We start from the raw sequence: 115,343 nt of genomic DNA on the forward strand, positions 1-115,343 counted from the left end.
TGGGGGCGTCTCCGGTTTTATAGGCGATGCCTTCCACTTTTCCGGCGATGTTCTCTTCGGTGAGGACGTCTTCGGGCGCTTCTACTACGCCATTCGGGGCATAGACTACTTCGTCGCCGGATTGATTGGTTTTGTCTGCTTTTTCGGATATTTCCGTTAAAAGAGCATTGTCGTTGTCGTAAACAATATCTGCTACGGCATTGGCGCTATCGCCGGGATTTATTCGTTCTAATTCTACACTCATAGTTTTATAATTTTATCATATACCCGATAGATAAAATTCTTCTTCCGAACAACAAAGGGACATACAATTATGTACATCCCTTCGGTATTATAAATAGAATAAGAAACAGTTTCTTAGTCGTTTAACAGACTTGCACTACCCATCAGGGCAGCTTCTTCGCCCAATGCGGTAATGACTACGCGCACCGGTGGATTCAACTCATTCAGGTCTTTTCTCAACAAACCGGTAAACAAATGTTCCGACAGCGCGATGTTACCACCCATTAAAATTGTATCGGCTTTCTGTTCTTTTGCCAGTGGAACCAAAAAATCGTGCAGACTTTCTCCGAATTCATCAAAGACCTGTTTTGCTTTTGCATCGGTACTGTTCACAACGCCGTCAACCAAGTCTTTCACTTCGTATATTTTTGTACCGGTCAGTTCTTCGTAACGTCTGATAAACCAGCTGGTAGAGATGTAATACTCAGCGGTTTCGCCCTTAAATGGCGCACACCACAGGTTGGCATCTTCCGATACGCCATCAAAGTAGTATGCCGAACCAAATCCGGTGCCCAAGGTGATACCAATTGCTCTTTTGCTGCCTTTACCGGCTCCGCCAAAGACTTCACCCAACAAAAAACATTCGGCATCGTTCTTGAAGCGAATATTCTCCGGTTTGAAATGGGTGCGACCGGCCAATTCCTGCCTGACGCTCATTTTGAAAAGAGACCTGAATTTTTCTTGTTCTTCTATCAAACAGATTCCGTTGGGATAGTCGAATGGGCCGGGCATAGCCAAACCTATTCCTTTTATCAACTCTGGGTCAATGCCTTTTTCTTCAGCAATTTGCACTATTTTTGCGATAGCTTCTGTCCAGGCGGACAAGATACTTTCGGCGCTTCCCAATGCGTCAACTTTTAAACGAAAATCACTATCCCTGACAATTTCGGCAGCTGTTAAATCTATTAAGGCTGTTGTAATGTGTCCTCCGCCTATATCGGCGCCAATTGCATATTTTTTCATGTTTTTTTATTGAGGTGAATTTAATAAGATTGTTTATTTAGCTTTTATTTAAAAACGTACCAAAAATAGTCATTTAACAGATACATTGCAGTATCATTCGACCAAAATTTCCCCGAGATAGGTAAATAAAAGTTAATTCTACTTTTTCACCCAGATTTTGGTGATTTCGCCAAATACCAGCTTGTGGTATGCTTTTGCATCTTTATACCCCGATTCTATAAAGTCTATGTATTCTTGTTTGTAAAAATCTTTGGGGCTAACAGTCGTTATTTCCATCAGTTTGCACTCAAGAATAAGGCGCGCTTCCTTGTAGGTTGTGTTGCCCGATGGGGTTAATACGTTGGTCAGGGTGGTTTCTTTCATTTTGTTGGTGCCTTTTCCTGTTTTTGAACCGAAAAACAACACCTGATCCTTATATTGGTCGTCGAAGTACGACATGGTGTAGGTTTCTTCCTTTTTCATCAACTCCAGCGTGTAGCGATTTGCGCGCAGGAAACACCAGGTTACGGGCTTCTCGAACAGCAGTCCCCAACCGCCGAAACTGGCCGTCATCGAATTATAAGTTAGCGTATCGCCGGCAGTAATCACCGTAAAATCCTGCCCTACAGTTTTGAACACATTGTCGGTCAAGGCCGTTGCATCAATTGCCTGGAATAACTCGTCGAAGGTTTTCGTCTTCACATCCACCGCTTCAAGCGTTGAGTCTGCCTGAGTGGCGTCTGCCGCTTCGGAATTTTCTTTTTTCGTTTCGGTGCAAGCAGCCATAAATGCCAGGCTCAATGCGAATAATAATACTTTTTTCATCCGTTATATTTTAGTTATTGAATAATTTTCTATGTTTTCTCAATAAAATTTCGTTCAGGATTCACGGCTACCAGTTTGAATAGCTTGTCGGAGGGGCGAATTTTATCTGTTTTTATTGAGAAGCGTTCGCCTTTTTGGGTTTCGTTCACCGGTTTGAGCTCAACGCGTATTTCGTCCACAATTTGGGTTATGGCGCCGGTTGTAGGGCCGGTAATCAGTATTTCGTCGCCTACTTTCAGCGATTGTGTTTCCACTAAAAACTCGGCTACACCCAAATTGGAGAAATATTTAATCCCTTTCCCGATATATACCTTGCGTTTGGTTGCTTCCGAACCATAATTCATCGACCACTCGCCCAGGCGTTGGCCTAAATAATAGCCGTCCCAAAATCCGCGGTTGAACACCATTTTAAGGCGTTCGTCCCAGCCTTTTACCTTTTCTTCGGAAAACGTTCCCTCGCAATAGGCTTTCACGGCTTCCTTGTAGCATTCGGTTACTGTTCGCACATATTCCGGCCCGCGGGCGCGTCCTTCTATTTTGAATACACGCACTCCGGCATCCATCATTTTGTTCATAAAGTGGATGGTTTTCAGGTCTTTGGGCGACATGATATACTCGTTGTCTATTTCGAGTTCTATTTCGCTGTCCTTATCTTTTACGGTGTATCCCCTGCGGCATATCTGGTTGCAGGCTCCCCTGTTGGCGGAAAGGTTTTTCTCGTGCAAGCTCAGATAGCATTTCCCCGACACAGCCATACACAAGGCGCCATGACTGAACATCTCGATGCGGATAAGTTCGCCGCCGGGGCCTTTGATTTGCTGAGCAATTATATCGTTATAGATGGCGGCCACCTGATTCAGATTCAATTCGCGCGCCAACACCACCACATCGGCAAACCGAGCGTAGAATTTAAGGGCTTCGGTATTGGTGATATTCAACTGGGTGGACAAATGTATCTCAACGCCAATGCTGCGGGCGTACATCATCACCGACACATCGGAGGCAATAATGGCCGATACTCCCGCTTCTTTTGCCTTGTCTATTATCTGCTTCATCAGCTCAATATCCTTATCGTAGATAATGGTATTGACTGTCAGATAGCTTTTTATATTATTCTCCCTGCATATTCCGGCAATATTCCGCATATCGGCGAAGGTAAAATTATTCGCCGATTTGGCACGCATATTCAAGCCTTCGATGCCAAAATAAACCGAGCCTGCCCCCGCCTGAATGGCCGCAGCAAGCGAATCATACGACCCAACAGGAGACATTATCTCAAATTCGGCAGTATTTCTCATTGTTTTTTGTATTTTCTCATAAATCGAATTAGCGCACATTAGATACTAACTGCTAAATTCTCCCCTGCAATTGTATAATAGGCATTTTGAAGCTGGTGCAGGTAGTTCAGTTTCTTTTCTTCAACACCATGCCGCGATTCGGTGGAGAAACTGGACAAGAACAGTTTGTAGTCTCCTTTTTCCTTTATGAGGATAAATTTTTCGTCGATGTAGAATTTGTCCACATCCTTCAACAAAACGGCTAGCGCTATGCAACTGATACTTCGTTTCACTTCAAAGTTACACCGGTTTAGAAGCAAATCGTCGCTAAGAGGAATTTCTTCTACTTCAAGGGCGTTTATGTCATTTATTTTCGCATTATTTGCATCAATGACCTCAATTTTGGTAACCCTGAATATTTTTCTGTCGGCTTTAGTTCGCAGGTAATTATTGATTCTTATACCTTCTATATTCATAACTACTAACTTTATGTATTTGAAATGCTAAATTACACAATATAAGGATAAAACCAAACAAAAAGAGATGGAGATTGCAGTTTCTCCATGTTAACCTCTCTTTTTGGGGCAACAAAAGCCAACTTTTCCGGCTGGCTTTCAAATCATTACCAAGTACACATGACGAGACTCGAACTCACACAGGCTATCGCCCACTACACCCTGAATGTAGCGTGTCTACCAATTCCACCACATGTGCATACTTTATTGGTGTGCAAATTTAATACTTTTTTCCGAAAACAGAACTGTATTAAAGCGTTTTTTTTGTAGAAAAATCAAAGGGAAGATTGAAAACGAGAAAATGAGATTTTGAATCTCGTTGTCAATATTAATATCAATATGACCGCAAAAAAATGACCGGAAGAAAAAATCCTCCGGTCATCGTTGTATAAAGGTTTATTCGTTATCACAGTTTCCTAGCGCCGTCCTTGATAACTACGTCATATACGAGAGGTTTGATTTTGAATTCCTTTTCGTATGCTTCGGTGGTTTTTTCGATGAAGTTGTCGTACAATTCATCTTTCACCAAGTTGATGGTACATCCGCCGAATCCTCCACCCATAACGCGCGAACCGGCAACGCCGTATTCTTTGGCTTTTTCGTTGAGGAAGTCGAGTTCGGGGCAACTAACTGTGTATTTCAGGCTCAGGCCGGTATGTGTTTCGTACATTTTGCGTCCTGCGGCTTCGTAATCGCCTTTTTTCAGGTATTCGCAAGTATCAAGCAACCGTTGGATTTCTTCGATAACAAACTCGGCGCGAATATAATCCACCGCGCTCACTTTGGCCGAAACTTCTTTCAGCATATCCAAGTTGGCATCGCGAAGCAATTTCACTTCGGGGCGCTTTTGAGCGATGGCTGCCACTACCCTTTCGCACGATTCGCGGCGTTCGTTGTATTCTCCGCCAAGCATGTGCGCCACGCAGGTGTTGATTAGCGCCAGCTTGTATCCTTTGGGATTGAATGGGAAATATTCGTATTCCAGCGAACGGCAATCAAGACGAATCAGCGAGCCTTCCTTGCCGAAGCATGAAGCAAACTGATCCATGATACCGCATTTCACACCCACATAGTTGTGTTCGGTTGACTGGCCGATAAGCGCCAGCTCGAAAAGGTCGAAACCTAAATTAAATGTATCGTTGAGAGCAAAGCCCACACAACTTTCGAGTGCAGCCGACGACGACATACCTGCTCCGAGCGGCACATCGCCCGAAATAATGATGTCGAATCCGGGTATTTTTGCGCCTCTTTTAGTCATTTCGCGAACCACGCCGAAGATGTACTGCGCCCAACGTTCGTTTGGTTTGTCGGCTTCCTCCAGTCCGAATTCGCTGTTGAGCGATACTTTTTCGGCATTTTCATCGGGTGCATAGCCCCGTACTTTGCTTGTGCCATTGGGTTTGATAACAGCATAGATAGCTTTATCAATTGCGCCGGGCAATACAAAACCGCCGTTGTAGTCGGTATGCTCCCCGATAAGGTTAATACGTCCGGGAGAGGTGTACACTACGCCTTCCGAGCCATAAAGTGATTTGAATTTTTCTTGAATTTTTGATGTATCCATTATTATTTTAATTTGAGTTTTAAATAATCAGCAAATCAGCAAACTCATATTCATTTGCTAATTTGCTGATTTACACATTTGCTGATTATTAATCTACCGGAATGTCTTTATTTACATTCTTACATCCAATCAGGGCGTAATACAGTAAGTAAGCAAGACCGGCGATGATTACGAAATAACTGATCCGGTAAGAAGTTATGTCGGCAATCCAGTTTTGCACCAAAGGCAAGATACCGCCGCCAACTACCATCATCATAAAGATACCCGATGCGGCTGCCGTATATTTACCCAAGCCTTCGACTGCGAGGTTGAAAATCCCCCCCCACATAATGGAAGTACAAAGTCCGCAAAGAACCAGCAACAAGGCGCTTATCGGCACTGTAACAGCATCAAAGCCCGAGCCTGTGAATACGGGCATCTTGGTTCCAATTTCATTAGGCAGGAAGATGGCAAGCAATACCAGCACAATACCCAACGAAGAAACGGCAGTAAGCTGCGTTTTACTCGACACTTTACCGCCGACAAGTCCGCCCAGGAACCGGCCAACGAGCATCAGCAACCAGTATGTTCCGGCCACAAAACCGCCAATGGAGGCAGCTTTTGCAGGGTCTAAGCCCGCGCCTTTGTCCGTAACGTCCGAAAGGAAGAAATTCAATGTGCCGGGGATGCCGATTTCGATGCCCACATAGATGAAGATACCCACAACACCCAATACAAGGTGGCGGAAACTCCACGGGCTGTGGTCAAATTTTGTAGATGCAGTAGCTGTTGCTTGCGGTTCGGTAATCGGAATAAACGAAAGAATGACGAATGCAGCAGCAAAAACCACCATAGCTATGTACAGCACAGGATTAACATCGGTAATGGCCGTATCTTTGGTAATTTCGCCAATCAATGCACCTACAAACATAGGTGTAAGCGTTGCCGAAAGTGAGTTGAATGAACCACCGATTTGCAATAGCTGGTTGCCTTTGTTTCCGCCGCCACCCAGCAAATTCAGCATCGGGTTTACAACCGTGTTCAACATACAAACCGAGAAACCGGCAACAAATGCACCGAACAAATAAACGAAGAAATTTGCCGGCAAGCTGAACAATTCGGCGCCAACGCCCACTACGCCCGACAAGTATTGGATAAATACACCCAAAAGGCCAACTGCAATAGCTACAAGCGCGGTTTTTTTGTAACCGATTTTTGTCAGCAATTTACCTGCGGGAATACCCATAAACAGGTAGGCGAGGAAATTCATCATATTCCCCATCATTCCCAGGAAGTTTGAGCCTTCCAATGCCGGTTGGTTTTTCCAGATAACGCCAATAGGCGCTGCAAGGTTGGTTACGAAAGAAATCATGGCAAACAGGAAAATCATAGTTACTATCGCTACTATGTTGCCATTTTGTTTTTGATTTGTCATAAAATTTTGTTTTTAGTTAGATTGTAATTAGTTATTATTTAGTGTAAAATTTATAGCTGGTTTTGCTTTCAAATTTCTCCGAAGGTTTCAGTATCACGGTCGGATATTCGGGTTTGTTTATGCTGTCGGGATAGTGTTGTGTTTCAAAACAAACCGCGCTCCGTTCGGGGTAGCGTTGCCCGTTTTTGGCCACAAAGTTTCCGGTCATCCAGTTTCCGGTGTACATTTGCACACCCGGCTCGGTGGTGTATGTTTCCATAACGATGCCCGTTTTGGGCGAATAACATACCACAGCCAAATCGCCTGCCTTTTTGTTCAATATATAGGTATGGTCGTAGCCTTTTCCGAAAATAAGCTGTTCAAACGGTTCGTTGATACGCGCCCCGATTGCGGTTTCGTCCGAAAAATCCATGGGAGTTCCGGCCAGCTTTGCGGGTTTTCCGTAAGGTATAGCCGTATCATCGGTCGGAAGGTATTCGTCCGAATAAATTTTCACCAGATGGTCGCCAATGTAAGGGTCTCCGGCGCCCGACAAATTGAAATAGGAGTGATTGGTGAGATTGATGATGGTGGTTTTGTCCGTGGTAGCTTCGTAGGCTATCTCCAGGGCGTTGTCATCCGTCAGTTTGTAAGTTATCTTTACGCTCAGGTTTCCGGGGAAGCCTTCTTCGCCGTCTTTGGAGAAGTAAGTGAGTTCGAGCGTTTGCCCGTCTGTTTGTTTGGCATCCCACACCACTGCGTTAAAACCTTTAAGTCCGCCATGAAGATTATTCGGGCCATTATTTACAGCAAGGCTGTATTCTTTTCCTTCCAGCGTAAACTTGCCTTTGGCAATCCGGTTGCCAGTTCTGCCGCAAACAGCGCCAAAGTAAGGTTCTTCTGATTTCAGGTATTCGGCAATGGAATCGTGTCCCAAGACTACGTCCACCCAATTGCCTTTTTTATCGGCTGCCAGCAACGAAACTATTTTGGCTCCATAGTTTGTTACCGTAATTTCGGCGCCCGATTTATTCGTTAAAACAAAAAGCTGAACTTGTTTTCCGTCCACCTTGGCATCAAACTCGCCGGGATTCAATCCAGACTTTGTTTTTACTGGTTTATCAAAACTCATAATGGTATATATTTTAAAGTTAATTCTACTCTATCTGGATTTGGACGTAAAAATAACACCAACTTTGTTATTCTTCCCCATAATAAGATGTGTTCTAAAACATACAATAAGACAGAAGCTATTGCAGGTAAAAAAACGTACCAAAGTTAGTGTTTTTAATTGATATTTATTCCTCTTTTATATGTCAAAAAACAAGAATTTTGTCTCAAAAGAAGAAGAATTTTGCCGAAAAAGCCCGAATAGCGTAAAAAGTTAGCCGGAAAAAGAAGAAAAACCCCGAAGAAAAATGAATTTCTTCGGGGTTTAGTTGTGTGTTTTTTGTCTTTTATTGTTATTGCCAACTTTTTGGCAGATACACATTAATATATATAAGACAAGTTATCGAACTGTTTTACGCTTCTGCTTTCGGCAAAACCGAAACAAACGATCTGTCGTTTCTTTTGCGGCGGAAAGCAACTGTGCCATCAATAAGGGCATACAAGGTATGATCTTTACCAATACCCACATTTTCGCCCGGATGATGAGTTGTACCTCTTTGGCGAATGATGATATTTCCTGCTTTCACAATTTCGCCACCGAAAACTTTAACACCTAATCTTTTACTTTCTGATTCGCGGCCGTTCTTTGAACTACCGACTCCTTTTTTATGTGCCATTTTCTTTTAACTTTTTAAGGGGGGGTTAAGCAATAATGTCTTTTACTGTTACTTCGGTGAAGTGTTGGCGATGTCCGTTTAATTTACGGTGTCCTTTTCTTCTTTTCTTGTGGAAAACCAGCACTTTGTCGCCTTTTACAAGGGAGCCTACTTCAACAACTACTTTTGCGCCCTCAATAACAGGGGAGCCAATGGTAACAGTACCATTATTGTCTATTAATAAAACTTTTTCAAACTCGGCAGTTGTGCCTTGTTCTGCATCAATTTTGTGGACGAACAATTTCTGATCTTTTTCTACTTTAAATTGTTGTCCCTGAATGTCAACGATAGCGTACATATATATAATGTATTTGCTTGTTACGTGCCTGAGGCGAATCTTCAACCGAGATTTCTTGTCTGCCTATTAGCAATCGGGACACAAAAGTAGTTGTTTTCTTCAAAAAAACAAATTCTATTTTCTAATTTACATGCCAAACTCGTTCTAAATTATGTTAAAGTTTTTTAAGCGCTTGGGGTATCCCCATGGCAAACGCATGAAAAATTTTACCGCTTATGCCTTTCGGTAAAGTTGCTGATATGAGCAGGAGATTTCTCGCTACGCTCGAAATGACCGTCTCTTTTTGGGGAGAGGGGATGAGGAAGCGGCGGCTTCGCCGCCGCTTCCTCATCCCTTAAACCACCAACAGGCAAGTCATTCCGACCAAAGGGAGGAATCTCATCCGTAATAGTAGTTCTAATTTTTTTCATGCGGTTGCCCTGGGGTATCCTTTGAGTTTTCAGTTTTTAGTCGAATATTTCGTAAATCATTTTCTGTATGTGAAAATAAAGGCTTACCTTTGCGTGCTTTTATTTTGCACATAAATACAAAATACAAACATGAAAATTGCAATTGTAGGGACAGGCTATGTAGGGCTGGTTACCGGAACATGTTTTTCGGAAATGGGGACAGATGTTTTCTGTATTGACATAGACGAAAAAAAGATTAGTGATTTAAAGAACGGAATTATTCCGATTTATGAGCCCGGATTGGAAGATATGGTTACCCGAAACCACCGTGCCGGACGTTTACAGTTCTCTACCGACCTGAAAAATGTATTGAATGAGGTGGACGTTGTTTTTAATGCAGTGGGAACTCCTCCCGACGAAGATGGAAGCGCCGATTTGAAATATGTATTGGATGTTGCGCGCACTGTCGGACAAAATTTAACAAAATACATTTTAGTAGTAACCAAAAGTACGGTTCCAGTAGGAACTGCCCGGCTGGTGAAGAAAACCATCAAAGACGAACTCGATAAACGCGGGCTTTCGGACTTGGAATTTGATGTGGCCTCGAATCCCGAATTTTTGAAAGAAGGGACTGCTCTGGACGATTTCATGCATCCCGACAGGGTTGTTGTGGGATTGGATGCAGGCGCCGACAAGGCAAAAGAACTGATGGAAAGGCTGTATAAACCATTCATACTGAACAACTACCGCATGATATACACCGATATTCCATCGGCGGAAATGATTAAATATGCAGCAAATGCCATGCTGGCGACACGCATTAGCTTTATGAACGATATAGCCAACCTGTGCGAGCTTGTTGGGGCGGATGTGAACAAAGTACGCGCCGGAATAGGTTCCGATGTGAGAATAGGCTCAAAATTTTTATACCCCGGTTGCGGATATGGCGGAAGCTGTTTTCCAAAAGACGTAAAGGCGCTCATCAATACGGCCAAGAAGTACGGCTACGAGATGAAAGTGCTTCAAGCAGTGGAAGATGTGAATGAAAAACAAAAGAGTATTTTGCACGAAAAACTGCTGAAATATTTTGATGGAAACCTGAAAGGAAAAACAATTGCTTTGTGGGGGCTGGCTTTCAAACCCAAAACCGATGACATGCGCGAAGCGCCTTCTATTACGCTGGTAGAAAGTTTGTTGAAAGACGGAGTAAGCATCCGCGCATACGACCCGGTTGCAATGGAAGAAGCAAAACGCCGATTGGGAGACAGAATCAGCTATGCTAGAGACATATACGATTCGGTTTTAGATGCCGATGCCATCGTACTGGTTACTGAATGGAATGAATTTCGCCTTCCTTCGTGGTCGGTGATAAAGAAAGTTGTAAAAAATCCCGTTATTTTCGACGGGCGTAACGTTTATAATAAAGAAGATATAACGGATGCAGGATTCCAGTATTATAGCATTGGAAATGCATCGCAAAAAAACTAAATTAAGTGAGATTGTATATGAAAAATATTTTAGTGGCTCTATTTTTCTTTTCAACCGTTTTTGGCGGGGGTATTCTTTATGCTCAAAGCACAATGACTGATGATCAGATTGTTGAATTTATCGCAGACCAAAATAAAAAGAATATATCTCAACAAGACATCGCAACGGCCTTGCTGAAACAAGGCATAACCCCTGCGCGTCTTCAGCAGATACAAGAAAAATACGGGCAAACTCAAGAAAAAACCAAACAAACAACACCTGTAACCGGAGTTATACGAGAAAATCCGATTGAAGAGGGCGTTTCGGACAAGGAATTTAATGACGTGAAAGATGAAGTTGCGGGTGCGAGTATCTTTGGCCGAAATATTTTTAATAACCCAAAACTAACTTTTTCCCCCGATGTAAACTCCCCTACTCCGGTGAACTACATGTTGGGAACAGGCGATGAAGTCATCATCGAAATTTGGGGCGCTTCGCAAATGACAATCAGGGAAACAATTTCTCCCGAAGGTAATATAAACATCGACGCTATCGGCCCTGTCTATTTGAATGGAATGACTGTTGAAGAAGCCAACAAGTATCTTCGAGACAGGTTTAGCAATGTGTTTGCAGGCGTAGGAGACGGTAGTTCCCAAATAAAATTGACGCTCGGACGGATACGCACCATTCAGGTGAGCGTTATGGGCGAAGTATCTGTACCCGGCAATTATGCCGTTTCGTCCCTATCTACTGTACTGCATGCCCTTTATCGATCGGGAGGAGTGAACGACATCGGTTCTCTTCGTTCGATAAAAATCTATCGGAGCGGGAAATTGTTGAAAGATTTGGACATATACCAGTATATTCTGAACGGAAATGTGGAAGACGATGTCCGCCTGAATGACAAAGACGTCATCATTGTTTCGCCGTACAATTGTTTGGTTGAGATTACGGGCAAAGTAAAACGCCCGATGAAGTACGAAATGAGAACGGACGAAACAGTCCTCGACCTGATTAATTATGCCGGTGGCTTTGTGGGTGATGCCTATAAAGACAATGTGCGCCTTACACGATTGAGCGGCAACCAGAAAAAGATATACACGCTCAATCAAGAGAACTTTAGCTCGTTCGACATAGCCGATGGAGACTTGCTGGTGGTCAGTCCCGGGTTAGACTTGTTCGAGAACCGGGTAGAAATAAAAGGCGCTGTTTTCAGAGGAGGCTTTTATGAAATTGGAGCCGATGTGAAAACCGTGAAGGATTTGATAGAAAAATCCGGAGGACTGCGTGGCGATGCTTTTCTGAACAGAGGTGTTATTATAAGGGAAAAAGATGATTTGACAAGCGAAACAGTCGCCGTTGATGTAAGGAAGCTATTGAGTGGCGAAATACCGGATATTCCACTACGGAAAAACGATACGTTCTACATTCCTTCGATGACGGATATAACAGAAGATAAGATATTTACCATTTATGGCGAAATACCCCGGCCAGGGTCTTACGCCTATGCCGATAATACAACATTGGAGGATTTGATTATTCAGGCAGGAGGATTATTGGAGTCGGCCTCCATGGTTAAAGTGGATATTGCCCGCCGGGTTTCCGACCCGCGTAGTCTGAGTGATGACCGGGTATTGTCGGAAACATATACGTTTGGTTTAAAAGATGGATTAGTAGTTGATGGAACCTCCGGCTTTGCCTTGGAACCCTACGATCATATTTACGTGCGGAGAAGCCCCAATTACCATACCCAACAGAATATTGTGTTGCAGGGAGAAGTTACTTTCCCCGGAACGTATGCCTTAAACAAAAAAACAGAGCGGATTTCGGATGTAATAAAAAGAGCCGGATCCCTGACAACCGATGCCTATTCCAAGGGAGCAAGACTTGTCAGAAAACGCACCGAAGAGGAATTGTTCAAGTCGCAAACAGCATTGAAAATGTCGATGCAAGGAAGCTTGAAAGATTCAATATCGGTTAAAACGCTGAATTTGGATGAGTTTTATGATGTGGGCATCGAATTGGATAAGGCCTTGTCGAATCCGAATTCCGATTATGACCTGGTTTTGCGCGAAGGAGACCGGATAATTATACCCGAATACGAAAGCACGGTTAAGATAAATGGCGCGGTAATGCATCCCAATACGGTATTGTTTCAGAATAAGAAGAAAGTTTCTTATTATATCAATCAAGCCGGTGGCTATGCGGATAATGCCAAAAAGAATAAGATGTATGTAATTTACACGAACGGAACGGTTACCAAGGCTAAAGGGGGAGATAAAAATGTTATTCAACCAGGTTGTGAAATAGTAGTCCCATCAAAAGAGGTCGGGAAAAAGACAAGCATGGCCGAGATTGTAACTGTTGGTTCTACCGTTGTAACATCTGTTGCAAGTGTAATGACAATGTTAATTTATTTAATGACAAGATAAATATGGCTGATACCGGAGAAAAAAAAGAAACAGAAATAGATATTATTGAGTTAGTTAATAAACTATGGAAAAAACGACTATTTATACTCGTTACTTCGGGTGTGGGTTTTGTTATAGGTATTGTTGTAGCTTTCAGCATTCCGAAAGAATACAAGACTGAAGTTGTGCTGGTATCCGAACCTAAGGGAAAAGTTGGAGGAAACATTGGGGTCTTAGCATCAATGACCGGCATGAACATTGGGAACTCGAATTCTTCGGAGGCGATTGCTCCCGAATTTTTCCCCAATATATTATCATCTACACCTTTTATTGTTGGTTTATTTGATGTTCGCGTGGTCGATAGAGAAAATCAGATTGATACCACGTTGTATGCTTATATCGAAACACGGCAAAAATCGGCTTGGTGGAATTATATCATGGGATTGCCATTTATGCTTTTTGCATCGGAAGAGGAGTCTTCATCACCGGCTGCCGGCGAAGGTCAACCATCCGGGCCAATCAGTTTATCGGCAACAGAATCGGCTATTCTACAAGCAATCAAAGGGCGTTTGAACGTAACCGTGGATAAAAAAACAGATATTATAACCTTGACGTCAACGATGCAAAGTCCCGAAATATCGGCGTATATTGCCGATACGGTTATATCCTATCTGCAGTCGTATGTAATAAATTACAGGACAGAAAAAGCCCGCAAGGATTTGATTTTCGCCGAAAATTTATTTAGCGAAAGCAAAGCCGAATACGATAAAGCGCAGCAAGCGTATGCATCGTATCTGGATGCAAACATGAATATAACATCCGCCCGTTATAAAACTACTCAAGACCGGTTGCGGGAAGAACTCTCGCTGGCATATAGCATTTACAGCCAGACGGCGCAGCAATTGCAGATGGCAAGAATCAAAGTTCAGGATCAAACGCCTGTGTATTCGGTTATTCAGCCGGCAGTGAAACCGCTGCTTGCCGATAGCCCCAAGAAGAAGATAATAATCATAGGCTTTGCCTTTGTATTTGCGGTTTTTGCAAGTGGATGGATACTGGTAAAAGATTTTTTGGCGGATATAAAAAATAGTCTGAAACAATAAAGTAGAGATATGAAAGGCATTGTATTGGCTGGCGGTTCGGGTACACGTTTATATCCGATAACAAAAGGGGTTAGTAAACAGTTGTTGCCTGTTTACGATAAACCGATGATTTATTACCCCATTTCGGTGTTAATGTTGGCCGGAATAAGGGAAATCCTTATAATTTCGACACCGAACGACCTTCCGGGATTCAAGCGCTTGCTTGGCGATGGCAGCGATTACGGCGTAAAATTTGAGTATGCCGAACAACCCTCGCCCGATGGCCTGGCGCAAGCGTTTATCATTGGCGACAAATTTGTAGGAAACGACTCGGTATGCTTGGTGCTGGGCGACAATATATTCCACGGGCATGGCCTCACCGAAATGTTGAAGAATGCCGTCGAAACAGTAGAACAACAGCAAAAAGCAACCGTATTCGGCTATTGGGTGAGCGACCCCGAACGCTATGGCGTAGCAGAATTCGATGGCGATGGAAATGTGTTGAGCATAGAAGAAAAGCCTGCCGAACCGAAATCGAATTATGCCGTTGTAGGATTGTATTTTTATCCGAACAAGGTAGTTGATGTGGCCAAAAACATAAAACCTTCGCCCCGTGGCGAACTGGAAATCACGACTGTAAATCAGGAGTTTTTGAAAGAAAAAGAACTGAAAGTACAGTTATTGGGACGTGGTTTTGCGTGGCTGGATACAGGTACGCACGATTCGTTGAGCGAAGCCAGTATTTTTGTCGAAGTACTTGAAAAACGGCAAGGGCTTAAAATTGCCTGCTTGGAAGGTATTGCGTTCCGTCAGGGATGGATTACGCCCGAAAAAATGGAAGAGTTGGCCAAGCCCATGCTCAAAAACCAATATGGACAATATTTATTGAAAGTAGTAAAAGAACATAAGAGAAGATGAATTTCATTCAAACCGACATAGCAGGTGTTTATATCATAGAACCCAAAATATTTACGGACGACCGCGGTTATTTTTTTGAATCGTTTTCGCAGAAAATATTTGAAGAAAACGTATGCAAAACTCAGTTTGTGCAGGATAACGAATCCAAATCGAGCTATGGTGTTCTTCGCGGATTGCATTTCCAAAAACCACCCTACGCTCAGTCGAAGCTGGTGCGCGTAGTAAAAGGCAAGGTGCTGGATGTGGCCGTGGACATCAGAAAAGGCTCGCCTACTTTTGGAAAGCATGTAGCTGTGGAACTGACGGAAGATAATAAACGGCAATTCTTTGTTCCAAGAGGCTTCGCTCATGGATTTGCCGTATTGAGCGAGACCGTAATTTTTCAGTATAAATGCGATAATTACTATGCACCTCAGCACGAAGGAGCGTTGGCCTGGGATGACCCCGATTTGGGAATTGACTGGAAAGTAGAACCCGGCAAGGTGTTGCTGTCCGAAAAAGACAGACAGCATAATCGCCTGAAGGATGCCGGATACCTTTTTGATTTTAACGAAAATCTCTATTGACTATGAATATATTAGTAACCGGAGCTAATGGGCAATTAGGCAACGAAATACGTGTGTTGGCAGCGGAATACAACGGAAATAATTACTTCTTTACCGATGTTGCCGAGTTAGACATTACCGATCTGAATGCCGTCCGTTCGTTTGCATCCGGGAATCGTATCGACACCATTATCAACTGTGCGGCATATACCAATGTGGATAAGGCCGAAGACGATGAAAAGACCGCCGATTTAATCAACAACAAGGCAGTAGAAAATCTGGCTGTTGTTTGCAAAGAATCAGGCGCCATACTTATCCATGTTTCAACGGATTACGTTTTTCAGGGGAATAAGAATCTGCCCTACACCGAAGATGAGCCAACAAACCCGCTGGGTGTTTACGGAAAAACCAAACTGGCCGGCGAACAGTCGATTCAGCAAGTAGGATGCCGGTATATCATTCTGCGTACAGCCTGGCTCTACTCCGAATACGGGAACAATTTTGTGAAAACAATGCTCCGGTTGACAGCCGAAAAAGAGAGCCTGAAAGTGGTTTTCGACCAAGTAGGAACACCGACTTACGCCGCCGATCTGGCAGCCGTTATTTTCCACATAATCAACCGTTCACCCGATAAAAAGCGCGAAGGCATATATCATTTCAGCAACGAGGGGGTTTGCTCGTGGTTCGACTTCAGCAAAGAGATAGCTGCTTTGGCCGGTAATGTGTGCGATGTGCAACCTTGCCATTCGGACGAATTTCCGAGTAAAGTAAAACGTCCGGCATTTTCGGTTTTGGATAAAACAAAACTAAAGAACGATTTCGATTATGTTGTTCCTTACTGGAAAGATTCGTTGAAAAAATGTATAACAAAATTACAAACCAAATAATAAGCAAATGGAATTCAAACGTAATATTCTGATTACGGGTGGAGCCGGATTTATAGGCTCTCACGTTGTTCGATTGTTTGTGAACAAGTATCCCGAATACCGCATCGTAAATCTGGATAAGTTGACTTACGCAGGCAATCTCGCCAATTTGAAAGATATAGAAGACAAGCCGAATTATTTGTTTGTAAAAGCCGATATTTGCGACTTTGACCGTATATTGAACATCTATACAGAATACGCTATCGACAGCGTTATTCATCTGGCTGCCGAAAGCCATGTTGACCGTAGCATCAAAGACCCTTTTACTTTTGCACAAACCAACGTGATGGGTACGCTCTCGCTTCTGCAAGCGGCAAAGGAAGTATGGAAAGCCCCCTACTCTACCAATCGGTTCTACCACATTTCGACCGATGAAGTGTATGGAACGCTGACTTTTGATGGCACATTTTTCACGGAAGACACCAAGTATGACCCACACAGCCCCTATTCGGCAAGCAAAGCCGGTAGCGACCACTTTGTGAGGGCGTTTGGCGATACTTACGGACTGCCGATTGTAGTTACCAATTGCAGCAACAACTACGGGCCGTATCAGTTCCCCGAAAAGTTAATACCCTTGTTTATAAACAATATCCGCCACAATAAACCGTTACCTGTATATGGCAAAGGCGAAAATGTGCGCGACTGGCTGTATGTGGTTGACCATGCACGCGCCATTGATTTGATTTTTCATAAAGGCAAAAATGCCGATACATATAACATTGGCGGATTCAACGAATGGACGAATATCGACCTGATAAAAGTAATTATAAAAACCGTTGACCGTTTGCTTGGCCGCCCCGAAGGAACATCGGAAGCGCTGATTACTTATGTAACCGACCGTGCAGGCCATGATTTGCGTTATGCCATCGACTCCAACAAACTGAAAAACGAACTGGGCTGGGAACCCTCCCTCCAGTTTGAAGAAGGAATAGAAAAAACCGTTAAGTGGTATCTTGACAATCAGGCATGGATGGACAATGTTACCTCCGGCGATTATCAGGAGTATTATAAGAAGATGTATAAAAATAGATGACATACAAATGAGTAGAAAAGAAGAACTAAAGAGCCAAATACTCGAATTGACCAAAGAATATTACAATGAAGTTCACGGACAAACCAAAGAATTTGTTCCCGAAAAAACTTTAGTGAATTACGGAGGACGTTTTTTTGATGAAAAGGAATTAGTAAACTTGGTTGATTCGTCTTTAGATTTTTGGTTAACAGCTGGCCCTTGGGCTACTAAATTTGAAAAGACCTTGTCCAACTGGCTAGGTATAAAGTATTGTTCGTTGACAAACTCAGGTTCTTCGGCAAACCTATTGGCTTTTATGTCTCTAACCTCTCCCCTGTTGGGCGACCGGAAAATAAGGAAAGGGGACGAGGTTATTACTGTTGCCTGTGGCTTTCCCACCACCGTAACACCCATCATACAATTTGGCGCTGTTCCGGTTTTTGTTGATGTGGCAATCCCCGAATATAACATTGATGTTACTCAGCTGGAGGCGGCATTGTCGCCCAAAACAAAAGCCGTGATGATTGCCCACTCATTGGGAAACCCCTTCAATCTGGAAGCGGTGAAAAATTTCTGCGACAAACACCAGCTGTGGCTTGTTGAAGATAACTGCGATGCACTGGGCTCGGAATATACCATCAACGGCGAAACAAAGAAAACAGGAACCATTGGCCATATAGGAACCAGCAGCTTTTATCCGCCTCATCACATGACAATGGGAGAAGGTGGAGCCGTATATACAAACGACCCGCTACTGCATAAAATAGTCAATTCGTTTCGGGATTGGGGACGCGATTGCTGGTGCGTTGGCGGTATAGACAACACATGCAACCACCGGTTTAGCAAGCAGTTTGGCGAACTTCCGCTGGGATACGACCACAAATATGTTTATTCGCATTTCGGCTACAATCTGAAAGTAACGGATATGCAAGCCGCCATTGGTTGTGCACAGCTCGAAAAGCTGGACGGCATTATAGAAGCGCGGAAGCAGAACTTCAATACCTTAGTCAAAGGACTGGAAGGAACCGAAGGACTGATTTTGCCCGTAGCTCAGAAAAATTCAAATCCAAGCTGGTTTGGTTTTCTGATTTCGGTAAAAGAAGATGCCGGATTCACCCGTAATGACCTGTCCGAATACCTCGAAAGCAAAAAAATACAAACAAGAAACCTGTTTGCCGGAAACCTGCTCAAGCACCCGGCCTTTGACGAAATGCGCGCATCGGGAGAAGGTTACCGTGTAGTTGGAGAACTCAAAGGAACGGATTTTGTGTTGAACAATACTTTTTGGGTAGGCGTTTATCCGGGAATGAAACCGGAAATGCTTCAATACATGATAGATTCGATTAAAACATTTGTTACCGAACACAAAAAATAAGCCGTATGAAAGCTGTTATTCTTGCCGGAGGTTTTGGTACTCGCCTGAGCGAAGCCACAAACTTAATTCCCAAACCTATGGTTGAAATAGGTGGAAAACCCATATTATGGCATATAATGAAAATATATAGCCATTATGGAATTGACGAATTTATTGTTTGTTGCGGCTATAAGCAATATGTAATTAAAGAATATTTTGCGAACTATTTCAGGCATAATTGCGATATGACAGTTGATTTGGCCGACAACAGTATCCAGATTCATGATAATAAATCGGAACGCTGGAAAGTAACAATGGTTGATACCGGCCTGAATACCATGACCGGAGGACGCATAAAACGCATACAGAAGTATGTGGGAAACGAACGCTTCCTGCTGACTTATGGCGATGGCGTTGCCGATTTGAATATAGCGGACACCATTAAGGCGCATGAAGAATCGGGTAGCATTGTGTCGTTAACGGCCTTTAAGCCTACCGGAAAATTCGGCGCTTTGGAAATTGATTTGGAAACATTGCGCGTAAAGTCCTTTTTGGAGAAACCCGATGGCGACCGCAACTGGATAAATGCCGGTTATTTTGTGTGTGAACCTCAAGTGTTTGATTACCTGGAAAATGATGATAGCGTAATTTTTGAACGCAAGCCATTAGAGACCATCTCCAGAGAGGGAAAAATGCACGCCTTTCTGCACAGGGGGTTTTGGAAGCCAATGGATACTTTGCGGGATAATTCGGAATTGAATGAAATGTGGGATAATGGAAATGCTCCGTGGAAAGTGTGGGAATAAATAAGATGGTTGATATATTTAACAATTTTTATAAAGGGAAAAAGGTTCTTGTAACCGGACATACCGGATTCAAAGGCTCCTGGCTTTCGATTTGGTTACACGAATTGGGCGCTGAGGTGATTGGCGTATCGCTGGACCCTTTCAGCGAGCGGGATAATTATGTACTTTCGGATTTGAAAGCTAAAATAACCGACCTTCGGGGCGATATTCGCGATAAGAAACTGATGGCGACCATTTTTCAGCAATACCAGCCGGATATTGTTTTCCATTTGGCCGCGCAACCCCTGGTCAGACTAAGCTACGCCATTCCCACGGACACCTACGAAACAAATGTGATGGGAAGCATCCACGTTATGGAAGCTATCCGCCAGACAGATAGCGTTAAAGTAGGCGTGATGATAACTACCGACAAATGCTACGACAACAAGGAGCAAATATGGGGCTATCGCGAAAACGAACCCATGGGCGGCTACGACCCTTATTCGTCAAGTAAAGGTGCGGCAGAAATAGCCATTGCATCGTGGAGACGCTCGTTCTTCAACCCCGATGAGTACGAAAAACACGGCAAATCAATAGCCAGCGTTCGGGCCGGGAATGTTATAGGCGGAGGCGACTGGTCGCTCGACCGCATCATCCCCGATTGCGTCAGAGCATTGGAAAGCGGAAAAGCGATAGACATTCGCAGTCCGAAAGCCATAAGGCCCTGGCAGCATGTGTTGGAACCTCTGAGCGGATACATGCTTTTGGCCATGAAAATGTGGCACGAGCCAACCGGCTATTGCGAAGGCTGGAACTTTGGCCCCCGCACCGAATCCATCGCCACCGTATGGGACATTGCCGAAAAAGTAGTGGAAAATTACGGCGAAGGAAAACTGAACGACCTCTCCGACCCCAATGCATTGCACGAAGCCAAATTGCTGATGCTGGACATATCGAAAGCCAAATATAAATTGGGCTGGGAACCGCGTATGAACATTAATCAAACCGTGGCGTTGACAATAGACTGGTATAAGAGGTATAGAGACGATGATGTTTATAACTTGTGTGTGGAACAGATAAGGAGGTATGTAAGATGAAAAAAAAGGCAGTTATTACCGGAGCAACAGGCTATATTGGATCAAACCTGTTAAAATATTTATTAGCAGCGGAATGGGATTTGTATATTATCTCTCAACCGGAGTTTGGCTATGATAATATCGAAGATATTAAAGATCGGATAACGGTTATAGAATATGATAATAATATCAATACCCTCATATCCTTTTTTAAAGAAACTAATCCTGATGTTGTTTTTCATTTGGCAGCGGCAGTAATAACAAACTATCGTCCCGAGCAAGTAAAAACACTGATTAACAGTAATGTACAATTTGGCGCTGAAATATTGGAAGCGATGAAAAGTTCTTCTACACGCCTCTTTGTAGGGACAGGCTCGGTGTGGCAGAATTACAATTCCGATACATACAACCCTGTCGATTTGTACGCTGCAACTAAAGAAGCTTTTGAGAAAATATTACAATATTATACGGATGCGTATCGGTTTAGAGCTATAACATTGAGATTATTTGATATTTACGGAGAAAATGATAAGCGTCCCAAACTTTTGAATATTCTAAAGGAAAAAAGTATTGATGGAACATCATTGGATGTTTCTCCCGGAGAACAATATTTGGATATGGTACATATATCGGATGTTTGTTCGGCATATCTTAAGGCTTATGAATTACTCTTGGAAGATACAGGTATCCAAAACGAAATTTATGGAGTTTTTACCGGCGAACGTGTTCGATTGAAGGATATGATTAAACAATTTGAAAAAATTCTGGGAAAAAGTGTTCATGTGAATTTAGGAGGTAAGGCTTATAAGGATAGAGAAGTGATGAATCCCACAACTGTACATAAAAAATTGCCAAATTGGGAGGCTACCGTTTCGCTGGAAGAAGGGTTAAAACGATTTGTAAATAAATAGATTATGAGTATAATAGAAAAAATAGAAATAATAGATCGCTCATACATCAATGATGATAGAGGTTGGTTTCTTAAAACCTTAACAGGAAAAGAAAATAATCTTCCTTCATTTACAGGTGAGATATATCTAACCTCTGCAAAAGAGGGGTATAGTAAAGGAAATCATTACCATAAAGTAGCTACTGAATGGTTTACACTTATATCAGAAAAAGCTACGTTGACTCTAATTGATATTCAAACAGGAGAGGCGCTCATACTCGAATTAGATTCTTCGACCCCTCAAACTATTGTTGTACCGCCTTATGTTGCTCATTCCTTTAAGAATAATTTTTCTCAAGATTTTGTATTACTGGCCTATGCCAATTTACATTATAACCCTAATGACACAATCAAATTCGATGTGGTATAATTTTACCGATTTTTATGGATAAAAAGGTAGTTAGTTTTTGTATTCCCTCGTTTAATAGAGGTGAGCGTATTTATAAATTGGTAACCAATATTCTAAAATATAATGGTAGCGATATTGATGTTGTTGTGTTGGATAACTGCTCCGAAGATAATACGATTACTTTATTAAATGAAATTACTGATGATAGATTTAGATTAATTCAAAATCAGCACAATGTTGGAGGCATAATAAATATCCTAAAAGCATTGGCTTCAGGTAATAGTGAATATTCCTTTTTATGCTTAGATAAAGATTTTGTCGATTCGGTGATTCTGTATTCATCGACAAATAAAGTTTATGGTGATTTTGAATCTTTTCATTTTAAAGAAGAAAAAACGAGATATATTTGTAACGAGTATCCTCTCGGATTTCCTGAATCAATATCTTTGGACTTTCATTCGCCGTATGGATGTTCAAAAGGTTCTGCCGATCAGTATCTATTAGATTTTCACCGCATTTACGGATTAAAAACTATTGTATTCCGACATTCATCCATGTACGGCACAAACCAGCATGCAACGTATGATCAAGGGTGGATTGGCTGGTTTTGTCAGAAAGCTTTAGAAATAAAAAATGCAAAGTTGAAAGAACCGTTTACAATCTCGGGAACAGGAAAACAAGTTCGGGATGTACTACATGGAGAGGATGTTACCAGTCTGTATTTTAAGGCAAAAGATATAGACAAGGTACATGGACAAGTATTTAATATTGGTGGAGGTATAGAAAATAGCCTGTCATTGTTAGAGTTATTTTCGATGTTAGAAAATAGTCTTGGCATCAAAATGCAATACACGCAAATACCGTGGAGAGAAAGTGATCAAAAAGTTTTTGTTGCAGATATTAAAAAAGCCCGGGAAATGTTAGACTGGACACCTGCCATATCTAAAGAAAACGGGATTGAAAAGATGCTGACCTGGTTGCAAAAATAGGATGATAGGCATAGTTAAAAATATACTGGAGAAACTGGCTGTTGACAGAGCCATTGCATATTCATCTATGGCTAGAATTATTCAGGCCGGAGGAGGTGTTCTCACTATATTTATTATTGCCGCCTTTTTAACTTCTGATGAACAAGGATATTACTATACATTTGGTAGTATATTAGCTATCCAAATATTTTTTGAACTTGGCTTAGGGGGTATTATAACACAATACGTTGCACATGAGGCAGCCCAATTAACGTTGCATGAAAATAATTTTGAAGGTCCCGATAAATATAAATCGCGCTTATCATCGCTATTGCATCTTTTTGCAAAATGGTATATTATTATCAGTATATTATTTCTTTGTACATTAATTGTTGCAGGCTTTCTATTTTTCTCAAATTTTGGCAATACGGATTCTGTTACGTGGAAAATTCCTTGGATTATTTTATGCTTTTCATCAGCATTTAATCTGTTTATAAGTCCGTTAGTTGCTTTTGTAGAAGGATTTGGTAAAGTAAAAGACATTGCATTTTTGAGGTTAATAACACAAGTAAGCTCCATTTTGTTGGTTTGGATTGTGCTATTGTCGGGAGGCAAACTTTATGCGTCTGCTTTTGCCGCTTCCATAGGATTTGTCATATCTTTCATATTTTTATGGAAGAAGCGTTTTTTTATCATTTTCCTCAATTTGTGGAAACATGAAGTTTCGGAGAAAATTAATTACAGAACGGAAGTTTTTCCCTATCAATGGCGAATTGCATTAAGTTGGTTAAGTGGTTATTTCATTTTTCAACTTTTTAATCCTGTTCTATTTGCTTATTCGGGAGCAAAAGTTGCAGGGCAAATGGGGATGACTTTAGCCGCCTTAAATGGAATATTATCATTAGCCCTAAGTTGGACATCTACTAAAATCCCGCTTTGGTCTTCATATATATCTCGAAAAGAGTATAATAATCTTGATGTGTCCTTTAGGCAAACAGTAAAATCGTCCACAATTGTTTCTACAGGTTGTAGTGTTCTGTTTATAGTTTTTCTTATAGGATTATCGCAAGTCTATCCTCCGTTATGCGACAGATTTCTTCCGGTTCTACTATCGGGACTTCTTGCTTTGACCATTATTATTAATAACATTGTGAATGCATGGGCAACCTATTTGCGTTGCCACAAAAAAGAACCGTTTTTAATACAGGCCGTAATTATTGGATTATCAAGTGGGCTGTCAACTTTTTTATTCGGCAAATTTATTGGGGTTGATGGTGTTGTTCTTGGATATACCGGTATTGTTGTTTTTATCAGTTTGCCCCTTAGTTATTACATTTTCACAACAAAAAAGAAAGAATTTCATGGAAAATAATTTTTTATTATCACTTTGTATTCCAACTTATAACAGAGGAAGAATCCTTGATTTGTCTTTAAGTAAGATAAAAGAGCAACTAAACACAGTTTCTGAACCCATAGAACTGATTGTTTCGGATAATTGCTCTCCGGACGATACACAAGCAATTGTCAAAAAATATATAGATCAAGGCTTAGCCATCAGATATATAAGAAACTCCGTTAATTTGGGTATGGACGGAAATTTTGTACAATGCTTTCGTGAAGCCAAGGGAAAATATGTTTGGCTTTTGGGCGATGATGATATTCTATTTGATAATTCATTGTCTTTAATTATTGACATTTTGAAAGAAGATACTTATGGGTTGCTGCATTTACAAATAGGTTCCCCGAAGAAAGAATTATTTTCGATTGAGACTGATTCTCAGAAATTCTTCTCTGAGGTAAGTTTTTGGATTACCTTTATCAGTTCAAATATTGTTAATACTAAATATGTTCCTCAAATTGATTTTAATAAATATCTTGGAACATATTTTACTCTTGTCCCTCTTTATATGACTGCTGCTTTGTCGGAAAATAAGAATGTTATGATGCATCAAGGAGTCTTTGAAGTAGGACTGGATTCCCAAAGCAATGGTGGTTATAATTACTTTGAAGTATTTGTAACAAATTACCTCAATATTTGGCATGAGTTTGTGGATAAAGGACTGCTAACCGAAAACTCTTATAGAAAAGAGAAACACAGTCTTTATAAGAATTTTGTAATCGGTTATATCTTTAGGCTCCTAATAAAAAAAGACATCGGAAATTTTAAAACAAACGGCGCTTGGAAAATATTATTTTCAACATACGGTTTATATCCTTATTTTTACGGGGGTATTTTTATTTTTTGCTTGAAAGTCTTTATTAAGAAGATTGTGAAGTGAAGAAAATTGTTGGCATATTTTTATTCTTTTGTGTGTTTATTGTTTTTTTGAATTGAATAAAATATTAAACATCAAAGAACTGATAAAAAATAGATTCAAGAAAAACGACCTGTAAAACCAGATAAATTATGCTATTAAAAAAAATATTACATAAAATCATTCATTTTGCAGTTTTACTAATAAGCCGTATTGGATTTGTCTTATTCCCGTATTCGTTTGCGAAACGAATAAAGTCATTCAAAAACCGGATATATACCTGCTGGATTACTCCAAATTTCTTGAAATTCGGAAAAAATTCCATATTACATTGTCCGATTGTTTTGCTTGGTTGTAAATATATATCAATAGGCAAGAATGTTGGTATTGGGGCACGCGCAATTATCACGGCATGGGATGAATTTGAAGAAGATAAATTCTCCCCTCAAATTACGATAGGCAATAATGTAAATATTGGTGAAGATTGCCACATTACAGCGATAAACAAAATCGAAATTGGGGATAATGTATTGATGGGCAAAAAAGTAACAATTACCGATAACGCTCACGGAAAAACCGAATACGCGTTGTTATCTATTCCACCCCAAAAGCGACCTTTGTATTCAAAAGGCCCGGTGGTGATTGAAGATGGCGTGTGGATTGGAGACAAGGCAACCATACTGGCAGGCGTGCATATTGGTAAAAATACTATTATAGGGTCTAATGCCGTAGTAACAAGGGATATTCCGGCAAACTGTGTTGCAGGAGGAATACCGGCTAGAGTAATAAAAGAAATAAGAGAAATATGAAAAACTTTTGTGCTAAAAATTTATTACAATAAATTTAGCAGAAGTTATCAATGATTGCCAATATTATAGCATTGATGAATGTTTGGAATTAAGAAAACAAAGCGCTACCTTTGTGCAAATTGAACAGGTCATGAGCAATTTGCAAAACTACATCGGAAGGAATCTGGAGCTAGCTATTTATAAGTACCTGGCTGTTTTTCCGGCGGTATTAATCTTAGGGCCGCGTCAATGCGGAAAATCAACCCTTGTAAAAATACTGGCTCGGGAAAAGGACAATATTCTGTATCTCGACCTGCAAAACCGGTCGGATTTGAACAAATTGACAGAACCTTCTCTCTTTTTCAAATCAAACAAAGATGCAGTTATCTGCTTGGACGAAATACAGTTAGTCCCACAGTTGTTTTCTGTTCTCCGCAGCGAAATAGACAGCGACCGCCGTGCAAGTCGGTTTATCCTGCTTGGTTCAGCCTCACAAGAATTAATACAAGAAACTTCGGAAAGTTTAGCCGGACGTATAGGTATTTTGGAGTTAACGCCATTCCTGATAAGTGAATTAGCTGGAACTTCCGGGTTTTCGCTGGAAAAATACTGGAATCGCGGCGCTTTTCCCGACAGTTTTTTGGCGATAAACGATGAGGCAAGTTGTATATGGCGCGAAAATTTTATAAAAACATACGTCCAGCGCGATTTACCCCAGTTGGGAATCCAGATTCCGGCATTGCAGATGCAGCGTTTTATGACGCTTTGCGCCCATTTTTCGGGACAAATATTGAATACGTCCAAAATAGGTGATGCATTGGGAGTTTCCCATACTACGGTCAGGCGCTATATTGATTTGCTGGAGCAGACTTTTTTGGCAAGAACGCTTCTTCCATACGAAACAAATATGAAGAAACGTATGGTAAAGTCGCCAAAATTTTATATACGCGATACAGGTATCCTGCATCAATTGCTTCAAATTAAAGATTATAACAGTCTGCTGGGCAATCCGGTCTTGGGAGCTTCGTGGGAAGGATTGGTCATTGAGAATATTTGCTCTGCGCTGCCTGATGCACGGTTTTCGTTTTATCGCAGCGCCACAGGCGACGAAATTGATCTGATTATCCGGCAAAACAGTAAAACCATAGCGGTAGAATGTAAGGCTTCCGTTGCACCGCAGCTGGCAAAAGGATTTTGGAACGCGATTGAAATTGTCAAGCCGCAAAAATCATTTGTGGTATCCCCTGTCGCGGGAAACTATCCTGTTAAGGAAAATGTCTTTGTTTGTGGCTTGAATGAAGCTGTCGGGTTGATTGAAAACGAATTAAACTCAATCTCATAGAAACTGTGTTGTGGGAGGAATACCGGCTAAAATTATAAAAGAAATAAATTCGTAATTATGGAGCATAAAAATAAAGTTAGAGCTATAGCTTTTTATTTGCCACAATTTTATCCTACCAAGGAAAATGACGAATGGTGGGGAAAAGGGTTTACCGAATGGACAAATGTTGGTAAGGCAAAACCTTTATTTAAGGGACATTATCAACCTAAAGTCCCTGCTGATTTAGGCTATTATGATCTTCGCGTGGCTGAAACAAGGGAAGAGCAGGCTAAAATGGCTCGAGAAGCCGGTATTGAAGGCTTTTGCTATTGGCACTATTGGTTTGCGGGACGGCGCTTGTTGGATCAAGTATTCAATGCCGTTCTTGAATCGGGGAAACCTGATTATCCTTTTTGTTTATGCTGGGCAAATCATTCATGGTATGCAAAAACATGGAGAACCGATATAAAAGATAAATTGCTAATAGAACAGACATATCCGGGAGAACAGGATTACATTGACCATTTTAATGCTGTATTGCCTGCATTTCTTGATAAAAGATACATAAAAGTTGGAAACAAGCCTATTTTTGGATTATATGCGGCATCGGATGTTCCTGATATAGGCCAATTTATAAATCTATGGAACAAATTAGCGCAAGAAAATGGTTTTGATGGAATATATTTTATTTCGTTTACGTATGATCCATATAGTGCAAAAAATCTGGTATCCACAGGTATTAATAATGTTGTTATTGATTATATAAAAGAGACGTTTAAAGGCAGAAGTTTTTTGAAAAAACTAAATCAAAAAATATTGACCATATTCGGGTATCCATATCTCCTCAGCTATGATGAATATACAAATACTCTCTTAAAAAAACATGATTCTTTTAAGGAATATATACCCTGCGTACTCCCAAATTTCGATCATTCTCCGAGAAGCGGATCACTCGGAATAGTATTAACAAATACTACACCCGAAAAATGGAAATATTTGCTGGAGAAAGTGCTCGAACCGAATCGAGGAAAGAATGGCGAGGAAAATATTCTATTTATAAAAGCATGGAACGAATGGGCTGAAGGTAATTATTTGGAACCTGATTTGAAGTTTGGGAAGAAATACCTTGAAGTTTTAAAACATATACTTAGCTGAATTTGTTGATATGTATAAACCATTAATTTCTATTATAACAGTTACCTACAACGCTGCTACGGTGCTGGAAGAAACGCTGTTGTCTGTCATAAAGCAAACATACAACAATATCGAGTACATTGTTATCGACGGCGGTAGCACAGACGGCACGGTGGACATCATAAAAAAATATGCCGATAAAATATCGTATTGGGTAAGTGAACCCGACAAAGGTATTTATGATGCCATGAATAAGGGGATTGACAGAGCTTCGGGCGACTGGATTAATTTTATGAATGCGGGAGATTCTTTTACCACCAACGATGTGCTAGAAAAAGTGTTCGAGAATAATAATTACCCTGATATTGACGTCGTATATGGAGATTCGGTTCAAATAGATGAGATTGGTAACAGAGTAACGGTTAATGCAGGCACGGATAGTAAACTATTGAGAAAATACCCCACATACAGGCATGGGGCGTCGTTTGTCAGAGCAAGCTTACACAAGGAGGTAAAGTTTGACCTGTCTCTTAGCAATAAATTGCATTATGCGTTGGACTACAATTGCATATATCAACTGTTTAAGATGGGGAAGACGTTCAAGAAAGTGGATGTTAACGTTTTGGTTTATGCCATAGAAGGAGCATCGAATCACCCACTCAAAAGTATTTGGTATATCTTTCTCATCACCCGAAAAGAACAAAATGCAGTGAAAGGAATTATCTTTCTTTTGCTAAAATTATTACTCTCGATTCTGCGAAATAATTGTGTTTTCAAATATATATACAATTTCTTCTCCTATTATTTTTGCAACCATGTAATTGCAAATACCCCAATTTGGTGGATACGAAAAGTTTATTACAAACTGTTGGGCATTAAAATTGGCAGGGGTTCCATAATGAATATGTCCCAAAGCTTTTTCTGCATCCACAAGCTTTCCATAGGGGAGAATACCCACATCAACCGGCGATGTTTTTTTGATGCACGAGCGGGAATTCAGATTGGGAATAATGTTTCCATCTCTCACCAAGTTACCTTAATGACGGGTGGACACGATGTCCAGTCTAAAAGTTTTGTTGGAGATTTTCGCCCGATTATTATTAACGATTTTGTGTGGATAGGCGTTAACGCCACCATACTGAGGGGTGTAACCATAGGCAAAGGAGCAGTTGTTGCGGCAGGCGCTGTAGTTACAAAGGATGTTGAACCATATACGGTAGTGGGCGGTGTTCCTGCAAAAGTTATAGGGAAAAGGCCTCATGATTTAGATTATAAATGTGAGTGGACACTTCCTTTTGTGTGATTTGATTACAATGACTGAAATAAGATATATTTGTTTGGAAGAATAGAATGAACGAACCATTATTTAGCTATTTATACTCGGTACCATACATTTGTTTGTATGTGTATTTCTTCGCATTAATGTTTCTCGAATTTCGACTTATCAATAAGAATAAAGATATTGCCATTGTAAGGTATCTTTGCATTTCTGTTTTCTTATTTTTCTTCGGATTAAGGGGTTTTATAAATACAGATTGGATTAATTATTACCCATTTTTTGATCGATTGCCTACAATTTGGGGAGGAGGCGATATGGCCTCCACATTTGATACTGAGATAAATGGACTAGGGACTATGGAACCCGGATTTAAGTTATATTCAATCATCATAAAATCCATTTTCCCCAATTATTATTGCTGGCAATTTATTTCCTCTCTTATAGATGTTTTTTTCTTGGATTATTTTTTCAGAAAATATTCCAAATATTATGCATTGAGCTTTATCCTGTTTTATATATTTGGAGGATTACTGATAGAGATAAATCTGATGCGCAATATAAAATCTATAGTTTTGTTCATGTATTCTATCAAGTATGTTGAAAACAGGAGTATGGGCAAATATATGCTGATTAATTTTATCGGGACGTTTATCCATTTTACTTCTATATTATACTTGCCATTGTATTTTGTTCTAAATAAAAAGATTTCTAATAAAGTAATTTGGGTAGTTTTTATTATTGGGAATTTATTGTATCTTTCTCAAGCAAAATTTATGACTCCTGCCCTGCTTCTTTTCACTAATTTATTAGGCGGGCGTGCCGGCTTCCTCACCGAGATATATTTAGAAAGTGGATTATCAACTTCTTATGGCGTTACTATTGGGTATATCGAACGGACGGCATCTTTTATATTATTCTTCTTATTCAGGAAGCAGATACTTAAGAATTTTGATAAAGCTAACGTTTTCTTTAATGTGTACTTTATCTATACTATTTGTTTTTTATACTTCTCCGAATTTACAATTTTGGTAGAACGGGTTCCGTTTTTATTTATTTTTGTCTATTGGATACTCTATCCTGCATTTTTCTACTGCCTCAAGACAATTAGATATAAGTTCTTATTCGTATCTGCTTTATTTTTGTATGGCTGTATTAAATTGTTGATGGGGAGTTCCGATATTACATCTAAATACCATAATATTTTATTTGGAATTGAATCTTATGAGGAAAAAGCGGCAATATTGAAAGATACACTCAAAAGGGTTCTTGAAAAAGATTAAGTTTTGGCGCTTACTTAGAAGCTATTTTAAACTATTTTTCTTGTAATATCCGTTTTTTTGAGTTCCTTTATACTATTGAATAATTTATTATCACTCTATGAAAGTAATTTTTGATCATCAAATCTTCTCCTATCAGAAATATGGAGGCGCCTCCAAATATTTTTGCGAATTGTTGGCCAACATGCCCAGAGAAGTATGGGACACAACCACCTTGCTTTCTAATAATGAATATGTAAAACAGCTTGAATTATTTAAAGTCAATCATTTCTTTCCCAATAAATGGTTTAGAGGCCAGGGGTATATAATGAATATTTTGAATAAGCCCTATTCCACTTATCGGCTGTTGAAAAAAGATTATGATGTTTTTCATCAAACCCATTTCGAAACATATTGTTTGAAGGCAATAGGCAATAAACCAATGGTAATGACTTTCCACGATATGAACTTTTCTACCTACTTCAGAAATGATGCTATGGTTGCAATTCAAAAAAAGTCAATAAAACGGGCAGATAAAATTATTGCGATAAGCGAAAACACAAAAAAAGATTTAGTAGAAATGTGGAATATCGACCCTGATAAAATTAGTGTTATTTATCATGGGATAGACAAACGGGAATATGAAAATCTGCCATTGGGAAGAATTGTTGACAAGCCGTATATTTTGAATGTCGGGATGCGTCCCGAATATAAAAATTTCAAGCGACTTGTGCAGAGTTTTAGTTTGCTCAACAAATCTTATCCCGATTTGATGTTGATATGCACAAGTTTACCATTTTCGGTGGAAGAATTAGGACTGTTCAGAGAATATAATATTTCAAATAATGTACGCCACTTTTCGGCGACAGAAACACAATTAGGTCAATTATACCGAGATGCGGAAATATTTGTTTTCCCTTCTGTTTACGAAGGTTTCGGAATGCCTCTATTGGAAGCGATGGTAAATAGTTGCCCTGTGGTTTTATCTAGTGCCAGCTGTTTTCCTGAGATTGCGGGGGAAGCAGGTCGCTATTTTAATCCTTACGACGTAGAGGATATGTATATTGCCATGAAAACCGTATTGGAAAGTACCGGATTAAGAGCTGAATTGGTGAAAAAAGGCTTGGAGAGAGTAAACCTGTTCTCGTGGGAAAAAACAGCAGAGCAACATTTGGAAGTGTATAATTCGTTAATATAGTATTATGGTTTCGGTTTGCATGGCTACCTATAATGGCACAAAATATATAAAAGAACAAGTTGAAAGTATATTATGTCAATTATCCGATGATGATGAATTAATTATTTCGGATGATGCTTCTACGGATAATACTATTGCAATTTTAAGCGAATTAAAAGATTCAAGAATAAAGATTTACAATTTTCAAAGAAATAAAAAAGGACTATCCAATCACATTTTAACAACTTCCAATTTCGAGAATGCATTAAAACAAGCGAAAGGTGAATTTATTTTTTTGTCGGATCAGGATGATATTTGGGACGCAAACAAGCTGAAAATATTTTTAGAAAATTTTGAAGGCAATGATTTGGTAGTCTCCGATTGCTGTTATATTATTGATGATGAAATTAGGCATAATACAAGTTTTTGTAACGGAAAATCCCCGAAACGCAATTGCCTTATAACCCGCCCCAGTTATCATGGTTGTTGTATTGCTTTCAGAAAAAGTTTGTTAAATATTGCATTCCCATTTCCCCCAAAACTGCCATTACACGATGCTTGGTTGGGGATGCTAGCCGAAAATGTGGGAAAAGTGAAGTTTGTTGATGAAAAACTAACCTATTATAGAATACATAATAGCAATGTATCTGTTGGTAAAAAGAATTCATATAGCTATATGGTGTATTACAGATTGTATATATACGTGCATCTTTTGTTTCGTCTTTTTACCAAGGGGCTATGTTTTGTAAAAAATAATCGCATATAATATGAATTTCTCAGTTCTTCTATCAATATATTGCAAAGAAAATCCATTGTTTTTACAAAAAGCGCTGGATAGTGTCTTTAATCAAACCGTTCCTCCGGCGGAGGTTGTTTTGGTAAAGGATGGGCCTTTAACGCCCGACTTGGACCGGATAATAGATGCTTACCAAAAGAATTATCCGATATTAAAAGTTATTTCTCTACCTCTAAATAAAGGGCTTGGCAATGCCCTGAATGAAGGGATAAAGCATTGTTCGTATGAGTGGATTGCTCGTATGGATACCGATGATATTTGTTACCCATACCGGTTTGAAAAGCAATTGGATATTATCAGGAATCAGCCAGATATTTCTTTTATTAGCTCCGGTATTGCCGAATTTATTGATACGCCCGACAATATTCGCTCTTATAGAAATCTACCCGAGAAACACAATGAGATTTATTTGTACGCGAAAAAGAGATGTCCTGTAAATCATCCGGCAACAATGTACAGAAAACAGGCCGTTATTGATGCCGGTGGATATAAGGAATTTCCGGAAGATTATCATCTTTGGATTAGAGCTTTGATGAAAGGCTACAAATTTTATAATATACAGGAACCTCTACTTTACTTCAGAACGAATTTGGATACAATTAAACGCAGGGGAGGTTGGAAGTATGGCATAATAGAACTAAGACATCAGTACGATTTTTATAAAATCGGTTTTTTAACCTTTCCCCAGTTTGTATATAATTGTGCTGTTCGTTTTGTTGTTAGGTTGATACCTCCGGTATTGAGGCAACGCGTGTACAATAAGTTATTGGGAACTAGGATTTTACCCCCCCCGCATAAACATCTTTTAATAAATAATTACATAAATAAACCTCCTTCTTCCCCTTGAAGGGCAGAAAGAGATGCATGGTTTGACGCCCACCACCAGTGGACGTTAGACCATTGCTTTTTAGTTCTATACATACAGAAGGAGAACTTGTTCCCTGTGGCAATTTTTCGTCGCACCTTAATAAAACGCCAAGAGTTTTTATTTTAAAATAAATCAAATGCAAAACATAAATTTTTCAGCGCTTGCAACAGTTTATCATAAAGATAATCCTCAGTTTTTAAAAGAGGCATTGGATAGCATCGTGAATCAAACTCGTATCCCTTCCGAAATTGTAATAGTCGCTGATGGACCTTTAAATATGGACTTGGATAAAATTTTGAATGAATTTAAGTCGAATTATTTTTATATTACAAAACTTATCTATTTACCTAGAAATATAGGAACCGGAAAAGCTATCAATGAAGGGCTTAAGCAATGTTCTTATGATTTAGTGGCAAAAATAGACAGTGATGATATAAGTTTCCCAACGCGATTTGAAAAGCAATTGGATGTCTATGAAAAAAATCCTGAATTAGCATTCGTAAGTGCATCAATATGTGAATTTAAAAATAATGATATACATAATATCTCATCATATCGAGTTTTACCGGAAAAACATGGCGCCATTATCAAATATGCAAAGAGGAGATGTCCAATGAATCAACCTGCTGCAATGTATCGAAAATCAGCTATATTTGATTGTGGCGGCTACAATAATTTTACCTTCGGAGAAGATTATGATTTATGGGTTAGAGCCATAATGAAAGGCTATAAATTTTACAATATACAAGAACCACTGTTGTATTTCAGAACAAATGAAGATTCTATAAAGAAAAGAGGTGGATTTTGGTATTTAAAAATAGACATGGCACATCATTATGATTTTTATAAAATGGGTTTTTTAACCTTTCCCCAGTTTGTATATAATTGCGCTATTCGTTTTGTTGTTAGGTTGATACCAATAAAATTAAGGCAAATGGTATATTCCAAACTTTTGAGAAAGAAAAATTCTTTTATCAATTACTGAGGGATACAATTCATTTAATCTATCGTTAGAGTTGTTTGCTCTATGCGTTTTTTTTGATTCAAAAAGTTGCAACATATTGCTATTTTATATACCTTTGCTGTATGATAAGAGAGAGAATAATAACAACGTATAAGAATTACTTTTTAGAATTTATATCGGCTCTTGATGAAGATGTATCACTGAAAATATTTTATACGCTTGATATACTTAAAACACAGGATAGAATTTCTAAAAAGTTTGTTAAGTATATACGTGATAATGTGTATGAGTTGCGTACTGAATACGAAGGCAATATATACCGCATTTTTTTCTGTTTCGACAAAGGGAATGTCGTAATATTGTTTAACGGGTTTCAAAAGAAAACGCAGAAAACACCGGAAAAAGAAATCAACAGAGCGATACAATTAAAAAATGAATATTATGCAAACAAACGATAACTCAAGCTTACTGACAAGCGTAGATGACATAATGGATGCGAAGTTCGGCAAAGTCGGAACACCCGAACGCGAAGCTTTCCGCCGCGAAGCATACGCCTATTGCATGGGACAGATAATACACGATGCCCGAAAAAACGAGAAAATAACCCAACAGGAACTCGCCGCCCGCATCGGATCCGAAAAATCCTATATCTCCAAAATCGAAAACGGACTTATAGAACCAAGTGTAGGTACATTCTACCGCATAATAGACGCCCTGGGATTGAGAGTTGAAATAGTAAAACCGATTTATTAAAGGGATTGGATTAATTCTCAACCCTCAACCCTCAATTCAACCCCATGTCCACCTATCACGAAATACTGTATAAATACTGGGGGTACTCCTCTTTTCGTCCCTTGCAGGAGGATATTATCCGCTCTGTGGCTGCGGGGAAGGATACGCTTGGACTGATGCCGACCGGTGGCGGCAAGTCGCTCACTTTTCAGGCGCCGACAATGGCCATGGAGGGCTTGTGCCTGGTGGTAACACCGCTAATCGCCCTGATGAAAGACCAGGTGGATAACCTGAAGCAGCGGGGAATTAAAGCCTTGGCTGTTTACACGGGCATGACCTATCAGGAAATCCTCGTTACCCTCGAAAATGCCGTGCTGGGCGATTATAAATTTCTGTATGTCTCGCCCGAAAGGCTTGCTTCGGAGCTGTTTCTGAAGAAGTTGAAGGACATGAATATCTGTCTGCTGGTGGTGGACGAGGCGCATTGCATATCGCAGTGGGGATACGATTTCCGCCCTTCGTATCTGAATATTGTCAACATTCGCGAATACCTGCCCAAAACGCCTGTTCTGGCGCTAACCGCTACGGCTACCCCGGGTGTGGTGGACGATATACAAAACAACCTGGGCTTCGGCGAAAAGAACGTTTTCAGAAAGAGTTACAAGCGCGATAACCTGGCTTACTCGGTGTATGAAACCGAAAACAAGATGGGTTCGCTAATTAGGATTCTCAATAAAATAGCCGGATGCACGATTGTGTATGTAAGAAGCCGGCAAAAAACGAAAGAAATAGCCGAAGAGCTGGTGAATTGTGGCTTTTCGGCCGATTACTACCACGCAGGACTAAGAAACGAAGAAAAAACCCGAAAGCAAAACGCCTGGAAAAACAACGAACGCCGCATCATTGTCTCCACCAATGCCTTTGGAATGGGAATCGACAAGCCCGACGTGCGTTTAGTGATACACACCGACTTACCCAATTCGATAGAAGAATATTTTCAGGAAGCCGGCAGGGGTGGACGGGATGAGAAAAAGTCGTATGCGGTCATACTTTATACCAAAAACGACAAAACCGTCCTGAAAAAGCGGATTTCGGACGGATTTCCCGAAAGGACATTCGTGGTGCATGTGTATGAGGCGCTGGCGTATTTTTTGCAGGTGGCCGAGGGTTTCGGCACAAACAAGGTCTATGATTTCAACCTCTACCAGTTTTGTTCGACTTACAAACTACCAATAAATCAGACACATAATGCCCTCAAAATTCTCGACATGGCCGGTTATATCGAATACACCGACGAAGAAGAGAACCGTTCGAGACTGATTTTCCGCGTTTACCGGGATGAATTATACCACTACGATTTGGGAAAGGAGTACGACCAAGTAATCAACATTATTTTGAGGTTATACCCGGGTATTTTTACCGATTACATAAACATCGACGAAACAGCCATTGCCACCCGCCTGAACAGGACGCGAAACGATGTTTACGAAATGTTGAAAGTATTGACAAAACAAAACATTATAGATTATATTCCACACAAAAAAACGCCGCTGATTGTCTATACACAACCCCGTCAGGATGCGCGCTACGTGCGTATTCCCAAAAATGTGTACGAAGAGCGCAAAGACCGCTTCAAAGACCGGATTGAGGCAATGGCCAATTATGCAGAACGGAAGGACGTATGTCGCAGCCGCATGTTGCTGGCTTATTTCGGAGAAACGGATTCCAAAGATTGCGGCCAGTGCGATGTGTGTCTGTCGAAAAGCAAAAGGAGACTCTCATCCGCCAATTTTGACATGATTTTTGAGGAAGTAAAAAATATCCTCAACAAGCAAACACTTACTATTGAGGCTTTAACAGAGCAGTTACCAGCCTTTCCCGCCGAAGACATTATAGAGGTCATCCGCTTCCAAATCGACCGGGGAGTTATTGTGCTGGATATTGGGAAGTTGAGGCTGGGATGAAATATCCGAACCACAAGAAGAACGCAAATTACGCAGATTACGCGAATTCGCGCAACTAATTTTATAAATTGACTGATTTTAAACAATATATAAATTGCGAAAATCTGCGTAATTTGCGTTCATACATTTCGTGTCCTCTAATCAATATAAACAACAAAACCCGCTTATTCAGCAGGTTTTCTTTTAAAGTACGCACGACGAGACTCGAACTCACACATCCTTACGGAAACTACCCCCTCAAAGTAGCGTGTCTACCAATTCCACCACGTGCGCATATACTAAATTCAGAAAAAAAATGTGGCCTCTGCCACATCAGAGCGAAAGACGGGACTCGAACCCGCGACCCCGACCTTGGCAAGGTCGTGCTCTACCAACTGAGCTACTTTCGCAATATGTATCGTCTCCGCAATAACCGCATTTCCTTGCCAAGGCCGGAGCCTCTATCTTTGGGGGCAAGGTCGTGCTCTACCAACTGAGCTACTTTCGCAATATGTATCTTCTCCGCAATAACCGCATTTCCTTGCCTAGGCCGGAGCCTCTATCTTTGGGGGCAAGGTCGTGCTCTACCAACTGAGCTACTTTCGCAATATGTATCTTCTCCGCAATAACCGCATTTCCTTGCCAAGGCCGGAGCCTCTATCTTTGGGGGCAAGGTCGTGCTCTACCAACTGAGCTACTTTCGCAATATGTATCTTCTCCGCAATAACTGCATTTCCTTGCCAAGGCCGGAGCCTCTATCTTTTGGGGCAAGGTCGTGCTCTACCAACTGAGCTACTTTCGCAATATGTATCTTCTCCGCAATAACCGCATTTCCTTGCCTAGGCCGGAGCCTCTATCTTTGGGGGCAAGGTCGTACTCTACCAACTGAGCTACTTTCGCAATATGTATCGTCCTTCGCGATATTTCGGATGCAAAGATATAGCCATTTTTTATTTTATCAAAATAATATGCAAAGAAAAACGCATAAAAAAAGTCCGATAGGTGTGCAGAGCTATGCAGGCGTGTTCGTCGTCGGCACAGACTGGGGGAGAATCCATGCTAGCCTCAATAATGTAGTTTTTAGAACCTGGATAGAATTGCAGATATATAAATGATGTAATGAGGTTTCTTGTGTTGCTATTTATTTGCTACTGAGGTTGTTTTTTGAAAATGAATTAGGTTGGAATGAGGTTTTCTATTTTTATGATTATCCATCAGCCCTTTGACGCACTTGTCATCCTACAGTGTATGTTGCATTTGCTTTTTTAATTTGCTAATTATCAAATTTACTCAGGGCAAACCATGAAAAATTTTACGCCTTACACCTTTCGGTAAAGTTGCTGATATGAGCAGGAGATTCCTCCCTTTGGTCGGAATGACTGTCTCCTTTTTGGGAGAGAGGATGAGGAAGTGGCGGCTTCGCCGCCACTTCCTCATCCCTTAAACCCCTAACAGGCGAGTCATTCCGACCAAAGGGAGGAATCTCATTCGTAACAGTAGTACTAAAAATTTTCATGCGTTTGCCCTGCTAATTTACTAATTTGCTAATTTGCTAATTAATATTTTTACTAACTTTGCCAGCCTTAATTTTAATGTAATTAGTAAATTATGAAAGCATTTGTATTTCCCGGTCAGGGAGCTCAGTTTGTTGGTATGGGGAACGACCTCTACAACACCTCTTCTGTTGCAAAAGAACTGTTTGAAAAAGCAAACGAAATCCTTGGTTTCCGTATCACCGATTTGATGTTTGCCGGCACAGATGAAGACCTTCGTCAAACCAAAGTAACACAACCTGCTATATTTCTACATTCGGTGATTCTGGCAAAAACCTTAGGGGCTGATTTTAAACCCGATATGGTTGCAGGCCATTCGCTTGGAGAGTTTTCGGCGCTTGTTTCCTCCAATGCGCTTTCGTTCGAGGACGGATTGAAGCTTGTTTACAAACGGGCGTTGGCCATGCAAAAAGCCTGCGAATTGAACCCTTCGACAATGGCGGCTGTATTGGGCCTGCCGGACGAAAAAGTGGAAGAAATCTGCGCTTCGATTACCGGCGAAGTGGTGGTGCCGGCCAATTATAACTGCCCCGGGCAGATTGTCATTTCCGGTTCAAATGCCGGTATAGATGCGGCTTGCGAGTTGATGAAAAATGCGGGCGCAAAACGTGCCCTGAAGTTAAGCGTAGGCGGCGCTTTCCACTCGCCCTTGATGGAACCGGCGAAAGCTGAATTGGAAAAGGCCATCAACGAAACGCAATTCTCAGCGCCTGTTTGCCCTGTATATCAAAATGTTTCGACAGTTGCCGAAATCAATCCGGCAACAATTAAGACCAACCTGATAGCACAACTGACCGCCCCCGTAAAATGGACGCAATCGGTTGAACATATAATAGCCGACGGAGCAACCGAATTTGTCGAACTCGGACCCGGCGCTGTTCTTCAGGGATTGATTAAAAAGATTAACAAAGAAGCCGTTACAAGCGGAAAGCAATAAGCTTTTGGTAGGGATAAAATCCGAACACAGAAGGAACGCTAATTACGCCGATTACACAAATTCACGCAAATAAATCACTTCTAATTTTATAATTAGCTGATTTTAAACCATATATAAATTGCGATAATTTGCGTAATCTGCGTAATTTGCGTTCCTGTGTTTCGTGTCCCCTGTGATGAATAGTTGTCATCCTCTAATCTTTAAAGAAAAGCCTTTACTCTTGCATACAGATTTTTGTTTTTCAGGGGATTGAAAAAATGATTTTCATTATCTTTGCAGCATAAATTTTTATGATAAATATCTAAAATACAGGATATTAAAAGAATGAATGATATAAACAAACCTGTTAAATACACTAACGCACCGATTGCAAATAGACGCAAGCGGGAATGTTGTTAATCTGTAAAACAAAGATCTATCAATCTGTAAAACAAAATGTTGTCAATTTGTAAAATTAGTTATACCTTTGCGATGTCAAAGTATAAAATAAAATAGCAACAAACTGTAAAATAGAACAGCAATAAAATGTAAAATGAAATACACTAGTAGATTGACAGATAGTGAATTATCAAGCAAATTAGAATCTTCTGGCGCTATTCTAATTCGCGGAGCAAAAGCGTGTGGAAAAACCGAGTCCGCAAAGCAGTTTGCTAAAAGCATTGTGCGGGTGGATACAGATGAAAATGTTGCGGATATAATGACCACCAATCCCAAACGATTACTGATGGGTAATACGCCTCTTTTGCTTGATGAATGGCAGGTACAACCCAAACTTTGGAATTTGGTACGACACGAAGTTGATGAGCGTGCCCTTTCGGCTCAATTTATTCTTACAGGTTCTGCCAATCCCGAAGAAACTACCAAAATGCACTCCGGTGCAGGACGATTTACAACGCTTGATATGCGAACGATGTCGTGGCAAGAATTGGGATTTTCTTCCGGCAAAATCAGCATGAATGACTTGTTTCAAGAACGAAAAATTGACATATACGACGAGCCAACGCCGTTAGAAATGATTATCGAAAAAATAGTTATCGGTGGTTTCCCGACTACGCTGCATAAATCCGTTTCGCAGGCAATGAATATCAACTCAGGTTATATCGACTTGCTTGCAGAAGTTGATATGAGCCGAGTTTCCAATATCAAACGCGACCCGATAAAAGTCCGAAATCTCCTGCGTTCCATAGCCCGAAATACGGCTACACTTGCCGATGCTGCTACTTTTGCCACCGACATTCACGAAAAAGAAAACGGTGATATTTCCAGACCCACAATCTACGACTATCTCGACTGTTTGAAACGCCTGATGATTATTGAGGAACAACCTGCGTGGGCGCCTCATTTGCGTTCGGCTGCCATATTGCGTAAATCGCCGAAAATTCATTTTACCGATGTCAGTCTGTCGGTTGCGGCTATTGGCGCTAATGAAAAATCCCTGTTGAACGATTTGAAGTTTTCCGGTTTTTTGTTTGAGTCGTTAGTAACGCACGATTTGAGAGTTTATGCCCAAGCAAACGATGCCAAAGTGTTTCATTACCGCGATTCAACTAATTTGGAAGTAGATGCTATCGTTCAAAAACGCAATGGCGATTGGATGGCTTTTGAGATAAAACTCGGTACAGGACAAATTGATGAAGCAGCCAAAAATATGCTTCATTTGAACTCAATTATTGATGCTACAAAAACCAATCCACCGAAATCGCTTAACGTAATTACCGGTACGGGAATAAGTTACACTCGAAAAGATGGAGTCAATGTGATTTCGCTCGCCTCGTTGGGAGCGTGATTAGTGATTTATAAAATCTGCGCAGAATCCATTAAATCAGCGTTATCAGCATGCAAAAAAAAAATAATCCCCCAATGAAACCCCCAATCGTCCCATATCTCGCCCTCGCGCAGTAAAAATTTCGGCAAGCGAACAACGATTAAAAAATTGCGTATCTTTGCAGCATGAAAATTGCAGCTTTAGTTTCGGGCGGAGTCGATAGTTCGGTGGTTGTTCATCAACTGAAAGAACAGGGTTACGACCCAACTATTTTTTACATACGCATTGGAATGGAGGACAAGGATGGCTACATTGACTGCCCTTCGGAGGAAGATATTGAAATAACGACCTACATCGCAAAAAAATACGGTTGCAAGTTTGAAATCGTATCGCTTCACGAAGAATACTGGGAAAATGTGGTCAGTTACACCATCGACGCGGTTAAACGTGGTCTGACCCCCAATCCTGATATGATGTGCAATAAATTGATCAAGTTCGGCTGCTTTGAACAAAAATGGGGACAGGAATTTGACAAAATAGCCACCGGCCATTACGCCACCACCACCGAAATCAACGGGTTGACCTGGTTGTCTACAGCCAAAGATCAGGTAAAAGACCAAACCTACTTCCTCGGGCAAATAAATTACATGCAGGTAGCCAAACTGATGTTCCCCATCGGACACCTGCTGAAAAGCGAAGTCCGGGCAATTGCCGCACAGCAAGGATTGCCATCGGCGCAACGCAAAGACAGTCAGGGAATTTGCTTCTTGGGAAAAATCAATTACAACGATTTTATCAAGCGCTATTTGGGCGAAAAAAGCGGTAAAATTGTGGAACTGGAAACCGGCAAAATAATCGGAACGCACAACGGATACTGGTTCCATACCATCGGGCAGCGCAAAGGCTTGGGATTGAGCGGAGGCCCCTGGTTCGTCATAAAAAAGGACATTAACCAAAACATAGTCTATGTATCCAACGGCTACGATACCGAAAATCAATACGGAAAAATAATCGATCTGGCCGGATTTTCGTTTATCACCCAAGATATTCGGGGCGAGTTTGAAGAGCTCAGGGACGTTACATTTAAAGTGAGGCATACACCCGAATTTACCCCCGGAAAAGTAGAGAAAATAGGCGACATGTTCCGCATCCATTCCCAAGAAAAAATACAAGGCATTGCCGCCGGACAATTTGGCGTTATATACGATGCCAACTCCCAACTTTGCCTGGGGAGCGGGATGATTGTTAATGGGTGATTTCGACAATTAGACGAATTGCACCTGACCCAGATTTTTCGCAAAATCGTGAATAGAATGATCAATTTTTTCTATGGTCTGTTTGCTGGGATTTCGTTTACCTGTAATATAATGGCTCAACTGACCTTGATTAATACCTGTCAGGCGAGACAGACCCGCCAATGAAAAATAAGCAGTATAGAATTGAAGAAATGAGGCTGTATCATATTGAAATTCAAACTCTGCTTCAACAAATTGCTTTTCTTCTTCCCAATGTAACGCTTTCATTTCAAGATACGATTCCTTAAAATCTTCAATTGCTTCCTGCACCGTATTCCCGTCCCCGATAATTCCATAATTCAACGTATTATCGTTTAAATCTACATAAACGCCATACGTTCCGTCCTTACCACGTTCGATAAATGCTTTTACTTTATTCATAATTATCCTCTTTTCTATCTTGAATTAAAGTTTAACCCCTGATGTTTTACTAATACTCTTTAGTGTTCCATTTTTTACTTCCTCGCTTGGATGATAACTCAGCTCAAATGTTAAACCTGTTATCGGGCTATACCAAATCGGATGTCGTTTTCCATTTCTATAAAGGCTACACCCCATAGCCTTTAGCTTTCGTTCCACTTCCGAGTATTTCATTCTACCTATGTTCGTTCGGGTATTAGATTACAAAGATAATGATATTAAAATTAATATCATGTTTTTAGGCATTATTTTTCAATCAATACTCATTTATCAACAAAATCTATCAAACCATAATAATTATCTATTTGATTTATTTAACAGAAGAGTTTATCTTTGCTTCAACAACAAAGTTAAACCCTAAAAAATAAATTATTATGTCAGTATTAGTAGGAAAAAAAGCGCCTGTGTTTAAAACAAATGCCGTTATAAACGGAAATGAAATTGTAGAAAACTTTTCATTGGATCAGTATGTAGGTAAAAAATATGTCGTATTCTTCTTTTATCCGGCTGATTTTACATTCGTTTGTCCAACCGAACTCCTTGCTTTTCAGGAAAAAATCGCGGAATTTGAATCGCGCAATGTAGCAGTTGTCGGGGCCTCAACCGATTCGGCATTTTCGCACTGGAAATGGCTGCAAACAGAACAAAACGAAGGGGGCATCAAAGGCGTAAGATATCCCATTGTTTCGGATCAAACGCTGACAATCTCCAACAATTACGATGTTTTAGCCGGTAGCCTCGACTATACCGACCAGGGCGACGAAGTTTTTGTAGGAGCTCCCCAAGCATACAGAGGCTTGTTCCTGATAGACAAAGCAGGTGTAGTCCGCTACCAGGTGGTGAACGATATGCCACTCGGCAGAAGCGTTGAAGAAACTATCCGCATGATTGATGCGCTGCAATTCACCGAAGAATATGGCGAAGTATGCCCCGCCAACTGGAAAAAAGGCAAAAAAGGATTGAAAGCCACTCAGGAAGGAATCTCGGCGTACTTATCGGAGCAACACTGATTTGCTAATTAATGAATAAACGCAAAAGGGAGGCTCTTAATATTTGAGCCTCTGCTTTTTTCAAGTTGCCAAAATAGCGTCTTGAAAAGCCCTCTCTTCTAAACACAAAGACCTGCTGAACATTGGTAATTTTATTAGAGGCTTTTATTTGGCAAGTGATTAAAATTTAGTAGATTTGTGGCATAATAAACCAATTAAAACAGAAAGTATGAATAGTAATATGGTAACAGCCCGCATAGACGTATCGAAGCCCGAAGGACGTAAAATAGTCCGAGAGCTTGAAGCAAAAAAAAGCGTAGAACTGGATTATCCTATGCCCGAAGGCATATCGGGGAAAACATACACCCACGAGGAGGTATGGGGAGAGATGTTAGATGAATTGAGCGAATACTACGGCTGTGATATGCGTAAATTAGTTGTTCTATGATCTACAAAATACAGTACTCTGAAGAATCTCGTATTGATATAAAAGAATTGGGTTATGTTATTCGAGAAAAATATAATGCGCCAATTACTGCTGCAAAATATATTATTGGCATAATTCACGAAATAAAACAACTCACAACTAACCCCGAAATATACGCCATACAAACCCGACAATCGTTAAAACAATACGGCCACAACGTCCGCCGGTTAAACTACAAGAAAATGGCCATTATCTACACCGTTCACGGCACAACGGTTTACATACACCGCATTGTTCCGGCAAATACTATTTCGGGACTTTCGCTGTAATAGTTTGACAAACCATTTATATATCGGGGAAGCTGTAATTTATTACGGCTTCCTTATTTTTATCTAAATTCGTGTCCCGATTTCGTCCCGCCCATATTAATCAAAAAAAGCACACAACCAATTTATAATTAATTAGTTATATGCTTTCTTGTCGGGGTAGCGGGATTCGAACCCACGACCCCCTGCTCCCAAAGCAGGTGCGCTAACCGGACTGCGCTACACCCCGTTTTCCGTAAATGCGAGTGCAAAGATATAAAAAAATTGAAGAATGAAGAATGATGAACAAAAAAAATCCCCTTTTATGTAAAATAATCGCGAGATTTTCGCGATTGACTGTCAACTCAACCAATAAATTCAATACTTTTGTACAAAAATCGGAAAAATAAAAGACAAAAAATATTATGTATAGAAATTATACTTGTGGAGAATTGACCTTGACCAATGTTGGTAAAGAAGTAAGCTTGGCCGGATGGGTGCAGAAATCGCGTAAACTTGGCGGTGGAATAACTTTTGTTGATTTGCGCGACCGCTATGGTATTACGCAACTGGCTTTTAATAAAAATACGAACGCCGAAATATACGAAGAGGGGAATAAACTGGGACGCGAATGGGTGGTGCAGGTAACCGGCTTGGTGCAGGAACGGTCGAGCAAAAACCCCAATATTCCGACTGGCGATATAGAAATCGTTGTTTCGGAAATCCTTGTCCTCAATTCGTCCGAGACCCCTCCTTTCACCATTGAGAATGAAACGGACGGCGGTGAAGACATCCGAATGAAATACCGCTATCTTGATTTGAGGCGTACACCGGTGCGCGCGAATCTCGAATTACGCCACAAAATAGCCTTTGAAACGCGCCGCTACCTCGATAACCTGAAGTTCATGGAGGTAGAAACCCCTGTGCTGATAGGTTCTACACCCGAAGGAGCCCGCGACTTTATCGTGCCTTCGCGAATGAATCCCGGACAATTTTATGCTTTGCCGCAATCGCCGCAGTTGTTCAAGCAATTGTTGATGGTTTCGGGCTTCGACCGGTATTTTCAGATTGTGAAGTGCTTCAGAGACGAGGATTTACGCGCCGACCGCCAGCCCGAGTTTACACAGATAGACTGCGAAATGTCGTTTGTGGAGCAGGAAGATGTATTGCAAACATTTGAGGGACTGGCCAAAAACCTGTTTAAGACAGTAAAAGGTATCGACATCCCCGATTTTCCGCGAATGACCTACGCCGATGCCATGCGCTATTATGGTTCGGACAAACCGGACACGCGTTTTGAAATGAAATTCTCGGAAATTAAAGACCTGACAACCGACTGCAATTTTGCCGTATTCGATAGCGTTGAATATGTGGGCGCCATCTGCGCAAAAGGCTGTGCCGGATATACCCGCAAGCAACTGGACGAACTGACCGATTTTGTGAAACGTCCGCAGATAGGAGCGAAAGGCCTTATCTATATGAGATGCGAACAGGACGGAAGCTATAAATCGTCTGTCGATAAATTCTATAATCAGGAATATTTGTCGAAGTGGGCCGAACGATGTGGCGCCGAAGCAGGCGATTTACTCCTTGTTATATGTGGTGAAACAGAAAAAGCCCAAAAACAACTCTGCGAACTTCGCCTCGAAATGGGAGAACGCCTGGGACTGAAAGACAAAAACGTATTCAGCTGTTTGTGGGTGATTGATTTCCCCTTGTTGGAGAAAGACGAAGAACTGGGACGGTATTTTGCCAAACACCATCCGTTCACCAGCCCGAACGCCGACGATATTCAGCTGCTGGAATCCGATCCGGGAGCCGTTCGCGCCAGCGCCTACGATATGGTTATCAACGGTGTGGAAGTAGGCGGCGGATCGGTGCGCATACACAACAGCGATTTGCAGCAAAAAATGTTCGGCATACTGGGCTTTACCGAAGAGAAAGCGCAAGCCCAATTCGGCTTTTTGATGAATGCCTTTAAGTATGGCGCACCGCCTCATGCCGGTCTGGCTTTTGGTCTCGACCGCCTGGTGTCGTTGTTTGCCGGATTGGATTCGATACGCGACTGCATTGCGTTCCCCAAAAACACATCGGGAAGAGATGTAATGATAGATGCCCCATCGGAAATAGATCAGGAGCAACTGGACGAACTTCGCCTGAGCGTAAATTCAGAATCTATTTAACAGATTCTTACCGGAATAACCCAAAAATAGAACTACGAAAGAGGCTGTCTCATAAGTCTCTTCTCTGAATTTGTCATTGCGGGTCGGAGCCTGCAATGACAGACTTATGACACAGCCCCTTCGCGTGTAAAAAAGTTTGCTGATCCCCCATAAACAGCCTTAAACGTGTAAAGGATGCAAGATTATGAGACGGGGAGTATAAAAAGTGTTAATTGCTAAAATATTCTTATCACATAATGCGTCTTATTATATGTGTACTTAGTATATTTGCAACCTCAATTTAATAAGTACACTTATTATAAATAGTAATTGATGACAGATACAGTAGATAACAGTCTTTTTTGCCGGACAGATGACGATATAGGTTGCTTAATTTGGCAACTGACAAAGATTTGGCAACGCGGAAAACACCGGAATATGGGTGAATTTGGCATCACCGGCTCGCAAATGGAAGTTCTGGGCGCTATAAAAAAATTACAGGACGAAGTTGAGATTACCCAGATAATTTTGTCGCAGGAAACAAACATCGACCCAATGACCGTATCGACCATCCTGAAAAATTTGCAGAAAAAAGGACTGATCACCCGAAAAGAAAGCAAGGTGGATACCCGGGCAAGAATTGTAGAACTTACCGACATGGGAAATGTGTTGATATGCAAGGCGTTTTTAAAGTTTCAGAAAATGCAGGAAGCGCTTTTCAAGCGTATTGATAAAGACGTACTAAGAGATCAGTTAAAGTTATTATTATCAGAATTAAATAAATTAGAAATTCAATAAATAGTTAAAGGTATGAGATTTAAAAGATTAAGTTTAGGAGTATTATCTCTATTTTTAGTTTCTTGTGGCGGTGGTTTTAGCCTGCAGGAAGAAGCGCCGAAAGAATATGCGACAATAGCCGTTGCGAAGCAAAGCGCCGAACTGCAGTCGGTATATCCGGTAACGATAAAAGGGCAGGAAGACATTGACATAAAACCGCGCGTAGATGGTTTTATCGAAGAAATTTATATAGATGAAGGTTCGGTGGTGAAAAAGGGACAAGCCTTGTTTAAAATAAATTCGCCCCAATCGGTACAAGCATACAATACGGCTGTGGCAGCAGTAAATAGCGCCGAAGCACAAGTGAATACGGCAAAACTGAACGTGGACAGGCTCCGCCCCTTAGCCGAAAAAGGCATCATAAGCAATGTGCAGCTGGAAACCACCCTGAATGCTTACGAAACAGCCAAAGCCGGATTAGCTCAGGCCAAAGCCGTGCAAACAAATGCTCAATCGGTATTGGGCTGGACAACCGTAACGAGCCCCGTGAATGGCGTGGCCGGTTCTATTCCTTTCCGTCAGGGAAGTTTGGTCAACAACTCGAATGTATTGACAACAATAGCCAACACAAGCAATGTATATGCCTACTTTTCGCTGAACGAAAAAGAATTGCTGGAATTGTTGAACACACTGGAAGGCCGTACTCAGGCCGAAAAAATCAAAACTCTGCCGGCTGTTACCCTCACGCTTGCCGATGGCTCGGTTTATGCCGAACCGGGCAAAATTGAAACAATCTCGGGCTCGGTAAACGTAACAACAGGCGCTGCCACATTCAGGGCATCATTCCCCAATGCTCAAGGAATTTTGAGGAGTGGAACAAGCGGTAAACTCTCCATACCCAAAGTATTGAACGATGTATTTGTGATACCACAGAAAGCAGCCTTCTCTCAGCAGAATAAAGTGTTGGTATATAAGGTACAAGCCGACTCTGTTGTACAAAAAGTTATTGACGTATTACCAAGCCCTGACGGACAAAGCTATGCCGTTACAAGTGGTCTGAGCGTGGGCGATGTAATTATAGCCGACGGCGTTGCCACTTTGAGTGATGGTAAAAAAATAAAACTAAACTAATCGCTTACTGATTAGAAAACCTATAAAAGAGAAATTACAATGTTAAAGACATTTATAGAAAGACCTGTATTATCCACCGTAATCTCAATTATTATTGTGGTGCTGGGAATCATTGGCTTGGCAACATTGCCGGTTGAACAATATCCCGATATTGCGCCTCCTACGGTGCAGGTGCAGGCAAATTATCCGGGCGCGAATGCGGATGTGGTAATGAACAGTGTGGTTATTCCACTCGAAGAGCAGATAAATGGTGTGGAAGGGATGACTTACATGACCTCGTCAGCCGGCAATGGTATGGCGCAACTGAGGGTTTTCTTCCGTCAAGGTGTGAATCCTGATATTGCCGCCGTTAACGTGCAGAATCTGGTTGCCCGTGCAACACCCTTGTTACCTCAGGAAGTAACCCGCGTGGGGGTAACGGTGCAGAAACAGCAAAACAGTACATTGCTTGGTTTAACCTTAGTTACCAACAACCCCGATTACGATGGTCAGTTTTTGCAGAACTGGGCGAATATCAACCTTTTGCCGCAGATAAAGCGTGTTTATGGCGTGGGTAGCGCCAGTGTTTTTGGAGCAAGGGACTATTCGATGCGTATTTGGTTGAATCCGGTAGCCATGGCTTCGTACAAAATGTCGGAGCAAGAAGTAGTCGCCGCGTTGCAAGATCAAAATATTGAAGCAGCCCCCGGCGAAGTAGGGCAAAACAGCAATCAATCTTTTCAGTATGTACTGAAATTCACCGGAAAGTTGAAATCGGTTGAAGAGTTTGAGGATATTATTATCCGCTCGCAAAACGGTCAGCTACTACGTGTAAAGGATGTGGCGCGAGTTGAATTAGGCTCGTTAACCTACATCGTTAGTTCTCAAACCAACAAGAAAGATGCGGTATTTATTCAAATCGCCCAGACAGCAGGTTCCAATGCTCAAGAGGTGATTAATAACGTAAAAGAAGTAATTAATGATGCAAATTTCCCTCCGGGAGTTGAAGTAACCTACATGATGGACTCCAGCGAGTTCCTCGACGAATCTATCTCCAAGGTAATTCATACCCTGTTCGAGGCATTTATTCTGGTGTTCTTCGTAGTATTTATTTTCCTTCAGGACTTCCGTTCGACCTTGATACCGGCCATTGCCGTGCCGGTGGCCATTATCGGTACGTTCTTCTTCCTGCAAGTATTCGGATTCTCGATAAACCTGTTGACATTGTTTGCGCTGGTGTTGGCTATCGGTATTGTGGTGGATGACGCCATAGTCGTAGTGGAGGCCGTCCATGCTCAATTGGAGGCCGGCGAAAAAGATGCGAAAACAGCAACCATAAAGGCGATGACAGAAATTGCTCCGGCCATCGTATCCATTACCCTGGTTATGGCGGCGGTGTTTATCCCCGTCAGCTTTATCGGTGGAACATCCGGTGTATTCTTCAAGCAGTTCGGTTTAACATTGGCTATTGCCATCCTCATATCAGCCGTAAATGCCTTGACCTTGAGCCCTGCACTTTGCGCCCTGTTTCTGAAAGCGCAGCACAAAGACGGTAACGAAAAGCATAAAGGTCTGCTGCAAAGTTTTTATTACAACTTCAACCGGTTTTTTAATGCCAGCACATCGAAATACAAATCAAGCCTTCACTTTTTAGGCAAACGCGGACACCGCTGGATTACGGTAGCTATCATCATTGTTTCTACCGTTATTTTGGCCGGATTAATGAAAGTGCTTCCTACCGGTTTGGTGCCCAACGAAGATAGTGGTGGTGTATTGGCCTTCGTAACCTTGCCTCCGGGTTCGTCGCTCGAACGCTCGGATACAATAGTGAAACAAATAGTGGATATTGCCAGCTCCATCGATGGTGTACAGGCTGTAACCAATATTACCGGTGTTAACTTTATGGCAGGGCTTGGCAGTTCCTACGGTACAGCCATCATCAAGATGAAACCATGGGGCGAACGCAAGCTATCGACTGCCGATGTATCCGCCATACTGAAAGATACAACGAGCCATATAACCAATGCCAGCTTCTTCTTTGTAGCCACCCCTACCCTGCAAGGTTTTGGATTGGGCGCGGGCGTCGAAATGCAGTTGCAGGACAGGCATGGCGGCGACATTAACCACTTCTACAACATTAGCCAAAATTTGATTGCCAAATTGCAGCAAAGCGAGAAAGTGATGATGGTTATGAGTAACTTTAATCCCAACTTCCCGCAAAAGGAACTGGTAGCCGATATTCCCAAAATAAAAGCGGCCGGTTTAACTCTCACTTCGGTGATGAATACCTTGCAGGTATATATTGGTAGCTCGTATGTTTCCACCGTCAATTTATACGGAAAACAGTTCCGCGTGATGGTGCAGGCCGATGCGCAATACCGCAGCAAACTGAAAGACCTGAACGGAATTACTGTTCGAACAGGTAGTGGAGAAATGGCGCCTATCACCGAATTTATATCCATAAACGATGTAAGCGCACCACAAACGCTGAACCGCTTCAATATGTTCCAATCCATAGACGTAACCATTATTCCGAATATACCAAAAGGATACGGTTCGGGAGATATTATCCAGTTGATGGAAGAGTTATCGAAAGATAAAACAATTCTTCCCGACGGCTACAGCTACGAGTACGGTGGTATGACACGCGAAGAAGCCGACAGCGGCAGCAAAACCATTCTGATATTCGGTATATGCCTTATATTCGTTTACTTGTTGCTCTGCGCCTTGTACGAAAGCTACATCCTGCCATTGGCCGTAATATTCTCATTGCCTATCGGCTTGGCCGGTGTATTCGTATTCCTGATGGCATTCGGACTATCGTATGGTATTGTAAACAACATATATGTGCAGATTTCCATGATTATGTTGATAGGCTTGCTAGCCAAGAACGCCATTCTTATTGTGGAGTATGCCGTGCAACGCCGCCAGCAGGGAATGAGTATTATTGAAGCCGCCATAAATGGCGCCGTAGCCCGTTTGCGCCCTATCCTGATGACCTCCTTTGCATTCATCTTCGGGTTGTTGCCTTTGGCTATGGCTTCGGGAGCAGGCGCTATCGGTAACAAATCCATCGGTATCAGCGCTATCGGAGGGATGCTTTTTGGTACATTGATAGGCGTATTGGTTATCCCATCGCTCTATATCATCTTCCAAAGCATTCAGGATAAGTTTAGCAAGTCAGGATTTATAAATTCAAACGATGAGGTTATCTCCGGGAAACATTAACTAGTTAATAAAAGAATGATGAATACAAAATATTATAAAGGAATAGTCCTGTTGGGGGTGATAACCTCCATGGGGCTCTCGTCCTGCCAGCTTACAAATAAGTACAAAGCGCCCGAAATAGATTCGGAAAAGCTTTACAGGGATTATGCGAATACCAGCGATACAACCACCATCGCCAATATTCCCTGGAAAGAATACTTCAAAGACCCTGCTCTTCAAACATTGATAGATGATGCCCTGGCCAACAACTACGATATGCGCGTGGTGGCCGAGCGCATCAAACAAGCCGAGGCTGCTTTGGGTATGGCGCGCGCCGCTTATTTCCCCAATATAGCCATTGCCGGACAGGTGAATCAGACACGGACAAGCGTCAACAGGACTACCGGCGAAAAAGACATACTGGGCCCTCATACCGAGCAATATACCCTGGGTATTGCTGCCAGTTGGGAGTTGGATGTGTGGGGCAAGCTGAACCGCCAGCAACGTGCCCGGTATGCCGATATGCTGAACAGTTATGCCGGACAGAACCTCGTCCGCACCTCCCTGATTTCAAATATAGCGATTTCGTATTATTCGTTACTGGCGCTCGACGAACAGTTGCGCATATCAAAAGAAAGCATTGCATTGATGCAGGAAAGCGTTTCGACAATGGAAGCCTTGATGAATGCCGGTTTGCAAAACGGAGCCGCCGTAGAACAGATAAAAGCTTCGTTGTATCAGGTACAGGCAAACCTTCCCGATTTGGAAAGCAATATCAGCAAGCTTGAGAATACGATTTGCCTGCTGACGGGGAAAGCTCCGGGCTATGTTCAACGAACTAACTTAAATGAACAAAGCGTTCCCAGCGAACTGGCTGCGGGTGTTCCGTACCAGATGTTGGCAAAACGTCCCGATGTAAAGCAAGCAGAACTGTCGTTCCGTTCGGCTTTTGAAATGACCAATGCTGCGCAAGCAAGTTTCTACCCTTCCATATCCTTGAGTTCGGGTACACTGGGTTTTACGAATATGAATACCTTAAGCGGTTTCTTTAAGCCGGAACATATTTTTGCCAATATTGTAGCAGGTTTTACCCAACCTCTTTTTGCGCGGAAACAGCTGCTCACCCAGTATAAAGTGGCAAAAGCCGAACAACAAGCTACATTGCTCACATTCGAGAAAACCGTTCTGGCAGCAGGAAAAGAAGTGTCGGATATTCTGTTCACATTCCAATCTTCGCTGAAGAAAAATGAGATAAGAACCAAGCAAGTAGAATCGCTGAACAAAGCAGTATCCTTTACCCAGGAATTGCTGAAAGCAGGCGAGGCCAATTACCTCGAAGTAATCACCTCGGAACAAAACCTGCTTCAGGCGCAACTTAGCCAGGTGAGCGATAAACTGCAACAACTGCAAGCCACATCCGACCTTTACAGGGCGCTGGGTGGCGGTGCAGAATAATATTTTAACGGTAATATATTGTAGGGGCGAACCGATGTGTTCGCCCTTGCTCTTTTAAACAACTCGTAGGGGAGGTAAACCATAAGTGTTCGAAACCTCGTCCGAACGGGAGCGACCGGAAGTATATTAGCGCAAGACTTCCCAAGTTTTGAAAACTTGGGAAGTCTGATCCTACGTTCAACAAAGAGCAGGATTTTTTTGTAATCCTGCTCTTTTTGTGTATTTCCTGCGATTATTTTCTTACAACAAATCGTTCGGTATAGGTGTTGTCGGCTGTTTTTACGCTTAGGATATAAACACCGCTGGCAATGCCGGAGAGGTCTATCTCGCCTTGGTCTTTTTGCGAAATGATTTCCTGACCGTTTATTGAGAATATGCGTATGCTTTCTATCTTTTCGGGGGTTTCAACAATGATGTTGTCGCTTGCCGGATTGGGATAGAGCGTCAGTTTGCCCGATGCGGAAACGGTTTTGTGTAAACCCGTCTGGTTGTCGCTTTTCACTATTTTGAAGGCATCGAAAAGTGTCGGCGTGCCTTCGTTGTCCACCGTGTAGGTGGAAACGGTGATGGCGTCGGTCGAAACTTTTATGCTGCTGAAAGTGGGTTCGCTCGTTTGTCCGAATTTGTTGAACAGGGAGAAGAAGTTGCTTACGCCGTGTTTGTCGAAAGCGGCATTCATCTGTTCTTCCGAGCGTGGATAGTATTTCTTTTGTCCGGCTGAGTTATTGAGGAAATACAGCGCTCCTTCGGATACGTCGAACGTTCCACCGTTTTTGCCGGTTACGCTTTCGCTTGGGGCGCAATTAACGGTGCCATCAGCATAGGTAGGTGTTACTGTTTGCTGGTCGGATACGGCATTGGGCAAGTGTGTGTAACGGATTCCTTCTGCTGTGTTATCTACGTTTATTACGCCGATGACTTCGTAGATATGGTCGTGTGCCTGTATGGCAAAGTCTGCTCCAATTTCCTGCAATACAGGTGCGATTCTTTCGCGCACAAAACGTCCATCCCCGTCGTCCTGGTGCGATGAGCTGCCGGTGAACATACTTTTGTGAAATGCCACAATTTTCCATTTTACATCGGTGTGAGCGGCTGCCTGCGCCCTAAGCCATTCGGCAATACCATTGATATAGGTCTCGTTATCATCGCCGGCAACATAAGGCAGGGGAATGTTCTCGAAGTTGATGACCATAAAGAGGGCATCGCCATAGACGAAAGAGTAAACCGTGCCGTTCATATTGGTTTTGGCTGCGCCGGTGCGCGTGGTGTTGTACAGTGTATCGGTGTTGAAATGGTGAAACCAGTTGTGTGTCGGGCTGATGTCGTGGTTGCCCTGCACGGGTACGATGGGCAGTTGCAACCAGGAGGATTGCATTTTTTCAAACCATTGTTCCCATTCCCATTCCGCGCTGCCGCTGTATCCGTAGTCTTCGTAGCCGGGTATGTGGTAGGTTTCCACGAAGTCGCCGGTGCAGAGGAGGAATTTGGCATTGGGCAAAAGGCTGTGAGCTGCTTCAACGGTTTTTTTGGATACGTCAAACATTTCGTCGGTGTTTGCCTGCGTGTCGGTGATGTAGATAAATTCAAAGTCATCTTTGTTTGCCTTGGCTGTGGTGAATGTGCCGGTTTGGCTCCATGCACCGTTTACTCCGCCCACACGGTAGGAATACGTGGTGTTGGCTTGCAAACCGCTAATCACTGCCTTGTTACTGATGTAACTTCTCGTTACGCCCTTTGCAAAACCGCTGGAATTGGCTATTCCGGTGTTGTTGTTGCTGTTGGCGATATAAACCAAATCGTTCACCACAACCGGTGTGGCGTTGATTTCTCTTGCTCCGCTGAAATCGCTTGTGTTGCCGGCTTTCAGTTGCAATTTCGTACCGGTTACGCCTGCGTTGGTAAACCATGATGCGCCGAATTGCGAAGTAGGGTCGCCGTTGACGGTTACGTTTACATTGTAAGGATAATCCTTAGAGACCAATACGGAATTGTCGGGATTGCCGGCTTGTACCGTACGCTGATACAAAGTCCACGACGGAACGGTGTAATCGGCTTCTGTCTGCGCATTCACATTTAAACTTGCGATTAATAGCACACTTGCAAAAATAGTAATTTTCTTCATCTTTTTATTAATTAAATTAACGTTACAAAGGTAGGCGCGGCATGTAACGAATGCGTGAAAGAAAAGAAACGAAACTATGAAGATATCATAACGGAAAGGTTATGTTCAAAAAGATACAACACAAAAATCCAGATTCATTGGGAGGCTGTCTCTATTATTTTGAAGTGATAGTAAACACAAAATCGGGCTGAACGAGGTAGTGAATATCAAAAGCCGAGTTGTTATCCGTCAGTTTTTCGATAGCCGAAAACATCCCTTGACTTTCCGGTTTAAATGGCAGGACATATAATTCCTTCAACAAGTCGATTCCGGGCAATCTCAAGGCTTTATATAAGGTTTCCTTTGCCGACCAGTGCAACAATAAGTGTATTAATTCGTTCCCGGGGTCAATGTATTCATCCGGCGATATAAAACGGTGGCGGATTCGTTTAACCTTCCCGGTTATATATTGTATGTCAATTCCCAGGTATTGCTTTTTGTTCAACACAACCGCCACATAGCCCCGCGTATGCGATATGGATATATTCACGCTTTCGTCTTCCACGTATGGACTGCCCGATGGCCGGTATAATATTTTATCCTCCTTTCCGGTCAATTGTTTGAACAACACCCTCACTGCCAAGCGTTCTATCATCCGGGGTTCCGACTTCATCCGCAGAATGTCATCGAGTAAAGACTGATCATCAAGCAGCGAAAGCAGTTGTTCCTTCGTTTCATCAATTTTCCAAATTGCCCAAAGCGTATCGTCTGTTTGTCCTTTTCTGAAAATCATGTTGTGTATTTTTGATAGAGCGTTATGCCATATAAAATTCATCCGTGTCCCAATTGGCCGGATTGTTTACAATGTATTCCAATATGGGTTGATACGATTTATCATTTCGGATGATGTGTTCATAATAGTTGCGTTGCCAAAGTTTTTTATTAAATGGCGGCCAATCCAATGTTTTCACACCGCGAATATATTCGTTGGTGGACATGGTTTTAAACCATTGAATAACCCTGTGTAGGGGCGAACCTACGTGTTCGCCCAAAATAGGTTCATTATGGCATCTATCTTCATTTTGGCAAACGTGTGCATTATTAGGGCAGACACGTAGGTCTGCCCCTACATCATCACCACCCGTATTCACGATAATGACATGAAAATGATTCGGCATAACAACATACTCACTTAATTCAATATCGGGGAATTTATTCGATAATTCCAAACACCATTTTTCAACCATTTTCCCCGCATCATTCAACACCATTTCACCATCCTCAATTTTCCCAAAACGGCATACCCTGTCCTGACAACATATCGTAACAAAATACAATCCTTCTTGCGAATAATCGTAATCTTTCAGGCGGATGCTGCGACGATGGTGAATAGATGGATTAAACTTATCCATATTTGTGTATCGTAGGGGCGCACCTGTGTGTGCGCCCTGTATAATTTATATAATTTGGAACATTGGGGTATTGGGCAGACACGTAGGTCTGCCCCTACTGCCCCGATTTCCTTGTGCATTATTGGGCGAACACGTAGGTTCGCCCCTACTGCCCCGATTTCCTTGTGCATTATTGGGCGAACACGTAGGTTCGCCCCTACTGCCCCGATTTCCTTGTGCATTATTGGGCGAACACGTAGGTTCGCCCCTACTGCCCCGATTTCCTTGTGCATTATTGGGCGAACACGTAGGTTCGCCCCTACTGTCCCGATTTCCGTCCGTGCAATTTATAAAATTTGTTCCTGTCGAATTTTTCGTAACGGGGGGTGGTGGGTTTGTAGGTTTCGTCGTCCCAGAGGGGGCTGGTGAGCATGAGGTCGGCGCTGTATCGGTTGCAGGCGATGGGCACATTATGCACGCGGCATTGACGCAGCAACATCATAATGTCGGCTTCGTGGGGCTGTGCATTCAGGTCGTCGATGAGGAAGATGGCCAAATCTACTTCGTGCCTTACCACCATGGCGGCAATTTCGGCATCGCCTCCCAAGGGGCCGGAGTTCATCCGGGTGATTTCGGCATCTACTCCTTTTTCTTCAAAGGCCTCTTTTACGAGTTGACCGGTTGTACCGGTACATACCAAGTGGTGCTTGGCCAGAAAATCGGCGTTGAAATAGCACCATTCTACCATATCGGCTTTGCGATTATCGTGTGCAACCAGTGCAATTGTCAGTTTTTTGTTCATTGTTTTTTTTATTTAATTGATTAATTTATTTCCTGAACGGAGGTTTAACTACCTCAGCCTCTATATTCTTTTCCCTTATTTTGATGTATATTTTCGTTCCTAAAGCGGCATATCCGGGCTTTACATAGCCCAGCCCTATGCCAATTTTGCGTGTGGGAGATATGGCGCCTGAGCTTACAATGCCTATGCTCTCGCCCCTTTCGTTCACAATTTCGTATCCGTGGCGGGGGATGCCTCTTTCCTGCAGCTCGAAGCCGCAGAGTTTGCGTGTCAGTCCGGCTGCCTTTTGTTTTTCGAGTACCTCGCGTCCGATAAAATTATTGCCGTCGGTGAATTTGGTGATCCAGCCCAATCCTGCTTCAAGCGGACTTGTGGTATCGTCCAAATCGTTTCCGTAGAGGCTGAAACCCATTTCGAGGCGCAGGGTATCGCGGGCGCCCAATCCAATGGGTTTTATGCCAAATTCCTCACCGGCTTTCATTATCTCGTCCCAGAGATGGAGACCAGCCTCGTTGTAAAAATACAATTCAAATCCGCCGGCGCCGGTATAGCCCGTATTGGCAATGATAACATTTTCGGTATCGGCCATGTAGCCTGTCGTGAACTTATAATAAGGAATAGTGGACAAGTCGATTTTTGTCAGCTTCTGCAAAGTAGCCAAGGCCTTCGGGCCTTGTATGGCCAGCTGAGCGATGTTATCCGAAGCATTCTCCAATTCCACCCTGAGCTTGTTTTGGCTTACCAGCCAATCCCAGTCTTTCTGCATGTTGGAGGCATTAACAACCAGCATGTATTTGTCGTGCTCGTAGCGGTAAACGATGAGGTCGTCGATAATTCCGCCTTCTTCGTTCACAAAACAAGAATACTGCGCCTGTCCGATTTCGACGGCTGACACATCGTTGCTTGTAACTTTTTGAAGGAAATAGGAGGCGTGCTCCCCTTTTACCCATATTTCGCCCATGTGCGAAACATCGAAAACACCCACAGCATGGCATACGGTAAGGTGTTCGTCCAGTATGCCCGAATATTCGATGGGCATGTTGTATCCTGCAAACTCGTGCATTTTAGCGCCAAGTGCAATGTGTATGTCGGTGAACGGCGTCTTTTTCATCTCGGATTATTGCTAACAAGTTCCACTATTTTTACGATTACTTTTACTGCTTTTTCCATCGACTGCACCGGAATAAATTCGTACCGTCCATGAAAGTTGATTCCTCCCGCAAAAATATTGGGGCAAGGCAAGCCTTTGAACGAGAGTTGCGCCCCGTCCGTACCGCCCCTGATGGGTTTTACGGTGGGAGTAACGCCCACTTCCTCCATGGCTTTATAGGCATAGTCGATGATGTGCATCAGAGGCGCTACTTTTTCCCGCATATTGTAATACTGGTCTTTCAGTTCCAAGCTGGCGCTGTTGGGGTACAATTTGTTGATAAACTCAACGGCATCAATCATCTGCTGCTTTTTCTTTTCAAACAAGGCTTTGTCGTGATCGCGGATGATGAACGATATGCTTGCCGCGTCCACACTTCCCGACAGACCAATCAGGTGCGTAAAACCTTCGTAGCCTTCGGTGTATTCGGGACGTTCGTTTTCGGGCAGCAAGGAGATGAGTTTGTTGGCTACCAAAAGGGCATTCACCATTTTGTTTTTGGCCGTTCCGGGATGAACGTTTCGTCCCTGTATCAACACTTTTGCCATCGCCGCATTAAAGTTCTCGAATTCGAGTTCGCCCACTTCGCCGCCATCCATGGTGTAAGCCCATTCGGCGCCGAATTTTTCGACATCGAAATGCTGCGCCCCCTCCCCTATTTCTTCGTCGGGAGTAAAGGCGATGCGTATTTTCCCGTGCTTTATTTCGGGATGCTCTTTTAAATAGTGTATAGCAGTCAGTATTTCGGCGATGCCTGCTTTGTCGTCGGCGCCCAGCAAAGTAGTTCCATCGGTTACGATAATATCTTCACCCTTGTGCGCCAGCAGTTCGGGGAAATCCTCCGGCGACAACAGGATGTTTTGTTCCTTGTTCAGCACAATCGTATTGCCGGCGTAATTGGCTACAATACGCGGATTTACGTTCTTGCCCGTCATATCGGGACTGGTATCGAGGTGGGCAATGAAGCCGATTACGGGGATTTTTTCGGAAGTGTTTGCCGGAAGCGTTGCCATCAGATAGCCCTTCTCGTCGAGCGAAATATCTTCCAGGCCTAGCTCTTTCAGTTCCTTTTCCAGTTCTTGGGCCAAGATTAGTTGCGTGGGAGTACTGGGTGTTAATCCCGTCTCAGGATTCGATTCGGTATCGAATTTCACATATTTGAGAAATCTATCCTTTACATTCATCATTTTTCTATTTTCCAAAAATTCTTTTAGTTGAAACAACTTTCGATAATTAATTGTTTTTTATCACTTTACATTTCTAACAGATTAACGACAAACAAAGATAACAAAATGTAGCGGAATTATTTTTCATTTTTCATTTTTCGTTCTTCATTTTTTTATATCTTTGCGCCCGGGTAAGTCCTATACGGCCAGCTCCTGACAAATCCCCCAGGGTTTGATCGCAGCAAGGGTAGTTGGTTGTAGCGGCGCGATATAGATCGCTTACCCACCCGCCTCTTTAGCTCAGCTGGCCAGAGCACGTGATTTGTAATCTCGGGGTCGTTGGTTCGAATCCGACAAGAGGCTCAGGAAAAGTGTTCGGAAGGACGCTTTTTTTTGTTTTCCGAACGCGAAAATTTTTGAACGCGGATTACGCGGATTACGCAAATTTTCGCAACTATTTATATAGTGTTTAAATCGGTCAATTTATCGCTGGCGCAGACTTGCAGCCTGTGTCCAACAGCAAAATGGCCGTCCATTTGTTGGCACAAGGGGCTGTCTCAAAAGTCTTTTTCTGAGGTTGTCATTGCAGGCTCCGACCCGCAATCTCCTGACATTCAGCTGATGTTTGTTAGGAGATTCCGTGTCAGGCACGGGATGACAGACTTATGAAACAGCCTCAGCTACGGACGAGATTCCTCCCTTTGGTCGGAATGACTCGCCTGTTAGTGGTTTAAGGGATGAGGAAGCGGCGGCGAAGCCGCCGCTTCCTCATCCCCTCTCCCAAAAAGGAGACCGTCATTCCGACCAAAGGGAGGAATCTCCTGCTCATATCAGCAACTTTACCGAAAGGAATAAGCCGTAAAATTTTTCATGCGTTTTTGCCCTACAAAAATAACACAACATTATGAAATCAGCCGAAAAACACTTACTTTTACTCCATTATTTGCTGGTTTTACCCGCTTGCGGACACAAAATGACAGGAAAAACAATTTATTTTCATTTTGATGCTTTATAACATCTAAATGACATGATATATTTCGGTTTGTTTTCGCTATTTTTAACACGTGTTTTCACAACCTACAAAAAACAAGCGTATATGAGCTATTTAAAATTCGATATGAGCCGGATGGTTAACCTCGAGTATTCTCTGACACGGGAAATATTGAGGACGAACAGGCGCGGGGCATACCACTGTACCACCCTGGTGGAATGCAATACCCGCAAACAGCACGGATTGCTGGTAATGCCCGTTCCAAGCCTGGATGACTTTAACCACGTGATTCTTTCTTCTTTCGACGAAACGATTATTCAACACGGAGCAGAGTTTAACCTTGGCCTCCACAAATACGACTGCGACAACTACAGTCCGATGGGGCACAAGTACATTCGCGAGTTCGATTGCGAATCTATTCCGCGAACGACCTACCGAATCGGGGGCGTTATCCTGTCCAAAGAAAAAATGTTCTCGCTCGAGGACAACAACATCCTGATACGCTATACCCTGCTCGATGCCCATTCGCCAACAACCTTGCGATTCAAGCCCTTTCTCGCGTTCCGTTCCATCAACAGCCTGACAACCGAAAACCCGAAGGCAAACAAAGCATTCATGGAAGTAACAAACGGCATAAGCACCCGCATGTACGAAGAGTACCCCGAAGTATTTATGCAGTTCAGCAAAAAAGTGAAATTTGTTTTCGACCCGGTTTGGTACAAAGGCATCGAATACAAGCACGATATGGAAGACGGTTTTCCGTACAAGGAAGATTTGTATGTGCCCGGTTATTTTGAGCTGCCCATTAAAAAAGGCGAAACCATTGTATTTTCGGCAGGCGACAAGAAAAGCATCCCCTCTAAATTAATCAACGCTTTTGAGGAGGGAATAAATATACGGACTCCCCGCTCGTCGTTCTACAATTGCATGAAAAACTCGGCTCACCAGTTCTATTATCGCCCGAAGTACAATGAGTTGTACCTGCTCGAAGGCTACCCCTGGTTTGGCGTTGACGCCCGGTCTCAATTCGTCTCCTTGCCCGGCCTGACGCTACACATTGGCAAGGACGAAGCATTTGAAGAAATAATGGACACGGCCATACCAACCCTCAAAAAACTGATGAACGGAGAACCCATTACCGGCCCAATCAAAAACACGGATGCGCCCGATGTGCTTCTGTGGGTGGTTTGGTCGCTGGGGAAATTCGCCCATAAATACAGGGAACACTGTTACAAAAAATACGGCTCGCTGATTTCGGAGATAGTCAATCACATTCTTAAAGGCAAGCATACCGAACTGCACTTTACCGAATCGGGATTGCTTTACACCAACGGCAGGGAAAAACCGGCCTCGTGGATGAACGGAAAAGCTATGGGAACGCCCATTGTTCCCCGAACCGGATTTATTGTGGAAATAAACGCCCTGTGGTACAATGCCCTGATGCTGAATTTGGACATTGCCAAAGCACAGAATGACAGCAAAGCCGAAAAAACACTTACTGCCATCGCCGAAAAGCTGAAAGTTTCGTTCAACGATACCTTTGTAAACGGATATGGCTACCTGTTTGACTATGTGGACGGCAATTACCTCAACTGGAGCGTTCGTCCCAATATGATTATAGCCCTTTCGATGGATTATTCGCCCCTGGACAAAAGCGCCAGCAAATCCATCCTCGATATTGCCACAAAAGAACTGTTGACCCCCAAAGGATTGAGAACGCTCAGCCCGAAAAGCGAGGGTTACAGCCCCTATTATCAGGGCTCGCAATACGAAAAAGACTATGCCTCGTTTAATGGAACGGCCTACCCCTGGTTACTGGGGCCTTACGCCGATTCCTATTTAAAAGTATTCCAGCGGAGCGGCATCTTTTTCATCGACAAAATTGTGGGCGACCTGGAAGAAGAAATGGCAAACAACTGCATAGGTTCGCTCTCCCAATTACACGATGGCAATCCACCTTATACGGGGCATAGCGCTATCTCTTACGCCATAAATGTGGCCGGTACGCTTACGGTACTCAACACCGTACAGAAATTCGATAACGACTTTAAAGATATACAGATATGAAAGCGCTAATGTTTGGGTGGGAGTTTCCTCCACATATTCTCGGCGGCTTGGGAACGGCAAGCTACGGACTGACACGGGGAATGGCGCAGCAGCCGGATATGGAGATTACCTTTGTTATTCCGAAGCCCTGGGGAGATGAAGACCAAAGTTTTCTGAAGATAATTGGCGCATGCAATACGCCAATCGTGTGGCGCGATGTGAAATGGGACTATGTGAAGTCCAAGCTCTCGCAATACATGGATACGCAAACCTATTTCGACCTGAGAAACCGGATTTATGCCGATTTCAGGTACATGAATACCAACGACTTGGGATGCTTGGAGTTTTCGGGACGATACCCCGATAATTTGATTGAAGAAATAAACAACTATTCCATTGTGGCCGGTGTTATTGCTCGCACAGTAAATTACGACATCATCCATTCGCACGACTGGCTGACCTATCCGGCGGGTATTCATGCAAAGAACATTTCGGGGAAACCGCTTGTACTCCACGTACATGCAACCGATTTCGACCGTAGCCGGGGGAATGTAAATCCCCAAGTGTATGGCATCGAAAAAAACGGAATGGATTATGCCGACCACATCATCTGCGTGAGCAACCTCACCCGGAAAACAGTTATCGAAAAATACAATCAGGATCCGCGCAAAGTATCGACCGTACACAATGCGGTTGAACCCCTGGGCGCCGAAATAGAAGCCATCAATCCGAAAAAGCAGAAAGACAAAATCGTTACATTTCTGGGGCGCATCACCATGCAAAAAGGCCCCGAATACTTTGTGGAAGCGGCTACCCGCGTGTTGCAAAAAACACGGGACGTACGTTTTGTGATGGCCGGCAGCGGCGATATGATGGAGAAAATGATTTACCTGGCTGCCAAACGCGGTATATCGGACAGGTTTCATTTCACGGGCTTCCTGAAAGGGAAACAGGTGTACGAAATGCTTAAACGGAGCGATGTGTATGTAATGCCCTCCGTTTCCGAGCCTTTCGGTATTTCGCCCCTGGAAGCCATGCAGTGCAGCATCCCCACCATCATATCCAAGCAGTCGGGATGTGCCGAGATACTGGATAAAGCCATCAAGATTGATTATTGGGACATTGAAGGCATGGCCGACGCCATCTATTCTATTTGCCAATATCCGGCAATGGCCGAGTTTCTTCAGGTAGAAGGAAAAAAGGAAGTGGATGAAATAAAATGGGAGTACGCCGGACAGAAAGTTCGCGATATATATGACCGATTAACTAAATAATAACAGCCCCCACCCCCCGAGGGGGGATTTAAGCCTCCCCCACGGAGAGGTTGGAGGGGCTAAAACAACAACAGATATGAAAACAATTTGTCTCTATTTTCAGATACACCAACCGTTCAGGTTGAAGCAATACCGTTTTTTCAATATCGGGGGCGATCATTATTATTATGATGATTTTGCCAACGAAAATATTATACAGCGAATAGCCGAAATGTCCTATATACCGGCCAATAAACTTATGCTGGATATGATAAAGGAAAATCCGGGACGATTTAAAGTTACCTTCTCTATTTCGGGGCTGGCGCTGGAGCAACTGGTTATTTATGCGCCCGAGGTGATTGATGGACTTAAAGAGCTGGCAAAAACGGGCTGCGTGGAATTTCTGGCCGAAACATACGCCTATTCCCTCGTTTCGCTCATCGACCCGATAGGCTTTAAGAATCAGGTAATCACCCATTCCGACCGGATTGAAGAATTGTTTGAAGTGAGGCCTAAAGTGTTGCGCAACACCGAATTTATTTTCTCCGATGATATTGCGCTCGAAGTGTATAACATGGGCTACAAAGCCATGATTATGGAAGGAGCAAAACGCACGCTCGGTTGGAAAAGCCCCAATTACATCTACCAATCAACTGTGCAGCCAAAGCTAAAAATATTGCTTCGGAATGCCAAGTTCAGCAACGATGTAGCCAACCGCTTCTCGGATTATGCCTGGAACGAATACCCCCTGACAGCCGAAAAATACATTAGCTGGATAGCCTCCACGCCCGAAGAGGAACAGATTATCAACTTGTTTATGAATTACGAAACGCTGGGCAGCTCCCACAGCAAAGGGACGGGTATTTTCGACTTCATGAGGGCATTACCCAAATATGCCGCCAGTAAAAATATCAGTTTCTCAACGCCTTCCGAGGTGCTGAAAACATTGAAACCCATCGACTTCCATTCATCTATCTATCCCATATCCTGGGCGGGCGAAGAAAAAGACTTGTCGTCGTGGTTGGGGAACACCTTGCAGCAGGAAGCATTCAAAAACCTGTACGAAATAAAAGACCGTGTTCGCCTGAGCGAAATACGCCGGATGAAGCAGGACTGGCTGTATTTGCAGGCATGTGATCACTTCTATTATATGAGTACAAAAAGCAGTCTGCCCTTCAGCCCCTACTCCTCGCCATACGATGCATTCAGCAACTATATGAACATCCTCAGCGACTTCAAAGAACGGGTAAACTCCGAATTCCCAAGCAGCATCGAGAACGAAGAATTAAACTCATTATTGGAAACCATCCACAACCAGTCGGACGAAATAGAAAGTCTGGAACATAAATTGGAGGAGTTGAAGAAGAAGAAACATTGAGGGGAGATTAACTGATTATGAAGTGAAGTTCGTCATTATTTTCGTTTTTCGATTAATATTATTAACTTCGCTTTTGATTAAAAAGCTCAGTTATGGCAACAAAATTAGATAAGCAAACGAGCGACAAAGTGAGTTTCATTACTTATATCATACCCGAATTTGCCAGCTCATACAAAATGAATATTCAGGACGCCTATTTCTATTTGAAAAAATACGGCGGATTGGAGTATTTGTATAAGCATTGGTGGGCTTTGCATACCGATAATCCGTTTTGGGCTGTGCGCGACATGTACGAAATTTGCCACAAAAATGGAGGTTCGCTATGAAAGTTTATCACGGCAGTTATACGAAAATAAATAAAATCGACCTCGAAAAATGCGAAATAGGCAAAGACTTCGGGCGAGGTTTTTATGTAACAAAATTCAGGAAACAAGCCGATATTTGGGCAAAAAGAAAAGGGCAAAGCCATAAAAACGATGGATTTGTAACCGAATTCGATTTTAACGAGAATGGGTTTACCTATTTTCATTTCAAGGTTTTAAGATTTAGCGAGTATAATGGGGAATGGCTTGACTTTGTGGCAATGAATAGAAATCCTCGTGCAGCACAACCTACCCACGATTACGACATTGTAGAAGGTCCGGTTGCCGACGATAAAATTTCGACCGAAATAAACAATTATCTTGCAGGAAGAATCACGCGGGATAAATTTCTGGAGATGCTTATACACGGTGAAATATCGCATCAAATTTGTTTTTGTACGGGACGCTCACTTCAGATGCTTGATTATGTTGATAATCGACAAACGGATATAAATTTCGCTATTGAAAATATCGGCGAGGCGCTCGTAGAACAATTAATGCTTAACTTGCAAATAGACGAAACAAAAGCTGCCGACATCTTCTATTCCTCGGCAACATTCGGACAACTTGCCAATCCCGATACTGAATTCTACAAAAAAAACTGGCAAGAGATTTTTAAGATGTTAAAAACCGAACTAAATCTTTCGTAAGTTCTCCGGGACGACACTTATTTTCACGACTTTTGCCTGCATTACTAACTAATGCGAATTAAGGGTAAATAAAACATTGATAATCAGCTTGTCCGTAGTTAAAGTCAAATGACTTTAACTACGGACAATCGTACGAGATGTGAATATTGCGTACCTGACGGCACGCTGTTACAGTTTCTACCAACATCGAATCCCCAAAGGGATTTAGCGGCGTTCGGGGGGACGGTTGTGTTATGTCTTTTCTATTGATATGCAAGTCCTGACGGACTAGTCTTGTGGTGTGAACCCCCGCTAATGCAGATACTACGAAAAACAGGAATGAATTGCATACAAAGGAATAATTTTAATGACATCATAAGATGAAAAATTTTCGAGTGATGAACGTATGGCATAAACCGGTTTCTTTTCGGCAATAAACAGATGTAAACTCTGCATACTTCCTTTAGCTCCTGCCTTTATTTCGACAGGGATAATATTACCACCCTGTTGAATAACATAATCTACTTCAGCATTGCTATTCAAGGCTTCCCGTTGCCAAAAATAGAGTGATTGTGGTGTGTGGCAGTCGCCGGCTTTCAATAGTTCCAGGCCTGCATACAATTCTGCAATACTTCCTTTGTTGACAAGGCTAAGGTCATCATTCAACAGAATATCGGCCAGATGTAGTCCTTGCACTCTTTGGTAAATACCGGTATCCAGCAACAACATTTTCTGCTTTTTCGGATTTATCTGAGCGCCCAAAGGTATTCCGTTAGCCGAAGTATGTGTTACAGGTATTACCAATCCGGCCATCTGCAACAAGGCCAGACTTTCTTTCAGTTGTCGGTGTTGGTATTCTTGCCCAATTTTTGAGTAGGTGAACCTTCCTCCCATTTGCTGTACAACAGATTCAAAGACTGTCGCTATACGCAATTCAGGAACTTTCAATTTATACTTTGAGAAATCGGCTTTTAATGAAACAATAAGGTCATCCAGTACATATTGACATTCTCTAATATCGTTGCCGTTTACAAAGGCCGAAACAACACCGGGCATACCTCCAATGATTAAGAACTTTCTCAAAAGCTCCTTTGCCTTGTTGTGAATAGGTTCTAACAGGGGTTTTTCGGGCGAAGCGTTGACTATTTCCGTCAACATGCGATTTTCTCCACACGCCATTAAAAATTCGGGAAAAGAGAATGGATATACAAACAACGACCGTATGCGACCTACACCAAATGAGGGCAAGGATTCGAGGGCAAACTCTAATAATGATCCGGCAGCGACAAGGTGTAAATCAGGATAATCTTCATAGAAAAAGCGCAGGGAAGATATTGCGGGATGACAACTTTGTATTTCATCAAAAAACAACAAGGTTCTGCCCGGAATAACGGGAACATCATACAAGATAGACAGTTTTTCACATATTATCTGAGGCGACAAATCAGCAGCAAAAATAGGATATACATTTTTGTGTTTCTCAAAATTGATTTCAAGAAAATAGTCAAACTGTTCGGCTAATTTGCGTACCGATGAAGATTTTCCTACTTGGCGGGCGCCCCTCAGCAGGAGTGGTTTTCGGTTTTCTTGCTCACTCCATGCCAGTAAAACATCATCTATTGAGCGTTTTAAATATCTAATTGTCATAAATCAAAGGCTAAAATATAGCATTTTTGTCATAAATCAAAGGCAAAGATATGGTATTTTTGTCATAAATCAAAGCCAAAGATGTAGTATTTTTCATAATGATAACTCAGATTCTCTCTCTCATCTCCTCCCCATCTAACATCTCTAAACATTGTTTCAATATCTTTATACAACTTATATGCAGGCGCTTGAAAGAATAGTCTTAAATTTGTTCGTTTTAAAAATCAGCGCAATGAATAAATGGCTATTGTTGATAGCGATATGTACCGGGTGTTTTGCTAATCTGTCGGCTCAAACCTACCAAGAGCTAGTAAGGCGTTCGGTTGAATATTTGGAGATGAAGGAGTATGCCGCCGCCGAACAAACGCTGAAAACTGCCCTGAAAAACGAACCGGCCAACCCCGGTAATTACATGCTGATGTTTCATCTGGGAACAATTCAGCAGGAAATGAATAATTATGACGAGGCGCTGACCTCGTATTCCGTGGCTTTGATTAAATACCCCGATAGTCCGCTGATTTTGAGCAGCCGGGCGGCTTTGTTTTGCGACATGGATAGCCTCGACAGCGCATTGATTGATTACAACACTATTTTACGCTTGGATAGCAACCGCATCGAAGCGCTTTACAGGCGCGCCTTGATTCAGCTGAACAAGAAAGATTATCAGTCGGCCAAAACCGATTTCGACCGGATAATAAAAATTGACCCGAACAACCTGTCGGCGCAAATGGGTTGTGCCCTGCTAATGAAACGGCAGGGAGAATGGGAAAAGGCGGAGGATTTATACAGCTCGCTTCTATACAAAAACAGGGACAATCCCGAGCTATACCTCAACCGCTCGGAATGCTACCTTGAGTTGAACAAACTGGCCCGGGCGCAGGAAGACATCAACAAAGCCTCGGCATTGGGCAACAACGATCCGCTGCTGTATGTGTTGAGGGGGCAATTGAGGATCAGGCAATACGACAAATTGACGGCAAAGGCCGATTTTGCGAAAGCCAAAGAGCTTGGATTCAGCGAAAAAGTGATAGACGAGCTATTGCTGCAATGCAAGTAGAACACGACACTATATTTAATTTTTAAAATAAAACACTTGAAACACATGAAAAACGTATTAAAAAACCTCTTAGCCTCCGGCATTGCCTTATTAGCGTGCCAGGGCGCTATGTCTCAATCCATTGATTTGCAATGGGTAGGAGACGCTCCCAAAACGCCTGTTGGCGTAAGTTGGGGCTTACCTTTCGAAAAAGGCAAAATAAAAAAAGGCCAGCAATTTGTTTTAACCGGCAGCAACAACCAAGAAATTCCCCTGCAATCGTGGCTCATGGCATCACACGCCGACGGCTCGGCAAAATGGATCGGATTTTCGGCTGCTGTAACTCCCGAACAGGCTTCAGGCCTTAAAGTGGTGGCCGTAAAAACGGCGAATCCCACTCAGGGCATTGTAGCTGAAGAACGAAGCGGTGAAATTGTTATTAATAATGGCATCGGCGAATTTGTTTTCAGCAAAACCGGGGCAAACCTCATTAAATCAATTAAATCGGGAAACACAACGGTGGCCGGAAACGGACAGCTGACCTGCATCCTCGAAAACCGGACGAATGAAAAGAACAACGTCATCCAATACGACAACTTTGTAGGAAACATCGAAAAAGTAACGCTCGAACAAAGTGGCCCGGTGCGTGCAGTCGTAAAGGTTGAGGGGAAGCACAAAGCCCTTAAGGGCAGTCGCGAATGGCTGCCGTTTGTTGTGCGGTTTTATGTCTATAACAATGTAGAGGCCGTAAAAATGGTGCATACCATCATCTTCGACGGCGAGCAAACTACCGACTTCATCAAGGGGCTGGGCGTTGTGTTCGATTTGCCTTTGCGCGAGGAAATGTACAACCGTCATGTCCGCTTTTCGGGCGAGGGGGACGGACTTTGGAGCGAACCCATCCAGCCGCTTTCCGGCAGACAACGCATTCAAAATCCCGAAGGATATACCGGACAGATTTACAACGATCAGGTGGCCGGCAAACGAATTCCCAATAAAGATAAATTCAACAAGCAAGGCCAATTCCTCATTGATAATTGGGCGATATGGAACGATTTCAGGCTGACACAACTTTCGCCCGATGGTTTCACCGTACGCAAACGCACCAACGACCAAAGCACATGGATAGGCACGGCGGGCGACAACCGTGCATCGGGCCTGATTTTGGCCGGCGATGCATCGGGTGGATTGGCGGTATCGCTCAAAAACTTCTGGCAATCCTACCCTGTGGAACTGGAAGCAACCAACATGCGAAACGACAAAGCACAATTGAAGGTGTGGTTGTGGAGCCCTCAAGGCGATGCCATGGATTTGCGGCATTACGACATTATCGGCCACGACCTTATTGCGGCTTATGAAGACTATCAGGAGGGATTATCGACCCCTTACGGCGTAGGGCGAACCAGCGAACTGACACTTTACCCTTTCGGCACGCTCCCCACAAAAGAACAAACCACCGAGATGGCCCAACTAGCTCAACAAAATGTGCAATTGATGGCTACTCCGCAATATTTGCACGATGCAAAAGCATTCGGCGTATGGTCGCTGCCCGATACCTCAACCGACTCGAAGCAATGGATTGAAAAGCAAATTGACGGCTACATTGACTTCTACAAACAAGCCATCGAAGACCACCGCTGGTACGGCTTCTGGAATTTTGGAGATGTCATGCACTCATACAACGCCGGTCGCCATACATGGAACTACGACATTGGCGGAAATGCCTGGGACAACACCGAATTATCGCCCGGCATCTGGTTGTGGCTGGCTTTTGCCCGCACCGGAAGAGCCGACATATTTACGCTGGCACAAAACCTGACGCGCCATACAAGCGAGGTGGATATGTATCACATCGGCGATTTGGCCGGATTGGGTACCCGCCACAATGTATCGCACTGGGGTTGCGGCTCGAAGGAAGCGCGCATCGGACAGGCTTGGTGGAAACGCTATTCGTATTACCTCACCACAGACGAACGAATGGGCGACCTGATGCACGATGTAATTGACGCCGACTACAAAATGTTGAAATACGACCCGCTCCGAATCGCACAACCTCGCTCCGAATTTCCGACTAATCAGCCGACCCGTTTACGCTGGGGACCCGATTGGATTGCATTCGTGGGCAACTGGTTTGCCGAATGGGAACGCACCGGCGATAAAAAATACCTGGACAAAATTAAAGCGGGTATGTCGTCTCTGGCAGCCATGCCAAACGGATTGTTTACCGGCAAAGGCCCTTTGGGATACGACCCCGAAACCGGCAAACTCACCTACGAGGGCGAGCCGGGTTGGATTGACAACAGAAACCACCTGGCCAACCTGATGGGCGGATTTGAAGTGATGATGGAGGTGTATGACGCCATCGGCCACAAAGACTTCAACAACACCTTCCTGATGTATGCAAAATACTACGGATTGCCGGTAAACGACCCCATAAGGGATTTGCCCGAAAACAAAAAATACAAAGACTGGTGGGGACATTGGAGCACGCCACGCCTCGGCGCATTTGCCGCGCAGCGACTAAACGACCCACACCTGGCAGAAGTAGCCTGGGCCGATTTCTTTAGCTCTTCGGTTGGCTTCGACGGGAAATTGCAGAATGTGGGCAACGGTGTGGAAATAGAAACGCCCGATGTGCTTTATCCGGTAAACGAAAATACCTCGGTTAGCACAAACAGCACGGCCCAATGGAATATCAACGCCATTATTATGCTCGAACTTATCGGCGATAAAATCCCCTCGCTGGACAAAGCAGTTAAAGATGCCGCCGAAAAAAGAGCCGCAACAATGCGCGAACAGGGACAAAGGCAAAGACGTTGATAATTTTGATGTGCTAATGTGATGATGTGCTAATTAAAAAAATAAACGCGAAGAAGCGAAGAAAAAATAAATCTTCGCTTCTAGTTTTTTATTTGCTAATTTGCTAATCATCACATTAGCATATCATCTCATCAGCACATTAGCACATCATCACATTAGCACATTAGCACATCAACTCATTTCCCCCGTCTAATCCTGAACCTTATCCCTAAATCAATACTAATCAGGTGTTCGTACTTGAATGTTTGGTTATCGGCATTATCGAAGCGGTAGAACGAGGGGCGATAAAATACGCCAAATTTGAGGCTTTTATAGTTGTAATAGGCATTGAAAAGTAAACCCAATGCAGTACTTACATTTTTCATATCCAGCCATCCCAGCGTATTTTGATTCTTATTCCGATCTTTATCTTCATCATCTTCGTTGCCGTAATGATAAAAATGACCTTCCCACCAATACGACCAACGATTTTGGCTGACAGACAAGCCATAGCCCAACGAAAAATCCTTGATATGATGACCGTGTACTACTGCCGCCTGAAGCGATGTTATTGACTCCCAGTCTTCAAAACCACATACACCAACAGGTGCAGGTACGAGATAGTTCATAATTCCACTTACCGAAAGATTTAAAAACCTGTTTTGTTGGTAGAAATAATCAACGCCGCCCGATATGCCTAAAAATCCAACTTTACTGCCAGCATATTCAAGCTTAGGCGATATATTAAAGAAGTTTACGAACGGGGACGAAAAATTGAGGTAAGCATCTCCTTTGTTATAAGTATATTTTTTAGTAACTCTATCACTACCGGCAAATTCGTTCTTTTCCAAATTCTTGTCTATTAGCAGGTTTTTTCCGTAGCTATATCGTTGAGGCGCCTTGTAATCAACCAAAAATCCTACAATGCCGTAGCCTGAAAAAGCATTCATATAGAACCATTTACTGTTTCTGGGTTTAACTACAACATCTTTCTGCAAGCTATCGTTATAAACGGTCAATGTCAAGGGCTTTTTACTTCGCTCTACCGCCAGCAAAGCACGATTGAGGTTTTTGTAGCCGGAGGTTCTTATCGTATCCTGCCTGTTTTGGATAATGGCGACAGGTTCTTCGCTATAAACAGTTAAAACAGTATGCCTGCTATTCACTATGGTTGCGCAGGAGGTCATCAGCATACATGCAATGAAAAGCAATAGATGTTGTTTCATCAGATATTAGTTACGTGTTTAAGAGGCTGTCTCAAAAGACTTCTTCTGAGTTTGTCATTGGCTCAGGCCGATTTAGCTAAGGCTGATTTCCGCCGTTGGCTACAATTCCGCTCCGCTCCAATTGCGGGCTCCGACCCGCAATCTTCTGTGCATGGAACAAAACTCCCGTTTTTTGCTCGTTTCGACGGTTCGTGTGTGAAGACGTGGCACGCCACGTCTCTACTTGGGGGTTCTCGCGCTTGGGGGATTGCGGGTCAAGCCCGCAATGACAGTCTATTTCCTTTTCTAATGCAACCTCGTTGCCTGAATCTTATGGATGGCTTCAACCAGCTTGTCTATCTCTTCTTTGGTGTTGTAGAACGAGAAGGATGGCCTTACACTGGCTTCCACTCCTAAACGGCGGAGGGCAGGTTGCGCACAATGATGACCTGCACGAACAGCAATTCCCTCTTTATCAAGCAACTGACCAACCTCCGGCGTGGGAATACCTTCCAGTTCAAAGGAGACTACGCTGATTCGTTCTTTGGGGTTGCCTATCAGGCGGAGACCTTTTATTTCGCCCAGAACGGTTCGGGCATATTCGGTCAGCTCGTGTTCGTATCTGGCGATGTTGTCTATCCCGATGCGTTTTACATAATCCAGGGCTATGCCAAGTCCCAAAGCGCCGGCCACATTGGGCGTTCCCGCTTCAAAACGTGCGGGAGGCGCATTGAATTGCGTTTCCTCAAATGTAACGTCTTTTATCATGTTTCCCCCACCCTGCCAGGGAGGCATAATTTCCAGCAGTTCCTTTTTACCATACACAACACCAATGCCGTTGGGCGCATAGATTTTATGACCCGAGAACACAAAGAAATCGCAGCCTAATGCCTGAACGTCCACATGCGTATGCGCTATTGACTGCGCTCCGTCTATCAGTACGCGGGCATTGTAGCGTTTTGCCATGTCTATCATGGTTTTGATGGGCAATATGGCGCCAAAAGTATTGTTTACCTGTCCGAAAGACACAATTTTTGTACGGGGGCTAAGCAGGCGTTCGTAATCTTCGAGAATAATGTTCCCGTTGTTGTCAATGGGGATGACCAGCAGTTTGGCATTCTTTTCCTTAGCCAGTTGTTGCCAGGGAACGATATTGGCATGGTGGTCGAGTGTCGAAATAATGATTTCGTCTCCCTCCTGAATATACTTCCGGCCATAAGTTTGAGTTACCAGGTTGATACCTTCGGTGGTTCCGCGCACAAAAATAATTTCTTCGGCAGAGGAAGCGTTGATGAAATTCTTCACCTTGTCGCGCGCCTTTTCGTATTCATCGGTGGAGCGTGCCGCCAAGGTATGCGCTGCACGATGAATATTGGAATTGTTGTTCTCGTAAAAATGGGCGAGTTCATCTATCACTATCTGAGGCTTTTGAGTAGTGGCCGCATTATCGAACCAAATCAACTGCTTTCCATTCACTTTTTGATGAAGAATGGGAAAATCGCGGCGAACAGCATTTACATCGAAGGGCTCTCCGGCTACTTTCAACGAATCTTGTTCGTAAAAGTTCCCAATTTTAGAATCGTTTACCCAAAAGTTATTGTCGGCAGCCTGACGCAGCGTTTGAGGCTTTTCGTCCGAACCCGAACCGGCAAAATACAAGCTCCGCAATTCCGCCGGTTCTTGATGCAAGTCGCCCGTTAATAAGCTTTTGAACGAGTCGAAGACGGATTCAAGATTTATATCGTCCGGCGTGATACCCGATATGGGGCGCCGGAGTTCTTCTACGGGGAGAATACCTTCGGCAATCTCCCGTAGTTTTGCTATGTTGCTCAAATCTTCAGGAATGGATGTTGTCAGTCCTTCAATCATGATGGTTTGTTTTATTTTTCAATTGTATTCCGATGTTGGTAATCGTGATAAAATCCAACTTCTACATTTTCGAGAACAGCTATTGCGTCATCGGTCAACGAGGCCAATGAGAAATATTTGGTGAGCAGGTAAGAGGCCACGCCAAATTTATCCAATCCCATTAAACGCGCCGAGAGGCTGGGCGCTATTTCGCCGGGGATACCCGCCTGATGCAATCCAACTACTCCCTGCTCTTTTTCGCCTACGCGAACCAGAATAATTTCGGTGGTTCCAACTCCTCTGTTGGTCAGGTACTGGCCTTTTACTTCCACTTTGTCGCTGGGGATGATGGGCACACCGCGCCACAGAAGAACCTGTGTGCCAAACACATTGGCCGTAACGGGCGGAACACCGCGCCAGGTACATTCGCGTTCAAAAGCGGCAATGGCACGGGGATTGGCAATGAAGAACGAGGGGTTTTTCCATACCAACGACAGCAATTCGTCCAAATCGTCGGGAGTTGGCGCGCCGTAACGCGGACTGATGCGATAACCGGGCTCTACGCTGTTCAACAAGCCAAAGTGTTGATTGTTTATTAATTCCCATTCCTGACGTTCCCTCACACTCTCGATACTGAGGCGCATTTGCTCTTCGAGCTGGTGGTAGGGATTGTTGTATAAGTCCGATACCCGTGTGTGCACGCGTACTACGGTTTGTATGGTGTTTAACGAGTATTCGCGGGGATTTTCTTCGTAGTCGATGTAGGTTTCGGGGATAATATTGTCTTCTTCATGTCCCGATACCAGGTCGATGTGCTTTTCGCCATGAATATTTACCGTCGCCCGCAAGCGAAGATGTTCGTCCACCGCTTTCTGAAACTCTTCCCTGAAATTGGGCACTTCTTCAATGATGCTTTCGAGTTCGGCGCTGCTCAAGGTAAAAAATACCGCCGGAGTTACCGCCCTGACGGTTACGGACGAAGCTTTGTCGGAAAGGATGTCTGCTTCGCCAAAATATTCGCCTTCCGAAAGCAAGGCTATTCTGAGGTTTTCGCCGTGAGGTCCTTTTCTCGATATTTCGACTTGCCCTTTGGCTACGATAAAGAATTTCTGCCGGTCTTTTTCTTCTTTTATGAGGTTTCCGCCCAGTTTAACTTCTTCTATTTCAAACTTTTTTGCCAGACGATTTACGATGTCCACATCAATGAAAGAGAAAAGAGGTATCCGGCGAAACGAGCCTGCACTGAAAGCCGGAACTCCGTTAAAGTATTCCACATCAATGCGTTCGGCTTTTTTCAGCTCCACTTTCGTCCTGTTCACCCGGTACGTTCCCGAATCTACCTGTACCCACGGAAGTAGTTTGAGCAACAAACGTGGAGTAATCGACCCCATCTGAGGCGGCGTCTTGGTGGTGGTAGCCAGTTTTCTGGCGGTAGCAGTCGTAACGCTGCGTTGTAAATCATTCTGTGCCATGTGCTTTATATTTTTATGATTTTATAATTTTGTAATTTATTTCTGTATAGTTACTTTATAGGTGTCTCCCTCAACAGGGTCGATACCCAGTACCGCATATCCTTGTTCCTGCGATGTACGGGGTACATTTTCCAGTGGTTCGCCTTTCTGTAGCAATACTTCCAGAATATCGCCTTTGTTGAGTTTTGCCAATTCTATTTTTGTTTTCACAAAAGTCATAGGACAATGTTCTTTTGTTATATCCAGCTGAAATGTTGCCATATTCGTTCGATTTTTAGTTGATTATTAAATGAATAATGTTTGTCCGTCGTCGGCCAGTTGCAGAAAAGTGGCTACGCCCAGCACATCTTTTACTTCGGGAATAAAATCGTCTTTTGTGAGCCCCAATATATGCATGGCCATTTCGCAAGCATAGAAGTTAACGCCCAATACTTTTGCGGCCTCTACCAACTCCTCGAGTGTAGCTACATTGTTTTTCCGCATTAACGACCGGAATATTTTAGGGCTGATTCCGCCAAAATTGAGCCTGCTCACCGGAGCCACTTTTAGTCCGCCCATGAAAAAGCCGAACATTTTTGTCAGCGCATTTTTCCCGAGAAAACTCCGGCCTTGCTTTTTCTTCAAGGCATCCAATCCCCAAAACGTGAAAAAAAGATTCACTTCATACCCAACTGCCGCAGCGCCTGTGGCCAGCGTAAATACGGCTGTCAATTTGTCGAAGTCGCCACTAAAACCTATTATTGATAATTTCTTTCCCATCGTTAAATGCGTTTATCAGAGTTGATTAAATACCTGTGTGGATAAATACCGCTCGCCTGTATCGGGAAGCAAAACAACTAGCTGTTTCTTCTTGTTCTCAGGCCGCTTGGCTATTTGAAGGGCTGCATGTAATGCCGCACCTGACGATACGCCAACCAGCAATCCTTCGGCTAATCCTACTGCACGAACAGCATCGAAAGCCTCTTCGTTCTTCACTTTGAAAATCTCGTCCACTACTTTCGGGTTATATACTTCGGGGATAAATCCTGCGCCGATTCCCTGCAATTTATGCGGCCCTGCCTTACCACCCGACAGCACTGCCGAATCGTATGGTTCTACGGCAATTATTTTAACCGCCAGATTCAGTTCCTTCAATTTTTTGCCCACACCCGATATTGTACCGCCTGTGCCTACTCCGGCAACAAAAATATCCACTTTTCCATCGGTATCGTTCCATATCTCCAGAGCGGTGGTATCGTAGTGCTTCTGCGGGTTGGCTATGTTTTTGAACTGTTGAGGGATAAACGAGTTTGGAATGGTTTTCTGCAACTCCTCGGCTTTGAGGATAGCGCCGCGCATCCCTTCAAATCCGGGTGTCAGCACCAATTCGGCGCCCAAGGCTTTTAACAGCGTTCGCCGTTCCTGATTCATCGAATCGGGCATGGTGATAATAAGCCGATAGCCTCTGGAAGCGGCAATAAAAGCCAAAGCAATCCCTGTATTTCCACTTGTCGGTTCTATTATTACCGAATTTTTGTTGATCAGGCCTTTCTTTTCGGCTGTATCAATCAATGCCAGACTAATACGGTCTTTCACGCTGCGCCCCGGATTAAAGTATTCGAGCTTTGCCAGAATCTGAGAACTCAGCTTGTATTTTTTCTCAATGCCGGTTAACTCCAATAGAGGAGTATTGCCGATGAGTTGGGTTATTGAATGTGCTATTTTTGACATAATAGATGAGTTTTTGTACCATTGCAAATGTAGTACATTTATGTATTCAATCAAATACCATAGATAAGGTATTTTTTATAATTGTCAACGATTATTAATTATAAGACTAAAAGTCAATGGCAGCACGAGGAAATTGCCTTTCGGTAAAGTACCTATAAAGGACTATGCACGTTACGGATGAGATTCCTCCCTTTGGTCGGAATGACTCGCCTGTTAGCGCTTTAAGGGATGAGGAAGCGGCGGCAAAGCCGCCGCTTCCTCATCTCCTCTCCCCAAAAGGAGACCGTCATTCCGACCAAAGGGAGGAATCCCCTGCTCATATCACTAACTTTACCGAAAGTCATAAGCCGTAAATTTTTTCATGCGTTTGCCCTGCCTCAATAGCCGGTTGCCAAATGTGATAATTCGCTAATAAATTCTTGAATTTGCTAATTTACCAATCTCCGAATTCCTGAATTTGCTAATTAATTATATAATGCGTAATTTTGAATAAAAAAAGCAATGTCCGATTCTCTCGTCATTATTCCGACATACAACGAGATAGAAAATATCGAGAATATCGTACGGGCAGTATTTAATCTGCCCAAGGTATTTCATGTGCTGATTATCGACGATGGCTCGCCGGACGGTACGGCCAATGTTGTAAAGTCGTTGCAAAAAGAATTTGACGGGCAGCTGTTTCTGATAGAACGTGCGGGAAAACTGGGCTTGGGAACCGCCTATATTGCCGGATTCAACTGGGCGCTAAAAAAATCGTACGAGTACATATACGAAATGGACGCCGACTTTTCGCACAACCCCAAGGATTTACCCCGACTGTACGAAAGTTGCATGACGGAAGCCGATGTGGCAATAGGATCGCGTTACAGCACAGGCGTAAACGTGGTCAACTGGCCAATGGGGCGCATACTGATGTCGTATTTTGCCTCCATATATGTCCGGCTAATTACCGGAATGAAAATTTACGACACTACTGCCGGATTTGTATGCTACCGCCGCAAAGTACTGGAAACTATCGACCTGAATAACATTCAATTCAAAGGTTACGCCTTTCAGATTGAAATGAAATATACCGCCTATAGCCTTGGTTTCAAGCTGGTTGAAGTGCCTATTATTTTTATCAACCGCATCTACGGCGAATCGAAAATGAACTCGGGAATATTCAGCGAGGGTTTTTTTGGCGTAATAAGCCTGCGTATCCGCAAATTATCGGGAGGGGTAACGAAGAGGGCCAAAAAATCAGAGTTGGTATAACCCGTTCTTCACAATATAATCATACACTTTTGCCGGCAGAAATGCCTTAATATCCTTGCCGTCGCGGATGCTTTCGCGTATAAAGGTCGATGATATTTCTATAATGGGCGAATCGAGCGCCTCCACACACTCTTTCAGGCTCCCGTTAATAATCAATTTCGAGTCTAAACGAGGATAGACATATACTTTGTAGTTGCGAATAATCTCCTTGTAATCTTTCCAGTTGGTGAAGTTAGCCCAATTATCGCCGCCTATAATCAACGAAAAAACGTGCCCGGGAAATTTCTGTTTCAGGGATGACAGCGTATTTATGGTGTATGACGGGCGTGGCAACGAAAACTCGAAATCGCTGGCTTTCATCTTCGGGTAATCCTCTACCGCCAGCTTAACCATTTCGTAGCGTATAGCCTCGGCAAGCATATCCGTTTTCTCCTTCAGGGGGTTTTGCGGGCTGACCAAAAACCACACTTCGTCAATATCGGTAAATCCGGTTACGAAATTAGCCAATATCAAGTGTCCCGTATGTACCGGATTAAACGATCCTGAAAATATGCCAATATTCATTCAAAAAAATTAGTCGTTTATAAATTGAGTAACAAGTTCAAAAGCCTTTTTCTGGGCGGTCTCCAAATCATCGTTCAGGATAATGGCATCGAAACAAGGGGCAAAAGTCAGTTCGTGTTCCGCCTTCTGCACACGTTGCGCTATCACCTCCGGCGAATCGGTTCCCCGCTTAATCAGGCGTTTTTCCAGCTCTTCGACCGATGGAGGCTGAATAAATACCGCCAAAGCCTTGTCGCCATAATACTGCTTGATGTTGCAACCGCCTACCACATCCACATCGAAGAGAACGTTCTCGCCCTTGTCAACAATGCGTTGCACCTCGCTTTTCAGCGTGCCGTAATACCTGCCGGGATACACCTCTTCGTATTCCAGAAACTCGTCATTGGCTATCTTTTGCCTGAACTCTCCGGCAGTCAGAAAATAATATTCCCTGCCATGACATTCAACGCCTCTCGGCAGGCGACTGGTGGCCGATATGGAAAAATAAAGATTCAGATTTTGCTCCAGCAAATAATTTACAATAGTCGATTTGCCCGAGCCAGATGGCGCCGAAAATATGATTAACTTACCCATTTATAGTTACATAACATTAAGAACCTGCTCCTTGATTTGCTCCAGCTCGTCTTTCATCCTCACAACAATACGTTGCATTTCGGCATGATTCGATTTGGAACCCATTGTATTGATTTCGCGGCCAATCTCCTGGGCTATGAAACCAAGCTTTTTGCCCTGACCCTGAGCGCCGTCCTTCAATGTTTCTATGAAATAGTTGAGGTGATTGTTCAGGCGGTTTTTCTCTTCGTTGATGTCGAGTTTTTCGATGTAAAAAATCATTTCCTGTTCAAAACGGTTTTTGTCGTAGTCAAAATTCTCGATTTTTTGCAAAGCCTCCACAATGCGCAGTTTGATTTTTTCGATACGTTCCGATTCGTGTGGCTCAATATCCTTCACCAGATTGGCGATGTTTGTTATTTTTTCGGTGAAAAGATTGGCCAACATGTCGCCTTCCTGCTTTCTGAAATCAATCAGTTGTTCCAAAGCCGCGTTCACCGTTTTTTCAACAACCGCCCATTCCCCCTCATCAAGTTCCTGTGTTTCGGATTTCAGCGCATCCGGCAGCTTCAGAATTACCTGAAACCAATCTTGCGGCACGCTAACACCCAGCTTCTGAGCCGAGCCAACTATCTGGTTATAATAAGCTTCCACAATATTCTGGTTAATCTGCACAGAGGTTTCCTTGCCAATATTTTCGATGTAGATAAGAAAATCCACCTTGCCCCTTTCGAGCTTTTTGTATAAAAGATTACGGATTCCCATTTCCTTGTCCTTGTACAAAGACGGTATCCGCACCGATAAGTCGAGTTGCTTACTGTTTAACGATTTGATTTCTACCGTAATCTTACGTGCCTCCAGTTCGGCGATAGCTTTGCCGAATCCGGTCATTGATTGTATCATATATTCTATGTTATTTGCTGCAAATGTAAGGCAAATATTTTTTTTATTTAGATTTTATCATCAAAAGTTTGTATTGTAATTAATAAACACTACTTTTGCACTCGAAATATCGCGGGATGGAGCAGTTGGTAGCTCGCCAGGCTCATAACCTGGAGGTCATTGGTTCGAGTCCAATTCCCGCAACAAAATTTGAAGAATCGCTGAAAGGTGGTTCTTTTTTTGGTTAAAATAGAGAATCATCCGAGAGGAAGACGGCAGTCTTTGGATTTCCAAAGCCCGTCAGAAAACAGGCGTTTCGTTTATAGTTATGTTAGATTTGGCGCGTTTCAATATCCTCTTCATTTCAAGCATCATCAGATGACCGTGATGCGCCGAATTTTGGCAGGGAACTCCCGCCGGAACCACCGGAAGCGGCTCGGCGCCTATATCTTCGCAAAACTGAAAATACTCAAAATAACCCAATCCTGCCGTTTGATGATAACCCCAAAGATTGCATTGCGGAACCCGCGCTTCCTCTCCATTTTCAATTCTCCATTCGCTTGTACTATTCCAGTTTTTGTCCCTGTTTTCCTTGTCTTCCGGTGCATATTCAAAACGCGGTTCTGAATGAGTTCGGCGTACAAACCGCCATCGGCAGCGTAATTAATATCTTCAAAGAAAATTCCGAGCAATTTGTCGCTTATCTTTTTACTTTTTGTATTATCAACAGCAATAGTTGCCTCTACCGGTTTCAGGGATGCAAAACGTTCGGGGTCGCCTTTGGGGGTTTCTGCCCACAACAACTTATCGTAAGCTACCCGTTTGTGTTCATTAATCAACTTGTCAATCGTTATCCATGCCACTTTATGTGCCGTTCCTTTTCTCGGTTGATGGAGGATAAGGGTCGTTTGCTGTTGGGCGAGATAGGTAACAGGCGCTATCTTATATGACTAACTTTGCCAGGCAATCAGGTCTTTGGAGGCGGTATGAGCCAATACGCCATCGCGGTCGTTAACGCTCCAGATGCAATGCCACAGACCATCGGCTTCGAGCGATAAAAAAGGTGTGTGCATTTTTTTTCACTGTCCCATCGTCCGTAATCACAACTAGGAAATTTGTGCTCCTGACCAATGGGATGCCAATCTGCTTGGTCGATGCTCCATGCAAAACTCAAACCATTATTTACCTCGTAGGCAAATATATATGCCGAATCGGGTTCGTTTGCCGATACATTGCAGACAAAGCAACATATTAGCAACAACTGGATAATAGCCGATTTCTATTCCGTTTTTTCATTGATATATAAGCATTTATAATGTTACCGTTATCTTTTTACCTTTATAGGCAACTGATTTCCCTTGTTTAGAGATAACATCCCCTGTTCCGCTTTCTGTATTCACGAATACCACATTGAATCTGCGGCTTTGCAGCATACCGGGAAATTTACCGTTGCGGTCGGCAATAGTCAAAGTCTTTTGGGCATCATTCCAAGTAAACCGAATGGTAGAGTAAATACCTTTTTCGTAGTTATAATTATCATTTTCGTCTTCGTACAAGATAAATTCTCCATCCGCACCCGGATAGACGCGGATTTCCAGATTATCCCATTTTTTCTGCGTAGCGTATTGCACTTTCTGCGCCCAAGGCAAAATAGTTCCCGCCTTCACATACAAAGGAATAATATCAACAGGAACCTCTTTATTAACGGTTTGACCGCCTTCGTAGGTCTTTCCTGTCCAGAAATCAAACCATTTGATTCCTTGCGGTAAATAAACTGCTTGTGTATGTACCTTGCCGAAATCTTCCACAGCATTTTTCCATCGGTTTTCCGAATTAACAACATACATTGGGTCTGTAACCGGAGTAACCAAAAACGATTGTCCGAATAAATACTGATTACTGATGTTCTGCACCTTTTTATCGGCATTAAAATCCATGTACAGGGCACGTATAAATGAACCGGAATTATTCGTTACATTCCATGCCGTTGAATACAAATAGGGCAGCAGGGAATATCGCAGATTGATGTATTTTTCCTCGGAATCAAAAGCCCAATCGCCCCGTTTTCCAAAATAATAGATTTCTTTCGACACACCGCTTCCGTGCGAACGCTGCATCGGCGTAAACGTGCCGTATTGAAACCAACGGGTATAGAGTTCGTGATAGGCTTTGTTGCTCACGCCGCCCTCGAACGGCCCCATGAAAAAACCACCCAAATCGGTGTTCCAATAAGGAATGCCGCTGAGCGAAAAATTAATTCCGGTGGGTATTTGTTTTTTGAATGTATCCCAGGTAGAATTAACATCGCCCGACCAGGTATTGGCGCCATAACGTTGTTGTCCGGCAAAAGCGCAACGAGTCAGCAGATATACCCGTTTATCCGTACTGACTGCCCGTTGATGGTCGTAAACGCCTCCATTGGTCATTAATGGAAAAGCATTAACCACGCTGCGATATGTGCCCATGCCGGTGGGAATATCGAAATCCGATTCCTTTTCATCCAAATGGTCGGGTTCGGTAGAATCTGTCCACCAAGCATCAATGCCTTTTGAAAATAGACCTTTGTTTAAGTAGTCCCAATAAATATCGCGAGCCTGTGCATTGTATGGATCATACGGTTTTACACCTGATGGGAATTTCATATCGGGAGGCCAAACCTCTTTTGCCGAAGCAGGCCAAGTTTTGAAATTGAACAAAGCATTGATTTTTTCCAAATCGCTGTATTGTTTGGTATCCGGCCCAAAAGAAGCCCAAATAGAAATCATGATATGCGCATTTTGCCCGTGAATATGGTCAATCATCTTTTGAGGTTCAGGAAATTCAGGATTGTCAAAATTCATGGAATTCCAGTTGGTGTTTCCACCCCAATACTGCCAATCTTGGATAATTCCGTCTAATGGCACGCCCAGTTCGCGGTATTTGTCCACGACTTCCATCGTTTCTTTTTGACTTTTATAACGTTCGCGCGATTGCCAAAAGCCATACGTCCACAAGGGAAACATCGGCGCCTGACCGGTCAAATCGCGCAGTTGAGCAATCACGCCACCGCCGGTTTTTCCGTATAGGAAATAATAATCGGAACATTCGCCCACTTCCGACTCCAGCGACATTTCCTGCGGATTGTCATTGAAAGTAGTGGGTGAATAATTGTCCCAAAAAATGCCGTAACCTTTTACCGATTGAATCACCGGAATACTGGCATACAAAGCGCGTTGGCGCATAAATATCTTTTCGCCGCGCTGATTCAGTTTGTTGGTTTGCTGTTGTCCCAAACCATAGATGGCTTCGTCTTTGTCCAATAAAAATGCTTGGCGAACGCTGTAAGTTTTATTGCCTGCATCGTTGAAACTGGTAAATTGCGTGCCGTAATCCTTTTCGGTGAATAAAGCGTTTCCTTGCAAGTCGGAATAAGAAACTTTTCCGGTAACAAGGTTTAACCTCACTTGAATAGCATCACTTTTCAATACGACTTCGTCCTTTGTTTGCACAACATTCAAGTTGGGTTTTTCAGGCGATTTAACTACGGATAAACTTTCTTTCCTGAAGGCCTTTCCTTCGGGTGATTTCACTACGCGAACAATTCCTGAATTATAAAATTGAATTTCTACATCCATTGATTGTACATTGGCTTTAACCCCGGTTGTCGTTATTTGATAACTTTGTGAAAGACCGGAAACTGCCGAGAACAGGCAGACTAAAAATATTGCAAATCTATGACGCATAATTATATCTTTTTATTTTCGTACAAAGATAAATAGAATTACCTAAATAAAATAGGATAAATTCTCTCAAATGACAGGTCATTTATCCTATTTACAGATGACAATCGGTCGGTTTGAATGCCGATGGCATTTCCCATCGCGTGGTTGTTTTCGCATTGTACGTGCGGTTTTACGGTTTCTCCTTTATTGTATTTCTCCAAACGGTCTTTTCCGGTTGTCAACATGGATGCAACGCTTGCATACATGGTGCTGGAAATATCGCAATAGTCGCTGTGTCCTTCATAATGCGTTGGACGGGTAGTATCCAAGGCTTTTATTGCTTTTGCCTCATAATCTAAATTTATTCCCTTTCCAGATTCATTTCCCAACGACCAAATAATAATCGCCGGATGGTTGCGATAGCGTTTTACCAAGTCTTCGGCTCTTTCCACCATCGGTTGCCGGAAACGAGGCTCGTTAGACAAGGACAGATTGTCATGACATTCCACATTGGCTTCGGCTAACATATAGATGCCGTATTGGTCGCAAAGGTCGTAGAAATAAGGATTATTTGGATAATGAGAAGTTCTTACTGCATTAATATTCAATTTTTTCATCAATTTGACATCGGTTTCCATTTCGGCTTTGGAAACGGTGCGACCATTGATATGGCTGGCATCGTGGCGGTTGGTTCCTTTAATCAGAATCGGGTTTCCATTGACAAGGAACGCACCGTTTTTGGCCAAGGCAATTTCTTTAAATCCCACTTTGGCTCCGCGTACATCAATAACATTGAGTCCGTCTTTCAATGTCAATACCAAATCGTATAGATAAGGCATTTCAGCCGTCCATTTTTCAGGTTTGGCCACATTCATCCGAATATTGAGTTTGCCAATCGCCGGATTGCGTATTTCTTTGGATGCAATCACTGTATTTCCGTCCATGATTTTCGCTCCTTTAGGGCTTTCCCCGTCAGTTCCACATCCAAAAGGGCAGTTGCATTCAGGTATTGGTCATCCAAATCCGTCCGGAAGAAAAAGTCGCGAATTTGTGTTTGCGTATGCCTTCCATCTGCCAGTTTGCCGGAACATGGATGTCGTCCCAAGCAGCAACATTGTAGTCTGTTTTATAAAAATATTTGGGTCGTTTGTCGGGGTCGGATACCCAATTAAATTTCCATACGCCGTTGAGCGACTGATAATAAGGCGATTTTTCGATCTGCACCGAATTTTGTGCTTGCGCTTCTGTTTGGAAAGGAATCGCTATTGTTCGCGCACCTTCCTCATTTACCTGAGTGATACTCAAATTATTCCATTCTTCCGCTTGATCGGGGTTTTGACTAAAAACAGTCCCTGCGAAGATTGACAGGAAAGAGCTGATCAAACAATATAATTTTGCTTTTTTCATCTATTTACAATTTATTTAAAAAAACTCAAATCCCACTCATCCATCCATTTTAAAACAGGCAATCCGTTTTCAAACCGAATCGGCAACCAGATATATCTGCCATCAATGGCATTTTTAGGTGTCCATCTATCGGCCATAAAAATGAACGCGTCCTTTTTGCCCTGAGCAGGCAGTATATAAGTGCTTTGAGAATGGAAAGTAGTCTCAGCATCTTTTCCCACAGCCGGATTATCAGGATGCCTTGTCCACGGACCGGTTATTTTATCAGCTGTTAATACGCGAGCCGGATTCGGATTCCAGCCGGTACAACCGGAGGTGATCATGAAATATTTTCCGTCTTTTTTGAACAATGCAGGCGCTTCATTCCATCCGGCAGGGTCAATCCGGTAATACTTGCCTGTATATCCCAGATAATCGTCGGTTAATTCGGCTATTTGCAAGGTTTTATTTTCTTCCGAAGCAAAAATGTGATAGGCTTTTTGGTCATCATCCACATATAAGGTCATATCGCGCGACATTTGTCCAACTTTGAAATCGCGGCGGACATACAAGCCTTCGGTAATGGCATCGTCCTTTTCGGAGTTGGTGAGATTTTTTATGTCGTTGGGTGTTACTACGGATGTGCGTTGCGCTTTGGTCAGGTTAACAGGCCAGATTCCGGCATTCGGCCGGAGTGATTTCAGGTATTGGTAAGGGCCTGACACATTATCGCTTACGGCAATCCCTGTACGAGCTGCGCTATAGCCTTTCCCTTTGAGTTCCAAATGAAAATACATCACATACTTTTTGGTCTTTTCGTTGTATATCACTTTTGGTCTTTCAAGGATGCAACCAGATTCTATATCACTCCCGCTTCCTTCCGGTGCAACCGTCAAGGCTATACCTTCGTCTTTCCAATTATACAAGTCTTTGGACGAATAACAACCAACGCCCACCTTGGCTACATTGCCGCCGTTACCTTCCGTTTTGTGTTCTCCAAACCAGTAATAAGTGTCATCGCGAAGCAGAATACCTCCACCGTGTGCATTGATGTGAACGCTGTTGTTGTCTTTCCAGATTTCACCCGGAGTAAAAGTGGTTGACGTTTTCACAAACTGAATATTTTCCACATGATCGCCTACATAAAACCGGCTCATATCAGCCGTTTTATACCAGCCCGGTTTTCCCGGCATACTATCCGAGATTACTTGCCCGTTGATTTTAAGATTTTCAAAACGAACGTTTTTCACTTTCCGTTCTTCATTGTATCCGGCTATAATAGAAAGTTCGGCATTAGTTCCTGTGTAGGTAATATCCTTAAACAGAACATCTTCAATTCCTCTTCCCGGCGCTTTGCAGTATTTTTTATTATAACCGACATGTAGATGTAGCAATTGTCCCTGTCTGAAATCCTCGATTCGGATGTTTTCAAAACGCACATTACGTATCAGATTATTATCGCCCGCAGTAATGGCCAGACAACCCTGATAATCTATCTGTTTTTCCCTGTGGTCCAAGATGTCGATGTTGATATAGTTCAGGTTTTCCAACACCTCCGGATGCTCCACATCTCCGTGAATACCAATAAGAATAGGATGAGCCACATCTGCCCAAAGGGTGGAATTTTGCATGGTAATGTTTTTACATCCACCTTTATAACCCAGTCTCGTTCCGTAAACCGTGGTGCAATCATCCGAATTGCGACAAAATACGCCATCAAATAAAACATTTGTGCTGGCAAAAACATTCATGCCGTCGCCCCATTGAAAATAGCTGATACTTTTTACATTGCGAATAGTTACATTGTTAGACTCTCCGGTAGAACATTTGGTTGCGATAAGTCCTTCCACCAGAATATTTTGGGATCTGGCAATGTGAATGCCTCCCTTTACGGTGTAATCAATCACCCCCCTGCCCAGTATCTTTACATTTTGAACGCCATCCATGGCAATCTGCCCCATCAGGACAGCTCCGCCGGCAACATAAACTGTTTTGCCGGACTCAACACTATATTTATCTCCCTCAAAATGATGTATTCCGGGACCAAAATAAATTAGATTTTTGTCCTTCAGGTTGGGGACATACTCGTCTATCGGGTTGGCAAAAAGATGCAGGTTGTGAAAGATGTCGTTATTCACTTCCACCGACAGATTGCGTGGTTTATTCAACTTAAAGCTTAGTGTATTCCCATTTATCTGCGGAACTATTCCATAAGAAAGCGGGCGTACCTTCGCCGTTTGGATACTCCCTTTATTGGATGTTACCGATACTTCCACTTCGCCTTCAAAATCAAAATAGCTCATAGAGGCGTTTTCGGTATGATGGTCAATTCCTCTGACTTCATCCACATTGACAATGTAGGAAGGCAGTTGTTTCCACTCTTGTCCTGCCTGTCTTACTCGAACGGTAAAATCTCCATTCAATGCTACTCCTTCCGGGGCGGGATAGGCAGCTAATTTATCTTTCGAATAAACCGAAAGGGGCATTAAAAAAGTAATCAGACAGATTAATACAATTTGAAATTTCTTGTGTGACATATTTTTTATTTTTATAAATTTACTATTGTCTTTTTACCATCGTAATGAATGGCTTTATCGAATATTTTACTGGCATCCTCGCCTACGGCTTTACCTTTATCCACCAGAACGATATTGAACTCCCTATTCTTCACCATTCCTGCAAATTCGCCTTTACGCTCTCCAACCGTAAAGGTCTTCTTTTTATCATTCCATCGAAGAGCAATGATAGCATACTTGCCTTGTTCGTAATTATAATTATCGCCTTCATCTTCGTAAATGGTAAATTCGCCGTCGGCGCCGGGATAGATTCTTATTTCGTAGGGTGCATTCGGTTTTTCGGAAGAATATTGCTGTATTGGACCCATCGGAACAATACTACCTTGCCGCACAAAAACAGGGATATAATCTATCGGTGCATCTGCCGTAATGAAACTTCCACCTTGATATTTTGTTCCGGTATGGAAATCAATCCAATTGGCATCCTTTGGAAGATATACCGAACGTGTTTTATCAATACCTGTCAATTTTTTTGAATTAACATCGTAGTACATCGGCTTAGTTACCGGACATACCATAAAAGCAGTCCCAAACATCAATTGGTCTTTAATGTCGTAAACCTTGCTATCTTTCCTAAAATCGAAAAACAAAGGACGAGTCATGGTGTAATCTTCTCGTGTTACCATAGCCGCAATAGAGTAGGTGTAAGGCAACAACCGGTAACGCAGGTTGATTTGTTTAAGAATACTTTCGTAGAAAGGCTCTCCGTGATTTCCGAATTGCCAGGGCTCGCGTGGAAAATCTGTTCCATGACTACGGAAGAGTGGTAACCACTGGCAGAATTGGATGTTACGAACATAAAATTCACGATAGCCTAAATCTTCAACTCCCTGTTCAAAATCTCCTTTCCAAAACCATTGATTTTGGCTTTTAACGAAGAATGCTCCCGCATCAATCGTCCAGTACGGAGACCCGGTAGCCATATAATTAAGTCCCGATGGGATTTGTTGGGCAAAGTCAGCCCAAGTGGCTTTGGTATCTCCATTCCAAACAAATGTTCCGTATCGCTGTTGACCGGCGTAGGTAGAACGAGTCAGGTTGACTACCCGTTTTTCGTTTGTTACCGAGCGTTGGTTTTCATAAATCCCTTGTGAATGATATAATGAAAATGTGTTGGCACGAAGCGCTCCCAGCAAATCATTTAATACTTTTGAAGTTAATTTATAGCGGGCTTGAGGATTATTCGCTATGGAATTAGCATTAGCGTTCCAATCGCCGTCTATCGGCTCTGATCCGTCGCACCACCACGCATCTACCCCATGAATAAACAAGTTTTTATTTACATATTCATCCCAATACATCTTGCGGGCAGCAGGATTATAGGCATCATACATCCCTCGTCCAAGTGTATATCCTTTTGCCCCCATTTCGGTAGCCTCGTTGCCGTTGGCAGTAGGCCATAACGAAAGCATAAAATGAGCATTTTTATCATGCACGCCTTTAATCATGGCGGTAGGATCGGGATAAGCATCTTCACGGAATTTTTTGTGTCCCCACCATTTTGGATTCCAATAATTCCAGTCCTGAACAATCAAATCCAAGGGTATTTTTTCGGCTCTAAAACGGGTAACAATACTATCTATACTCTGTTGGTCGGGGTATCTTTCTTTCGATTGCACATAGCCAAATATATATTTGGGCATCATACCCACTTTGCCGGTTAGTCCTCGAAACAGACTAACCACCTTGTCCGGCTCGGGGCCATACATAAAGTAATAATCTATTTCGTTGACCGCATTCATTTCCATGAAACTACCTTGGCTGTCGTCATGGAAAATCATAGTCGAGCCTGCATCAAAAAGCAATCCATATCCTTTCGATGACATTAAAACCGGAATGCTGGCTTTCAGATTCTGTTGGTATAAATATTGCATCGTACCCCGCAGATTCATATAATCTTCCTGATGTGAGCCTAATCCATAGAGAGCCTCTCCATCTTGCCATTCAAACTGTTGAGTAGCTTTCCATGCTGTTCCTGTTATTTTCTTTGAGACTATTTCCGATACAATCAAATCGCCATTGGCTGTCTTTTCCGTTTTATTTTTACTTTCGTCAAATTCCGTTTTTTCGATGGCTACTTTTTCTGTTATTCGGGGTTGTAAGGTATTCTCTTTCAAGAGCGTTTTTCCATCCTTTGACAAGTAACGGATGGCTCCTGTTGACTTGTCAATATCAACGCTCAATTGTTCCGATACGAGCCTCACTGTTTTATCTCCCTCTTTAAATTTGAAGGACACATTGACTTCTTTATGGGGTAAACATACATTGGTTTCATTGTTTTTTAATTCGCCTTCGGGCACATATTGTATTCTAACAACCGCCGGATTAATAAATTCAACCCTTAACTGTTGTTTTTGATTATTCATTAAAACGCCGTTTTTTTCTTTTTGTACAGTAAATGAATCTGCCCAAGCCAACGAAGTTGACAGTCCAAGACACACTGCTAAAATACTAATTGTTGTTTTCATTTACATTGTTTTTATCCAGTTGTTATTTCATAAGATTTACCTTTCTCTGTCTTGACGACCGTTTCGTAATACGCTCCGATTTTGTTGGAAGTAACTTGTTTGCCCTTCACTTTTATGGGCGCAATTGTTCGGATAGTACAGTCTTCACCGTTCAAAGATATGATTTTTGCTCTTTCTAATGTTCCATTTTTCCAAACAATATCTACTTCAAAACCACCTCTGCCCCTAAGTCCTTTTATCGTGCCCGACTTCCATGCATCGGGCAAAGCAGGCAACAAATGAAGCGCTCCGGTATGACTTTGCAACAGCATCTCGGCGATACCTGCCGTAGCACCAAAGTTGCCGTCAATCTGAAAGGGAGGATGGGCATCGAAGAAATTAGCATACGTTCCACCTGCGCCTTTGCTGTTAGGTTCTGTAAAATGCAAAATGTAAGCATGATTACCATCCCACAATCGTGCCCAGAAGTTGATTTTCCATGCTTTACTACAGGCAAGGCTTCCACCCATTCGGATGCAGGTTGTTCGTACCACAATTTCAAACCGGACTGAGCATAAGACTGTTTGCCACACAGAAAAATGCTTAATAATAATGTTGTTCTTAAAATCAGGGGGCTCATTTATTTATTGGTTTTTTTTGAATGATTAAATAGTAAGAAACTTCGCTCTACCGGAACAGCAGATTTAATTTTTGGCTCGCTACTTCTTCCATACTGCCAAGCCACAATCGTTACTTTTACCGGATATTTGCTGCGAGGAGGTATTTTGGTGAACACCAATTCGTTTTCGGAAACTAATTCGACAGGGCCTTCTTTCACATAAAAACGAACTTGCATTCCACTATTGGACGTAGCTTGCAAACGGATGGATTTGGTGTTAACCGGAATATCGGACAATGGAGCAAAAGTTATTTTCTGCTCCTTTCCTTCTTTGTTTCGAGCAGGAACTAGCATTTCCGACTGCTGAACAGCCGGTTTGTAAACCTCATCACCCGGATGTTTCACTGCAAATGAAACGGCATAGGCGCCGGAACGCTCTCGCATCCCTCTTTCAAAATTCACCCTCCAAGTCGTATCATTCAGTTTCTTTACAGGTCCGATGAGTTTCTCAACGATGATGGGAATTGATTCATCTGCATGACCAATAGCCGAACCGGCAGGTAAACCCGTCCAAGTGGATGTCCGTTTACTGGCTCCGGGAACCGTATCCAAAAAAACGCCCCTCAATTGGAAAGTAACTCCGTCTTCTTGGGTAAGAAGGGGAAAATGTACTTGCGAATGGCTATCGCGTTGAGGAATAACAACTCCATTTTGACTATATCCCAACAATTGTGCTTTCTTATTCCGATAAGCCGATTGATATTCCTTAGTTTTTGTTACGGTTTCCTCATCGAAAAACCAAAAAGCTTGCGATGGATCTCCCTTATAATCAACAACAGGCGCAGCTTGAACTGTTGGCGCTGTATTGGGTATCCATTTTTCCATCAACCATCCGGTTTTTACAGGATTAATTGGTTTCAGTTTAGGGGCTTCTCCCCATTGATACTGTTCGGGAAAACGATATTGCATGGCTTTGCGGATAAAGAAAGCTAAATAAGCATTTTTCTTTTCGGAGGTAGCGAAATGTCCTTCTGCCGGACAAGCCAGCATACTCAACGCCATGTTCGGATGTTCTTTTCTGTCTTTCAAACCTCTATCGGAAAAGGTCGCTGCCGCTTCGTACTCGCCCATGGTTTCCAATAAGGGTATATAATCCGCGTTTTGTTCGACAGTCCAAATATCCGGTGCAAATTGTTTATCTCGGAAATAGGGCCATTGTCCACTTACGGAAATGGCAGCGAGTGTGCGTTCGGGATTCCATGCCGCAAAATAATAAGGCCAACTTGCCGCAGCCGAATGTCCTATTGGAATGACAGGTATGTATTTAAGCTCTTCGTATCCAGATATTTCGGCTAAGCGGTTCATCATTTCATTAAAATAAGTACCGGCATTTTCATTAAACCGGAACAGGTCATCGAAAGCGGGAGAAATCCATATCTCGGCAATATCCAAGCCTGACATTTCCTCCCGAAAAGATCGACTTTCGAGAATAGAGAGTTCCTCCATGTTATTCTGACCAACTACAACCGCTTTTATACCTTTACATCCTTCCGGAATCCACAAAAAGGCTTCCGAAACAAGGCTGTAATCACTTTTTACAGGTGCAGACCATTGCCACACCTGAGCCTTTAAGGGCAAAAGAGAACTTGTTACGCACAGAATATATATAATCAAAAGTTGTTTTATTCTCACAGTATCTGTACCTTTTTAACAAAAAGTTTTCCGTTTAAATTTACTTTTAGAACATAAATGCCGGGGGCTAATTTTCCAACTGCTAATTCGTCGTATTGAGCAACAATTGATTTTGAAGCCTGCAATACGCCGGTAATAGAAAAAAGTTGGGCAATGCCGGTTACATTATCCGATGTTTCAATAACTATTTTCCCATCTTTATAGTAAAAAGAGCTATCGGAAACTTCCAATCTTTCTAAAGATGTATCCATTGCAGGTCTTAGTATAAAAGGAAAATCAACAATAAATCCGGCATCTTTTACGCTGGAATCTATTATATTAGTGTTTATTTTCCAAAAGTTGGTACCAGACTTCCCTCCATTTTGGATAGCACAAAATTCGCCATCCTTATAAATGTGCATCGTATTCCATTCGGTGTAATACTGATTTGTACCAAAAGATCCGTTTTCATTTACATACCGATTATCTTTGGCCGATAAGATTTTGTAACGTTCTCCATCCTTAGATATTTTCCATACCTGATTTTGATCATCTTCCACATAATCGGAAAATATAGGTTTAGTCGTATTAATATTGGTGAGATAGGTTCCCGCAACACGATCAATGAGCCAATATTCACCATCTTTTAACAGTTCATCTTGATATACTCCAACAACAAAAGTCAAAGAACTGGTAGCGCCGTTTGATTGTGTTAACGTAACGGTATATTCTCCACGGCTTTGAACATCTTCGAGGGTAATGGTACGTGAATTTGCACCGGTACTCCATGACCAACTAAGCGCATTCACCCCAGACGGACTTAAAACTACCGTACTTCCGGGAGCTACAAAAACGGTTTCCGTTACGGTGGGAGTTCCTGAATTAACTACTACGGTGGGCGTAATATCTCGTATGACAAAGTTGAAATCCTGAGTACTTACAGCGCCTCCCTCATTGGTATATTCGGCGGTAATTGTAGTATTTTCATTGATTACAATGCCGCTTGAATTAACATAATTCCCATTAATTTTGTATTTCATTTGCCCGATGTATGACGGTTGGCATCCCATATTAACAGTGGTAGCTGTTCTTACGGTATAAATTGTATCGCTATACCATGTACCCTGTATTTGAACTGTTTTAGAAATTTTGGTAGGGAGGCAATCGCCGTAAACAGCAACACAATACGATTGGCTACTTGTTGTTCCACAAGGGGTGGTGTAAGTTACTCGGTACATTCCACCTTGTTGTACATTATTCAATGTAATTTCATTGATTGTTTCTCCGGTATTCCACAACCAAGCGCCTGCAGATTCCTCTTGTACGCAAACTAAACGAAGATTATCTCCGGGTTTCACATTAATGATGGAATGATTGACAGCCGGTTTGTCATTTACATAGATAGCAGGACTTAATAAAGTCTCCGGGCAATCGGGATTGAAGGTTGTATCCAAACTGTAGAGCAAAGTACCAAAGCCAAGATTATCGAATCCACCGCTGTTGCTGCCATAATCGCCACCGCCGCCTTCAGGACGTATTTTTTCTGCAAATTCTTGAGAAAAAGGCGCTTCAAGTCCTTTCCGTTTGGCGTAATGATTATACACACGTTCCCACACAGGGCGGGTATTTCCGCGTCCATCGGCGCCGATAGAGCCTTGATTGTTATCGCAATTGATATACCTCACATTCGGCACATCGTTTCCTAAATTGTATTTGGCGATGTATTCGTAACCCGCCAATAAGCGGTTGTTTTTAAATGCATACAGATCGTCGCCCTGATTCCATGCCACTTGAGCTACATCAGCCGATGATCCCACGCCCATAAGCGTATGCCCCTGGTCGCGGTTACTTTCCTGCCACTGCCCCAGCGTGGGTGTATGCAGATACCAAACCAAGTTTTGAATATCTTCAGCAAATTCACGTCCGTTTTCTTTTGAATATTTGATGTAATACATTCCTTCGTTGAATTTAAATTCATCATCGCATAAAATACCTATGGCAGTGATGGTAGCTGCATTTGCCAATCCCCAATTCGCCCAATAATGAGTGTCGCAGGCGCCGTTTCTGCGGGACATGAAATCGGTAGCGTACGAATAAAAGACATCTACCATGAATTTTTTGAATCGCTCGAAATTGGCAGCCGACCATCCGGGATACGAGCGCATGATTTCGGCTGCATTAGCGAATGGGAATCCATATATGCCGGAAGCTAGCGCCGCGTTACTATCCCCGGTAACTCGCACGCAGGTTGTTGCCCAAGCATCTAATATTTGAATGGCTTTGTCTGCATACTTGTCATCTCCCGATAATTTCCAGCGAATGGCCAATTGGTAGGCAGCGGCGCCATCATTCATTGCAGCTGAGTAGTTTTCTCCGGTTCCGCCTCGAACTATTTCTCTTGTAGGATTGGGATTATACGATAATGAAGCGTGTGAGTTGGCTATCAGTTTATTCCAACCTTGATACCAAGGTTGTTTCCTTCCTTTGATTTTTTCTTTCATCCGGTCAAAATCGGCTTCCGTATGTAGAATGCCGGGGTGTACAAATTGAGGAGCGCCGGAAACTTCTTGCGCCTGCGAATTTATTGTAGAGCTGAAACTCACTGCTAAGAGCAGTAATAGCGTTTTAAAATAATTGTTTCTCATTCCTTTACGTATTAAAAGATTATTGTTTCTCATTTTTTGCTACTTGTGAATTATTAAAAAGCAAGGAACCAAATGCCGGTTGGTCTCTGTCGAATCCTTCCGGACGGATTTTGTTTAGCGTTTGCCGCGTATAAGGCATCGCCAAGCCTTTTCTATTTACATAATGATTGTAAGCCATTTCAAAACAGGTATAAATTTACCCCGGCTGATGTCTGATATTTTTGTCCAATCGCTGTATTTCCCTGTAATGTCTGTCCAAGTAGTGAAAGGGACTTCTTGTCCGAGGTTATATTTAGACACGTATTCAAAGCCTTTCAATAGCCGGTTGTCCAAAGCCGAATAGAGGTCATCGCCCTGATTCCATGCCAACTCACAGACTGTTGCCATAGCGCCTATGCCCAACATGCAATGTCCCTGGTCGCGACCGCTTTCCTGTATCTGTCCGGTTTCGCCGCTGATGTAATTGGCGATTGTCCCGTTGTCGCGGGCATGAAGATAGAAGTCCATCGCCTTTTCGTACATTTTCCGGTTGTCGAAGAAAATACCCGCTGCCATGTAGGTTTTACAGACAATTGGCCCCCAATTCCCATTCGTGTAGGGTTTGCGATTGTAAAAGTTTTCCAGCACAGGAATAAACACATCTACAAACATATTGGATATTTTTTGGATTTGCCTTTCCGAAACTTCGGGACAAGTATATTTCAATATTTCGAGGGCATAGATGATTTTCAAGCCTTCCAATCCGGCCAGCAAGGGTGCATCATTTGTTTCAGGAATCCGTTGGAGCGAATCGGCGTAAGCAGTTAATATTTCGAGCGATTTACGGGCATGGGCTTTTTCGCCGGTCAATGTCCACATCAGCGCATTTTGGTAGGCCGCGCTGAAATCCGCTTCCATTTTGCCTTTGGTATATCGAAATTCTCCATCGCGCGAAATCACCCGGAAAGGCCCTTCCATCCGGTAATCCGCCTGCGAACTTTTGTGCGCTTTCAGCAACTCGAAAGAACCATAAGCCGGTTCTGTCTTGTCGTTAATCAACCGACGCATCTGCTCAATGCTTGCTTGGGTATGAAGCACGCCCGGATGAACAAACACGCGCTCATCGGCGGCTCTTTCAGTTATCCAAATGGCTTGCCCGCCCGAGGGCAACAAATCGGCCTCCAGAACAGATTTATTATTTACCGGTATTTTCTTGATGCCTACTTTTGTTCGGGTTTTTACAGTTGGGTCGTCGTAGTAAATATGAGCCGTATAGTTTTTCCCTTCCGGCAAGAAATCCAAGGCAAGGCTCAACTTGCGTCCATCGTTGTTGGTCATTGTTCCCACAAACCAATCATTTCCGCTACGGCGGGCCATGCTAATGTATTTACCTATCTCTCCATGAATCACCTTGGTTTCGTCCCAAACAGTGGGAACACGGTCGAAAAATTCCAATTCGGGTTCGTCCCTGCTGTCGGAAGGTTTATCGTACCAATATACATGCTGCAAGGGGCTGTAATACACAACCGCCATTGATAGCTGATGCGCCGAAGTCCCCTTTATCAGCCGGGCGTTTACCAAGCCGTGGTCGGTATTGGGTTTGGTGTTTCCGTTGAAATTTTGCCGGTAATAGCAGATGGTATAATCGGCAGGACCTTGGGTAAAGCGGGTAAATGGCAAGGTAACATTGGTGGTGGCATCGGGAAATTCTTCGTTTCCATAAATACCTTCCTGCGTCATAAAGTTGGGATAGGTGCGGCTGAATCCGGTGGGACGGTATTCATCGTGCGCATCCACCATCAAACCGTATTGGGCGCATTTCTTGATGGCTTCATGCATCCAGTTTGTCCAGAATTGCGAACCTACCTGCACAAAACCGAATTTTATACCTGAAACTCCCCAACTTTTATACAAAGGCAATATATCGTCCAACTGCTGATAAAGCGCCCGCTGGTTCACATAAAGGATGACGCCTATGTTGTGTTTTTTGGCATAAGCAATCACTTCGGGCAAGTTTAAGGCATTCGGATTTTTATTCCGGGCAGGGTCGAGTTTTACCTTTGTTGCATCCGATGATTTGCTGCCTTCCGGCCCATACCATCCGGCATCGAAAAGCATGTATTGCAGGTTGTGCTTAACGGCATAATCCACCACCGATTTGGCGCCACCGGTAGTAAGCGTTACCTCGCGCATCACTTTACCCGGGCGTATCCACCAGGGATTTTCAATAGCATTCGGCTCATTCAGGTTGAGTATCAGGTCGTTGTTTTCGATGAGGCGCCCCGGTTTTGTGGCAGCCATAATCACCCGCCAAGGCGTTTTGTAGGGGGCAATGTCGTCCACGGCGCCATACATCGCTCCCGTGAGGGTGTTGGTCTTGGCATCGGCCACCACAAATTTGGTGCGTGCATAATTCACCACTTCGGCTTCGGTCAGCAATACATAAGGCCCTTGCGGCAGTTCTATAACCAACGGGCGTTCGCTTTCGCCCTTCCAATCCTGTACAGGCATTAATTCGTAAACGGATTGAGCCTTTTTGGTAAACCAGGCTTTAGCGCCTTTGGGCAGGGTGTATTGCGTATATTCATTGGTAATGTGCAGGTATTCGCCACCGGGAAAAAAGTAACGGAAAGCCAGGCCTTCGTTGTAGGCGCGAACTATCAGTTTCAGCTTTCGCTTGGGATTATCCGCTTGCACAATATCAATCTCGCAACGGTTGTAGTGGTCGCGGATGGTCGCTCGTTCTCCGTAAACCGGATTCCACAAGCTATCTACAGATGCCGTAGCAGACTTATCCACCCGGATGCCGTCTTTCCATTCGCCGTTGCCGTTGATGCCCAGCAAAGATTCCAGCACCACCGGTTGATTGGCGTAATTGACCGAATAATAAATCCGGTTGCCTTTATCATACACTTTCATTTGGAAGTCGCCATTGGGCGAAGTGATGCTCACCTCTGCCGGAAAAATAGGCAAGAAATATATAGCTACTGTCAAAATACAAAATACTAATCGCTTCATTATTTATCAATCTTAATTTTTTATTACACGGATAATCGCACTTGCTGTTTTCACAATATAAACACCGGGAAGAAATCGGGACATATCAATAACTGTTTCCCCTTCACTTATTTCCCCGGAATAATGGACACGACCAATACTATCATAGATATAGACCTTTTGTGTATGACTGGACTTTATCGTTAGCCAATGATTTATCAAGGTCGGATAGATTGCTGATTGTCCGGGGATTTCCGGTTGTCTTATACCCATTGGCGGGTCTCCCCCTATCTTTTCCATTTTCTGAAGATACCAATGTTGATTGGTTTTTTCTTCCGAATAAATGTTGTTGTCGTATTCGATAACAGCTGTCCCGTTATCCAAACTGCCACCGCTGTTGTTGATGGAATAACCGGATCCCAGATTGACTATCCCATAGATATTTCCGGTAAGAACGGGAATAATTTTCCATTTTTGCGCATTGTCCGAATTGTTTGGAGGCATTTGTTTCAGATTATTTTGCCGTCCGTTTGCGGTCATTGCCAATTCCGACTGTTTATTGATAATGCGGAACAAGCCGTTGCCCAGCGAATCTATTTTCCAGCGTTGGGTTTCATCTTCTTCATTGGGCTCCCAAAGCATCAAGGTAGCGCCCGGCTGCATCGATTCGTTTGTTATATCTATCACATTATTGCTTCGTTTATTCATAATCAGGTAATAAAAATTTTCGGCAACAAACGGCTCCGAAGGTTTCTCCGGCTCTGGAATTATAAAACTTTTGCTTAAAAAGGCTATTCGTTCTTGTATATATTTTTTTAGATAATCCACCCCACCCTTATAGGTAGGAAAAACGAATATTTCGCGGTAAACAGTAGTATTCAGAATTTTCCATTTTTGGAAATTCAACTGTTGAGAAGCCTGTAAAAGGGTCGAAGTTTCGTCAATATAACTAATTAAGGTATCGTAGAGTCCATCGTCAATTAATTTCAACCATTGTCGTTCTACTGCTTTCTGAAACCATTCATCTTTCCACATCTGCTCTATCCATGTACGTGGAGCATGTGCATAACTCCGCATCAGTTTTTGGGTAGCATCTCCCAGCCGGGAGTCATTATTGAAAGCAATATCATAATCCCATAAGGGACCGAAATAAATTTTAGGGTCTTCTCGTTTTTTATAGATATAAGTACTCCAAAAAGAATCCGAATTACCGGTCAATTCGCAGGCAATATACCAATTGACCAACGATGTGGTATCAACCAAGGCACGATAACCGGATGCGGGGTCTTTGTATGAAGAAGAAAATAATTTGTTTTCAAAATCACGAATATAGTTGGTAATGTATGTGCGTTGTTGCGAATTGATTTCATCATCTTTCGGATATTTTATGGTTACTTTCAACCCCCTGGGAGAAGAAAACCAGACCGGCTCAGAAGCGGCGAATCCGTCTATTTCGAGTAAATAACCACCGCTTATGAGTGGTAAGGTAGTGTTAAGGGTATCTAATTTTTCGACCGCTACACGCTTGTCAGCCACTTCCACCTGATCGGTCAGCATATAATTGCCCTGGTATTCGTTGTTGAGAATCAAATCGACAAATTGCACAGAGGGTGTAAATTCCAATCCGAGGACTTTACTGATTTTGAAAGCGACAGCGTTACGCATCAAGGTTTTATCGGCATAATTGGCCAATAATACCCAGTTTTTTTCTTTTGCCGGAAGACCAAATAAACTCGTTTTTTTATCTAATTTCAAACGATAGGTTTTTTTTGCCATATTCCAAGTAGAGTTTCCTCTGCCTCTTATTTCCGTTACCACATTCGTGATTTCATCGCTCGCAGTCGAACTTTTTATGGTTATTTTCCCCGACTGATAGACATCTTTGCTTGTTACCGCTTTCCCATTATCGGTAGTAATATAGAGCGTGGGAATGTTGCTACGTTGCGACTGCGCTTGAGCCTCCGTCAGCAGAAGCAAGCAGAATAAAATGACGATGGATGTAAACGTTTTTTTCATGCGCAAAAATTTAATAATTGAAAAAGAGGCTGTCTAAAAAATCTCTTTTCTTAGACAGCTCCTCAATCTGTGATGTTTATTTCTTAACGATTACCTTGATTACTTCATTTTCGGCTTTCACAAGATAAATACCTGCGCTTACCGGAATTGAGGTTTCGCCCGAAACAGTTGAACGATAAATCAATTGACCTGTTGCGTTATAAACCGAAACTGCGGTAGCTTCAGGAACAGATACGTTGATAGCATTCGGTTGCGCTGTTACAATCACTTTTTCTACCGATGTTTGTGCTAATCCGGTGGCTACAGTCGGAACAAACAAGGCTTCTGCGGCTTTGTAGTCGATTAAGTCCTGAGCGGTTGCAGCGTCGCCAAGGGCGGAAGCAGTGGATAATGCACCAGCAAAAGCATCATATACCGATCGAGCGTAATTTCCGTCTGAAGTACCAATTGTGGCTGCGTCCAACTTAGCTTGTCCTGCGGCTACGGCTTGGGCTAAGGCGGTAGGCATATCCACTAACTCAAAGATGAAATCGGTAGCAGCATTCAATACATTACTTTGGTTCGTAATCTTGTCGTTTGCATCCAACCGCCAATAATTAGAGCCTGAACTCCCTGCGCGTTGCACAGCATAAGCCGTTCCATTGTAATAGAGATTCATGGTGTTCCATGTTTGAAGATAGCCATTTAACTTATTTAAGCTGGGGAAGGTACCATTTTCTGTAATGTAGCGATTGTAATTGCTGCCACTATAGATATCCACATGTTTATTTACTATTTTATAGCGACCGCCATCAAGTGTGAATGTCCATATCTGTTCGTCCACAACACCCTCGTCGTAGAGCGCCTTAAATTGGGGAGTCTCGGTTTCGGTTACCGCTTTCATATTGGTCCAATAGACATCGGTACCGGCTTTCCTGATGAGATAATCACCCACCGCCAAGCCATTCTGTTGTACGTAGTAGGAAGCCAAAAAGTCGGAACGTGTTGTAGTAAGCGCAAGCGTTGCAGCAATAATTGCTCCTTCGGCGCTAGTATCAGGATTTGCCAAAATGTTGGCTGCACCTGCTAGCGCCGAAGCCAAAGCAGTATAACTTGCATAGCTGTATTTCCCCGGTACGTTGCCCGCACTTTCTGCCGCTACATCGGCAGGGTTAATGGTGGCGTAAAATGCATTTACCTCATCGTAAGCAGTTTGCAGCGCAGGAATGGCAGAAACGGCTTCAATGACCCAAAGATCAGGCCCGGCGCCTGTGATAATACTTCTCAGATTATTGTTGTCGGCATTTTTACAAAAGTAACGATTGGCTTGTATGGACACCGTTCCGCTAAAATTTTCCCCAGCCGCATATTTGGCATGGATTTTATAACCTGCCGAAACTCCTCCAGCAATGCTGTCTTCGATTCCGATAGCAAAATTATCCGGCCATTTCGATTCCATCGCTGTAACATAAGCATAGCCTTGGGCAGCAGTATTTCCGCCCGATTTTCTGAGGTAATTAGAGGACGAAACCTGTTGTACATGGAATGTACCCGGGGCTTTGTCCTGATTCGGACCAAGGACAATAGTGAATCGTTGTGATAACGAGCTCTCATCCTTTGCCGCCAGCACAGCCTGCTGATCGCTTGGCGCATCTAAGTATAAATTGTAAGTTAGATTTTTAAGTACGTATTGCCTCCCCACTTCAGGAGTAAACTCGGCTTGTACCATTACTGCAAACAATGTCCACAAGGCAACAATTGCCGTACTAAGTTTCAAAAAATAAATCTGCTTCATTGTGTTTAAAATTTAAAAATTATTAAAAAAACTACCTATCTAGTATCGGCAAAAACCAATTTGCCGGATTCGTCAATTTATTGTACAATTGCGAATTACGAATTCCTGTACGTTCAGCCACTTTTTCTGCCAAGAAACTCGGATCATCCCGATGTATCGCCATCCGCATCAGGTCGTAAAAGCGATTTCCTTCAAAGGCGGTTTCCAAGGCTAATTCCGTACAAATGAGGTCTTCTACGTAAAGAATGGAGTCTGATTTTGTTTCAAGTGTTGCAGGTAATACATATTGGGCATTGATATTCGTCTCTCCACTACCTCTGGAATGGATGCCAATATTCTGAGCAAACAATTCATTATTGAATTGCATATAGGGCTTTCGATCCTCCTTTTCATGATTAGGCAATTGTGCGTAAGAAGTGGGATTTAATCCCTGTTTTAATGCGGCAAAGGCAAAGGCGGGATAACCGGCACGGTTGGCGGCTTCGGCTAAGCGAAGATACAAAGCGCCCACACGATAGACTGTCGCCGAATTGGAACTAAATTTGTTGATAAATTCAAATTGACGCATAGTTCCACCATCATAATACCGCGTGGTTCTTAAGGCTGCTTGAAGTCTTAAATCGCCAGTAGTATAAGTGGGTATCGTTCCATACGCATAACGCTGTGCTTCAGATATTCTTCTAATTCCTTCGGACGGAACAATTTGCGGAGTAACAGAAGTAAAAAGCGCATACAAATTAATGGATTCATCCGATTCGGGTAGCGGAATTAAAGTAATTAACTCAAATAAGTTATTTACATCATCAAATATCGAACTCCAACTATTACTGGTATTTTTGAAAGAAGTATTTGTATATTTCACCGAAAAATTCTGCGCTATATAATTACGCTGCGCAATGAGTTCATAATAATAAGTTGCCGACCGGTCAAAATCGCCTTCCTTCCCCCTCCAAAGATACAAATCGCCCAGCGCCATCTTTATCGGGAAAAATAAAGAAGAAGATGCATAACCGTATATGTTGCCATAGTTGGGCGTACCGTAGTTTCTCAACGGTTCGAGATCGGCAATAAGCGCATCGGTCATTTGCTCCAGATTATACAGGGGGAACTTTTTCTCGGTATCTGTTACCGATACAAGCGGCTCGGTATAATAAGGAACTTCCTTAAAGTTGAGCGCCAATTGCAGATAAACCCATGCACGAATCGTCTTGACTGTGGCATATTCGTTGAGCATTACCGGCCGCCGGGAGACTCTGATTGTCGTGTCCAAATTTGCCAGAAAATAATTACAATTATTGATGATATTGTAATAATTCCGAATGTTTAAGTAAGGGTTATCGTCTTTGACATTGAAATTGGCTAAATCGCGTAAACCCACTTCGGTATATTCTGTTACATCCACCAAATCGGCACGCATTTCGCCCAACACTACATATTGATCTACCACAGTTTGTACTTTTCTTAAAATACCCAGTACGGAATAGAGCGAATCATTAGCCGAACTAAGCGTATGTTCGTCTTCAAACATTAGGCGATCCGAATCGGTATCCATCATATCTTCGCAGGAACTCATCAAACAAATTCCGGCAAACAATGAAAGCATGATTATAATTGATTTCTTTTTCATAACATTTTTATTTACAAATTAATTTTTACACCCAAATGCATACTGCGGCTTTGTGGCAACAGTCCTCTGTCTATGCCCTGATACAATACGCCATTGCCAATAGAAAATTCAGGGTCGCTTCCCAAATATTTGGTTAATGTGAGCAAATTATTGGCGGAAGCCCAAACCGTAATTCCTTGTAACCAAGTGAACGTTAGCGGCAGGTTATAGGAAAGGGTTACATTTTTGAGACGAATATAAGAGCCATCTTCAATCCAACGATCGGAGAAGCGGCTGTTGCCCGTCGGGTCTAAATATTCGGCACGAGGAATAGCCGTATGCTGTCCTTCATTCGTCCAACGATTTTGCAAAGCCGTAGTCTGATTATAAAGCATACTGCCTGCTTCCAACTGAGAACGAAGGTAGTTATAGACCTCATTTCCTTGCGAATAGTTGAAGATTACATCTAAATTGAAACGATTATAAGCTAATTTGGTATAGATATTTCCGTAAAAATCGGGGTTCGGGTCTCCGATAACAACTTTGTCCTTCTCGTTGATAATGTTATCCGAATTATCTGTATTCACAAAGCGCATATCGCCGGCTTTAAAGATTTGTTCCGATCCGGTGGAACTTAGTTGAACGAGGTTTGCTCTTGCGGCTTCTTCGGCTGTTGCAAAAACGCCATCGGTTTTATATCCGTAGAATACGTCGGCAGGTTGTCCTATTCTTGTCAATATCTCTGCTCCAGAGATAGAGGTTGTATAGGATTTGCTATCCGGCAAGGAAGTGATTTTGTTTTTGTAGTGAGCTACGCTTGCCCCCACTTCCCATTTGAAACTTTGAGTATTCACCACCTTGGCATGGAGAGCAATTTCGTATCCGGTGTTTTCCAAAGCGCCTTCATTACTCCAGTAATTTTCCAATCCCGATACATAGTTGAACTGTTTTAAGGTTAGTAGATTATCGGTTTCACTTTTGTAGAGGTTTGCCTCCAGAGCAATTCTGTTGTCGAACAGGCTCATTTCCAGTCCAACATTATACCGTTTGGTTGTTTCCCATTGAATAGAAGGATTTTTGATGTTTGCCAGCTCCAATCCAATGGCTCTATCCATGTATTTGAGCGCCGTAAAGTAGGTTTTAGACGCATAATTGTCTATGTCGTCGTTGCCCGACACATCCATTCCGGCAGACAATTTCAAGGAATTAACAAATGATACCGGTTGGAAGAATGATTCGGACGAGATTAACCAAGCTGCCTGAATAGAAGGAAATACTCCCCACGACATACCAAAAGCCTTAAATCCCGATTCAATTTCTTTTCCGAAGCGAGAGGAGGTTTCTGTTGAGGCAGATCCTTGCAAAAAGTATTTTCCTTTGTAATTATAATCGGCATAGAGATAATAACTCATTGATTTCCATGTATCATCGTATCCGCCGGTTGTCCGAAAACTCAAACCGGAAACAATATCTACCATTTTGTCGTTACCGGTATTGTGTCCCGACAGGTAGTTTGAAGCGTAACTATCGGTCATATACCGAAATCCTCCTAGCGCTTTCAGGTTATGCGCTTGCAGTTGTTTTGTCCATTCGATGCGGGTATCGCTAAAGATGGAATTTTGTCTGGAGAACAAGGATTTTACCTGATTTCTTGAAGTCCCCAATCCCGGCAAATAAGAAGGCACTACCCCTGCCATTGGGCGGAAATAATTTTCGTCCAAGCGGTTTAACGAATAACTGAACTTGGTACTGGCCAACAAATCGTCCGTAAATTTGAATTGCGGTGTAATAGCTACGTTGAATATCGAATATTCATCTTCGCCTACGCCATTGCTTAAAATAGCCAATGGGTTGGATAAATTGAACAAATCGTAATCTTCCAATTTTCTGGTTATACTACCCTCATTGGCAAATTGATGCGGATTCAGAATCGGGGCTTTGATTAAGGACAAGTAGCCCGGCGATGCAGGAGATGATGAAGTGGAGCTTTCGGTTGCACCATCATCGCGTAAGTTCCGGGTCGATTGCGAGTAGGAAATATCGAATTTAGTCGTGAGTTTTTTCCCGAAAGTGATGTCGGTGTTGAATCGAGTATTAAACCGATTGAAATCATTTTCTTTAAGAGCGCTCTCGCTGGTCAAATAGCCCAATGAAAGATTATAGACTGCAACGGCATCCCCTCCTTGCACACCCACACTGTAATTCTGGGTAAATGCTTCACGGTAAACTTGGTCTTTCCAATTCGTATTATTGTGGTATCTGTTGTAGTAAATAAAATTGGGATTGTCATTCATATAGGGTGGAGCGCTATACGTATTAGGCATTAAATCGGTTGCATACACACGAAACTGACTGGCATCCATCATTGACGGCATTTTGGGTTGAGCCGTAAATCCGCCGGAAAGGGAGGCATCTATGCGAGTGGCAAGGCTTCTCCCCCGTTTCGTTTCAATAACAATTACGCCGTTTCCAGCTTTGGCGCCATAGATGGCGGTGGCATTTTTTAGTACGGTTACCTTCGCTATATCGTTTACATCAATACCCGACAAAATATTATTACTGAAGCCATCGTGAAGAGAAGCCTGTTCTCTTTGTATATCCAAAATAACACCGTCGAGTACGATAAGGGGTTGAGCATTCGCATTCAGCGAATTGAGGCCATGAATAAACATGGCTGCACCCATTGCCGGAGTTCCCGACCGGGTAATGCTACGCACATCCTTGCCTAGTTTGGCTTGAATTTCGTCATCAATACTTAAAGCCGTACTATTTCTAAAATCGTCTGCTTTTCCAACAGGCGTAATTTCGATAGTTTCGGGATAATCCTGTTTGAAAACGGCAGAGTACATATTGACTTTTATGCCTTGTTTTTGATTCTGTAAAGGCAACAATATCCGGTTATATCCAGGTGCATTTACCTGAAGCATATTTACAAAAGCAGGAATTTTGATGGTAAAATCGCCCTGCTCATTACTCATAGCCGAATACATTGGATTGTTGTAGGCTTCAATGCGCGTACCGGCAAGAGTTTGCTTGGTAGCAGCATCAAATATTTTTCCTGTTACTTCTATTTCCTGAGCAAACACAGCAGGTGCACTGAGCAGAAAAAAGAGAAAGATACTTTTAATTAGTTTATTTTTCATCGTATTTATATTTTAGTGAACAGGTTCAAGAATTAGACAGTCAATAAGCATATTGCGGGTATAAGTGGTAGTTTCTGTTCGTCCAACATTGCAGATAACTTTGAATGTTACATTACTTATCCCCTCCAAGCCATAGTTTGCCACCGGAAATGCGAAGTTGCTACCAACTAACACCGTATCTAATTTCTCTGGATTGGTGACAAATGTGGCATTCCCAAAATTGTTAGTAGTGGAAATACCGCTACTATTTGGATAGTTCAGTGTGAAATTAACTTTACACGGTTTCAAATTCTGAGCATTCGGATTGGCAACGGTGGCGGGTGCAAATACACAATAGATATTATACTTCGCCGATAAATTCTGTTTTATGGGGAATTGGATGGTAGGATTTGAGTTTGCTCCCGTAGGGATTACCTCGATATACCTTCCGCCGGAAATACCGCTAATCGTACTTTCATAAGCGCTTCGGGAATAGATGTTACACAGTGTTTGTTCGCGCTCCGTAGGATCTTCCGCCTCTATGAGCAGCTGACGGTGCCAAGAATCTTCCGCTTTATATTTTAGCAAATCTGTTATATATATTTTACCGTTACTTGCCTCTATTTTTTCGGCTCCGTCAAACAGGTATTGCGGTTGGTAAAACGTATGCCGGGTGGTTGTAATAAGCGAGTCTGCCGGCGATTCCTGAAGGTTATTATTAAAACACAAATCATTGATTATAGCCGATTTGGTGTAATTATTTTGATAAGACTCCCTGTTTGTAACCCTGTTGGAATAAACAAAATAATTTTTCACGCGGTTGTAAGCTTCTATCCATGCCGTATTACTCGGAACTATCATGGTGTAGGTGCTATCTTCTGCATTCAGATAACCCAAGCGGCTCAATAGGGCATTCGCATTGATGAAAGCCGAGTCGAGATAAACAATTTCGCCATTTACGATGTCGCCTTGAATACTCAGCGCCGGAACGAAAACGAGCGTATCAAAAGAGTGAATATACTTACTGATAGAATCTAAACGGACGTCTTTTGACAAATATTCCCAAATATTGCTGAAGTAGGCAGCCTTAGAGGTAATGATGTGCAGAATACCATTTAGAGCAAGGATGTTGGGCGACTTTATCACTATATCGTCAAACGCCGAAGCGCCGGAAGCATTTTCAAAATTAATCACTTTCCCATTCAGCATCGTGATATTTTTCAGCATTTCTCCCGAGGCGGTAATTGATTTTCGGGCAATATGATTGTTGATAAACTCCTTGATAATTGCCTCTTCATCCATGTTGCTACAGTCGAAAGCGCCGTTTACAGGCGCCCAAACGGTATAAGTTTGACTTTCGGAAAGCGCTTTGTCGTAGCCTGCCTGTTTGAGTATAGCCGCAAAATCGCTCAATTCCGGATTGGAATTGATGTTATCCCACAATGTCTTATCGGTAACAACCGCCGGGTCGGCATCATAATGCTTGTCCCATTCTTCGCTACAGGAATAAGCCACCAATAAAGTTGTAAGCAATAGCAAGCCTGTCTTCAGCCTATTTATATATTTTCTATTCATAAATTTTTAATTTAAAATTGTTTCACTACTTCGTCCTGTGATTCTAATGTCTATTCTCGCCTTCCGGACTGCCATATACGCTTTTAGGAACTATTTCCAAATAATCGAACATAAATTGAGCGAGGTTGTCGTCTAATACGGATTTGAACCGGAGGTAGTGGGTTTCGTCGTTTTTGATGTCGAAAGTTCCGATGATACGCCGCAAGACATCGCTATTGCCGCGTCCGATGAACTCCACGCCGCCTTCAGTTTTGAAAAAAGTATCAGGACCCTTCATATAGCCGCGATTACGCATCATCTTGTCCGTTTCAATTCCTACCGATTCATCCGTAGGACTATCGGCTACCCAACCTATTTTTGCATTTGTTCCTATTAAACGAAGGTCTAAAGGAATACCCACCGGTTTAGAGTCTCTTGCCCCGGTAATTTCATTTTCCGAGATATAATAAAACTGTGCCATTCCACGTTTGGGATTAGCGGTATAAGCAAAGCGAATTTCATAAGTGCCTTCCGGAACCGGTGGTAACTTTATGGTAAAATCGTATTGCCCGGTCGCCATCATTTCATCTCCCTGATAATTACACCAATTGGGATGCGGGTCTAAGTAATAGAAATTGGTTTCGTTACTAAACTCCAAGTTATCGAAGTATCCCTGCGGAAAACAAATGAGTTTATTTACTTGACGAACGCCGTTAGTCATTAATTCGGGAAGCAAGCCGGAGGCATCGAAACGTAAGCGGTCGTTCAATACCACATCGCGTACGCTCTCGTCATATACCAAAAGATCTTCAATACAATGGTATGTTCCGTTAATTGCATTTTGGTCATACCTTGTTTCTTCCTGTGATAGAATCTTGATGCCTTTCAGATAAGCGTCAATCCGGTCAATCCGCCGGTTTATTCTCAATCCGTCCACTCCGTCCATTACTTTCACTAAAGTGTGTGGAAGCATGGTTTCGGTAAACTCGTAATGGTCAATATTGAGTATCGAATTGTAAGTATATACAAATGTATTGTAATAAATAGTTTTATTAATTAGGTGATAAGAGACAAAACGATTCAGGCTGTTTCGCCTGTCGGTAGGATCGGTAATGCTTGCATCTTGCGGATACATCCGGTCATAGACTTTTTTTGCGTAGGCTGTTAATCCTGCCAAATCGGTAATGTGTGCCGAAGAATTGGCCAAGATCGTATTGCTTTCTACAAACACGGTATAACCGAATTTCCGTTTTTCGGGGCTATCGGCATGTCCATTTCCATTGTGATCCTTAAAGTCCATTACCTGCACGTAGGTTTCATCCAATACTTTTCGCAAGGAATCTGCCATGCCTGTCAACACCAATGCTTCGCTAAAAATAGACAAATCGGGGTTGGATGCAATCAAGTCGGGAATCTGGGCATTTGAAGGGCTTAGTACCTGATTAATCGTGTGTACTACGCCATTTTCCACCTCTTCGTCTTTCAGTATAATTTTCGAATCCTCGTTGATGACCACTTGAAGGTTTCCACTACTATCGGTTGTAAATGAAACCATCAGATACCGATCGCCCATATTGGGTTTAGGAATAGCTCCTGTAGCCAAATCGGTTGTTAGATATTTGTTTGAAATCAGGTGGTTGTAGGCAATAGTTGTTGCTTCTTCTTTTGTTACATCGTCAATATTTGCTATCCCTTTGGAGGATAAATACGTTTGCATGGCAGTATTGGTTGGTGCAAAACAAGTATAGGAGCCATACGTATTAAGCAAACCTCTCATCTCTGCTTTTTCGAGGATGACCAGAAAATCGCTGTAAGTTTCTTTGCGATTTTCTAAATAGCCGGACAACATTTCGCCTGTAAATGTGTAAAAATTATCTTCCGCATCATCCTCAACACATCCGGTAAGGAGTAGAAAGGAGCAGAAGAATATCCCTATAAAATAATATTTTACTGTTTTCATTTTTGTAGTTTTTTAATTAGAGGATGAGCCTGTTAAATAAGCCGGATTTTGTTTTAATGCCGGATTTATTTTCAATTCATCTTGGTTGATGGGGAAATAAAGAGCGTCGAGTGATGAAATTTTACTTCGGATGGCGTTCTGATTTTCCGTGTATTTAGAGACCACTTTATCCAGCAGGCGTGTGTTATTTCCTTCACGACGCGCTAAGCGCAGTAGATCGAACCAACGTTTTCCTTCAAAAATCAATTCTCTTTGGCGTTCCAACAAAACCAGATCTTCCATATCACGTACCGTATTATAGGAGGAATATACGAGCGTGTCGTTGCCAATGGTCGGATTTGAGCGATTGTGAACGGCGGAAACCAATTCAAACGCGCCTTTTAAATTATCCTCGCTCTGGCCTACTTGCACCAATGCCTCCGCTTTCATCAACATAACATCTGTTAACCGATACAATATCCAATTTGCAGTAGTATTGCGATAATTATAAGAAGAGTTATTTGCCGCATTGGTAGAGCGTGCCGTTACCGCATATTTAGCGATGGGATAAACGCCGGTTGCTGTTATAGTCGGATTTGTGTTTGTAAAATCTTTGACGCGATTATCCGTTTTCGGATACAGGCTACCTGTCTCCGTTGCAAAAAGCGGAGCGCTGAGTTTTCCAATAGGATTATCCTGATTACCATAATATCCATCAATCATACTGTTGGTTTTGGTAGTCTGCGTAAATTGCAATTCAAAAATGCTTTCGATGGAATTGCCATTGCCAAATATCTGCGTATAGGCATACGAACTACTGTATATATTTTCTGCCTCCAAGAGGGGATATTTACCTTCTTTTCCCTCTTCCCAAAAGTTACTTTCTTCTGCTTCCAGTCGTTTACTCTCAATTACGGCATCACAATAGTCTATGCACTGTTGATAGTCTTGATTCCACAGATAAACATCCGCCAATAATGCTCTGACCACGTCTTTAGTTACGCGACCTTTATCATACACTGTTTTGTTGTATGTTTTTAGCGCTGATTTTTCCGCTTCAAGAAGATCTTCAATGATTCGGTTGATGATTACAGACTCGGGCGACTTGGGAATCTTATAATTTTGCTCATCACTTTGAGCCGCTTCCAGTGTCAAAGGCGCTTCATGAAAAGCGCGGATCAAATAAAAATAACAAAGAGCGCGGAGCGTTAATACCTCGGCTTTAATAGCGCCCAGTTCCGCCGGTTTGAAATTCGGATCTTTTTCTTGTACGGAAGGTGCATACAATAATACTGTATTACAATAATTGATTACCGTATAAAAATTATTCCATTTGCTAAAAGAATTCGTTGGCAATAAATTAGCGTCTAATATATCCAACTCGTCTTTACCTAAACTTTTTCCTGCAATAAGGTTATCTGAACGAAGCTCGCCCCAAATCAATACTTTTTTCATAAAATCGTCTTCGAGCATCGCTCTGTAACAGGTGGCAACAACCGATTCAACATCCGATTTGTCTTCCCAATAATTTTCGAGTACAATATCACTTTGCGGTAAAATGGTCAGAAAATCATCACAGGACGACAAGCCCAGTATCATAATCATACTTGGGAGTAGTAATGTTTTCTTTAATCTATTTCTCATAATATCTTTATTTTAGAATCAAAAACTAATATTAATATTTGCCGTATAAGATTTGGCGCGAGGGGTTTGCGCATTATCTCTACTGATGCCAAAACCGCCATAACCCACTTCAGGATCTACTCCGGTATATTTGGTTAGGCAAAACAGGTTATCAGCGGTTACACTGATGGTCAGTCCTGCCAAGGCATATTTCTTCAATAGTTTTGGAGGAACGTTGTACGACAACTGTACATATTTCATTCGGAGAAATGAACCGTCTTCTACGAAACGGTCGCTCGGTAACCAGTTATATCCAACGTTATAGAGTGCACGAGGAATCTCGGTAATATCTCCATCTTTTCGCCATCGCCAGTTCACGGCAATACTTTGATTGTTGTTTGTGTACATATTCTCGGCATTCATCCGGGCTTCATTAACAATATCATTACCATACCTGAAGTTAAAGAAAACGTTCAGCATAAGTTGTTTATAATAAAACTTGGCGCCAAATCCGCCGTTGAGCAATGGATTTGAATTGCCTAAATACACAATATCCAACTCATTGATATTGCCATCGTTATTAATATCCTCATAGATGGCATCCCCTCCCTTAAACTGGTAGGCAGCCGACTGTCCGTAAGCAAAATACATGGGTCGGACATTGCCTTTGTTGTCAAAAACGACCCTTCCATTTACGTCTCGAGCCACAGGAGCATTTTCTTGTTCGCCGACAATGTAATCATTGTATTGATATACGCCCTTGTATCGAAATCCATAAATGGATCCGTAGGGATTTTGCAATTGAACACGGGTAAGATATTCTCCGTTTCTATACGTGAAATCGCTGTTCAGACTGGCTAATACAGTCGGCTCCATATCTATGATAGTATTTACATTATTCCCCAAGTTGAAATTAAAGCTCATGGCAAAAGCGCCCGATTTTACAATTCGTCCGGTATTTACAGCCAAATCCCATCCTTTATTATTCATTGTACCTACATTTTTCCATTTCATAGCGTCAAATCCTGAGGAACTTGGCATTTTCCGGTCTTTCATCAGCAAATCTTTGGTAATTTTATCGTAATAATTAAAATCAATAGTTAGCATATCATTCCACAAACCAATGTCTGCGCCGATGTTTTTAGAGGTTGTTTTTTCCCATCTTAAATCGGTTAAGCGTACATTATTGGGTTTAATGCCGGGCATATCTATATAGGCGCTATTGGTACCATAGCGGCTAAAGTGCAAATATTCATCGCCCGGAGGATTTCCTACCGTCCCCCAACTTGGGCGGATAGAGAGCATACTTAACCACTTTTGGGTAGATGCCATAAACGGCTCGTCAATAAGATTCCAGCGTAAAGAAACCGCTGGGAAGTTAC

At 42.7% G+C, this 115,343-nt stretch carries 94 protein-coding genes, 6 tRNA genes and 5 pseudogenes (1 of these 105 running past the window's edge); 50 read left to right on the plus strand and 55 right to left on the minus strand.

Features of this window, described 5'->3' with window-relative positions:
• The 12 genes from ACYPWY_RS03750 to ACYPWY_RS03805 form a co-directional block, all read right to left on the minus strand.
• Window positions 1–244: hypothetical protein (locus ACYPWY_RS03750; RefSeq protein ID WP_459684101.1), on the minus strand; the 244-nt coding region annotated here is incomplete at its 3' end.
• A gap of 113 nt (window positions 245–357) precedes the next feature.
• Window positions 358–1,245, minus strand: coding sequence for an ROK family protein (locus ACYPWY_RS03755; protein WP_459684102.1), 888 nt, complete (start codon window positions 1,243–1,245; stop codon window positions 358–360).
• 138 nt (window positions 1,246–1,383) lie between these two features.
• On the minus strand, window positions 1,384–2,049 hold the full coding sequence (locus ACYPWY_RS03760) for a flavin reductase (protein WP_459684103.1): 666 nt from the start codon (window positions 2,047–2,049) through the stop codon (window positions 1,384–1,386).
• Window positions 2,050–2,078: 29 nt separating this feature from the next.
• A complete protein-coding gene (locus tag ACYPWY_RS03765; RefSeq protein WP_459684104.1) occupies window positions 2,079–3,347 on the minus strand; it encodes a peptidase U32 family protein in 1,269 nt (422 codons plus the stop codon).
• A 38-nt stretch (window positions 3,348–3,385) separates the two neighbouring features.
• Entirely contained in the window at window positions 3,386–3,802 is a 417-nt protein-coding gene (locus tag ACYPWY_RS03770) for a hypothetical protein (RefSeq protein ID WP_459684105.1), read from the minus strand.
• A gap of 154 nt (window positions 3,803–3,956) precedes the next feature.
• Window positions 3,957–4,040: transfer RNA gene (locus ACYPWY_RS03775), tRNA-Leu, on the minus strand.
• Window positions 4,041–4,247: 207 nt separating this feature from the next.
• On the minus strand, window positions 4,248–5,405 hold the full coding sequence (galK, locus tag ACYPWY_RS03780) for a galactokinase (protein WP_459684106.1): 1,158 nt from the start codon (window positions 5,403–5,405) through the stop codon (window positions 4,248–4,250).
• 88 nt (window positions 5,406–5,493) lie between these two features.
• Window positions 5,494–6,819, minus strand: a complete 1,326-nt coding sequence (locus ACYPWY_RS03785) for an MFS transporter (protein WP_459684107.1) — start codon at window positions 6,817–6,819, stop codon at window positions 5,494–5,496.
• A 34-nt stretch (window positions 6,820–6,853) separates the two neighbouring features.
• Window positions 6,854–7,930, minus strand: coding sequence for an aldose epimerase family protein (locus tag ACYPWY_RS03790; RefSeq protein ID WP_459684108.1), 1,077 nt, complete (start codon window positions 7,928–7,930; stop codon window positions 6,854–6,856).
• Between the two features lie 391 nt (window positions 7,931–8,321).
• On the minus strand, window positions 8,322–8,585 hold the full coding sequence (rpmA, locus tag ACYPWY_RS03795) for a 50S ribosomal protein L27 (RefSeq protein ID WP_459684109.1): 264 nt from the start codon (window positions 8,583–8,585) through the stop codon (window positions 8,322–8,324).
• Between the two features lie 25 nt (window positions 8,586–8,610).
• The gene (gene rplU / locus ACYPWY_RS03800) at window positions 8,611–8,922 is read right to left on the minus strand and encodes a 50S ribosomal protein L21 (RefSeq protein ID WP_459684110.1); all 312 of its coding nucleotides are present in this window, start codon (window positions 8,920–8,922) and stop codon (window positions 8,611–8,613) included.
• Between the two features lie 206 nt (window positions 8,923–9,128).
• Window positions 9,129–9,332, minus strand: coding sequence for a hypothetical protein (locus ACYPWY_RS03805; RefSeq protein WP_459684111.1), 204 nt, complete (start codon window positions 9,330–9,332; stop codon window positions 9,129–9,131).
• A 129-nt stretch (window positions 9,333–9,461) separates the two neighbouring features.
• Here ACYPWY_RS03805 and ACYPWY_RS03810 point away from each other — a divergent pair, with 129 nt between their 5' ends.
• From ACYPWY_RS03810 to ACYPWY_RS03945, 28 genes and pseudogenes are all read left to right on the plus strand, one after another.
• A complete protein-coding gene (locus tag ACYPWY_RS03810; RefSeq protein ID WP_459684112.1) occupies window positions 9,462–10,799 on the plus strand; it encodes a UDP-glucose dehydrogenase family protein in 1,338 nt (445 codons plus the stop codon).
• Window positions 10,800–10,816: 17 nt separating this feature from the next.
• Window positions 10,817–13,210 (plus strand): SLBB domain-containing protein, encoded by a 2,394-nt coding sequence (locus ACYPWY_RS03815; RefSeq protein WP_459684113.1) that lies wholly within the window; start codon window positions 10,817–10,819, stop codon window positions 13,208–13,210.
• 2 nt (window positions 13,211–13,212) lie between these two features.
• Window positions 13,213–14,292, plus strand: a complete 1,080-nt coding sequence (locus ACYPWY_RS03820) for a Wzz/FepE/Etk N-terminal domain-containing protein (RefSeq protein ID WP_459684114.1) — start codon at window positions 13,213–13,215, stop codon at window positions 14,290–14,292.
• Between the two features lie 9 nt (window positions 14,293–14,301).
• Window positions 14,302–15,189: a glucose-1-phosphate thymidylyltransferase RfbA gene (gene rfbA / locus ACYPWY_RS03825; protein WP_459684115.1), complete on the plus strand. Its 888-nt coding sequence runs from the start codon at window positions 14,302–14,304 to the stop codon at window positions 15,187–15,189.
• Window positions 15,186–15,755 (plus strand): dTDP-4-dehydrorhamnose 3,5-epimerase, encoded by a 570-nt coding sequence (gene rfbC, locus ACYPWY_RS03830; protein ID WP_459684116.1) that lies wholly within the window; start codon window positions 15,186–15,188, stop codon window positions 15,753–15,755. The genes rfbA and rfbC overlap by 4 nt, the downstream gene beginning before the upstream one ends.
• Window positions 15,756–15,757: 2 nt before the next feature.
• Entirely contained in the window at window positions 15,758–16,621 is an 864-nt protein-coding gene (gene rfbD, locus ACYPWY_RS03835) for a dTDP-4-dehydrorhamnose reductase (protein ID WP_459684117.1), read from the plus strand.
• Between the two features lie 7 nt (window positions 16,622–16,628).
• On the plus strand, window positions 16,629–17,693 hold the full coding sequence (gene rfbB / locus ACYPWY_RS03840; RefSeq protein WP_459684118.1) for a dTDP-glucose 4,6-dehydratase: 1,065 nt from the start codon (window positions 16,629–16,631) through the stop codon (window positions 17,691–17,693).
• Window positions 17,694–17,700: 7 nt separating this feature from the next.
• Window positions 17,701–19,047: a lipopolysaccharide biosynthesis protein RfbH gene (gene rfbH / locus ACYPWY_RS03845; protein ID WP_459684119.1), complete on the plus strand. Its 1,347-nt coding sequence runs from the start codon at window positions 17,701–17,703 to the stop codon at window positions 19,045–19,047.
• A gap of 5 nt (window positions 19,048–19,052) precedes the next feature.
• Window positions 19,053–19,832 (plus strand): glucose-1-phosphate cytidylyltransferase, encoded by a 780-nt coding sequence (gene rfbF, locus ACYPWY_RS03850; protein WP_459684120.1) that lies wholly within the window; start codon window positions 19,053–19,055, stop codon window positions 19,830–19,832.
• A gap of 5 nt (window positions 19,833–19,837) precedes the next feature.
• Entirely contained in the window at window positions 19,838–20,908 is a 1,071-nt protein-coding gene (rfbG, locus tag ACYPWY_RS03855; RefSeq protein WP_459684121.1) for a CDP-glucose 4,6-dehydratase, read from the plus strand.
• Entirely contained in the window at window positions 20,905–21,798 is an 894-nt protein-coding gene (locus ACYPWY_RS03860) for an NAD-dependent epimerase/dehydratase family protein (protein ID WP_459684122.1), read from the plus strand. Before rfbG ends, ACYPWY_RS03860 begins: the two co-directional genes overlap by 4 nt.
• 3 nt (window positions 21,799–21,801) lie before the next feature.
• Entirely contained in the window at window positions 21,802–22,206 is a 405-nt protein-coding gene (locus ACYPWY_RS03865) for a polysaccharide biosynthesis C-terminal domain-containing protein (RefSeq protein ID WP_459684123.1), read from the plus strand.
• Between the two features lie 14 nt (window positions 22,207–22,220).
• A complete protein-coding gene (locus tag ACYPWY_RS03870) occupies window positions 22,221–23,174 on the plus strand; it encodes a GDP-mannose 4,6-dehydratase (RefSeq protein ID WP_459684124.1) in 954 nt (317 codons plus the stop codon).
• A gap of 1 nt (window position 23,175) precedes the next feature.
• Complete coding sequence (locus tag ACYPWY_RS03875) at window positions 23,176–24,525, plus strand: oligosaccharide flippase family protein (RefSeq protein ID WP_459684125.1); 1,350 nt, start codon at window positions 23,176–23,178, stop codon at window positions 24,523–24,525.
• Entirely contained in the window at window positions 24,515–25,432 is a 918-nt protein-coding gene (locus ACYPWY_RS03880; RefSeq protein WP_459684126.1) for a glycosyltransferase family 2 protein, read from the plus strand. The genes ACYPWY_RS03875 and ACYPWY_RS03880 overlap by 11 nt, the downstream gene beginning before the upstream one ends.
• A 278-nt stretch (window positions 25,433–25,710) precedes the next feature.
• Window positions 25,711–26,217 (plus strand): acyltransferase, encoded by a 507-nt coding sequence (locus ACYPWY_RS03885; RefSeq protein WP_459684127.1) that lies wholly within the window; start codon window positions 25,711–25,713, stop codon window positions 26,215–26,217.
• An 82-nt stretch (window positions 26,218–26,299) separates the two neighbouring features.
• The gene (locus tag ACYPWY_RS03890) at window positions 26,300–27,538 is read left to right on the plus strand and encodes an ATP-binding protein (protein ID WP_459684128.1); all 1,239 of its coding nucleotides are present in this window, start codon (window positions 26,300–26,302) and stop codon (window positions 27,536–27,538) included.
• A gap of 57 nt (window positions 27,539–27,595) precedes the next feature.
• Entirely contained in the window at window positions 27,596–28,672 is a 1,077-nt protein-coding gene (locus ACYPWY_RS03895; RefSeq protein WP_459684129.1) for a glycosyltransferase WbsX family protein, read from the plus strand.
• A gap of 10 nt (window positions 28,673–28,682) precedes the next feature.
• Window positions 28,683–29,009 (plus strand): annotated as a pseudogene (locus tag ACYPWY_RS03900) (glycosyltransferase family 2 protein); the annotation flags it as partial.
• A 738-nt stretch (window positions 29,010–29,747) separates the two neighbouring features.
• Window positions 29,748–29,906 (plus strand): annotated as a pseudogene (locus ACYPWY_RS03905) (DapH/DapD/GlmU-related protein); the annotation flags it as partial.
• Between the two features lie 95 nt (window positions 29,907–30,001).
• Window positions 30,002–31,210, plus strand: coding sequence for an EpsG family protein (locus ACYPWY_RS03910; protein ID WP_459684130.1), 1,209 nt, complete (start codon window positions 30,002–30,004; stop codon window positions 31,208–31,210).
• Between the two features lie 97 nt (window positions 31,211–31,307).
• On the plus strand, window positions 31,308–32,384 hold the full coding sequence (locus tag ACYPWY_RS03915; protein WP_459684131.1) for a glycosyltransferase family 4 protein: 1,077 nt from the start codon (window positions 31,308–31,310) through the stop codon (window positions 32,382–32,384).
• A gap of 19 nt (window positions 32,385–32,403) precedes the next feature.
• Window positions 32,404–33,129 carry a glycosyltransferase gene (locus ACYPWY_RS03920; RefSeq protein ID WP_459684132.1) on the plus strand — a complete coding sequence of 242 codons (726 nt, stop codon included), beginning with the start codon at window positions 32,404–32,406 and terminating at the stop codon, window positions 33,127–33,129.
• Between the two features lies 1 nt (window position 33,130).
• Entirely contained in the window at window positions 33,131–34,006 is an 876-nt protein-coding gene (locus ACYPWY_RS03925; protein ID WP_459684133.1) for a glycosyltransferase, read from the plus strand.
• 157 nt (window positions 34,007–34,163) lie between these two features.
• Window positions 34,164–35,012, plus strand: a complete 849-nt coding sequence (locus ACYPWY_RS03930) for a glycosyltransferase (protein ID WP_459684134.1) — start codon at window positions 34,164–34,166, stop codon at window positions 35,010–35,012.
• Window positions 35,013–35,113: 101 nt separating this feature from the next.
• Window positions 35,114–35,449 carry a type II toxin-antitoxin system RelE/ParE family toxin gene (locus ACYPWY_RS03935; protein WP_459684135.1) on the plus strand — a complete coding sequence of 112 codons (336 nt, stop codon included), beginning with the start codon at window positions 35,114–35,116 and terminating at the stop codon, window positions 35,447–35,449.
• Window positions 35,433–35,744, plus strand: a complete 312-nt coding sequence (locus ACYPWY_RS03940; protein WP_459684136.1) for a helix-turn-helix domain-containing protein — start codon at window positions 35,433–35,435, stop codon at window positions 35,742–35,744. Before ACYPWY_RS03935 ends, ACYPWY_RS03940 begins: the two co-directional genes overlap by 17 nt.
• A gap of 44 nt (window positions 35,745–35,788) precedes the next feature.
• Window positions 35,789–37,687: a RecQ family ATP-dependent DNA helicase gene (locus ACYPWY_RS03945; protein ID WP_459684137.1), complete on the plus strand. Its 1,899-nt coding sequence runs from the start codon at window positions 35,789–35,791 to the stop codon at window positions 37,685–37,687.
• Window positions 37,688–37,876: 189 nt separating this feature from the next.
• On the opposite strand, the gene ACYPWY_RS03950 is transcribed toward ACYPWY_RS03945, so the two are convergent.
• The 3 genes from ACYPWY_RS03950 to ACYPWY_RS03960 all read right to left on the minus strand — a co-directional run bounded on the left by ACYPWY_RS03950 (window position 37,877) and on the right by ACYPWY_RS03960 (window position 39,182).
• Window positions 37,877–37,960 (minus strand) — tRNA-Leu (locus ACYPWY_RS03950).
• A 43-nt stretch (window positions 37,961–38,003) separates the two neighbouring features.
• Window positions 38,004–38,076, minus strand: a tRNA-Gly gene (locus ACYPWY_RS03955).
• A gap of 902 nt (window positions 38,077–38,978) precedes the next feature.
• The gene (locus ACYPWY_RS03960) at window positions 38,979–39,182 is read right to left on the minus strand and encodes a hypothetical protein (protein WP_459684138.1); all 204 of its coding nucleotides are present in this window, start codon (window positions 39,180–39,182) and stop codon (window positions 38,979–38,981) included.
• 92 nt (window positions 39,183–39,274) lie between these two features.
• Between ACYPWY_RS03960 and fabD the strand changes: the two genes are divergently transcribed.
• The 3 genes from fabD (at window position 39,275) to mnmA (ending at window position 43,177) form a co-directional block, all read left to right on the plus strand.
• The gene (fabD, locus tag ACYPWY_RS03965) at window positions 39,275–40,156 is read left to right on the plus strand and encodes an ACP S-malonyltransferase (RefSeq protein WP_459684139.1); all 882 of its coding nucleotides are present in this window, start codon (window positions 39,275–39,277) and stop codon (window positions 40,154–40,156) included.
• Between the two features lie 532 nt (window positions 40,157–40,688).
• Window positions 40,689–41,942 (plus strand): ATP-binding protein, encoded by a 1,254-nt coding sequence (locus ACYPWY_RS03970; protein WP_459684140.1) that lies wholly within the window; start codon window positions 40,689–40,691, stop codon window positions 41,940–41,942.
• Between the two features lie 164 nt (window positions 41,943–42,106).
• On the plus strand, window positions 42,107–43,177 hold the full coding sequence (mnmA, locus tag ACYPWY_RS03975) for a tRNA 2-thiouridine(34) synthase MnmA (protein WP_459684141.1): 1,071 nt from the start codon (window positions 42,107–42,109) through the stop codon (window positions 43,175–43,177).
• Between the two features lie 9 nt (window positions 43,178–43,186).
• Here the strand turns inward: mnmA and ACYPWY_RS03980 are convergent, their stop codons facing one another.
• Window positions 43,187–43,597, minus strand: a complete 411-nt coding sequence (locus ACYPWY_RS03980) for a type II toxin-antitoxin system HicB family antitoxin (protein ID WP_459684142.1) — start codon at window positions 43,595–43,597, stop codon at window positions 43,187–43,189.
• Between the two features lie 24 nt (window positions 43,598–43,621).
• On the minus strand, window positions 43,622–43,810 hold the full coding sequence (locus tag ACYPWY_RS03985) for a type II toxin-antitoxin system HicA family toxin (protein ID WP_459684143.1): 189 nt from the start codon (window positions 43,808–43,810) through the stop codon (window positions 43,622–43,624).
• Between the two features lie 200 nt (window positions 43,811–44,010).
• On the opposite strand from ACYPWY_RS03985, the gene ACYPWY_RS03990 reads away from it, so the two are divergent.
• From ACYPWY_RS03990 to ACYPWY_RS04000, 3 genes are all read left to right on the plus strand, one after another.
• Entirely contained in the window at window positions 44,011–44,646 is a 636-nt protein-coding gene (locus tag ACYPWY_RS03990; protein ID WP_459684144.1) for a peroxiredoxin, read from the plus strand.
• Between the two features lie 208 nt (window positions 44,647–44,854).
• A complete protein-coding gene (locus tag ACYPWY_RS03995; protein WP_459684145.1) occupies window positions 44,855–45,073 on the plus strand; it encodes a hypothetical protein in 219 nt (72 codons plus the stop codon).
• Complete coding sequence (locus ACYPWY_RS04000; protein WP_459684146.1) at window positions 45,070–45,381, plus strand: type II toxin-antitoxin system RelE/ParE family toxin; 312 nt, start codon at window positions 45,070–45,072, stop codon at window positions 45,379–45,381. The genes ACYPWY_RS03995 and ACYPWY_RS04000 overlap by 4 nt, the downstream gene beginning before the upstream one ends.
• A gap of 151 nt (window positions 45,382–45,532) precedes the next feature.
• On the opposite strand, the gene ACYPWY_RS04005 is transcribed toward ACYPWY_RS04000, so the two are convergent.
• Window positions 45,533–45,607, minus strand: a tRNA-Pro gene (locus tag ACYPWY_RS04005).
• A 175-nt stretch (window positions 45,608–45,782) separates the two neighbouring features.
• Here ACYPWY_RS04005 and aspS point away from each other — a divergent pair.
• The 5 genes from aspS (at window position 45,783) to ACYPWY_RS04030 (ending at window position 54,068) form a co-directional block, all read left to right on the plus strand.
• On the plus strand, window positions 45,783–47,540 hold the full coding sequence (gene aspS / locus ACYPWY_RS04010; protein ID WP_459684147.1) for an aspartate--tRNA ligase: 1,758 nt from the start codon (window positions 45,783–45,785) through the stop codon (window positions 47,538–47,540).
• Window positions 47,541–47,852: 312 nt separating this feature from the next.
• On the plus strand, window positions 47,853–48,317 hold the full coding sequence (locus ACYPWY_RS04015; RefSeq protein WP_459684148.1) for a MarR family winged helix-turn-helix transcriptional regulator: 465 nt from the start codon (window positions 47,853–47,855) through the stop codon (window positions 48,315–48,317).
• Between the two features lie 12 nt (window positions 48,318–48,329).
• Entirely contained in the window at window positions 48,330–49,427 is a 1,098-nt protein-coding gene (locus tag ACYPWY_RS04020) for an efflux RND transporter periplasmic adaptor subunit (protein ID WP_459684149.1), read from the plus strand.
• Between the two features lie 39 nt (window positions 49,428–49,466).
• Complete coding sequence (locus ACYPWY_RS04025; protein WP_459684150.1) at window positions 49,467–52,634, plus strand: efflux RND transporter permease subunit; 3,168 nt, start codon at window positions 49,467–49,469, stop codon at window positions 52,632–52,634.
• Window positions 52,635–52,649: 15 nt separating this feature from the next.
• Window positions 52,650–54,068, plus strand: a complete 1,419-nt coding sequence (locus ACYPWY_RS04030) for an efflux transporter outer membrane subunit (protein ID WP_459684151.1) — start codon at window positions 52,650–52,652, stop codon at window positions 54,066–54,068.
• 232 nt (window positions 54,069–54,300) lie between these two features.
• Here the strand turns inward: ACYPWY_RS04030 and ACYPWY_RS04035 are convergent, their stop codons facing one another.
• The 6 genes from ACYPWY_RS04035 to pepT all read right to left on the minus strand — a co-directional run bounded on the left by ACYPWY_RS04035 (window position 54,301) and on the right by pepT (window position 60,696).
• The gene (locus tag ACYPWY_RS04035; RefSeq protein ID WP_459684152.1) at window positions 54,301–56,190 is read right to left on the minus strand and encodes a T9SS type A sorting domain-containing protein; all 1,890 of its coding nucleotides are present in this window, start codon (window positions 56,188–56,190) and stop codon (window positions 54,301–54,303) included.
• A gap of 154 nt (window positions 56,191–56,344) precedes the next feature.
• On the minus strand, window positions 56,345–56,962 hold the full coding sequence (locus ACYPWY_RS04040; RefSeq protein WP_459684153.1) for a 4'-phosphopantetheinyl transferase family protein: 618 nt from the start codon (window positions 56,960–56,962) through the stop codon (window positions 56,345–56,347).
• 22 nt (window positions 56,963–56,984) lie between these two features.
• On the minus strand, window positions 56,985–57,581 hold the full coding sequence (locus ACYPWY_RS04045; protein ID WP_459684154.1) for a transposase: 597 nt from the start codon (window positions 57,579–57,581) through the stop codon (window positions 56,985–56,987).
• A gap of 298 nt (window positions 57,582–57,879) precedes the next feature.
• Entirely contained in the window at window positions 57,880–58,362 is a 483-nt protein-coding gene (locus ACYPWY_RS04050) for a methylglyoxal synthase (protein WP_459684155.1), read from the minus strand.
• A 25-nt stretch (window positions 58,363–58,387) separates the two neighbouring features.
• Complete coding sequence (gene gcvT / locus ACYPWY_RS04055; RefSeq protein WP_459684156.1) at window positions 58,388–59,473, minus strand: glycine cleavage system aminomethyltransferase GcvT; 1,086 nt, start codon at window positions 59,471–59,473, stop codon at window positions 58,388–58,390.
• A complete protein-coding gene (pepT, locus tag ACYPWY_RS04060; protein ID WP_459684208.1) occupies window positions 59,470–60,696 on the minus strand; it encodes a peptidase T in 1,227 nt (408 codons plus the stop codon). The genes gcvT and pepT overlap by 4 nt, the downstream gene beginning before the upstream one ends.
• Before the next feature lie 271 nt (window positions 60,697–60,967).
• Between pepT and ACYPWY_RS04065 the strand changes: the two genes are divergently transcribed.
• The 6 genes from ACYPWY_RS04065 (at window position 60,968) to ACYPWY_RS04090 (ending at window position 67,358) form a co-directional block, all read left to right on the plus strand.
• Window positions 60,968–61,041: transfer RNA gene (locus tag ACYPWY_RS04065), tRNA-Thr, on the plus strand.
• A gap of 733 nt (window positions 61,042–61,774) precedes the next feature.
• On the plus strand, window positions 61,775–63,736 hold the full coding sequence (locus ACYPWY_RS04070) for a glycogen debranching enzyme N-terminal domain-containing protein (protein ID WP_459684157.1): 1,962 nt from the start codon (window positions 61,775–61,777) through the stop codon (window positions 63,734–63,736).
• On the plus strand, window positions 63,733–64,989 hold the full coding sequence (locus ACYPWY_RS04075) for a glycosyltransferase family 4 protein (protein WP_459684158.1): 1,257 nt from the start codon (window positions 63,733–63,735) through the stop codon (window positions 64,987–64,989). Before ACYPWY_RS04070 ends, ACYPWY_RS04075 begins: the two co-directional genes overlap by 4 nt.
• A gap of 76 nt (window positions 64,990–65,065) precedes the next feature.
• Complete coding sequence (locus tag ACYPWY_RS04080; protein WP_459684159.1) at window positions 65,066–66,346, plus strand: glycoside hydrolase family 57 protein; 1,281 nt, start codon at window positions 65,066–65,068, stop codon at window positions 66,344–66,346.
• A 92-nt stretch (window positions 66,347–66,438) separates the two neighbouring features.
• The gene (locus ACYPWY_RS04085; RefSeq protein ID WP_459684160.1) at window positions 66,439–66,672 is read left to right on the plus strand and encodes a DUF3791 domain-containing protein; all 234 of its coding nucleotides are present in this window, start codon (window positions 66,439–66,441) and stop codon (window positions 66,670–66,672) included.
• Window positions 66,669–67,358, plus strand: coding sequence for a DUF3990 domain-containing protein (locus tag ACYPWY_RS04090; protein ID WP_459684161.1), 690 nt, complete (start codon window positions 66,669–66,671; stop codon window positions 67,356–67,358). The genes ACYPWY_RS04085 and ACYPWY_RS04090 overlap by 4 nt, the downstream gene beginning before the upstream one ends.
• 303 nt (window positions 67,359–67,661) lie before the next feature.
• On the opposite strand, the gene ACYPWY_RS04095 is transcribed toward ACYPWY_RS04090, so the two are convergent.
• Window positions 67,662–68,984 carry an ATP-binding protein gene (locus ACYPWY_RS04095; protein WP_459684162.1) on the minus strand — a complete coding sequence of 441 codons (1,323 nt, stop codon included), beginning with the start codon at window positions 68,982–68,984 and terminating at the stop codon, window positions 67,662–67,664.
• Window positions 68,985–69,216: 232 nt separating this feature from the next.
• On the opposite strand from ACYPWY_RS04095, the gene ACYPWY_RS04100 reads away from it, so the two are divergent.
• The gene (locus tag ACYPWY_RS04100; protein ID WP_459684163.1) at window positions 69,217–70,041 is read left to right on the plus strand and encodes a tetratricopeptide repeat protein; all 825 of its coding nucleotides are present in this window, start codon (window positions 69,217–69,219) and stop codon (window positions 70,039–70,041) included.
• A 45-nt stretch (window positions 70,042–70,086) separates the two neighbouring features.
• Entirely contained in the window at window positions 70,087–72,840 is a 2,754-nt protein-coding gene (locus ACYPWY_RS04105) for an exo-rhamnogalacturonan lyase family protein (protein WP_459684164.1), read from the plus strand.
• Window positions 72,841–73,016: 176 nt separating this feature from the next.
• On the opposite strand, the gene ACYPWY_RS04110 is transcribed toward ACYPWY_RS04105, so the two are convergent.
• The 6 genes from ACYPWY_RS04110 to cysK all read right to left on the minus strand — a co-directional run bounded on the left by ACYPWY_RS04110 (window position 73,017) and on the right by cysK (window position 79,054).
• Window positions 73,017–74,045: a putative periplasmic lipoprotein gene (locus ACYPWY_RS04110; protein WP_459684165.1), complete on the minus strand. Its 1,029-nt coding sequence runs from the start codon at window positions 74,043–74,045 to the stop codon at window positions 73,017–73,019.
• Between the two features lie 285 nt (window positions 74,046–74,330).
• Window positions 74,331–75,569 (minus strand): SufS family cysteine desulfurase, encoded by a 1,239-nt coding sequence (locus ACYPWY_RS04115; protein ID WP_459684209.1) that lies wholly within the window; start codon window positions 75,567–75,569, stop codon window positions 74,331–74,333.
• A gap of 335 nt (window positions 75,570–75,904) precedes the next feature.
• On the minus strand, window positions 75,905–77,344 hold the full coding sequence (locus tag ACYPWY_RS04120) for a family 2B encapsulin nanocompartment shell protein (RefSeq protein WP_459684166.1): 1,440 nt from the start codon (window positions 77,342–77,344) through the stop codon (window positions 75,905–75,907).
• A gap of 36 nt (window positions 77,345–77,380) precedes the next feature.
• Window positions 77,381–77,605, minus strand: a complete 225-nt coding sequence (locus tag ACYPWY_RS04125; protein WP_459684167.1) for a sulfurtransferase TusA family protein — start codon at window positions 77,603–77,605, stop codon at window positions 77,381–77,383.
• 24 nt (window positions 77,606–77,629) lie between these two features.
• Window positions 77,630–78,103: a DsrE/DsrF/DrsH-like family protein gene (locus tag ACYPWY_RS04130; protein ID WP_459684168.1), complete on the minus strand. Its 474-nt coding sequence runs from the start codon at window positions 78,101–78,103 to the stop codon at window positions 77,630–77,632.
• 15 nt (window positions 78,104–78,118) lie between these two features.
• The gene (gene cysK / locus ACYPWY_RS04135; protein ID WP_459684169.1) at window positions 78,119–79,054 is read right to left on the minus strand and encodes a cysteine synthase A; all 936 of its coding nucleotides are present in this window, start codon (window positions 79,052–79,054) and stop codon (window positions 78,119–78,121) included.
• A 164-nt stretch (window positions 79,055–79,218) separates the two neighbouring features.
• Between cysK and ACYPWY_RS04140 the strand changes: the two genes are divergently transcribed.
• Together ACYPWY_RS04140 and ACYPWY_RS04145 are read left to right on the plus strand one after the other, a co-directional pair.
• Window positions 79,219–79,407, plus strand: a complete 189-nt coding sequence (locus ACYPWY_RS04140) for a hypothetical protein (protein WP_459684170.1) — start codon at window positions 79,219–79,221, stop codon at window positions 79,405–79,407.
• A 148-nt stretch (window positions 79,408–79,555) separates the two neighbouring features.
• Window positions 79,556–80,308, plus strand: a complete 753-nt coding sequence (locus ACYPWY_RS04145; protein WP_459684171.1) for a polyprenol monophosphomannose synthase — start codon at window positions 79,556–79,558, stop codon at window positions 80,306–80,308.
• Here ACYPWY_RS04145 and nadD read toward each other — a convergent pair.
• The 3 genes from nadD to ACYPWY_RS04160 are packed head-to-tail and all read right to left on the minus strand — an operon-like array spanning window position 80,294 to window position 82,327.
• On the minus strand, window positions 80,294–80,872 hold the full coding sequence (gene nadD, locus ACYPWY_RS04150) for a nicotinate (nicotinamide) nucleotide adenylyltransferase (protein ID WP_459684172.1): 579 nt from the start codon (window positions 80,870–80,872) through the stop codon (window positions 80,294–80,296). The genes ACYPWY_RS04145 and nadD overlap by 15 nt on opposite strands.
• Before the next feature lie 9 nt (window positions 80,873–80,881).
• Entirely contained in the window at window positions 80,882–81,445 is a 564-nt protein-coding gene (gene gmk / locus ACYPWY_RS04155; RefSeq protein WP_459684173.1) for a guanylate kinase, read from the minus strand.
• A gap of 6 nt (window positions 81,446–81,451) precedes the next feature.
• Window positions 81,452–82,327, minus strand: a complete 876-nt coding sequence (locus tag ACYPWY_RS04160; RefSeq protein WP_459684174.1) for a YicC/YloC family endoribonuclease — start codon at window positions 82,325–82,327, stop codon at window positions 81,452–81,454.
• A 110-nt stretch (window positions 82,328–82,437) separates the two neighbouring features.
• Here ACYPWY_RS04160 and ACYPWY_RS04165 point away from each other — a divergent pair.
• A tRNA-Met gene (locus ACYPWY_RS04165) sits at window positions 82,438–82,510 on the plus strand.
• A 171-nt stretch (window positions 82,511–82,681) separates the two neighbouring features.
• On the opposite strand, the pseudogene ACYPWY_RS04170 reads toward ACYPWY_RS04165, so the two are convergent.
• The 21 genes and pseudogenes from ACYPWY_RS04170 to ACYPWY_RS04270 form a co-directional block, all read right to left on the minus strand.
• Window positions 82,682–83,067 (minus strand): annotated as a pseudogene (locus ACYPWY_RS04170) (hypothetical protein); the annotation flags it as partial.
• A gap of 189 nt (window positions 83,068–83,256) precedes the next feature.
• Window positions 83,257–83,567: pseudogene (locus ACYPWY_RS04175) on the minus strand (hypothetical protein).
• 49 nt (window positions 83,568–83,616) lie between these two features.
• Window positions 83,617–86,028 (minus strand): glycoside hydrolase family 31 protein, encoded by a 2,412-nt coding sequence (locus ACYPWY_RS04180; protein ID WP_459684175.1) that lies wholly within the window; start codon window positions 86,026–86,028, stop codon window positions 83,617–83,619.
• 38 nt (window positions 86,029–86,066) lie between these two features.
• Window positions 86,067–86,951, minus strand: coding sequence for a glycoside hydrolase family 2 TIM barrel-domain containing protein (locus tag ACYPWY_RS04185; RefSeq protein WP_459684176.1), 885 nt, complete (start codon window positions 86,949–86,951; stop codon window positions 86,067–86,069).
• Between the two features lie 58 nt (window positions 86,952–87,009).
• Window positions 87,010–87,414, minus strand: a complete 405-nt coding sequence (locus tag ACYPWY_RS04190) for a hypothetical protein (RefSeq protein WP_459684177.1) — start codon at window positions 87,412–87,414, stop codon at window positions 87,010–87,012.
• A gap of 11 nt (window positions 87,415–87,425) precedes the next feature.
• Window positions 87,426–88,523 carry a glycoside hydrolase family 43 protein gene (locus ACYPWY_RS04195; RefSeq protein ID WP_459684210.1) on the minus strand — a complete coding sequence of 366 codons (1,098 nt, stop codon included), beginning with the start codon at window positions 88,521–88,523 and terminating at the stop codon, window positions 87,426–87,428.
• Window positions 88,500–89,879: pseudogene (locus tag ACYPWY_RS04200) on the minus strand (glycosyl hydrolase family 28 protein); the annotation flags it as partial. The pseudogene ACYPWY_RS04200 and the gene ACYPWY_RS04195, both read right to left, overlap by 24 nt.
• A 62-nt stretch (window positions 89,880–89,941) precedes the next feature.
• Window positions 89,942–92,437 (minus strand): glycoside hydrolase family 31 protein, encoded by a 2,496-nt coding sequence (locus ACYPWY_RS04205; protein WP_459684178.1) that lies wholly within the window; start codon window positions 92,435–92,437, stop codon window positions 89,942–89,944.
• An 11-nt stretch (window positions 92,438–92,448) separates the two neighbouring features.
• Window positions 92,449–92,970 (minus strand): glycoside hydrolase family 95-like protein, encoded by a 522-nt coding sequence (locus ACYPWY_RS04210; protein WP_459684179.1) that lies wholly within the window; start codon window positions 92,968–92,970, stop codon window positions 92,449–92,451.
• Between the two features lie 86 nt (window positions 92,971–93,056).
• Window positions 93,057–94,727, minus strand: a complete 1,671-nt coding sequence (locus ACYPWY_RS04215; RefSeq protein WP_459684180.1) for a hypothetical protein — start codon at window positions 94,725–94,727, stop codon at window positions 93,057–93,059.
• Window positions 94,724–97,351 carry an alginate lyase family protein gene (locus ACYPWY_RS04220; RefSeq protein ID WP_459684181.1) on the minus strand — a complete coding sequence of 876 codons (2,628 nt, stop codon included), beginning with the start codon at window positions 97,349–97,351 and terminating at the stop codon, window positions 94,724–94,726. Before ACYPWY_RS04220 ends, ACYPWY_RS04215 begins: the two co-directional genes overlap by 4 nt.
• 19 nt (window positions 97,352–97,370) lie before the next feature.
• Window positions 97,371–97,529, minus strand: coding sequence for a hypothetical protein (locus ACYPWY_RS04225; RefSeq protein WP_459684182.1), 159 nt, complete (start codon window positions 97,527–97,529; stop codon window positions 97,371–97,373).
• Window positions 97,508–100,348: a glycoside hydrolase family 97 catalytic domain-containing protein gene (locus ACYPWY_RS04230; RefSeq protein WP_459684183.1), complete on the minus strand. Its 2,841-nt coding sequence runs from the start codon at window positions 100,346–100,348 to the stop codon at window positions 97,508–97,510. The genes ACYPWY_RS04225 and ACYPWY_RS04230 overlap by 22 nt, the downstream gene beginning before the upstream one ends.
• A gap of 12 nt (window positions 100,349–100,360) precedes the next feature.
• Window positions 100,361–102,343, minus strand: coding sequence for a CotH kinase family protein (locus ACYPWY_RS04235; RefSeq protein ID WP_459684184.1), 1,983 nt, complete (start codon window positions 102,341–102,343; stop codon window positions 100,361–100,363).
• A gap of 76 nt (window positions 102,344–102,419) precedes the next feature.
• A complete protein-coding gene (locus ACYPWY_RS04240; RefSeq protein ID WP_459684185.1) occupies window positions 102,420–104,117 on the minus strand; it encodes a T9SS type A sorting domain-containing protein in 1,698 nt (565 codons plus the stop codon).
• 31 nt (window positions 104,118–104,148) lie between these two features.
• Entirely contained in the window at window positions 104,149–105,744 is a 1,596-nt protein-coding gene (locus ACYPWY_RS04245) for a hypothetical protein (protein WP_459684186.1), read from the minus strand.
• An 11-nt stretch (window positions 105,745–105,755) separates the two neighbouring features.
• The gene (locus ACYPWY_RS04250; protein WP_459684187.1) at window positions 105,756–108,866 is read right to left on the minus strand and encodes a SusC/RagA family TonB-linked outer membrane protein; all 3,111 of its coding nucleotides are present in this window, start codon (window positions 108,864–108,866) and stop codon (window positions 105,756–105,758) included.
• A 12-nt stretch (window positions 108,867–108,878) separates the two neighbouring features.
• On the minus strand, window positions 108,879–110,420 hold the full coding sequence (locus ACYPWY_RS04255; RefSeq protein ID WP_459684188.1) for a fasciclin domain-containing protein: 1,542 nt from the start codon (window positions 110,418–110,420) through the stop codon (window positions 108,879–108,881).
• A gap of 43 nt (window positions 110,421–110,463) precedes the next feature.
• A complete protein-coding gene (locus ACYPWY_RS04260) occupies window positions 110,464–112,359 on the minus strand; it encodes a fasciclin domain-containing protein (protein ID WP_459684189.1) in 1,896 nt (631 codons plus the stop codon).
• Between the two features lie 12 nt (window positions 112,360–112,371).
• Window positions 112,372–113,982: a RagB/SusD family nutrient uptake outer membrane protein gene (locus ACYPWY_RS04265; protein ID WP_459684190.1), complete on the minus strand. Its 1,611-nt coding sequence runs from the start codon at window positions 113,980–113,982 to the stop codon at window positions 112,372–112,374.
• Window positions 113,983–114,000: 18 nt separating this feature from the next.
• Window positions 114,001–115,343: the end of a SusC/RagA family TonB-linked outer membrane protein gene (locus ACYPWY_RS04270; protein ID WP_459684191.1), read on the minus strand. 1,930 nt of this gene lie beyond the right edge of the window; only the last 1,343 of its 3,273 coding nucleotides appear in the window; the start codon falls outside the window, past its right edge — the gene reads right to left on this strand; the stop codon is at window positions 114,001–114,003.

The sequence above is a fragment of the Viscerimonas tarda genome (genome assembly GCF_054601255.1).

Bases quoted from the DNA above. Each gene is read 5' to 3' on its own strand.
- ACYPWY_RS03755 (WP_459684102.1), bottom strand. From the start codon at position 1,245: ATGAAAAAATATGCAATTGGCGCCGATATAGGCGGAGGACACATTACA.
- ACYPWY_RS03760 (WP_459684103.1), bottom strand. From the start codon at position 2,049: ATGAAAAAAGTATTATTATTCGCATTGAGCCTGGCATTTATGGCTGCT.
- ACYPWY_RS03765 (WP_459684104.1), bottom strand. From the start codon at position 3,347: ATGAGAAATACTGCCGAATTTGAGATAATGTCTCCTGTTGGGTCGTAT.
- ACYPWY_RS03770 (WP_459684105.1), bottom strand. From the start codon at position 3,802: ATGAATATAGAAGGTATAAGAATCAATAATTACCTGCGAACTAAAGCC.
- galK (WP_459684106.1), bottom strand. From the start codon at position 5,405: ATGGATACATCAAAAATTCAAGAAAAATTCAAATCACTTTATGGCTCG.
- ACYPWY_RS03785 (WP_459684107.1), bottom strand. From the start codon at position 6,819: ATGACAAATCAAAAACAAAATGGCAACATAGTAGCGATAGTAACTATG.
- ACYPWY_RS03790 (WP_459684108.1), bottom strand. From the start codon at position 7,930: ATGAGTTTTGATAAACCAGTAAAAACAAAGTCTGGATTGAATCCCGGC.
- rpmA (WP_459684109.1), bottom strand. From the start codon at position 8,585: ATGGCACATAAAAAAGGAGTCGGTAGTTCAAAGAACGGCCGCGAATCA.
- rplU (WP_459684110.1), bottom strand. From the start codon at position 8,922: ATGTACGCTATCGTTGACATTCAGGGACAACAATTTAAAGTAGAAAAA.
- ACYPWY_RS03805 (WP_459684111.1), bottom strand. From the start codon at position 9,332: ATGAAAAAAATTAGAACTACTATTACGGATGAGATTCCTCCCTTTGGT.
- ACYPWY_RS03810 (WP_459684112.1), top strand. From the start codon at position 9,462: ATGAAAATTGCAATTGTAGGGACAGGCTATGTAGGGCTGGTTACCGGA.
- ACYPWY_RS03815 (WP_459684113.1), top strand. From the start codon at position 10,817: ATGAAAAATATTTTAGTGGCTCTATTTTTCTTTTCAACCGTTTTTGGC.
- ACYPWY_RS03820 (WP_459684114.1), top strand. From the start codon at position 13,213: ATGGCTGATACCGGAGAAAAAAAAGAAACAGAAATAGATATTATTGAG.
- rfbA (WP_459684115.1), top strand. From the start codon at position 14,302: ATGAAAGGCATTGTATTGGCTGGCGGTTCGGGTACACGTTTATATCCG.
- rfbC (WP_459684116.1), top strand. From the start codon at position 15,186: ATGAATTTCATTCAAACCGACATAGCAGGTGTTTATATCATAGAACCC.
- rfbD (WP_459684117.1), top strand. From the start codon at position 15,758: ATGAATATATTAGTAACCGGAGCTAATGGGCAATTAGGCAACGAAATA.
- rfbB (WP_459684118.1), top strand. From the start codon at position 16,629: ATGGAATTCAAACGTAATATTCTGATTACGGGTGGAGCCGGATTTATA.
- rfbH (WP_459684119.1), top strand. From the start codon at position 17,701: ATGAGTAGAAAAGAAGAACTAAAGAGCCAAATACTCGAATTGACCAAA.
- rfbF (WP_459684120.1), top strand. From the start codon at position 19,053: ATGAAAGCTGTTATTCTTGCCGGAGGTTTTGGTACTCGCCTGAGCGAA.
- rfbG (WP_459684121.1), top strand. From the start codon at position 19,838: ATGGTTGATATATTTAACAATTTTTATAAAGGGAAAAAGGTTCTTGTA.
- ACYPWY_RS03860 (WP_459684122.1), top strand. From the start codon at position 20,905: ATGAAAAAAAAGGCAGTTATTACCGGAGCAACAGGCTATATTGGATCA.
- ACYPWY_RS03865 (WP_459684123.1), top strand. From the start codon at position 21,802: ATGAGTATAATAGAAAAAATAGAAATAATAGATCGCTCATACATCAAT.
- ACYPWY_RS03870 (WP_459684124.1), top strand. From the start codon at position 22,221: ATGGATAAAAAGGTAGTTAGTTTTTGTATTCCCTCGTTTAATAGAGGT.
- ACYPWY_RS03875 (WP_459684125.1), top strand. From the start codon at position 23,176: ATGATAGGCATAGTTAAAAATATACTGGAGAAACTGGCTGTTGACAGA.
- ACYPWY_RS03880 (WP_459684126.1), top strand. From the start codon at position 24,515: ATGGAAAATAATTTTTTATTATCACTTTGTATTCCAACTTATAACAGA.
- ACYPWY_RS03895 (WP_459684129.1), top strand. From the start codon at position 27,596: ATGGAGCATAAAAATAAAGTTAGAGCTATAGCTTTTTATTTGCCACAA.
- ACYPWY_RS03910 (WP_459684130.1), top strand. From the start codon at position 30,002: ATGAACGAACCATTATTTAGCTATTTATACTCGGTACCATACATTTGT.
- ACYPWY_RS03915 (WP_459684131.1), top strand. From the start codon at position 31,308: ATGAAAGTAATTTTTGATCATCAAATCTTCTCCTATCAGAAATATGGA.
- ACYPWY_RS03920 (WP_459684132.1), top strand. From the start codon at position 32,404: ATGGCTACCTATAATGGCACAAAATATATAAAAGAACAAGTTGAAAGT.
- ACYPWY_RS03925 (WP_459684133.1), top strand. From the start codon at position 33,131: ATGAATTTCTCAGTTCTTCTATCAATATATTGCAAAGAAAATCCATTG.
- ACYPWY_RS03930 (WP_459684134.1), top strand. From the start codon at position 34,164: ATGCAAAACATAAATTTTTCAGCGCTTGCAACAGTTTATCATAAAGAT.
- ACYPWY_RS03935 (WP_459684135.1), top strand. From the start codon at position 35,114: ATGATAAGAGAGAGAATAATAACAACGTATAAGAATTACTTTTTAGAA.
- ACYPWY_RS03940 (WP_459684136.1), top strand. From the start codon at position 35,433: ATGCAAACAAACGATAACTCAAGCTTACTGACAAGCGTAGATGACATA.
- ACYPWY_RS03945 (WP_459684137.1), top strand. From the start codon at position 35,789: ATGTCCACCTATCACGAAATACTGTATAAATACTGGGGGTACTCCTCT.
- ACYPWY_RS03960 (WP_459684138.1), bottom strand. From the start codon at position 39,182: ATGAAAATTTTTAGTACTACTGTTACGAATGAGATTCCTCCCTTTGGT.
- fabD (WP_459684139.1), top strand. From the start codon at position 39,275: ATGAAAGCATTTGTATTTCCCGGTCAGGGAGCTCAGTTTGTTGGTATG.
- ACYPWY_RS03970 (WP_459684140.1), top strand. From the start codon at position 40,689: ATGAAATACACTAGTAGATTGACAGATAGTGAATTATCAAGCAAATTA.
- mnmA (WP_459684141.1), top strand. From the start codon at position 42,107: ATGAAAATTGCAGCTTTAGTTTCGGGCGGAGTCGATAGTTCGGTGGTT.
- ACYPWY_RS03980 (WP_459684142.1), bottom strand. From the start codon at position 43,597: ATGAATAAAGTAAAAGCATTTATCGAACGTGGTAAGGACGGAACGTAT.
- ACYPWY_RS03985 (WP_459684143.1), bottom strand. From the start codon at position 43,810: ATGAAATACTCGGAAGTGGAACGAAAGCTAAAGGCTATGGGGTGTAGC.
- ACYPWY_RS03990 (WP_459684144.1), top strand. From the start codon at position 44,011: ATGTCAGTATTAGTAGGAAAAAAAGCGCCTGTGTTTAAAACAAATGCC.
- ACYPWY_RS03995 (WP_459684145.1), top strand. From the start codon at position 44,855: ATGAATAGTAATATGGTAACAGCCCGCATAGACGTATCGAAGCCCGAA.
- ACYPWY_RS04000 (WP_459684146.1), top strand. From the start codon at position 45,070: ATGATCTACAAAATACAGTACTCTGAAGAATCTCGTATTGATATAAAA.
- aspS (WP_459684147.1), top strand. From the start codon at position 45,783: ATGTATAGAAATTATACTTGTGGAGAATTGACCTTGACCAATGTTGGT.
- ACYPWY_RS04015 (WP_459684148.1), top strand. From the start codon at position 47,853: ATGACAGATACAGTAGATAACAGTCTTTTTTGCCGGACAGATGACGAT.
- ACYPWY_RS04020 (WP_459684149.1), top strand. From the start codon at position 48,330: ATGAGATTTAAAAGATTAAGTTTAGGAGTATTATCTCTATTTTTAGTT.
- ACYPWY_RS04025 (WP_459684150.1), top strand. From the start codon at position 49,467: ATGTTAAAGACATTTATAGAAAGACCTGTATTATCCACCGTAATCTCA.
- ACYPWY_RS04030 (WP_459684151.1), top strand. From the start codon at position 52,650: ATGATGAATACAAAATATTATAAAGGAATAGTCCTGTTGGGGGTGATA.
- ACYPWY_RS04035 (WP_459684152.1), bottom strand. From the start codon at position 56,190: ATGAAGAAAATTACTATTTTTGCAAGTGTGCTATTAATCGCAAGTTTA.
- ACYPWY_RS04040 (WP_459684153.1), bottom strand. From the start codon at position 56,962: ATGATTTTCAGAAAAGGACAAACAGACGATACGCTTTGGGCAATTTGG.
- ACYPWY_RS04045 (WP_459684154.1), bottom strand. From the start codon at position 57,581: ATGGATAAGTTTAATCCATCTATTCACCATCGTCGCAGCATCCGCCTG.
- ACYPWY_RS04050 (WP_459684155.1), bottom strand. From the start codon at position 58,362: ATGAACAAAAAACTGACAATTGCACTGGTTGCACACGATAATCGCAAA.
- gcvT (WP_459684156.1), bottom strand. From the start codon at position 59,473: ATGAAAAAGACGCCGTTCACCGACATACACATTGCACTTGGCGCTAAA.
- pepT (WP_459684208.1), bottom strand. From the start codon at position 60,696: ATGAATGTAAAGGATAGATTTCTCAAATATGTGAAATTCGATACCGAA.
- ACYPWY_RS04070 (WP_459684157.1), top strand. From the start codon at position 61,775: ATGAGCTATTTAAAATTCGATATGAGCCGGATGGTTAACCTCGAGTAT.
- ACYPWY_RS04075 (WP_459684158.1), top strand. From the start codon at position 63,733: ATGAAAGCGCTAATGTTTGGGTGGGAGTTTCCTCCACATATTCTCGGC.
- ACYPWY_RS04080 (WP_459684159.1), top strand. From the start codon at position 65,066: ATGAAAACAATTTGTCTCTATTTTCAGATACACCAACCGTTCAGGTTG.
- ACYPWY_RS04085 (WP_459684160.1), top strand. From the start codon at position 66,439: ATGGCAACAAAATTAGATAAGCAAACGAGCGACAAAGTGAGTTTCATT.
- ACYPWY_RS04090 (WP_459684161.1), top strand. From the start codon at position 66,669: ATGAAAGTTTATCACGGCAGTTATACGAAAATAAATAAAATCGACCTC.
- ACYPWY_RS04095 (WP_459684162.1), bottom strand. From the start codon at position 68,984: ATGACAATTAGATATTTAAAACGCTCAATAGATGATGTTTTACTGGCA.
- ACYPWY_RS04100 (WP_459684163.1), top strand. From the start codon at position 69,217: ATGAATAAATGGCTATTGTTGATAGCGATATGTACCGGGTGTTTTGCT.
- ACYPWY_RS04105 (WP_459684164.1), top strand. From the start codon at position 70,087: ATGAAAAACGTATTAAAAAACCTCTTAGCCTCCGGCATTGCCTTATTA.
- ACYPWY_RS04110 (WP_459684165.1), bottom strand. From the start codon at position 74,045: ATGAAACAACATCTATTGCTTTTCATTGCATGTATGCTGATGACCTCC.
- ACYPWY_RS04120 (WP_459684166.1), bottom strand. From the start codon at position 77,344: ATGGCACAGAATGATTTACAACGCAGCGTTACGACTGCTACCGCCAGA.
- ACYPWY_RS04125 (WP_459684167.1), bottom strand. From the start codon at position 77,605: ATGGCAACATTTCAGCTGGATATAACAAAAGAACATTGTCCTATGACT.
- ACYPWY_RS04130 (WP_459684168.1), bottom strand. From the start codon at position 78,103: ATGGGAAAGAAATTATCAATAATAGGTTTTAGTGGCGACTTCGACAAA.
- cysK (WP_459684169.1), bottom strand. From the start codon at position 79,054: ATGTCAAAAATAGCACATTCAATAACCCAACTCATCGGCAATACTCCT.
- ACYPWY_RS04140 (WP_459684170.1), top strand. From the start codon at position 79,219: ATGCACGTTACGGATGAGATTCCTCCCTTTGGTCGGAATGACTCGCCT.
- ACYPWY_RS04145 (WP_459684171.1), top strand. From the start codon at position 79,556: ATGTCCGATTCTCTCGTCATTATTCCGACATACAACGAGATAGAAAAT.
- nadD (WP_459684172.1), bottom strand. From the start codon at position 80,872: ATGAATATTGGCATATTTTCAGGATCGTTTAATCCGGTACATACGGGA.
- gmk (WP_459684173.1), bottom strand. From the start codon at position 81,445: ATGGGTAAGTTAATCATATTTTCGGCGCCATCTGGCTCGGGCAAATCG.
- ACYPWY_RS04160 (WP_459684174.1), bottom strand. From the start codon at position 82,327: ATGATACAATCAATGACCGGATTCGGCAAAGCTATCGCCGAACTGGAG.
- ACYPWY_RS04180 (WP_459684175.1), bottom strand. From the start codon at position 86,028: ATGCGTCATAGATTTGCAATATTTTTAGTCTGCCTGTTCTCGGCAGTT.
- ACYPWY_RS04185 (WP_459684176.1), bottom strand. From the start codon at position 86,951: ATGGACGGAAATACAGTGATTGCATCCAAAGAAATACGCAATCCGGCG.
- ACYPWY_RS04190 (WP_459684177.1), bottom strand. From the start codon at position 87,414: ATGAAAAAAGCAAAATTATATTGTTTGATCAGCTCTTTCCTGTCAATC.
- ACYPWY_RS04205 (WP_459684178.1), bottom strand. From the start codon at position 92,437: ATGAAAACAACAATTAGTATTTTAGCAGTGTGTCTTGGACTGTCAACT.
- ACYPWY_RS04220 (WP_459684181.1), bottom strand. From the start codon at position 97,351: ATGAGAAACAATTATTTTAAAACGCTATTACTGCTCTTAGCAGTGAGT.
- ACYPWY_RS04225 (WP_459684182.1), bottom strand. From the start codon at position 97,529: ATGGCTTACAATCATTATGTAAATAGAAAAGGCTTGGCGATGCCTTAT.
- ACYPWY_RS04230 (WP_459684183.1), bottom strand. From the start codon at position 100,348: ATGAAGCGATTAGTATTTTGTATTTTGACAGTAGCTATATATTTCTTG.
- ACYPWY_RS04235 (WP_459684184.1), bottom strand. From the start codon at position 102,343: ATGAAAAAAACGTTTACATCCATCGTCATTTTATTCTGCTTGCTTCTG.
- ACYPWY_RS04240 (WP_459684185.1), bottom strand. From the start codon at position 104,117: ATGAAGCAGATTTATTTTTTGAAACTTAGTACGGCAATTGTTGCCTTG.
- ACYPWY_RS04245 (WP_459684186.1), bottom strand. From the start codon at position 105,744: ATGAAAAAGAAATCAATTATAATCATGCTTTCATTGTTTGCCGGAATT.
- ACYPWY_RS04250 (WP_459684187.1), bottom strand. From the start codon at position 108,866: ATGAAAAATAAACTAATTAAAAGTATCTTTCTCTTTTTTCTGCTCAGT.
- ACYPWY_RS04255 (WP_459684188.1), bottom strand. From the start codon at position 110,420: ATGAATAGAAAATATATAAATAGGCTGAAGACAGGCTTGCTATTGCTT.
- ACYPWY_RS04260 (WP_459684189.1), bottom strand. From the start codon at position 112,359: ATGAAAACAGTAAAATATTATTTTATAGGGATATTCTTCTGCTCCTTT.
- ACYPWY_RS04265 (WP_459684190.1), bottom strand. From the start codon at position 113,982: ATGAGAAATAGATTAAAGAAAACATTACTACTCCCAAGTATGATTATG.